The organism is Williamsia sp. z34 (assembly GCF_059553395.1).
Window position 1 is genome coordinate 1 of record NZ_JCANWW010000014.1, and the last position, 110788, is coordinate 110788.

At 63.9% G+C, this 110788-nt stretch carries 108 protein-coding genes, 4 tRNA genes and 2 pseudogenes; 54 read left to right on the forward strand and 60 right to left on the reverse strand.

Going from position 1 to position 110788, the window contains the following annotated elements:
- Positions 1 to 742: 742 nt before the first annotated feature.
- The 5 genes from AC51GT_RS24375 to AC51GT_RS24395 all read right to left on the reverse strand — a co-directional run bounded on the left by AC51GT_RS24375 (position 743) and on the right by AC51GT_RS24395 (position 5963).
- Positions 743 to 1435 carry a S1 family peptidase gene (locus tag AC51GT_RS24375; protein WP_496330423.1) on the reverse strand — a complete coding sequence of 231 codons (693 nt, stop codon included), beginning with the start codon at positions 1433 to 1435 and terminating at the stop codon, positions 743 to 745.
- Positions 1436 to 1479: 44 nt separating this feature from the next.
- Entirely contained in the window at positions 1480 to 2175 is a 696-nt protein-coding gene (locus AC51GT_RS24380; RefSeq protein ID WP_496330424.1) for a Cap15 family cyclic dinucleotide receptor domain-containing protein, read from the reverse strand.
- Positions 2109 to 2999, reverse strand: a complete 891-nt coding sequence (locus tag AC51GT_RS24385; RefSeq protein ID WP_496330425.1) for a nucleotidyltransferase domain-containing protein — start codon at positions 2997 to 2999, stop codon at positions 2109 to 2111. Before AC51GT_RS24385 ends, AC51GT_RS24380 begins: the two co-directional genes overlap by 67 nt.
- Before the next feature lie 889 nt (positions 3000 to 3888).
- On the reverse strand, positions 3889 to 4923 hold the full coding sequence (locus tag AC51GT_RS24390; protein WP_496326530.1) for a DNA polymerase domain-containing protein: 1035 nt from the start codon (positions 4921 to 4923) through the stop codon (positions 3889 to 3891).
- Positions 4920 to 5963 carry an ATP-dependent DNA ligase gene (locus tag AC51GT_RS24395; protein WP_496330479.1) on the reverse strand — a complete coding sequence of 348 codons (1044 nt, stop codon included), beginning with the start codon at positions 5961 to 5963 and terminating at the stop codon, positions 4920 to 4922. The genes AC51GT_RS24390 and AC51GT_RS24395 overlap by 4 nt, the downstream gene beginning before the upstream one ends.
- 28 nt (positions 5964 to 5991) lie before the next feature.
- Between AC51GT_RS24395 and gluQRS the strand changes: the two genes are divergently transcribed.
- Positions 5992 to 6915 carry a tRNA glutamyl-Q(34) synthetase GluQRS gene (gluQRS, locus tag AC51GT_RS24400; protein WP_496326359.1) on the forward strand — a complete coding sequence of 308 codons (924 nt, stop codon included), beginning with the start codon at positions 5992 to 5994 and terminating at the stop codon, positions 6913 to 6915.
- A 64-nt stretch (positions 6916 to 6979) separates the two neighbouring features.
- Here the strand turns inward: gluQRS and tgt are convergent, their stop codons facing one another.
- The 3 genes from tgt to AC51GT_RS24415 all read right to left on the reverse strand — a co-directional run bounded on the left by tgt (position 6980) and on the right by AC51GT_RS24415 (position 11333).
- A complete protein-coding gene (gene tgt, locus AC51GT_RS24405; protein ID WP_496326358.1) occupies positions 6980 to 8242 on the reverse strand; it encodes a tRNA guanosine(34) transglycosylase Tgt in 1263 nt (420 codons plus the stop codon).
- 67 nt (positions 8243 to 8309) lie between these two features.
- Positions 8310 to 10655 carry an MMPL family transporter gene (locus tag AC51GT_RS24410; RefSeq protein ID WP_496330426.1) on the reverse strand — a complete coding sequence of 782 codons (2346 nt, stop codon included), beginning with the start codon at positions 10653 to 10655 and terminating at the stop codon, positions 8310 to 8312.
- 51 nt (positions 10656 to 10706) lie between these two features.
- Positions 10707 to 11333 (reverse strand): TetR/AcrR family transcriptional regulator, encoded by a 627-nt coding sequence (locus AC51GT_RS24415; protein WP_496326356.1) that lies wholly within the window; start codon positions 11331 to 11333, stop codon positions 10707 to 10709.
- Between the two features lie 156 nt (positions 11334 to 11489).
- Here AC51GT_RS24415 and AC51GT_RS24420 point away from each other — a divergent pair, with 156 nt between their 5' ends.
- From AC51GT_RS24420 to AC51GT_RS24430, 3 genes are all read left to right on the forward strand, one after another.
- Complete coding sequence (locus tag AC51GT_RS24420) at positions 11490 to 11993, forward strand: hypothetical protein (protein WP_496330427.1); 504 nt, start codon at positions 11490 to 11492, stop codon at positions 11991 to 11993.
- A 138-nt stretch (positions 11994 to 12131) separates the two neighbouring features.
- Complete coding sequence (locus AC51GT_RS24425) at positions 12132 to 12578, forward strand: hypothetical protein (protein ID WP_496326354.1); 447 nt, start codon at positions 12132 to 12134, stop codon at positions 12576 to 12578.
- Positions 12579 to 12688: 110 nt separating this feature from the next.
- A complete protein-coding gene (locus tag AC51GT_RS24430; protein ID WP_496330428.1) occupies positions 12689 to 13846 on the forward strand; it encodes an acyl-CoA dehydrogenase family protein in 1158 nt (385 codons plus the stop codon).
- An 86-nt stretch (positions 13847 to 13932) separates the two neighbouring features.
- On the opposite strand, the gene AC51GT_RS24435 is transcribed toward AC51GT_RS24430, so the two are convergent.
- Complete coding sequence (locus AC51GT_RS24435) at positions 13933 to 14742, reverse strand: crotonase/enoyl-CoA hydratase family protein (protein WP_496330429.1); 810 nt, start codon at positions 14740 to 14742, stop codon at positions 13933 to 13935.
- A 194-nt stretch (positions 14743 to 14936) separates the two neighbouring features.
- Between AC51GT_RS24435 and AC51GT_RS24440 the strand changes: the two genes are divergently transcribed.
- The 18 genes from AC51GT_RS24440 to AC51GT_RS24525 all read left to right on the forward strand — a co-directional run bounded on the left by AC51GT_RS24440 (position 14937) and on the right by AC51GT_RS24525 (position 34897).
- Entirely contained in the window at positions 14937 to 17099 is a 2163-nt protein-coding gene (locus AC51GT_RS24440) for an MMPL family transporter (RefSeq protein WP_496326351.1), read from the forward strand.
- A 38-nt stretch (positions 17100 to 17137) separates the two neighbouring features.
- The gene (locus tag AC51GT_RS24445) at positions 17138 to 17557 is read left to right on the forward strand and encodes a response regulator (RefSeq protein ID WP_496326350.1); all 420 of its coding nucleotides are present in this window, start codon (positions 17138 to 17140) and stop codon (positions 17555 to 17557) included.
- A 269-nt stretch (positions 17558 to 17826) separates the two neighbouring features.
- On the forward strand, positions 17827 to 18222 hold the full coding sequence (locus AC51GT_RS24450; protein WP_496330430.1) for an NADH-quinone oxidoreductase subunit A: 396 nt from the start codon (positions 17827 to 17829) through the stop codon (positions 18220 to 18222).
- A gap of 41 nt (positions 18223 to 18263) precedes the next feature.
- Positions 18264 to 18818, forward strand: coding sequence for a NuoB/complex I 20 kDa subunit family protein (locus tag AC51GT_RS24455; protein WP_496330431.1), 555 nt, complete (start codon positions 18264 to 18266; stop codon positions 18816 to 18818).
- A complete protein-coding gene (locus tag AC51GT_RS24460) occupies positions 18815 to 19507 on the forward strand; it encodes an NADH-quinone oxidoreductase subunit C (RefSeq protein ID WP_496326347.1) in 693 nt (230 codons plus the stop codon). The genes AC51GT_RS24455 and AC51GT_RS24460 overlap by 4 nt, the downstream gene beginning before the upstream one ends.
- A complete protein-coding gene (nuoD, locus tag AC51GT_RS24465; RefSeq protein WP_496330432.1) occupies positions 19507 to 20790 on the forward strand; it encodes an NADH dehydrogenase (quinone) subunit D in 1284 nt (427 codons plus the stop codon). The genes AC51GT_RS24460 and nuoD overlap by 1 nt, the downstream gene beginning before the upstream one ends.
- Positions 20787 to 21620: an NADH-quinone oxidoreductase subunit NuoE gene (gene nuoE / locus AC51GT_RS24470; protein ID WP_496330433.1), complete on the forward strand. Its 834-nt coding sequence runs from the start codon at positions 20787 to 20789 to the stop codon at positions 21618 to 21620. The genes nuoD and nuoE overlap by 4 nt, the downstream gene beginning before the upstream one ends.
- 1 nt (position 21621) lies before the next feature.
- Positions 21622 to 22920 carry an NADH-quinone oxidoreductase subunit NuoF gene (gene nuoF, locus AC51GT_RS24475; RefSeq protein WP_496326344.1) on the forward strand — a complete coding sequence of 433 codons (1299 nt, stop codon included), beginning with the start codon at positions 21622 to 21624 and terminating at the stop codon, positions 22918 to 22920.
- Positions 22920 to 25325, forward strand: a complete 2406-nt coding sequence (locus AC51GT_RS24480) for an NADH-quinone oxidoreductase subunit G (RefSeq protein WP_496330480.1) — start codon at positions 22920 to 22922, stop codon at positions 25323 to 25325. The genes nuoF and AC51GT_RS24480 overlap by 1 nt, the downstream gene beginning before the upstream one ends.
- Complete coding sequence (gene nuoH / locus AC51GT_RS24485) at positions 25322 to 26560, forward strand: NADH-quinone oxidoreductase subunit NuoH (RefSeq protein WP_496326343.1); 1239 nt, start codon at positions 25322 to 25324, stop codon at positions 26558 to 26560. Before AC51GT_RS24480 ends, nuoH begins: the two co-directional genes overlap by 4 nt.
- Entirely contained in the window at positions 26553 to 27086 is a 534-nt protein-coding gene (nuoI, locus tag AC51GT_RS24490; protein ID WP_496330434.1) for an NADH-quinone oxidoreductase subunit NuoI, read from the forward strand. The genes nuoH and nuoI overlap by 8 nt, the downstream gene beginning before the upstream one ends.
- A gap of 48 nt (positions 27087 to 27134) precedes the next feature.
- Positions 27135 to 27911: an NADH-quinone oxidoreductase subunit J gene (locus tag AC51GT_RS24495; protein WP_496330481.1), complete on the forward strand. Its 777-nt coding sequence runs from the start codon at positions 27135 to 27137 to the stop codon at positions 27909 to 27911.
- On the forward strand, positions 27908 to 28207 hold the full coding sequence (gene nuoK, locus AC51GT_RS24500) for an NADH-quinone oxidoreductase subunit NuoK (protein WP_496326341.1): 300 nt from the start codon (positions 27908 to 27910) through the stop codon (positions 28205 to 28207). Before AC51GT_RS24495 ends, nuoK begins: the two co-directional genes overlap by 4 nt.
- A 6-nt stretch (positions 28208 to 28213) precedes the next feature.
- The gene (gene nuoL, locus AC51GT_RS24505) at positions 28214 to 30097 is read left to right on the forward strand and encodes an NADH-quinone oxidoreductase subunit L (protein WP_496330435.1); all 1884 of its coding nucleotides are present in this window, start codon (positions 28214 to 28216) and stop codon (positions 30095 to 30097) included.
- On the forward strand, positions 30094 to 31659 hold the full coding sequence (locus AC51GT_RS24510) for an NADH-quinone oxidoreductase subunit M (protein ID WP_496330436.1): 1566 nt from the start codon (positions 30094 to 30096) through the stop codon (positions 31657 to 31659). The genes nuoL and AC51GT_RS24510 overlap by 4 nt, the downstream gene beginning before the upstream one ends.
- The gene (gene nuoN / locus AC51GT_RS24515; RefSeq protein ID WP_496330437.1) at positions 31656 to 33275 is read left to right on the forward strand and encodes an NADH-quinone oxidoreductase subunit NuoN; all 1620 of its coding nucleotides are present in this window, start codon (positions 31656 to 31658) and stop codon (positions 33273 to 33275) included. The genes AC51GT_RS24510 and nuoN overlap by 4 nt, the downstream gene beginning before the upstream one ends.
- A gap of 48 nt (positions 33276 to 33323) precedes the next feature.
- Entirely contained in the window at positions 33324 to 34421 is a 1098-nt protein-coding gene (locus AC51GT_RS24520; RefSeq protein WP_496330438.1) for an NAD(P)H-dependent amine dehydrogenase family protein, read from the forward strand.
- Complete coding sequence (locus AC51GT_RS24525; protein WP_496330439.1) at positions 34418 to 34897, forward strand: carboxymuconolactone decarboxylase family protein; 480 nt, start codon at positions 34418 to 34420, stop codon at positions 34895 to 34897. Before AC51GT_RS24520 ends, AC51GT_RS24525 begins: the two co-directional genes overlap by 4 nt.
- A 21-nt stretch (positions 34898 to 34918) precedes the next feature.
- Here AC51GT_RS24525 and AC51GT_RS24530 read toward each other — a convergent pair whose 3' ends face one another.
- From AC51GT_RS24530 to AC51GT_RS24570, 9 genes are all read right to left on the reverse strand, one after another.
- Positions 34919 to 35086 (reverse strand): hypothetical protein, encoded by a 168-nt coding sequence (locus tag AC51GT_RS24530; RefSeq protein ID WP_496326335.1) that lies wholly within the window; start codon positions 35084 to 35086, stop codon positions 34919 to 34921.
- Positions 35087 to 35274: 188 nt separating this feature from the next.
- A complete protein-coding gene (locus tag AC51GT_RS24535; protein WP_496330440.1) occupies positions 35275 to 36690 on the reverse strand; it encodes an ABC transporter substrate-binding protein in 1416 nt (471 codons plus the stop codon).
- Between the two features lie 248 nt (positions 36691 to 36938).
- Complete coding sequence (locus tag AC51GT_RS24540; RefSeq protein WP_496330482.1) at positions 36939 to 38309, reverse strand: ABC transporter substrate-binding protein; 1371 nt, start codon at positions 38307 to 38309, stop codon at positions 36939 to 36941.
- A 46-nt stretch (positions 38310 to 38355) separates the two neighbouring features.
- Positions 38356 to 39111, reverse strand: a complete 756-nt coding sequence (locus AC51GT_RS24545) for an SDR family NAD(P)-dependent oxidoreductase (RefSeq protein ID WP_496330441.1) — start codon at positions 39109 to 39111, stop codon at positions 38356 to 38358.
- A 41-nt stretch (positions 39112 to 39152) separates the two neighbouring features.
- On the reverse strand, positions 39153 to 39362 hold the full coding sequence (locus AC51GT_RS24550) for a ferredoxin (RefSeq protein WP_496330442.1): 210 nt from the start codon (positions 39360 to 39362) through the stop codon (positions 39153 to 39155).
- On the reverse strand, positions 39359 to 40645 hold the full coding sequence (locus AC51GT_RS24555; RefSeq protein ID WP_496326331.1) for a cytochrome P450: 1287 nt from the start codon (positions 40643 to 40645) through the stop codon (positions 39359 to 39361). The genes AC51GT_RS24550 and AC51GT_RS24555 overlap by 4 nt, the downstream gene beginning before the upstream one ends.
- Positions 40642 to 41121 (reverse strand): hypothetical protein, encoded by a 480-nt coding sequence (locus AC51GT_RS24560; RefSeq protein WP_496326330.1) that lies wholly within the window; start codon positions 41119 to 41121, stop codon positions 40642 to 40644. Before AC51GT_RS24560 ends, AC51GT_RS24555 begins: the two co-directional genes overlap by 4 nt.
- Positions 41122 to 41152: 31 nt before the next feature.
- A complete protein-coding gene (locus tag AC51GT_RS24565; RefSeq protein WP_496326329.1) occupies positions 41153 to 42499 on the reverse strand; it encodes an aromatic ring-hydroxylating oxygenase subunit alpha in 1347 nt (448 codons plus the stop codon).
- Between the two features lie 335 nt (positions 42500 to 42834).
- On the reverse strand, positions 42835 to 43449 hold the full coding sequence (locus AC51GT_RS24570) for a TetR/AcrR family transcriptional regulator (protein ID WP_496326525.1): 615 nt from the start codon (positions 43447 to 43449) through the stop codon (positions 42835 to 42837).
- Positions 43450 to 43623: 174 nt separating this feature from the next.
- Here AC51GT_RS24570 and AC51GT_RS24575 point away from each other — a divergent pair, with 174 nt between their 5' ends.
- Entirely contained in the window at positions 43624 to 44616 is a 993-nt protein-coding gene (locus tag AC51GT_RS24575; RefSeq protein WP_496330443.1) for an NAD-dependent epimerase/dehydratase family protein, read from the forward strand.
- Between the two features lie 63 nt (positions 44617 to 44679).
- Here the strand turns inward: AC51GT_RS24575 and AC51GT_RS24580 are convergent.
- The 4 genes from AC51GT_RS24580 to AC51GT_RS24595 form a co-directional block, all read right to left on the reverse strand.
- Positions 44680 to 44770, reverse strand: a tRNA-Ser gene (locus tag AC51GT_RS24580).
- Between the two features lie 75 nt (positions 44771 to 44845).
- The gene (locus AC51GT_RS24585) at positions 44846 to 45055 is read right to left on the reverse strand and encodes a CsbD family protein (protein WP_496326327.1); all 210 of its coding nucleotides are present in this window, start codon (positions 45053 to 45055) and stop codon (positions 44846 to 44848) included.
- Between the two features lie 184 nt (positions 45056 to 45239).
- Positions 45240 to 45698: a nucleoside deaminase gene (locus AC51GT_RS24590; RefSeq protein WP_496326326.1), complete on the reverse strand. Its 459-nt coding sequence runs from the start codon at positions 45696 to 45698 to the stop codon at positions 45240 to 45242.
- Between the two features lie 16 nt (positions 45699 to 45714).
- Entirely contained in the window at positions 45715 to 46224 is a 510-nt protein-coding gene (locus AC51GT_RS24595; protein ID WP_496330444.1) for a tRNA adenosine deaminase-associated protein, read from the reverse strand.
- A gap of 94 nt (positions 46225 to 46318) precedes the next feature.
- On the opposite strand from AC51GT_RS24595, the gene AC51GT_RS24600 reads away from it, so the two are divergent.
- The gene (locus AC51GT_RS24600) at positions 46319 to 47302 is read left to right on the forward strand and encodes a prephenate dehydrogenase (RefSeq protein WP_496330445.1); all 984 of its coding nucleotides are present in this window, start codon (positions 46319 to 46321) and stop codon (positions 47300 to 47302) included.
- On the opposite strand, the gene AC51GT_RS24605 is transcribed toward AC51GT_RS24600, so the two are convergent.
- From AC51GT_RS24605 to AC51GT_RS24625, 5 genes are all read right to left on the reverse strand, one after another.
- The gene (locus AC51GT_RS24605; RefSeq protein ID WP_496326323.1) at positions 47275 to 47901 is read right to left on the reverse strand and encodes a putative glycolipid-binding domain-containing protein; all 627 of its coding nucleotides are present in this window, start codon (positions 47899 to 47901) and stop codon (positions 47275 to 47277) included. The genes AC51GT_RS24600 and AC51GT_RS24605 overlap by 28 nt on opposite strands.
- A 163-nt stretch (positions 47902 to 48064) precedes the next feature.
- The gene (locus AC51GT_RS24610) at positions 48065 to 48790 is read right to left on the reverse strand and encodes a class I SAM-dependent methyltransferase (RefSeq protein WP_496330446.1); all 726 of its coding nucleotides are present in this window, start codon (positions 48788 to 48790) and stop codon (positions 48065 to 48067) included.
- Between the two features lie 40 nt (positions 48791 to 48830).
- Entirely contained in the window at positions 48831 to 49793 is a 963-nt protein-coding gene (locus AC51GT_RS24615; RefSeq protein WP_496330447.1) for a hypothetical protein, read from the reverse strand.
- A gap of 103 nt (positions 49794 to 49896) precedes the next feature.
- A complete protein-coding gene (locus tag AC51GT_RS24620) occupies positions 49897 to 51393 on the reverse strand; it encodes a pyridoxal phosphate-dependent decarboxylase family protein (RefSeq protein WP_496330448.1) in 1497 nt (498 codons plus the stop codon).
- Positions 51393 to 51779, reverse strand: a complete 387-nt coding sequence (locus tag AC51GT_RS24625; RefSeq protein ID WP_496330449.1) for a hypothetical protein — start codon at positions 51777 to 51779, stop codon at positions 51393 to 51395. The genes AC51GT_RS24620 and AC51GT_RS24625 overlap by 1 nt, the downstream gene beginning before the upstream one ends.
- 4 nt (positions 51780 to 51783) lie before the next feature.
- Between AC51GT_RS24625 and gad the strand changes: the two genes are divergently transcribed.
- A complete protein-coding gene (gene gad / locus AC51GT_RS24630) occupies positions 51784 to 53154 on the forward strand; it encodes a glutamate decarboxylase (RefSeq protein WP_496326319.1) in 1371 nt (456 codons plus the stop codon).
- Between the two features lie 291 nt (positions 53155 to 53445).
- Positions 53446 to 54072, forward strand: coding sequence for a response regulator transcription factor (locus AC51GT_RS24635; protein ID WP_496326318.1), 627 nt, complete (start codon positions 53446 to 53448; stop codon positions 54070 to 54072).
- Positions 54073 to 54107: 35 nt separating this feature from the next.
- Here AC51GT_RS24635 and AC51GT_RS24640 read toward each other — a convergent pair whose 3' ends face one another.
- From AC51GT_RS24640 to ctaD, 3 genes are all read right to left on the reverse strand, one after another.
- A complete protein-coding gene (locus AC51GT_RS24640) occupies positions 54108 to 54845 on the reverse strand; it encodes an MBL fold metallo-hydrolase (protein ID WP_496330450.1) in 738 nt (245 codons plus the stop codon).
- Between the two features lie 8 nt (positions 54846 to 54853).
- Complete coding sequence (locus tag AC51GT_RS24645; RefSeq protein ID WP_496330451.1) at positions 54854 to 55414, reverse strand: hemerythrin domain-containing protein; 561 nt, start codon at positions 55412 to 55414, stop codon at positions 54854 to 54856.
- Positions 55415 to 55584: 170 nt separating this feature from the next.
- Positions 55585 to 57393 (reverse strand): aa3-type cytochrome oxidase subunit I, encoded by a 1809-nt coding sequence (gene ctaD / locus AC51GT_RS24650; protein WP_496330452.1) that lies wholly within the window; start codon positions 57391 to 57393, stop codon positions 55585 to 55587.
- Positions 57394 to 57825: 432 nt separating this feature from the next.
- Between ctaD and AC51GT_RS24655 the strand changes: the two genes are divergently transcribed.
- The gene (locus tag AC51GT_RS24655; protein WP_496330453.1) at positions 57826 to 58578 is read left to right on the forward strand and encodes a hemerythrin domain-containing protein; all 753 of its coding nucleotides are present in this window, start codon (positions 57826 to 57828) and stop codon (positions 58576 to 58578) included.
- A gap of 15 nt (positions 58579 to 58593) precedes the next feature.
- On the opposite strand, the gene AC51GT_RS24660 is transcribed toward AC51GT_RS24655, so the two are convergent.
- Positions 58594 to 58983: an SRPBCC family protein gene (locus tag AC51GT_RS24660; protein WP_496330454.1), complete on the reverse strand. Its 390-nt coding sequence runs from the start codon at positions 58981 to 58983 to the stop codon at positions 58594 to 58596.
- A 524-nt stretch (positions 58984 to 59507) separates the two neighbouring features.
- Between AC51GT_RS24660 and AC51GT_RS24665 the strand changes: the two genes are divergently transcribed.
- Complete coding sequence (locus tag AC51GT_RS24665) at positions 59508 to 59819, forward strand: hypothetical protein (protein ID WP_496326312.1); 312 nt, start codon at positions 59508 to 59510, stop codon at positions 59817 to 59819.
- An 89-nt stretch (positions 59820 to 59908) separates the two neighbouring features.
- Positions 59909 to 60445, forward strand: coding sequence for a glutathione peroxidase (locus AC51GT_RS24670; protein ID WP_496326311.1), 537 nt, complete (start codon positions 59909 to 59911; stop codon positions 60443 to 60445).
- A 46-nt stretch (positions 60446 to 60491) separates the two neighbouring features.
- Here AC51GT_RS24670 and AC51GT_RS24675 read toward each other — a convergent pair whose 3' ends face one another.
- The 3 genes from AC51GT_RS24675 to AC51GT_RS24685 all read right to left on the reverse strand — a co-directional run bounded on the left by AC51GT_RS24675 (position 60492) and on the right by AC51GT_RS24685 (position 61755).
- Entirely contained in the window at positions 60492 to 60671 is a 180-nt protein-coding gene (locus AC51GT_RS24675) for a hypothetical protein (RefSeq protein WP_496326310.1), read from the reverse strand.
- A complete protein-coding gene (locus AC51GT_RS24680; RefSeq protein ID WP_496326309.1) occupies positions 60649 to 61020 on the reverse strand; it encodes a hypothetical protein in 372 nt (123 codons plus the stop codon). The genes AC51GT_RS24675 and AC51GT_RS24680 overlap by 23 nt, the downstream gene beginning before the upstream one ends.
- Positions 61021 to 61164: 144 nt before the next feature.
- On the reverse strand, positions 61165 to 61755 hold the full coding sequence (locus AC51GT_RS24685; RefSeq protein ID WP_496326308.1) for a TetR/AcrR family transcriptional regulator: 591 nt from the start codon (positions 61753 to 61755) through the stop codon (positions 61165 to 61167).
- Between the two features lie 127 nt (positions 61756 to 61882).
- Here AC51GT_RS24685 and AC51GT_RS24690 point away from each other — a divergent pair, with 127 nt between their 5' ends.
- The gene (locus AC51GT_RS24690; RefSeq protein WP_496330455.1) at positions 61883 to 62449 is read left to right on the forward strand and encodes a hypothetical protein; all 567 of its coding nucleotides are present in this window, start codon (positions 61883 to 61885) and stop codon (positions 62447 to 62449) included.
- A 532-nt stretch (positions 62450 to 62981) separates the two neighbouring features.
- On the opposite strand, the gene AC51GT_RS24695 is transcribed toward AC51GT_RS24690, so the two are convergent.
- Positions 62982 to 63054 (reverse strand) — tRNA-Arg (locus tag AC51GT_RS24695).
- Between the two features lie 47 nt (positions 63055 to 63101).
- A tRNA-Ser gene (locus AC51GT_RS24700) sits at positions 63102 to 63193 on the reverse strand.
- A gap of 104 nt (positions 63194 to 63297) precedes the next feature.
- Between AC51GT_RS24700 and hisC the strand changes: the two genes are divergently transcribed.
- Positions 63298 to 64362 (forward strand): histidinol-phosphate transaminase, encoded by a 1065-nt coding sequence (gene hisC, locus AC51GT_RS24705; protein WP_496326306.1) that lies wholly within the window; start codon positions 63298 to 63300, stop codon positions 64360 to 64362.
- A 98-nt stretch (positions 64363 to 64460) separates the two neighbouring features.
- Here hisC and AC51GT_RS24710 read toward each other — a convergent pair whose 3' ends face one another.
- Positions 64461 to 65423, reverse strand: coding sequence for an alpha/beta hydrolase (locus AC51GT_RS24710; protein ID WP_496330456.1), 963 nt, complete (start codon positions 65421 to 65423; stop codon positions 64461 to 64463).
- Positions 65424 to 65585: 162 nt separating this feature from the next.
- On the opposite strand from AC51GT_RS24710, the gene AC51GT_RS24715 reads away from it, so the two are divergent.
- Positions 65586 to 66038: an acyl-CoA thioesterase gene (locus AC51GT_RS24715; RefSeq protein WP_496326304.1), complete on the forward strand. Its 453-nt coding sequence runs from the start codon at positions 65586 to 65588 to the stop codon at positions 66036 to 66038.
- 15 nt (positions 66039 to 66053) lie between these two features.
- Here AC51GT_RS24715 and AC51GT_RS24720 read toward each other — a convergent pair whose 3' ends face one another.
- Positions 66054 to 67307 carry a hypothetical protein gene (locus AC51GT_RS24720; RefSeq protein WP_496326303.1) on the reverse strand — a complete coding sequence of 418 codons (1254 nt, stop codon included), beginning with the start codon at positions 67305 to 67307 and terminating at the stop codon, positions 66054 to 66056.
- Positions 67308 to 67540: 233 nt separating this feature from the next.
- Complete coding sequence (locus AC51GT_RS24725; RefSeq protein WP_496326302.1) at positions 67541 to 68866, reverse strand: UDP-N-acetylmuramoyl-tripeptide--D-alanyl-D-alanine ligase; 1326 nt, start codon at positions 68864 to 68866, stop codon at positions 67541 to 67543.
- Positions 68867 to 68945: 79 nt separating this feature from the next.
- On the opposite strand from AC51GT_RS24725, the gene AC51GT_RS24730 reads away from it, so the two are divergent.
- Both AC51GT_RS24730 and AC51GT_RS24735 read left to right on the forward strand, forming a co-directional pair.
- Positions 68946 to 70034, forward strand: a complete 1089-nt coding sequence (locus tag AC51GT_RS24730) for a D-alanine--D-alanine ligase family protein (RefSeq protein WP_496330457.1) — start codon at positions 68946 to 68948, stop codon at positions 70032 to 70034.
- A gap of 27 nt (positions 70035 to 70061) precedes the next feature.
- A complete protein-coding gene (locus tag AC51GT_RS24735; protein WP_496326300.1) occupies positions 70062 to 71054 on the forward strand; it encodes a magnesium transporter CorA family protein in 993 nt (330 codons plus the stop codon).
- Between the two features lie 94 nt (positions 71055 to 71148).
- On the opposite strand, the gene AC51GT_RS24740 is transcribed toward AC51GT_RS24735, so the two are convergent.
- Together AC51GT_RS24740 and AC51GT_RS24745 are read right to left on the reverse strand one after the other, a co-directional pair.
- Positions 71149 to 71595, reverse strand: coding sequence for an Hsp20/alpha crystallin family protein (locus AC51GT_RS24740; protein ID WP_496330458.1), 447 nt, complete (start codon positions 71593 to 71595; stop codon positions 71149 to 71151).
- Positions 71596 to 71752: 157 nt separating this feature from the next.
- Complete coding sequence (locus AC51GT_RS24745; RefSeq protein WP_496326298.1) at positions 71753 to 72667, reverse strand: alpha/beta hydrolase; 915 nt, start codon at positions 72665 to 72667, stop codon at positions 71753 to 71755.
- 96 nt (positions 72668 to 72763) lie between these two features.
- On the opposite strand from AC51GT_RS24745, the pseudogene AC51GT_RS24750 reads away from it, so the two are divergent.
- Positions 72764 to 73051 (forward strand): annotated as a pseudogene (locus tag AC51GT_RS24750) (hypothetical protein); the annotation flags it as partial.
- A gap of 329 nt (positions 73052 to 73380) precedes the next feature.
- On the opposite strand, the gene AC51GT_RS24755 reads toward AC51GT_RS24750, so the two are convergent.
- From AC51GT_RS24755 to AC51GT_RS24765, 3 genes are all read right to left on the reverse strand, one after another.
- Positions 73381 to 74349: an antibiotic biosynthesis monooxygenase gene (locus AC51GT_RS24755; RefSeq protein WP_496330459.1), complete on the reverse strand. Its 969-nt coding sequence runs from the start codon at positions 74347 to 74349 to the stop codon at positions 73381 to 73383.
- Between the two features lie 8 nt (positions 74350 to 74357).
- Positions 74358 to 75788, reverse strand: a complete 1431-nt coding sequence (locus AC51GT_RS24760; protein WP_496326524.1) for a guanine deaminase — start codon at positions 75786 to 75788, stop codon at positions 74358 to 74360.
- 149 nt (positions 75789 to 75937) lie between these two features.
- Positions 75938 to 76960, reverse strand: coding sequence for an alpha/beta hydrolase (locus AC51GT_RS24765; protein ID WP_496326296.1), 1023 nt, complete (start codon positions 76958 to 76960; stop codon positions 75938 to 75940).
- A gap of 246 nt (positions 76961 to 77206) precedes the next feature.
- Between AC51GT_RS24765 and AC51GT_RS24770 the strand changes: the two genes are divergently transcribed.
- Entirely contained in the window at positions 77207 to 78262 is a 1056-nt protein-coding gene (locus tag AC51GT_RS24770) for a beta-ketoacyl-ACP synthase 3 (RefSeq protein WP_496330460.1), read from the forward strand.
- Here AC51GT_RS24770 and AC51GT_RS24775 read toward each other — a convergent pair.
- The gene (locus AC51GT_RS24775) at positions 78259 to 78975 is read right to left on the reverse strand and encodes a GntR family transcriptional regulator (protein WP_496330461.1); all 717 of its coding nucleotides are present in this window, start codon (positions 78973 to 78975) and stop codon (positions 78259 to 78261) included. The genes AC51GT_RS24770 and AC51GT_RS24775 overlap by 4 nt on opposite strands.
- Before the next feature lie 192 nt (positions 78976 to 79167).
- Here AC51GT_RS24775 and AC51GT_RS24780 point away from each other — a divergent pair, with 192 nt between their 5' ends.
- Together AC51GT_RS24780 and biuH are read left to right on the forward strand one after the other, a co-directional pair.
- The gene (locus tag AC51GT_RS24780) at positions 79168 to 80523 is read left to right on the forward strand and encodes a cytosine permease (RefSeq protein ID WP_496330462.1); all 1356 of its coding nucleotides are present in this window, start codon (positions 79168 to 79170) and stop codon (positions 80521 to 80523) included.
- Between the two features lie 40 nt (positions 80524 to 80563).
- Positions 80564 to 81265 (forward strand): biuret amidohydrolase, encoded by a 702-nt coding sequence (gene biuH / locus AC51GT_RS24785; protein ID WP_496326292.1) that lies wholly within the window; start codon positions 80564 to 80566, stop codon positions 81263 to 81265.
- Between the two features lie 26 nt (positions 81266 to 81291).
- Here biuH and AC51GT_RS24790 read toward each other — a convergent pair whose 3' ends face one another.
- Positions 81292 to 81669, reverse strand: a complete 378-nt coding sequence (locus AC51GT_RS24790) for a DUF5997 family protein (RefSeq protein WP_496330483.1) — start codon at positions 81667 to 81669, stop codon at positions 81292 to 81294.
- Between the two features lie 47 nt (positions 81670 to 81716).
- Here AC51GT_RS24790 and AC51GT_RS24795 point away from each other — a divergent pair, with 47 nt between their 5' ends.
- On the forward strand, positions 81717 to 82439 hold the full coding sequence (locus AC51GT_RS24795; RefSeq protein ID WP_496330463.1) for a LysR substrate-binding domain-containing protein: 723 nt from the start codon (positions 81717 to 81719) through the stop codon (positions 82437 to 82439).
- A gap of 18 nt (positions 82440 to 82457) precedes the next feature.
- Here AC51GT_RS24795 and AC51GT_RS24800 read toward each other — a convergent pair whose 3' ends face one another.
- From AC51GT_RS24800 to AC51GT_RS24815, 4 genes are all read right to left on the reverse strand, one after another.
- Entirely contained in the window at positions 82458 to 83378 is a 921-nt protein-coding gene (locus AC51GT_RS24800) for an exodeoxyribonuclease III (protein WP_496326290.1), read from the reverse strand.
- Positions 83379 to 83442: 64 nt separating this feature from the next.
- Entirely contained in the window at positions 83443 to 84237 is a 795-nt protein-coding gene (locus AC51GT_RS24805; protein ID WP_496330464.1) for an endonuclease/exonuclease/phosphatase family protein, read from the reverse strand.
- Between the two features lie 108 nt (positions 84238 to 84345).
- Positions 84346 to 84430, reverse strand: a tRNA-Ser gene (locus AC51GT_RS24810).
- 13 nt (positions 84431 to 84443) lie between these two features.
- Positions 84444 to 84929 (reverse strand): MarR family winged helix-turn-helix transcriptional regulator, encoded by a 486-nt coding sequence (locus AC51GT_RS24815; protein WP_496326273.1) that lies wholly within the window; start codon positions 84927 to 84929, stop codon positions 84444 to 84446.
- A gap of 147 nt (positions 84930 to 85076) precedes the next feature.
- Here AC51GT_RS24815 and AC51GT_RS24820 point away from each other — a divergent pair, with 147 nt between their 5' ends.
- Positions 85077 to 86045: an NAD(P)H-quinone oxidoreductase gene (locus AC51GT_RS24820; protein ID WP_496330484.1), complete on the forward strand. Its 969-nt coding sequence runs from the start codon at positions 85077 to 85079 to the stop codon at positions 86043 to 86045.
- 83 nt (positions 86046 to 86128) lie between these two features.
- Here the strand turns inward: AC51GT_RS24820 and AC51GT_RS24825 are convergent, their stop codons facing one another.
- Positions 86129 to 87325, reverse strand: a complete 1197-nt coding sequence (locus AC51GT_RS24825) for a cysteine desulfurase-like protein (RefSeq protein ID WP_496326272.1) — start codon at positions 87323 to 87325, stop codon at positions 86129 to 86131.
- Between the two features lie 92 nt (positions 87326 to 87417).
- Between AC51GT_RS24825 and AC51GT_RS24830 the strand changes: the two genes are divergently transcribed.
- From AC51GT_RS24830 to glfT1, 4 genes are read left to right on the forward strand one after another with little or no spacing between them, the layout of a single operon-like run.
- Complete coding sequence (locus AC51GT_RS24830; protein WP_496330465.1) at positions 87418 to 87966, forward strand: bacterial proteasome activator family protein; 549 nt, start codon at positions 87418 to 87420, stop codon at positions 87964 to 87966.
- Positions 87967 to 87986: 20 nt separating this feature from the next.
- Complete coding sequence (wzm, locus tag AC51GT_RS24835) at positions 87987 to 88886, forward strand: galactan export ABC transporter permease subunit Wzm/RfbD (RefSeq protein ID WP_496326270.1); 900 nt, start codon at positions 87987 to 87989, stop codon at positions 88884 to 88886.
- 4 nt (positions 88887 to 88890) lie between these two features.
- A complete protein-coding gene (gene wzt / locus AC51GT_RS24840) occupies positions 88891 to 89688 on the forward strand; it encodes a galactan export ABC transporter ATP-binding subunit Wzt/RfbE (protein WP_496326269.1) in 798 nt (265 codons plus the stop codon).
- Positions 89681 to 90583, forward strand: coding sequence for a galactofuranosyltransferase GlfT1 (glfT1, locus tag AC51GT_RS24845; RefSeq protein ID WP_496330466.1), 903 nt, complete (start codon positions 89681 to 89683; stop codon positions 90581 to 90583). Before wzt ends, glfT1 begins: the two co-directional genes overlap by 8 nt.
- A gap of 63 nt (positions 90584 to 90646) precedes the next feature.
- Here the strand turns inward: glfT1 and AC51GT_RS24850 are convergent, their stop codons facing one another.
- From AC51GT_RS24850 to AC51GT_RS24860, 3 genes are all read right to left on the reverse strand, one after another.
- Positions 90647 to 91135 (reverse strand): SRPBCC family protein, encoded by a 489-nt coding sequence (locus AC51GT_RS24850; RefSeq protein WP_496326267.1) that lies wholly within the window; start codon positions 91133 to 91135, stop codon positions 90647 to 90649.
- 120 nt (positions 91136 to 91255) lie between these two features.
- Complete coding sequence (locus AC51GT_RS24855; protein ID WP_496330467.1) at positions 91256 to 92467, reverse strand: RNA polymerase sigma factor; 1212 nt, start codon at positions 92465 to 92467, stop codon at positions 91256 to 91258.
- Positions 92464 to 92799: a YciI family protein gene (locus AC51GT_RS24860; protein ID WP_496326265.1), complete on the reverse strand. Its 336-nt coding sequence runs from the start codon at positions 92797 to 92799 to the stop codon at positions 92464 to 92466. Before AC51GT_RS24860 ends, AC51GT_RS24855 begins: the two co-directional genes overlap by 4 nt.
- A 104-nt stretch (positions 92800 to 92903) precedes the next feature.
- Here AC51GT_RS24860 and AC51GT_RS24865 point away from each other — a divergent pair, with 104 nt between their 5' ends.
- Entirely contained in the window at positions 92904 to 93782 is an 879-nt protein-coding gene (locus AC51GT_RS24865) for an LLM class flavin-dependent oxidoreductase (protein WP_496326264.1), read from the forward strand.
- Here AC51GT_RS24865 and AC51GT_RS24870 read toward each other — a convergent pair.
- Together AC51GT_RS24870 and AC51GT_RS24875 are read right to left on the reverse strand one after the other, a co-directional pair.
- The gene (locus tag AC51GT_RS24870; RefSeq protein ID WP_496326263.1) at positions 93779 to 94432 is read right to left on the reverse strand and encodes a response regulator; all 654 of its coding nucleotides are present in this window, start codon (positions 94430 to 94432) and stop codon (positions 93779 to 93781) included. The genes AC51GT_RS24865 and AC51GT_RS24870 overlap by 4 nt on opposite strands.
- Positions 94433 to 94478: 46 nt before the next feature.
- A complete protein-coding gene (locus AC51GT_RS24875; protein WP_496326262.1) occupies positions 94479 to 95690 on the reverse strand; it encodes a sensor histidine kinase in 1212 nt (403 codons plus the stop codon).
- A gap of 178 nt (positions 95691 to 95868) precedes the next feature.
- On the opposite strand from AC51GT_RS24875, the gene AC51GT_RS24880 reads away from it, so the two are divergent.
- Positions 95869 to 96531 (forward strand): DUF4352 domain-containing protein, encoded by a 663-nt coding sequence (locus tag AC51GT_RS24880; RefSeq protein ID WP_496330468.1) that lies wholly within the window; start codon positions 95869 to 95871, stop codon positions 96529 to 96531.
- Between the two features lie 16 nt (positions 96532 to 96547).
- Here the strand turns inward: AC51GT_RS24880 and AC51GT_RS24885 are convergent, their stop codons facing one another.
- A complete protein-coding gene (locus tag AC51GT_RS24885) occupies positions 96548 to 96970 on the reverse strand; it encodes a GtrA family protein (RefSeq protein WP_496326521.1) in 423 nt (140 codons plus the stop codon).
- Between the two features lie 380 nt (positions 96971 to 97350).
- Between AC51GT_RS24885 and AC51GT_RS24890 the strand changes: the two genes are divergently transcribed.
- Together AC51GT_RS24890 and AC51GT_RS24895 are read left to right on the forward strand one after the other, a co-directional pair.
- Positions 97351 to 98904, forward strand: a complete 1554-nt coding sequence (locus AC51GT_RS24890) for an MFS transporter (RefSeq protein WP_496330469.1) — start codon at positions 97351 to 97353, stop codon at positions 98902 to 98904.
- Complete coding sequence (locus AC51GT_RS24895) at positions 98891 to 99727, forward strand: GNAT family N-acetyltransferase (protein WP_496330470.1); 837 nt, start codon at positions 98891 to 98893, stop codon at positions 99725 to 99727. The genes AC51GT_RS24890 and AC51GT_RS24895 overlap by 14 nt, the downstream gene beginning before the upstream one ends.
- Positions 99728 to 99792: 65 nt before the next feature.
- Here AC51GT_RS24895 and AC51GT_RS24900 read toward each other — a convergent pair whose 3' ends face one another.
- Positions 99793 to 101178, reverse strand: coding sequence for a WS/DGAT/MGAT family O-acyltransferase (locus tag AC51GT_RS24900; protein ID WP_496330471.1), 1386 nt, complete (start codon positions 101176 to 101178; stop codon positions 99793 to 99795).
- A 172-nt stretch (positions 101179 to 101350) separates the two neighbouring features.
- On the opposite strand from AC51GT_RS24900, the gene AC51GT_RS24905 reads away from it, so the two are divergent.
- Complete coding sequence (locus AC51GT_RS24905; RefSeq protein ID WP_496330472.1) at positions 101351 to 102313, forward strand: LLM class F420-dependent oxidoreductase; 963 nt, start codon at positions 101351 to 101353, stop codon at positions 102311 to 102313.
- Here AC51GT_RS24905 and AC51GT_RS24910 read toward each other — a convergent pair.
- Positions 102291 to 102728, reverse strand: a complete 438-nt coding sequence (locus AC51GT_RS24910) for a DUF4259 domain-containing protein (protein WP_496330473.1) — start codon at positions 102726 to 102728, stop codon at positions 102291 to 102293. The two genes, AC51GT_RS24905 and AC51GT_RS24910, sit on opposite strands and share 23 nt — an antisense overlap.
- A gap of 244 nt (positions 102729 to 102972) precedes the next feature.
- Between AC51GT_RS24910 and AC51GT_RS24915 the strand changes: the two genes are divergently transcribed.
- Positions 102973 to 104508, forward strand: coding sequence for a phytoene desaturase family protein (locus AC51GT_RS24915; RefSeq protein ID WP_496330474.1), 1536 nt, complete (start codon positions 102973 to 102975; stop codon positions 104506 to 104508).
- Between the two features lie 10 nt (positions 104509 to 104518).
- On the opposite strand, the gene AC51GT_RS24920 is transcribed toward AC51GT_RS24915, so the two are convergent.
- A complete protein-coding gene (locus AC51GT_RS24920; RefSeq protein WP_496330475.1) occupies positions 104519 to 105313 on the reverse strand; it encodes an SDR family oxidoreductase in 795 nt (264 codons plus the stop codon).
- Positions 105314 to 105389: 76 nt separating this feature from the next.
- Here AC51GT_RS24920 and dprE1 point away from each other — a divergent pair, with 76 nt between their 5' ends.
- From dprE1 to AC51GT_RS24940, 4 genes and pseudogenes are all read left to right on the forward strand, one after another.
- Positions 105390 to 106811, forward strand: a complete 1422-nt coding sequence (dprE1, locus tag AC51GT_RS24925; protein ID WP_496330476.1) for a decaprenylphosphoryl-beta-D-ribose oxidase — start codon at positions 105390 to 105392, stop codon at positions 106809 to 106811.
- A 34-nt stretch (positions 106812 to 106845) separates the two neighbouring features.
- Positions 106846 to 107607: a decaprenylphospho-beta-D-erythro-pentofuranosid-2-ulose 2-reductase gene (gene dprE2 / locus AC51GT_RS24930; protein WP_496330477.1), complete on the forward strand. Its 762-nt coding sequence runs from the start codon at positions 106846 to 106848 to the stop codon at positions 107605 to 107607.
- 4 nt (positions 107608 to 107611) lie between these two features.
- A complete protein-coding gene (locus AC51GT_RS24935; RefSeq protein WP_496330478.1) occupies positions 107612 to 109495 on the forward strand; it encodes a galactan 5-O-arabinofuranosyltransferase in 1884 nt (627 codons plus the stop codon).
- Between the two features lie 69 nt (positions 109496 to 109564).
- Positions 109565 to 110788: pseudogene (locus tag AC51GT_RS24940) on the forward strand (IS30 family transposase); the annotation flags it as partial.

A 110788-nucleotide genomic window follows, 5' to 3' on the forward strand; every position in this document is an offset into this window, starting at 1 on the left:
ACGAAGGGACTCGTGCGCTGCACCCGCATCATGAAGTTAGCTAATGAAACAACACAATCCCCTTGACGAAGCCAGAGATCCAGCCAACGACCAGCAACCGGCCGCTTCCCCGAAGACGACCTCAACAACCCCGCCCTCCGGTCCGTCGCCCGCGCCATCATCAGCATCGCGACCGGCTTCGAGCAGCAAACGAGATTCTTCAGAGACATCCTTGCCCACGATGACTACATCACAGGACTCACCTTCGAAGGTCGCTGGTTCTTCTACTCGCACGGCACCGCCTTCGCCGTCGTCACCTTCGAGAAACGCCGACTCGCCACGCGCATCCCCAGATCAGCAAACAACCTCCCCATCCCCCCTCATCTCACCTAGTGGGAACCCCGTGGAACACCCATCGACAACTGGCGCACCCACCGCGACGGCACACCAAGTCACTGGCTCCCACTCGCCCTCCACGGCCTCGAAGTCATCCAAGCCGAACTTGCCGACGATCCCTTCCGACTCCGCTACAAACCCTGATCCTTACGTTTCCGCAGGTCAGCGAAGTACTCCAGCACACGCTCGACCTCAGGTAGAGGGTTCGAAAGCCGTCCCGGTAGCTCCGCCAAATGAAAATAATTTTCAATTAACAGAGGCGCGCCGAGTTCGAACTTTCACAGTTCGTCTCGGCGCTCTTTATTTTACAGAGATAAAATAGTTCGAATACCGCCTGGTGTTGATGTAAATTACACACCAAATGACTTTACAAGCTTGAAATTGGCTGACCGAGCAGCGATGGCGACCAATTATGTATCGCATCTGCACGCACCGCATAGCCTACCGAACTAGCATTTCCATTCTGCGCAGAATGCCTATGTCCGGCGAAAACTCCCACAACTCGCCATATTTCCGAAGGCTCTCGCGCGATTATCGGGCTTCCCGAGCACCCTGAAACACCCGGTTCACTAACCTCGTAGAATGAATGTCCCCGTACTGCGAATAATGGAATGTCCTGCATCCTCCTGCGGATATATCCTTGAAGATAGACTAAATCAGGCCTAAGTGCTATCAGCCCGTCCTGCTCAAGCTCCTGCGCGGTCTCTTCAGGATATGACCATTGCCTATACTCGAAAGACGAGCCCTCCCAGGCGTCCGATATGCGCATAATTGATGGGTACTTGATCGATGGTATTCGTAGTATCGCCACATCCTCGGTCGGGTGGGCTTCAGAGTCAGTCACTCGATGAACATGCCATTTGTCATCATCGGTCGTAAGTACGGCTAGGTGATTCCCATCGTCAGCACCTAGGAGATGAGCATTCGTCAATGCGGTTCCATCAGAACCCAACATAAAACATGTGCCATGGAAACGCTCAAGCTTGTAAAGACTCCCTTCTTCGGAGACTTCAACAAGAGGCAAGACGTAATCTCGAATCGGCTGGCCAGTATCACTCATTCATATAGTTTAGCATTTCTCTACGGGCGATAAATGCAGTGTTACTATTGGCAATGGTTCTTCGCAGTAGAAAAATCGCTATGCCCGACGGAGCGATCATGCAATTCTAAACGCATTTCTCCAGCGGTAAATCGGTCAGTGAAGTACTCACCTACGACTTTGTCTGACGATCTATGTGCAATTGATAACTCACAGGCACCAACATGCCTCGGACTCCGTCCACGGTGTTCGGGCCGAGGAACATTCTCGTACATGAACGTTAAAATCTGAGAGTTGGACTCTGAGTTGGGTATAAATCTGGCCGCACGCGAGCGCGACGTACTCTCTTTGGTGTGAAGAGTCGCTGAAAGAGTCCAGAATGATTGTTCGATAGTCATGTACGCCTCAATCGGTCCCCAGTTTCCGCCGGCCGGTATATGGCTGTCGGGATGGGGTGTCAGTTCGACTGTCCACGTTCCTTTGATATACGGGCGACTGAGAAAGCGATGAACAAGCGGCCACTTCCATACCCAAAGATCAAACGCAACGACCACGAGGACTGCTGCAGCTGGCAGGAGCGCCAATACCTGCTTTAGCCAGGTGTCGAGGGTAACTCCTGAAATCACCAACGCTAGCGTGTAAAGTAGCCCAATCGCAATCGCCGTGATTCGCACAGTGTTCTTTATCGACGAGATCACGAGCCAAGCTCCAAGTAGTTCCAACCGGCGTACGCGAAATCCCTGCCGTCTCGTCTTGCCCACGGCTGCTTGCCAGTAAACAAATACTTACACTCGCTCACTTCAAGCCATCGCAAATCCAAATCGTCAGGTTCAGTTCCTTCCAGTTCGTTATAGATATGCGAGAGGACGCCCTTTATCGTAGAGGTCCATGTTGATCTATTGAGAATCGAATCGGGAACATTATACACGAGGCATTCTACAAAGTAGGATGGAACTTCACGATGGTAGTCAGCTTCCACCATTGCATTTTCGAGCCGTTTCAATATTCTTACGGCGCGCTTATACGATTTACTGGTGACGTTATTCTTGGCTCTACCCTTAGTAAGCTGCTGATCGGAGTAATTGACGATCGATGACCCATCCTTCTTAAAGACCTTTGCGCCATCCCGCCATGATTCAGCTGAAAAGTAGTATCGGTAATCGAAACAAGGCACCACATCAATATCCACCCGCGAACTAGTAGCGTCGACGTGAATGGCTGTGGAACCAGAGGTATCGACCTCGCCGGGAAACTTGGCATTCATTGCAGCGACAAGCTCGGATCGTAGCTTGGACGGCGTCCATACTCCTTCATACGTGCCCTGCCCGGCGGGGTGAGCTCCTGCGGTGTGTTCGCCCCAATATCGGACATCCGTACACTTCACAGCAATATCTACATCACTGTCACTCTTCACGTTCGTATTGTTTGCGTACGAACCTTTTGCGAAAACTTTCAGTCCGCAGTCCTCGAATGGTTCATGGTCGCGGACGGCCTCTCGAACCATTCGTTCAGCACGCTCCTGTTTCTCTTGTTCGGAGTCGCTGGATCGTTTTGTCCAGTTGGACAGTTTCTCTTCTAAACTCATGTGGTGATTCTTTCTTTCTGGATCTATTGTAATCCTGTAGCTCGAAAACAGAAAGGCAACGTTTCTCTTACATAGGGAATAAGAATACATGTCGATGGCATCTCAAGCTGTATCTAAGCCACCCGCAGTACTGTTGATTCACGAAGGGACTCGTGCGCTGCACCCGCATCATGAAGTTAGCTAATGAAACAACACAATCCCCTTGACGAAGCCAGAGATCCAGCCAACGACCAGCAACCGGCCGCTTCCCCGAAGACGACCTCAACAACCCCGCCCTCCGGTCCGTCGCCCGCGCCATCATCAGCATCGCGACCGGCTTCGAGCAGCAAACGAGATTCTTCAGAGACATCCTTGCCCACGATGACTACATCACAGGACTCACCTTCGAAGGTCGCTGGTTCTTCTACTCGCACGGCACCGCCTTCGCCGTCGTCACCTTCGAGAAACGCCGACTCGCCACGCGCATCCCCAGATCAGCAAACAACCTCCCCATCCCCCCTCATCTCACCTAGTGGGAACCCCGTGGAACACCCATCGACAACTGGCGCACCCACCGCGACGGCACACCAAGTCACTGGCTCCCACTCGCCCTCCACGGCCTCGAAGTCATCCAAGCCGAACTTGCCGACGATCCCTTCCGACTCCGCTACAAACCCTGATCCTTACGTTTCCGCAGGTCAGCGAAGTACTCCAGCACACGCTCGACCTCAGGTAGAGGGTTCGAAAGCCGTCCCGGTAGCTCCGCCAAAAGGACGAAACATCGAGATCGCCCCGTATTCGTACGGGGCGATTTTGTTTTCCCGGACCTCGCAAACGAGCCACTTATGCGAGACGAGCCACATATTTGTGGCTCGTCTTCGTATTACCGGCTCGTTTGCAGGGGGCTGGGTCAGGTGTCGTCGCGGGCGCGTGATGGCTGCACGCGTTTGGGTTCGCCCGGCATCTTCGGATAACTCGGCGGATAAGGCATGTCCCCCAGCCCATCTCGTTCGTCACGCGCCACCAGGTCGAGCAGCGGTTCGAGGCTGCTGCGATGAGAGTCGATGTCGACCATGGGGTCACCGCGTTTCTCCAGCAGACCCGGGACCGTGGCGATCGTGCAGTCCAGCGGGTCGACGTCGGACAACTCGTCCCAGGTGACCGGTGTCGAGACGGTGGCGGTGGGGGTTCGCCGGGCCGAGTAGCCGGCGGCCATGGTCCGGTCGCGTGCGTTCTGGTTGAAGTCGATGAAGATCCGCTCGCCTCGTTCTTCCTTCCACCACGACGTGGTGATCGCCGAACTGTCGCGGCGTTCGAGCTCCCGGGCCAACGCGATGACGGCCCGACGTGTCGCGATGAAGTCCCACTTCGGTTCGATCGGCACGAACACATGCAGTCCGCGACCGCCCGAAGTCTTCGGATAGCCCTGCATTCCCAGCTCGTCGAGCAGTGGCCGCAACACGTCGATCGCCACCCGCCGTGCATCGGAGAAGTCGGTGCCGGGTTGCGGATCGAGGTCGATGCGGAGCTGATCGGGGTGATCGTTGTCCGGGGCGATGGTGGGCCACGGATGGAACGTGACCGTTCCGAGGTTGGCTGCCCAGACGATGTCAGGGGCGCTGGTCGTCCGGATGGCGTCGGCCTTACGCCCCGATGGAAAGGTGATCGACGTCGACTGCACGTGGTCGGGGCGTTTGGCCGCGACCCGCTTCTGATAGATCTCCTCCCCCTCGATGCCGTCGGGGAAACGTTGCAGGAATGTCGGACGGTCGCGCAGTGCCGTCAGCAGCGCACCCTGCAGAGCGACGGTCCGGTAGTACTCGACGAGGTCACGCTTGCGGCCGCCCTTCTCACCGAGTTGCGGAAAATAGATCTTGTCCGGATTCGACAGCCGCACAGGTGTGCCGTCGACATCGAGTTCCTCAGCCGGTGATCTGGCCATCAGTTCTGTCCCTCCAGTACGTCGAACAGGTCGTAGGTCAGTGGCACCTCGAGTTGGTCGTACCCACAGCTCTCCGGCTCCCGGTCCGGGCGCCAGCGCACGAACTGAACCGTATGACGGAACCGGTGGCCTTCCATCTGGTCGTAGCCGACCTCGACCACCAGCTCCGGGCGAATCGGAATCCACTGCGACGAACCCTTTTCCTTCCACCGGCTGGGCTCACCTTCGGCGACGTTGTCCGGGTCCAGCCGCAACGGTTCGAGCATCTGCTGCAACTCGATCCGCTTGGCATCGGAGAACGCCCCGGCCCCTCCGACCATCTGCAACTCGCCGTTGTCGCCGTAAAGACCGAGCAGCATCGAGCCGAGTCCGGTTCCGCTCTTGTGGATGCGGTAACCGATCACCACGCAGTCTGCGCTGCGCTTGTGTTTGACCTTGACCATCTCGCGCTTGCCCGGAAGGTACCGGCCGTCAAGGCGTTTGCTGACCACACCGTCGAGTCCGGCGCCCTCGAACTCGGAGAACCAGTTCCGTGCCAGGTCGACGTCGGTGGTCACCCGGCTGACCCGGCACCGGCCTGCGCCGGGGATCGCCTCGAGCAACGCTGCCCGCCGGACCGAGAACGCCTCGCTCGTCAGGTCGCGGTCCCCCACTGCCAGCGCATCGAATCCGATGAACATGGCGGGCGTCTGTTCGGCGAGCATCGTCACGCGGGATTTCGCGGGGTGGATCCGGATCGACAACGCGTCCCAGCTGAGTCGTCGGACACCGCCCAGATCTGCCTGAACGCCGATCTCTCCGTCGACAACCACCCTGTCCGGCAACTCATCTCGGGCAGCCTCGATCAGCTCGGGAAAGTAACGGCCCAGATCTTTGCCACCGCGGGACCCGATGACGACTTCGTCGCCATCCCGGAAGATGATGGCCCTAAAACCGTCCCACTTGGGCTCGTGTGACCAGATCTCGGATCCGGGCTCATCCGGGATCTTGATCGCGGACTTGGCGAGCATCGGCACCACCGGGGGCATCACTGGGAGGTCCATGACCGTCAATACTTCCACTTGTAGGCTCATGCGCGTGGACTATCGCGGTGGTGGACGGTACGCGCCGTCTCCCTCAGGAGACCTGCACGTCGGCAATCTGCGCACCGCCCTGCTGGCCTGGATGTTCGCCCGATCCACCGGCCGGACATTCCGGATGCGGATGGAAGACCTCGACCGGGTGGCGGCCGGATCCGCCGAACGCCAGCTCGCTGACCTCGCCGAACTCGGCATCGAGTGGGATCCACCGGTGATGTGGCAGTCGCAGCGGCTGCCCACTTACGACAAGGTGATCGCCGACCTGGGTTCCCGCGGCCTCACCTACAACTGTTACTGCACCCGGCGCGAGATCCTGGAGGCACCGACGGCGCCACACGGACCCGCGGGCGCCTACCCGGGCACCTGCCGGAACCTGACAACCGCTGCTGAGCAGGCCCACATCGACGCCGGACGCCGGCCGGCCATCCGATTGCGCGCCGATGTCACCGAGTTCACGGTGTTCGATGTGATCAGAGGCCCATTCACCGGCCCGGTCGACGATTTCGTGCTGCGCCGCGGCGACGGGATCCCGGCCTACAACCTCGCAGTGGTCATCGACGACAACGCCCAGGCCGTCGATCAGGTCGTCCGCGGTGACGACCTGCTGAGTTCGGCGCCCCGACAGAGCTATCTCGCCACCGTGCTCGGCCTGATGCCGCCGTCGTACGCGCACGTTCCCATGGTCTTGAACACCGAACACAAACGCCTGGCCAAGCGCGACGGCGCGGTCACACTGGCCGATCTGAACGCGGGCGGCGTTGATACGCAACGTGTCCTGTCGCTGATCGCGTCCTCGTTGAATCTCGCCGACCCCGGCGAGGCGGTCTCCGCCGACCTGATGCTCGCCCGGTTCGTTCCGGCGAGCCTGCCTTCCGAACCCTGGATTCTTGATCCCGCAGACCTACTGCGCCGCTGACACGTTCGAAATACGAGCGCCAGTCGACGGCCATGCATTCGGGATGGTGGTCAGCCCCGCCTGATCACTTGGTGGCGGCGCCCGCGTAGTACCGGCCGAGGAACTCGTCCCGGAACTCGAAGTAGTCGCCGTCGATGATGGCCTGGCGGGCCCGCTCCACCAGCGTCACGATGAAGTGTTCATTGTGGATGGTGCAGAGTGTGGCCGCCAGGCCTTCTTTGGCCTTGAACAGGTGATGGATATATGCACGCGTGTATTGCGTTGTGTAGTTCTGCATTTCGGGGTCCAGCGGCGTGAAGTCACGGCGGAAGCGACTGTTGGTCACGTTGTAGCGACCGTCGAGTGAATAGATCGCACCGTTGCGCGCCACGCGGGATGGCGACACGCAGTCGAACGTGTCGATGCCGCTTTCGATCGCGGTGAAGATGTCGTCGGGTTCGCTGATCCCGAGCAGGTGGCGGGCCTTGTCGACCGGCAGTTCCTCGTTGACCCACCGGACGATGGTGCCGAGATTCTGCTTCTCGAGGGCGCCGCCGATACCGTAGCCACCGAAGCCGCGGCCACCGTCGGCAACATCTTTTTCGCTCATCGTCACCAGGTCGCGCGCCGCCTTGCGCCGCAGATCCTCGTACTGCGCACCCTGGATGACGCCCCACAACGACTGCAACGGACGGTGGCTGCGCTGCGCGGTGAGCCGATTGTGTTCGGCCAGACAGCGAATCGCCCACAGACGGGTGCGTTCGAGTGAAGTCTCTTGATAGGCGCGGGTATTCATCAGCGTGGTCAGTTCGTCGAACCCGAAGATGATGTCGGCACCGAGCTGATGCTGGATCTGCATCGACACCTCGGGCGTGAACCGGTGGGTCGATCCGTCCAGGTGGGACTTGAAGGTCACACCGTCGTCATCGACGCGGGCCAGCCGTTCTTTGCCCTCGGCGATGACGTCGTCGTTCTGCATGCCGGTCAGGTCCATCGCGATGACCTTCTTGAACCCGGCCCCGAGCGACATGACCTGAAAACCACCGCTGTCGGTGAAGGTGGGTCCGGGCCAGTTCATGAACTTCCCGAGACCACCGGCCTCGTCGATGATGTCCGGGCCCGGCTGCAGGTACAGGTGATAGGCGTTGGCCAGCACCGCCTGCGCACCGAGATCGCGGACGGCCTCCGGCACAACCGTTTTGACGGTGGCCTTGGTACCGACCGGCACAAACGCCGGCGTCTTGATCTCCCCGTGCGGGGTGCTGATCACACCGGTGCGGCCGAGGGTGCCGGGCAGGGTGGCCCCGACCGTGAAAGTACGGTCGGGGCCTTCATTCAGATCGCTCACCGCTGCATCCTCGCAGCCGGTGACCCTGCCCGGCAAAACAGACTCCTGCGCCGGGAACCGACGCGAGTCAGATCCTCACCTCGGCGTCCGCCTCGCGGGCGGCCTCTTCGGCAGCCAGCGTCTTGTTCAGCTTGTCGCCTTCGATGTCGACGTCCGGCAGGATCTTGTCCAGCCACTTCGGCAGCGTCCACGCCTTGTCGCCGAGCAGCGCGAGCACTGCCGGGATCACCATCATCCGGACGACGAAGGCATCGAAGAAGACCGCCGCGGCCAGCGCGAAGCCCATCGCCTTGATGAACGCCATGTCCTGGAACATGAAGGCGGCGAACACGGCGATCATGATCGTGGCTGCCGCGGACACCACCCGAGCGGTGTGACTGAAGCCGTCGATGATCGCTTCCTTGGCCGACATCCCGTGGACATAGGACTCCCGCATGCGGCTGACCAGGAACACCTGGTAGTCCATCGCGAGGCCGAAGACGACACCGATCAGGATGATCGGCAAGAAGCTGACCAGCGGCTGCGGATTCCCGATGATCCCGAGCGCACCCTCGGTGAAGATCGCGACCGTGGCACCGAAGGTCGCGCCGATACTGAGCAGGAAGCCCAGCGCGGCGGTCAGCGGAACCAACAGCGACCGGAAGACGATCGTCAGCAGGATGAACGCCAACCCGACAACAACGATCAGGTACGGGACCAACGCCGAGGACAGCTTGTCGGAGACGTCGATCTCGATGGCCGTCTGGCCGGTCAGACCGTAGTTCAGTCCAGTGCTCTCGGTGACGCCGGATTCCATCGCGCGGAGGTCCTCGACGAGGTCCTTGGTGGCGTCGTCGCCGGCGCCGGTCTCCGGGATCACCGTGATGATCGCGGTTCCGGTGTCACTGCTGATGTCACCGGGGCTGATCACGGCCTCGGCGACATTTTCGACGCCGCGAACCTGCTCGACCAGACCTTCATAGGCCTCCACACGCTCGGCTTCGCCGTCGACACCACTGCCGTCGACAACCATCACGAACGGGTTGTTCACACCCGGGCCGTAGCCGTCGGCAACCATGTCGTAGGCCATGCGCTCGGTGGTGCCCGGTTCGCTGTTACCGGCGTTCGGCAAGCCCAGCTTGAGTCCGCTGATCGGAATCGCGATCAGCGCCAGCAGGACGATGCCGCTGATTGCGAAGACGGCCGGGCGTTTGACGACCTGGTTGATCCAGCGCTGGCCGTTGTGGCGGCGGGCCGGATCATGCGGTGTCACATCCGGCGGGTTGAGGGACTTGATGCGGGCACCGAAGACCTTCTCACCGAAGATGCCGAGGATCGCGGGCAGCAGCGTCAACGCAACCAGTACGGCGATCAAGACGGTGCCGGCCGCGGCCAGGCCCATCGCCGTCAGGAACGGGATGTTGACGATGAACAGGGCCGCCAGGGCGATGAACACCGTGGCTCCGGCGAACACAACTGCCGAACCCGCTGTACCCACAGCCTTGCCGGCAGCTTCGGCACGGTTCCTGGACCGGTGCACCTCGTGCCGGTAGCGCGACAGGATGAACAGCGCATAGTCGATGCCCACGGCCAGGCCGATCATCATGGCCAACACGGGGGTCTCGGAGCTGAGATCGAAGAAGAACGTCGCTGCGGTGACACCCATCATTCCGACGGCGACACCGACGATCGCGGTGATCAGCGGCATGCCCCACGCCACCAGCGACGCGAAGGTCAGGACCATCACCAGGGCGCCGACCGCCATACCGATCAGCTCTGAGGTCATACCCATCGGCTCCATGGCCATTGCGGTGCCCGACATCTCCACGGTCAGGCCGCTGGCACGGGCCTGGTCCGCGATCTCCTCCATCTGGGTCTGGGCGGTCTCACTGACGTCGGCTGCGGCCTCGACATCGAACGCAGCGCCCAGCTGGACCATGGTGGCGTCGGCGTTGATCGGCGAGGTGACCTGCGCGCCGGCCTGCGCCTGGGCCGGGGCGGTGCCGAAGGTCTGCTCGTTGAACTGGACCACCGCATCGCGGCCCGGACCCGGGTTCTGCTCGGTGCCGTAGGTGTCGAACGGGTTCGCGATCGACTCGGGCGCCTTCACCCCGTCGAACTGCTTCATCGCCTCGACCATGGTGTTGATCGCGGCCTGGTACTGCGGCTCCGTCAGGGTGGCACCCTCGGGCGCCTGGACCACGTAGGTGAGCGCGATGTTCTCGGAGAACTTGGGTTTCTCCGGGAACGCCTCGACCATCTCGTCCTGGGCCTCGACCGATGAAACACCGGGGATGGTGAAGGTCTCCGACGTCGGCTTCGAGAGAGTCGCGGCGGCCACGCCCATTCCGATGAGGACGAGCAGCCAGATCGCCACCATCTTGAATTTGTTCAGATAGGCCCATCTGCCTATCCGGTAGAGATATGTAGCCACGTGCGGGGCTTCCTTCCGTCGGGATTTTCGTTCAGGAGGTCTGTCGGGGGATCAAGGTCGTGCCGGGGTCGGCGGCGGCGGTCCGGCAAGACCGGACTTGGTCACTTCGAACGCCTCGCCGAGGAAACGGCGTAGATCGTCGTGGGGTGCGGTTCCCGCGGTCCACATCTCCAAGGCCACGCGCAGAGTGCAGAGCGCGTTGGTGAAGACGAGCCGCTCGAAAAGGCCCATCGCAGTTGTCGGGCCGCGCGCGGCGACGACCTCGGTGAACCGTTCCTTCTGCATCGCAGCGAGGTCGCTGTTGTCCTTGTGCGCGACCAATGTCGGCTCGGTCTCGAGCAGCCGGATCAGGGTGGCGAACTGGTTCGGTACGGCTTCCGTATCGCAGGCGATCTCGGTGAGTGCGTATTCGACTGCATCCCAGAGAGATTCGTCCGCCGGACGGGACTCGATGAAATCGGCGATCCGGCCGAGGACAACACCGACGAAATGGATCAGCGCGTCTTCTTTGCCGGCGAAGTAGTTGTGGAAGGTCCGCGCCGAGACTCCGACCTCGGCGGCCACGGTGTCGACCGAGACAGACTCCAGACCACCATCGGCCGCATGCCGGAGCACCGCGGTCGCCAAGGCAAGCCGGGTCGCGGCCTTCTTGGATTCACGTAGTCCCATTTGCTGCATGCAGACCACGGTACGGAAATTGCAGTGCCCTGCAAATTTTCTGATGGGTGCAAAATTGACTGGTCGATCACATGCGAGCAGGGACGGTGACCCCGGTCACCGGCCATGGTTCAGAACTTCGGCGGCATTGCGGCCAGGGTTCGCTACGGTTGGCCGATGCGCGCAGCGATCTCAAAACTCGTCGGAGCCACGATCATTGCCGGAGGTGTGGCGATGGCATCGACCGCCTGCTCCGGAGACGACTCCGCCCAATCAGATGACTCCACATCGGTATCGGCCTCGGCGGTCACCACCGACACCTCTGCCGCCCGTGCCTCTCAGGCCGGTAGCGCGGCCTCCCAGAACTCGAATGCCCCTGCCGTTCCGGGCCCGTCGCTGCCGCCGGCAACCTCGATCCCGGACTCGAAACTGCTCCCCGACCTCGACGGCGCCCGGTGCGACACCGTGAACGGGCCGGACGGGGCGCTACACGTGATCCTCCTCGAGGGCAGCTCGATCGACTGCGCCGTGGCGATGCCGATCGCCAAGGAATACGCACCCATGATCGCGACCGGCAAACCCCAACAGGTTCAGGGGTGGGACTGCGGCCCTTCGCAAACCAGCGGAGTGCTATCCGATTGCACAAAAGACGCTGACACGATCTCCTTTTCGGTCGAATAATCGACGCGACCCGAAACCCGCACCTAAGGATCACTTAGAAATGGTTTAGGAATGCAATATTTCAGGAAACCCATCCACATCTGTCGTCGGCACGAAGCCCAAGTGCCCGCCAGACCGCACAAGATGAGGAGTATTTCCATGAATCGAATTGCGCGCACGACCACAGGTGTTCTCGCAGCTGTCGCAGGAAGCGCGGCACTGGCTTTTGCGGCGGCCCCGGCCGCATCCGCTGCCCCGCTCTCGGTGTGTCCGAGCCTGCCGGGACAGACAACCACGACCGAGGATTGCTCGGCCGACTCCGGGCCGACCGGATTGACCCTGGCCATCACACTCAACGACGGTTCGGCCACCGTCACCGGCGACAACTTCTCCGGCCCGGCTGCCATCGCCATCGGTGAGGGAGCCACCGTAAACATGGAGGGCATTCGCCCCGGCCTCTCGATCGGTATCGCCGGCCCCGGAGCCGACGTGACCGTCACCGGAGAAAGCCGGGTGAGGTGCGAAGACGGCCTGAGCTTCGCCGGCGACTTCCAGACCTTCACGGGTTGCTTCAACGACGGTATGAACGAAATTCCGCTGGGTTAGTCGTTCACTTAGCCCTATCGTTCCGTCCCCGGGTGCTCTATGTTCGAATTCGCGCCGCATGCACGCGTTCGGACCGACCGACACGCAAGCATCCGGGGATGGAGGGGACAGTGCTTCGGACTGTGTTCAACGACGAACATGAGGCTTTCCGCAAGGTCGTCCGCGATTTCATCAATCGCGAAGTCGTCCCCGTTCACCACGAATGGGAAGAACAGGGCCATCCGCCCCGCGAGTTCTACAACCGGCTCGGCGAGCTGGGAATCCTGGGTATCGAAGCCCCCGAGGAATTCGGCGGCGGCGGTTCCGAATCGTTCAAGTTCACCGCCATCGTCACCGAGGAGGCGGCCCGGGCCGGCGTCACATTCGGCTCATACTCGGTGCATTCGAATCTGATCCTGCCGTACCTGGTCGAATACGCGACCGAAGAGCAAAAGAAACGCTGGCTCCCCGGATTCATCTCCGGCGAGATCATGACGGCGATCGCGATGACCGAACCGGGCACCGGCTCGGATCTGGCCAACATCGCCACCACTGCCAAGCTGTCCGAGGACGGCGAGTACTACACCCTCAACGGCTCCAAGACCTTCATCACCGGCGGCGCCCTCGCCGACCTCATCCTGGTCGTGTGCCGCACCGCATCGAGCACCTCGGAGAACCGGCGGGCCGGGTTGACCATCTTGTGTGTCGACACCACCTCCGAGGGTTTCTCGGTGGGCCGCAAGCTCGAGAAGATCGGGCTCAAGGCCTCCGACACCGCCGAGCTGTCCTTCGACAACGTGCGGGTACCGGTGACCGACCGTCTCGGCGAAGAGGGCGAAGGATTCAACTACCTCACCCACAATCTCGCCCAGGAACGTCTGACCATCGCACTGCAGGCCTCGGCCTCCGCCCAGGCCGCGCTGCAACACGGCATCAACTACGTCAAGGAACGCGTCATCTTCGGAAAGCCGTTGTCGTCGTTCCAGAACTCGAAATTCGTTCTGGCAGAGTGCGCCACCGAGGTCGACGCCATCGTGCTGATGGCCGACCGCGCACTCGAGCTGCACGACGAAGGACAACTGAGCGTTCCCGACGCCGCGAAAGCCAAACTCTTCTGCACCGAGGGCGCCGGCCGGGTCATCGACAAGTGCCTCCAACTGCACGGCGGTTACGGCTACGTCACCGAGTACCCCATCGCCCGCCTCTACGCCGACACCCGGGTCTCCCGCATCTACGGCGGCACCAGCGAGGTCATGAAGACCATCATCGCGAAATCGCTTGGTATCTGACCTCTTCCGTTCATCAAGCCGAACTCTTCGACTCAAAAGACAAACGCTCATACGCGATGCCGTGATCGTCGACGTGGTGCGAGGGGTCACTCCCCGGTGAAGTCCCCCACGCGGCGTTCGTTGAAGGCGGCCAGGGCTTCCCGATGATCCTCGGTCGGATGAGACAGGGCCTGCAGGGCCGCCGACAGTTCGAGGAATCCGTCGAAATCCTGCCGTCCCGATTCGCGCAACAGGCGTTTCGTGGCACGTAGCGCGTGCGGCGGGTTCACGGCCACCCGCGCGGCGAGTTCCTGTGCGGTGGCCATCAACTCCTCGGGTTCGACGACCCGCGAGACCAGGCCCCAGTCGAGTGCGGTGGCCGCATCGACGCGATCGCCGGTGAACGCCATCTCGGCGGCCCGCGCGGCGCCCACCGCACGCGGCAACAGCCACGCACCGCCGTCGCCCGGGATGATGCCCAGCTTGACGAAACTCTCGGCGAAAAAAGCCTTCGTGGACGCGACGCGCATGTCGCACATCAGCGTCAGGTCGCACCCTGCCCCGACCGCGGGTCCGTTGACGGCGGCGATGATGGGTACCTCGCAGGTGTACACCGCGCGCGCCAGCCGCTGAATTCCGCGCCGGTACCCCTGGAAGATCTGATGTGGCTTGCCACCGAACATTCCGTTGCCCTCGACCATGTCCTTGACATTCCCTCCGGCAGAGAAAGCGCTTCCCCCGCCGGTGAGGATCACCACCCGCGTTTGCGGATCCGTATTCGCCGCCTCGACCAGTTCGACGAGCCGGTCCACCACCTCATCTCCGGAGATCGGGTTCCGGCTCTCCGGCAGGTTCAGCGTCCAGGTGGTGACGTGTCCCTCGGTTCGGGCAAGTACGACATCATTTTCGGCAGTCATCAAACGATCCTATCCACGAGGCGATATCGCCCTGCCCGCGTGCAGCCGAATATCCGGTAATCACACTTGCCAATTTGCAATCGCGTTAAAATTGGCCAGCTCTGATGCATTGTCGCATCGCGCGGCGGGTCGTCCCCAGGCGGCAACAAGGCCATCTCCTGACCACAGACACCTTGTCAGCGAACAGGATTCGAATGTTTGCATTCATCGCACGCGTCGTTGTCGGCCACCCGTGGCGGGTCATCGCGGGGTGGGCCGTGATCGCGTTGCTCATCATCGTCTTCTCCCCCAGCCTCGGGGACCACACCAGTGGCAACAATCAGGATTTCCTTCCGAAATCGTTCGAGTCGGTGAAAGCGCAAGAACTCGCCGACGAGTACTTTCCCGCCTCGGCCGGGGCCACCGGCACGCTGGTGGTCTCGCGAACCGACGGCGCGCCACTGTCGCCCGCGGATCAACAGACGGCCCTCGGACTCGCGACCACGTTGCAGAACGAGAAGATCCCGGGCGTCACCGCGGTCACCGGCAGCGAAGAATCCTTCTCGCCGGACGGAAAGCTGGCCGCCCTGCAGGTGTCCTTCGAGGGGCAGGCCGGCGACCACGACGCCGATCAGGCGGTACCGCTGGTTCGTGACGATGCCCGCAAGGCGCTCGAAGGTACGGGACTTCGGTCCGGTCTGACGGGCAACGCCTCGATCCTGGTCGACACCGATTCGGCCTATGACGATGCCGAGAACATCATCACGATCGCGACGGTCATCGTCATCGTGCTCACCCTCGGCCTGGTGTTCCGTAGCCCGATCATCGCAGTGGTGCCCATCGTAGTGATCGGCATCGTCTACCTCGCGGTTCGCGGGGTGACCGCCTTTGCCACCGACCTGTTCGACTTCGAGGTGCCCAACACCCTCGATGCCATCCTGCTGGTGGTGCTCTTCGGAGTGGGTACCGACTACATCGTGTTCCTGCTCTTCCGATATCGGGAACATCTGCGGCAGGGCGCAAACCACCATGACGCGCTGATCCTGTCCACCAGGGTGGTCGGGCGGGTGGTCGCCTCATCCGCCATCACCGTGATCGGCGCGTTCGCCGCCCTGTTCCTGGCCAGGCTCGGCTTGTTGAATTCGCTTGCGCCCGGGCTGATCATCGCCGTCGCGCTCATGCTGCTGACAGCCCTGACGCTGATCCCGGCACTCTGCGCCGTGCTGGGCAAATACCTGTTCTGGCCGATGGGCCCGGGCACCGACTCGAAGCGGTCGCCATATGGTCCCATCAGTCGCATGGTCGGGCACCGCCCGGCAATCGTCGTGGTGATCGTCGCCGCCGGGCTGATCGTCCTGACGGTCTTCGCGCCGTCATACAAGTCGACATACGACACACTCAACGAAATGCCCTCTGACACCCCCTCTCTCGAGGCATACGACACCCTGTCCGCGTCGTTCCCCCAAGGCGTACTGAGCCCCACCCAGGTGTACGTCAAGACCGACGGACCGGTTCCCCAAGACGAATTGGCCACCCTGCGCGACAACCTCGGCAAGGTTCCCGGTGTGGCATCGGTGTCCGAACCCAGGATCAGTGCGGACGGCACGGCCGCGGTGATGGATGTCATCCTGACCGCCGGGCCATATACCTCCGGGGCACTCGATGTCGCCAAAGGTCCACTCAACGAAGCCGCCCAGAGCTCGATACCGGATGCCCAAGTGCTCGTCGGGGGCGAGTCCGCGACACTGGCAGACGTCCGCTCACAACTCGATTCGGACAGCTTGCGAGTGTTCCCGGTGGCCGTGGTGATCGTGGGCCTCATCCTCGGCTTGCTGCTGCTGTCCGTGCTCGCACCACTGAATCTTCTTGTCTGCGTGGGCCTGACGTTCGGCGCCACCCTCGGAGCGGTTGTCATCGTGTTCCTGTTCGCCGCCGGACTCGACGGGGTCGACTTCACCACCCCGATCGTGCTCTATCTGTTCGTGGTGGCCATCGGCACCGATTACAACATCCTGCTGACCGAACGGATCCGAGAAGAGTTCCTGAACGGCCATCGACCTGCCGAGGCCGCCAGGATCGCCATCGCGGGCAGCGGACCCACAGCCGCCGCGGCCGGCACCATCCTCGCATTGACCTTCGCCTCCCTGATCCTCACCGGACTCGACAACCTCAGAGAACTCGGCACCGGTGTGGCCATCGGTGTACTACTGGCCTCCCTGGTGATGGCGCCGATGTTGGTCCCCGGACTCTCCGTGCTGCAGCGAAGCGCATTCTGGTGGCCGACGAAAAGAACCAAACCCCCTGCAGCCGACGCGGATGCGAAATCACCCGGCCCCGGAGGCGACGGGCCGAAGTCGACAGAGCCTGTTCTTCATTGATCGATACCGCAGGTGTCCCGACGAGTAGCATCGGCCCCGTGACCGAAGCACCGGTACGCACCAACAATCGCCTCGATGCCAAACGTGTCCTCGTCTACAGCGACGACGCGAGCACCCGCAGGCAGATCATCGCCGCCCTCGGCGACTTCCCACCCGACGGACTCGATCCCTTCCTCTATGTGGAGGTCGCCACCGGACCGGGCGTGATCCGCGAGATGGACGCCGGAAGCATCGACCTCGCGATTCTCGACGGCGAAGCCGCACCGGCGGGCGGGATGGGGATCGCGCGGCAATTGAAGGACGAGATCGAGGCCTGCCCACCGATCATCCTGCTCACCGGCCGGGCCGAGGATCGATGGCTGGCGTCATGGTCGCAGGCCGAGGCCGTGGTGTCGCGCCCGATCGATCCCTTTGCGCTCACGAAAGCAGTGGTCACCGTGCTGCGTTCGCGCGCCTAGCTCCTTTTCCACCCACGCACCGTCCCCGGTTCACACCGCCCTGGCCGCGGAACCCTTTTATGAGCGATCCAGATAACTGCGATTACAAATCAGCACCGCCTTCCGTGCCCGTTACGGTGTGACGGCAGGGCCGGCCGGCGGTAGTCTGTGCTTCAGATCACACATAGCCCCCGGGTGATCCGAGCACGAACATCGACTTCCCATTCCGGCCCTGTCCGAGCGTCGTCACCCACTCCGCAACCACTCGCTGGGAAGGAGCAACCGCACCCGTGAACCTGTATGTGCCGATTTTCGTACTCGGCCTGATCGCAGCGGTATTCGCGGTCGGGTCAGCTGTGCTCGCGAGCGTCGTGGGTCCTCGGCGGTACAACCGTGCCAAGCTGGAGGCGTACGAGTGCGGCATCGAACCTCTCCCAAATCCACTGGGCGGCTTGGGAACCGATGAGGATTCGGGAAGTGTTACCCGGCAGCGCATTCCGGTGAAGTACTACCTGACCGCGATGCTGTTCATCATCTTCGACATCGAAATCGTGTTCCTGTATCCCTGGGCCGTCTACTTCGACTCGCTCGGCGTGTTCGGTCTGATCGCGATGGCGCTGTTCATCTTCAACGTCTCGGTGGCGTACGCCTACGAATGGAGGCGCGGCGGACTTGGCTGGGACTGACGGCTCGAACCGAGCACACTGCCCGAAAGAGAGTGTCCATCATGGGTCTTGAAGAAAAGCTCCCCAGCGGGTTCCTGCTGAGTACGGTCGAGGGCCTGGCCGGTTACATGCGCAAGGGATCGCTGTGGCCGGCAACCTTCGGTCTGGCCTGCTGCGCCATCGAGATGATGGCCACCAGTGGTGGACGTTTCGACATCGCCCGCTTCGGGATGGAGGCCTTCCGCGCGTCGCCGCGTCAAGCCGACCTGATGATCGTCGCCGGCCGGGTCAGCCAGAAGATGGCACCGGTCCTGCGCCAGATCTACGATCAGATGGCAGAGCCGAAATGGGTTCTTGCCATGGGTGTTTGTGCATCCTCGGGTGGAATGTTCAACAACTACGCCATCGTCCAGGGCGTCGACCATGTTGTCCCGGTCGACATCTACCTCCCCGGATGTCCCCCGCGCCCGGAAATGCTGCTGCACGCAATCCTCAAGCTGCACGAGAAGATCCAGGAGATGCCGCTGGGAGTCGACCGCGACGAGGCCATCCGCGCAGCCGAACAGGCCGCGTTATCGGCCACCCCGACCATCGAGATGAAGGGGTTGCTGCGATGACCGGGCCGACCGGCGACAATTCCGGACGTGAGGTGATCGGCATCCGCCGCGGCCTGTTCGGCGCGAGCGGCAGCGGTGACACCTCCGGGTACGGCGGGCTCATCAAGCCGATCGCCATGCCCGAGCGCACACCTCGGCCATACGGCAGCTATTTCGACGACGTTGTCGACCAGCTCGAACAGACCCTCGCCGGCCACGGTGGATCTGGTGCGGACCAGGCGATCGAGAAGGTCGTGGTGTTCCGCGACGAACTGACGATCTACGTGCGGCGCGAGCATCTACCGGCGGTTGCCGGTGCACTCCGCGACGATCCCGGCCTGAGATTCGAGCTGTGCCTCGGTGTCAGCGGCGTGCACTACCCGGCCGAGACCGGCCGCGAGCTCCATGCGGTGTATCCACTGTTGTCGATCACCCACAATCGCCGGGTTCGGATGGAAGTCGCTGTGCCGGATGCGGATCCACACATCCCGTCGCTGTGTGCGATCTATCCGACCTGTGATTGGCATGAACGGGAAACCTACGACTTCTTCGGCATCGTGTTCGACGGCCATCCCGCTCTGACCAGAATCCAGATGCCCGACGACTGGGAGGGGCATCCGCAACGCAAGGACTATCCGCTCGGAGGTATCCCGGTCGAGTTCAAGGGTGCCCGCATCGCACCACCCGATCAGCGGAGGTCGTACAGCTGATGACCATCTACAACGCCACCGGACAGGACTGGGACGAGATCGCCGGCGCCGCCGCCGGTGCGGGCGAGGAGCGGATCGTCGTCAACATGGGACCGCAGCATCCGTCGACCCACGGGGTCCTGCGCCTGATCCTGGTGCTCGAGGGTGAGACGGTGATCGAGGCCCGCTGCGGTATCGGCTACCTGCACACGGGGATCGAGAAGAACCTCGAGTTCCGCAACTGGACCCAGGGCGTCACGTTTGTCACCCGGATGGACTATCTGTCCCCGTTCTTCAACGAGACGGCCTACTGCCTCGGCGTCGAGAAACTCCTCGACATCACCGACGCGATCCCCGAGCGGGTCAACGTCATCCGGGTGATGCTGATGGAACTCAACCGGATCTCCTCACACCTGGTCGCCCTGGCGACCGGCGGTATGGAACTCGGCGCGGTCACCGCGATGCTCTTCGGATTCCGCGAACGGGAGCTGATCCTCGACGTCTTCGAGATGATCACCGGCCTACGGATGAACCACGCCTTCATCCGCCCCGGCGGACTGGCCCAAGACCTACCCGACGGTGCCGTCGACAAGGTCCGCGAGGTGCTGCGGGTTCTGCCCGGCCGCCTGCGTGACATGGAAGATCTGTTGAGCGAGAACTACATCTGGAAGGCCCGGACCCGCGGTGTCGGCTACCTCGACCTCACCGGATGCATGGCCCTGGGCGTCACCGGCCCGATCCTGCGGGCGACGGGACTGGCCCACGATCTGCGCCGGTCCGCTCCGTACTGCGGGTACGAGGAGTACGAGTTCGACGTCATCACCGACACCGATTGCGACTCGTACGGCCGGTACCAGATCCGGGTCAAGGAGATGAAGGAGTCGCTCAAGATCGTCGAGCAATGCCTCGACCGGCTCCGTCCCGGCCCGATCATGGTCGAGGACAAGAAGATCGCCTGGCCTGCCGAACTCACGGTCGGGGACGACGGCCTGGGAAACTCCCCGAAACACATCTCCGAGATCATGGGATCCTCCATGGAGGGTCTGATCCACCACTTCAAACTGGTCACCGAAGGGATGCGGGTCCCGCCAGGTCAGGTCTATATCCCGATCGAATCCCCCCGCGGCGAACTCGGCGTCCACATGGTCTCCGACGGTGGCACCCGCCCCTACCGGGTCCACTTCCGGGACCCGTCGTTCACCAATCTGCAAGCGGTGGCGGCGATGTGCGAGGGCGGGATGATCTCCGACGTGATCGCCGCCGTCGCCGGCATCGACCCCGTGATGGGAGGTGTCGACCGATGAGCGCCGAGCCGGTTTTCATCGACTTCGGGACACCCGGTGAGGTGGCCGCGGAATCCCAGCGCTACCCCGACGACGTGGCCGCCCGCCTGTCCGGTGACGCCGCGCAGATCATCGCCCGGTATCCCAGCCCGCGGTCGGCGCTGCTTCCCCTGCTGCACCTCGTACAAAGTGTCGACGGATACATCACGCCGGCCGGGATCGGCTTCTGCGCAGAACAACTCGGACTCACTCCGGCCGAGGTGACCGCGGTGTCCACCTTCTATTCGATGTACCGGCGCGAAGAGACCGGCGACTACCTGGTCGGGGTCTGCACCAACACGCTGTGTGCGGTCATGGGTGGCGACCAGATCCTGGACGACCTGCGCGAACACCTCGGCGTGGACGCCGGGCAGACCACCACTGACGGCTTGATCACGTTGGAACACATCGAATGCAACGCGGCCTGCGACTACGCGCCGGTGGTGATGGTCAACTGGGAGTTCTTCGACAACCAGACACCCCGGTCCGGCCGCGACCTGGTGGACGCGCTGCGCCGGGGAGAGCCGGTGACGCCGACCCGCGGTGCACCACTGTGCACGTTCCGCGAAACCGCCCGGATCCTGGCGGGTTTCCCCGACGAGCGAGACGGCGCCTCGGATGCCGCCGAGCCCGGTACCCCGACACTCGCCGGGCACCGCATCGCCCGGGAGCGGGGCATGCACGCCCCCGACCCGACGGCGTCCGACGACGTCGACGGGCCCGATGAGGATCGGGCAGCTGCCGAATCGAAGGCCGACAAGCCCGCACCGGCACCGTCGGCCGACGTGCCCTCAGAGGGAAAGGCGAGCTGAGATGCCGTTGACACCCGTTCTGTCCCGATACTGGGACGAGCCCCGGTCCTGGACACTCGACGCCTACCGCGGCCATGACGGTTACGACGCGCTCGACAAAGCGCTGGCGATGGACCCCGACGATCTCATCGCAACCGTCAAGGCCTCGGGACTACGCGGACGCGGAGGTGCCGGGTTCCCCACCGGGATGAAGTGGTCGTTCATCCCCCAGGGCGACGGCAAGCCGCACTACCTGGTGGTCAATGCCGACGAATCCGAACCCGGCACCTGCAAGGACATCCCCCTGCTCCTGGCCACGCCCCATGTGCTGATCGAGGGCATCATCATCGCGGCGTACGCGATTCGGGCTTCGCACGCGTTCATCTACGTTCGTGGCGAGGTGATTCCGGTTCTGCGGCGCCTGCAGACCGCGGTCGCCGAGGCATATGAGGCCGGACTCCTCGGCAGCGATATCCGCGGGTCCGGATTCGACCTGGAACTGGTGGTCCACGCCGGGGCCGGCGCGTACATCTGCGGCGAGGAGACCGCACTGCTCGACTCCCTCGAAGGCCGACGCGGCCAGCCTCGTCTGCGTCCCCCGTTCCCGGCGGTTGCCGGTCTCTACGCCAGCCCGACCGTGGTCAACAACGTCGAGTCGATCGCCAGCGTCCCGGCCATCATCCTGCGCGGCAACGACTGGTTCCAGACCATGGGCACAGAGAAGTCACCGGGGTTCACGCTGTACTCGCTGTCCGGCCACGTCACCACCCCGGGCCAGTACGAGGCCCCGCTGGGGATCACCCTTCGTGAACTGCTCGAGTTGGCTGGCGGTGTGCGGGCTGGCCACGAACTCAAGTTCTGGACACCGGGAGGTTCTTCGACGCCCCTGTTCACCGCCGAACATCTCGATGTCACCCTCGACTACGAGGGCGTCGGCGCGGCCGGTTCGATGCTGGGTACCAAGGCATTACAGATCTTCGACGACACCACCTGTGTGGTCCGCGCGGTATTGCGATGGACCGAGTTCTACGCCCACGAATCCTGCGGCAAATGCACACCCTGTCGCGAGGGCACCTACTGGCTGGTCCAGATTCTGCGCGATCTGGAGAGCGGAACCGGCACCGAAACCGATCTGCAGAAGTTGCTCGACATCTCCGACAATATCCTCGGGAAGTCGTTCTGCGCACTCGGTGACGGCGCCGCCAGCCCGATCATGTCCTCCCTCAAGTTCTTTCGAGACGAATACATCGAGCACGTCCGCGGCGGCGGATGCCCGTTCGATCCGGCCAGGTCCACACTGTTCGAACCGGTGGGTGCATGATGACGCTGACCAACAATTCGACCTCCGACCCCGCCGTGACCGACGTGGTGGCGATCACCATCGACGGCACCGAGCTCCGAGTTCCGAAGGGCACCTTGGTCATCCGCGCCGCGGAGCTGGTCGGCGTGCAGATACCCCGATTCTGCGACCACCCACTGCTCGATCCGGTGGGGGCCTGCCGGCAATGCCTCGTCGAAGTCGAGGGCCAGCGCAAACCTCTCGCCTCCTGTACCACGACGGTCTCGGACGGCATGGTGGTCCGGACACAACTGACGTCACCGGCCGCCGAGAAGGCACAGCGCGGCGTCATGGAGTTACTGCTGATCAACCATCCCCTCGATTGCCCGGTCTGCGACAAGGGCGGCGAGTGCCCGCTACAGAACCAGGCCATGTCCAGCGGTGCGGCCGAGTCCCGGTTCGAGGGTGTCAAACGGACGTTCCCCAAACCGATTCCGCTCTCGACAGAGGTCCTTCTCGACCGCGAACGGTGCGTGCTGTGCGCGCGCTGCACCCGGTTCTCGGATCAGATCGCCGGCGACCGGTTCATCGACCTCCTCGAACGCGGCGCGCAGCAGCAGGTCGGGATCGCCGACGACGAACCCTTCCAGTCGTACTTCTCCGGCAACACGGTGCAGATCTGCCCGGTCGGCGCGCTGACCGGTGCAGCCTACCGATTCCGGGCCCGCCCCTTCGATCTCGTTTCGAGTCCCAGTGTCTGCGAGCACTGTGCCGATGGCTGCGCGCAACGTACCGATCACCGGCGCGGCAAGGTGTTGCGGCGTCTGGCCGGCGATGATCCGGAGGTCAACGAGGAGTGGAACTGCGACAAGGGTCGCTGGGCCTTCACCTATGAGACCGCGCGGGACCGCATCACCACGCCGCTGATCCGGGATGCCGCAGGCAACCTGGTCGCCGCCTCCTGGCCGCAGGCCGTGGCCGTTGCCGCCGCCGGCCTCAAGGCCGCAGGTTCACGCACCGGTGTCCTGGTCGGCGGCCGGAGCACCGCCGAGGACGCCTACGCCTATGCGAAGTTCACCCGAACAGCATTGGGCACCAACAACGTCGACTTCCGCAGTCGCGCCCATTCCGCCGAAGAGGCCTCGTTCCTGGCCTCCCGGATCGCCGGTCGGCCGCTGGCCCTGACCTACTCCGACCTCGAGAAGGCGCCGACCGTCCTGCTGGCGGGTCTCGAACCGGAAGAAGAGTCACCGATCATCTTCCTGCGCCTGCGCAAGGCGGTGCGCAAACGCGGACTTACGGTGATCTCGATCGCGCCATTCGCAAGCAATGGCCTGTCGAAAATGTCGGGCGGTCTGGTGAGGGTCGTCCCCGGCGCCGAACCTGCTGCGCTGGAACAACTCCAGAACTCGGATCACCTGCGCAAGCCGGGTGCGGTGATCCTGGTGGGCGAGCGACTGGCCCAGGTTCCGGGTGCGCTGACCGCGGTGGGTGCACTCGCCGACGCCACCGGGGCCTCGATCGGATGGGTCCCCCGACGGGCCGGTGAAAGGGGAGCCCTCGAGGTCGGCGCGCTCGGCAACCTCCTGCCCGGCGGCCGACCGGTCCGCGACCGGATCGCCCGCGCCCAGGTACGTCAGGTCTGGGGTACGGAGCTGCCACCCACGCCGGGCCTCGACACCGGCGAAATGCTCTCGGCGGCAGCCGCCGGTGAGGTGGAGGCCCTGGTGGTCGGCGGTGTGGAACTGGCCGACCTGCCCGATCCGGACGCCGCCCTCGCCGCACTTGTCGCGGCCCCGTTCGTGGTGAGCCTGGAGATGCGGGCGAGTGTCGTCACCGACCACGCAGACGTCGTGTTCCCGGTCTCGCCGGTGGTCCGCAAGAGTGGCACGTTCGTGGACTGGGAGGGTCGTCCCCGCCCGTTCGAGGCGGCCCTGCCCAGCGACGGTGCGATGCCCGATCAGCGAGTCCTCGACGCGATCGCCCGCCGGCTGGGCCGCGACATCGACCTGCCCGATGCGGCCAGTTCCCGTGACGAACTCGGCCGGCTCGGTGCGTGGGACGGCGACTTCGAAACAACCCCTGCCACAAGCCCTGCCGAGATCCCCGAAGCCTCGCCAGGACAGGCAGTGCTCGCCAGTTGGCGGATGCTGCTGGACTCCGGGCGCCTACAGGACGGGGAACCCCACCTGGCCGGCACCGCGCGGCGTCCGGTGGTTCGGCTCTCCGCCGCGACGGCCACCGAAAACGGTCTTCACGACGACGAACTGGTCACCGTCAGCAGCGACCGCGGATCGATCACGCTGCCACTGGCGATCACCGACCTACCTGATCGTGTCGTGTGGCTCCCCCTGAACTCACCGGGCAGTTCCGTCCACTCCGCGCTGGGCCCGGCTGTCGGACAGTCGGTTCAGATCACGCCGGCCGCGAGGGTGGAACGCTCATGACCGACCTGTCCGCCTTCGGCCACGACGCCTGGTGGCTGATGACCATCAAGGCCCTGGCGATCTTCGTCTTCCTGGTGTTGACCGTCCTGATCGGCATCCTCGCCGAGCGTCGCGTGATGGCCTGGATGCAGACGCGGATCGGACCCAACCGCGTCGGTCCGATGGGGCTGCTCCAAAGTCTCGCCGACGGTGTGAAGCTCGCGCTGAAGGAAGGCATCATCCCGGCCGGCGTCGACAAGCCGATCTACCTACTGGCACCGATCATCTCGGTGGTGCCCGCCATCATGGCGTATGCGGTGATCCCGTTCGGTCCCGAGGTGTCGGTCTTCGGGCACCGGACACCGTTGCAGCTGACCGATCTGTCGGTCGCCGTCCTGTACATCCTCGCGGTCACGTCGGTCGGCGTCTACGGGATCGTGCTCGCCGGCTGGTCCTCCGGATCCACCTATCCGCTCCTCGGGGGGTTGCGGTCGAGTGCGCAGGTGATCTCCTACGAGATCGCCATGGGCCTGACCTTCGCAGCGGTCTTCCTCGATGCCGGGACCATGTCCACCTCGGGCATCGTCTCTGCACAGGACGGCACCTGGTACGTCTTCCTGCTGCTGCCCTCGTTTGTGGTCTACGTGATCTCGATGGTCGGTGAGACCAACCGTGCGCCTTTTGATCTCCCGGAGGCAGAGGGTGAACTCGTCGGCGGCTTCCACACCGAGTATTCGTCGCTGCGTTTTGCGATGTTCATGCTCGCCGAATACATCAACATGGCCACCGTGTCAGCGCTGGCGGCGACCCTGTTCTTCGGCGGATGGCATGCACCCTGGCCGATTTCGATCTGGGACGGCGCCAATTCGGGATGGTTCCCGTTGATCTGGTTCGTCGCCAAGGTCTGGGGATTCCTGTTCTTCTTCATCTGGCTGCGCGCCACCCTGCCTCGGCTGCGCTATGACCAGTTCATGGCGCTGGGCTGGAAGATCCTCATCCCGGTTTCCCTGGCCTGGGTGATGGTCGTCGCCACGGTCCGCGCACTCCGCAACGAGGGATACAGCAGCGCCACCGCCGTCCTGAGCGTGGCCGGCGTCGTCGTCGCGCTGGCCCTGATCGCGGTGCTGTGGAAAGTCTTCCGCGGCAGACGCGATCGCCGCCGCGACGCGCCCGAACTCGTCGAGCGCATAGAACCGTTCGATGCCATGGCGGGCGGCTTCCCGGTCCCACCGATCAAGGAGAGCAGCGATGCGTAACCCCTTCGAGCCCCTGGCCGGTTTCGGCGTCACCTTCCGGTCGATGTTCAAGAAGAACAACACCGAGCTCTATCCCGAGGTCAAGAAACCAACCGCAGCCCGCTATCACGGGCGTCACCAACTCAACCGCTACGCCGACGGGCTGGAGAAGTGCATCGGCTGCGAGTTGTGCGCCTGGGCCTGTCCCGCCGATGCAATCTATGTCGAGGGCGCCGACAACACCGACGACAACCGCTATTCACCGGGTGAGCGTTACGGCGTTGTGTACCAGATCAATTACCTGCGATGTATCGGCTGCGGGCTGTGTGTCGAGGCCTGCCCGACCAGGGCCCTGACGATGACCAACTTCTACGAGATGGCCGACGACAACCGGGCCGACCTGATCTACGGCAAAGACCAACTACTGGCCCCGCTCGCCGACGGTATGACACCACCGCCGCACGCGATGGCTCCGGGCAGCACGGACGAGGACTACTACCGCGGCAATGCGATCGGCGAGGTGATGCCGCCGAGCACGTCCCGGTGACACCCGCCCGCCGACGAGAGACCTTGAAGGAGAATCGCAGTGAACAGCCTGTTGTCCGCATCGACACTTGTCGCACAGCCGCTGACGCAGACGTCGACCGCTGAGGCGGTGCAGTTCTGGATCCTCGGCACGATCGCCGTCCTCGGCGCCCTCGGTGTGGTGTGCTCGGCGAAAGCGGTGTACTCGGCCGTCTTCCTGGCGATGACCATGATCATTCTTGCCGTCTTCTACATCGCCCAGGGTGCAATGTTTCTCGGCGTCGCGCAGGTGGTCGTGTACACGGGTGCGGTGATGATGCTCTTTCTGTTCGTCCTCATGCTCGTGGGGGTCGATTCGACGGACTCCCTGGTCGAAACCATTCGCGGGCAACGCCTTGGTGCCATGGTGGCCGGTCTCGGTTTCGGGATCCTCCTCATCGCCGGTGTCGGAAGCGCCTCGGTCACCGTCTTTGCCGGAGTCGAGGAGGCCAACGCGGGTGGCAACGTCGAAGGACTGGCCGAGATCATCTTCATCCGGTACCTGTGGGCGTTCGAATTGACCGGTGCACTGCTGATCACCGCCACCCTCGGCGCCATGGTGCTCGCGCATCGGGAGCGGCTCGGTCCCAAGATCACCCAACGGGAGATGTCCATCAACCGGTTCCGCGACGGTGAACGAGCCACGCCCCTGCCCAATCCCGGCGTCTACGCCCGGCACAACGCGGTCGACATGCCGGCGCGACTCCCCGATGGCTCCTATTCCGGCCTGTCGGTCAGCGAAGTCCTCGTACCCCGCGACCCGTTCGGTCCGGGTCCCGAAATCGGCGATCCGGAGCGCCGATCATGAATCCGGAGAACTACCTGTATGTTTCGGTGCTCCTGTTCACCATCGGGGCTGCCGGCGTTCTTCTCCGGCGCAATGCCGTCGTGGTGTTCATGTGTGTCGAATTGATGCTCAACGCCTGCAACCTCGCATTCGTCACCTTCGCCCGCATGCACGGCAATCTCGACGGCCAGGTGATCGCGTTCTTCACGATGGTCGTCGCTGCCGCGGAAGTTGTTGTCGGCCTGGCGATCATCATGATGATCTTCCGCACCCGTCGCTCGACCTCGGTCGATGCTGCCGATCTGCTGAAACTCTGAGCCCCCATGGACAAACTCATCTGGGTTCTTCCGGCACTCCCCCTGGCCGGGGCGGCAATACTGCTGTTGGGCGGTCGACGCACCGACCGATGGGGTCATCTGCTCGGTTGCCTCATGGCATTGGCATCGTTTGCGTTCGGCGTCGCCGCGTTCTTCGACATGCTCGGCACCTCCTCCGACGACCGGTCGATGAATCAAACCCTGTTCACCTGGGTCCCGGCCGGTGAACTGCAGGTGGACTTCGGATTACAGCTCGACCAGCTCTCCATGTGCTTCGTCCTGCTCATCACCGGCGTCGGGTCACTGATCCACATCTACTCCATCGGATATATGGCGTCCGATCCCGGAAGACGCCGGTTCTTCGCATATCTGAACCTCTTTCTCGCAGCAATGCTGCTGCTGGTCCTGGCCGACAACTATCTCGGCCTGTACCTGGGCTGGGAGGGCGTCGGCCTGGCGTCCTACCTGCTGATCGGTTTTTGGCACGAACGACCCGCCGCCGCAACCGCCGCGAAGAAGGCCTTCGTGGTCAACCGCGTCGGTGACATGGGCCTGGCGATCGGCATGATGATCATGTTCGCCACGTTCGGCTCGGTCGGCTTCTCCGAGGTGTTCGGCGGCGCCGGCGAGGCCGGTGAAGGAACACTGACCGCGCTCGGACTGATGCTGCTGCTCGCGGCCTGCGGGAAATCGGCCCAGGTTCCCCTGCAGTCCTGGTTGGGCGACGCCATGGAAGGCCCGACCCCGGTGTCCGCACTGATCCACGCGGCGACCATGGTCACCGCCGGTGTCTACCTCATCACGCGTTCGGGTCCGATCTTCGATCTGGCCCCGAATGCCCAACTGGCCGTGGTGATCGTCGGCGCGGTGACCTTGCTCTTCGGCGCGATCATCGGCTGCGCGAAGGACGACATCAAGAAGGCGCTGGCCGCATCGACCATGAGCCAGATCGGCTACATGGTCCTCGCCGCCGGGCTGGGACCGGCCGGCTACGCCTTTGCCATCCTGCACCTGATCACCCATGGATTCTTCAAGGCCGGTCTCTTCCTCGGCGCCGGTTCGGTGATGCACGGCATGAACGACGAGACCGACATGCGACGGTACGGCGCCCTGCGGAGCCTGATGCCGATCACATTCGTCACCTTCGGGCTCGGATACCTCGCGATCATCGGCATCCCGCCGTTCTCGGGGTTCTTCTCGAAGGACAAGATCATCGAAACCGCCTGGGCGGCAGGTGGCGTCAAGGGCATCATCCTCGGCAGCGTCGCGGTACTCGGGGCCGGGATCACCGCGTATTATATGACGCGCGTGATGCTGTTGACCTTTTTCGGGGACCGGCGGTGGAAGCCGGATACGCATCCCCACGAGTCGCCGCCCTCGATGACCGCGCCGATGGTCGTGCTGGCGCTCGGATCGGTGGGCGCCGGCGGGCTCCTGGTTCTCGGTGGTTCGCTACAGAACTGGCTGGAACCCGTTGTCGGGGAACACCACGGGCACCTCGGCGTCCCGGTGTGGGTGATCACCGTCAGCACCCTGGCCGTGGTGCTCGTCGGAGTGGGCATCGCCTACCGCCAGTACGCCGGGCGCACCGTCCCCGAAACCGCCCCGGACGAGGTGACACCGTTGACCGAGGCCGCTCGCCGCGATCTCTACGGCGATGCCTTCAACGAGGGGGTGTTCATGCGGCCGGGCCAGAAGCTCACCGCCGCACTGGGTGTGGCCGACACCAAAGGTGTCGACGGTGTTGTGCAAGGCATCTCGGGCGCGGTCGCCGGGGTGTCGGCAGGCGCACGTCGCCTCCAGACCGGCTTCGTTCGCTCGTACGCGCTGTCGGTGTTCGCCGGTGCCGCCCTGGTGGTCGCGATGATGATGGTGGTGAGGGTGTGGTGAGCGACGTTCCCTGGCTGACCCTGCTGTGGGCGGTACCCGCCGTGGGCGCCGTGCTCATCCTGAGCCTGCCGCCGCGGATGCGCGAGCACGTCAAGTGGACCGCCCTGGCCACATCTGGGGCGGTACTCGCCATCTCCATCGGCCTCGCGATCGACTTCGACACCGGCGGCGAGCAGTTCCAGTTCGTCGAATCCAGGTCGTGGATACCGGCTTTCGGCGCCACCTATTCACTGGGGATCGACGGCATCGCCCTGGCCTTGGTGGTCCTGACGGCGGTCCTGTTGCCGCTGCTCCTGATGGCCGGCTGGCATGACGCCGACCCGGGCCGTCGCCGGGCCACCCATCGCTACGTGGCGTTGATGTTGCTCGTCGAGGCGATGGTGATGATCTCGTTCACCGCCCTCGACATCCTGCTCTTCTACATCTTCTTCGAAGCCATGCTGATCCCGATGTACTTCCTCATCGCCGGGTTCGGGAGTCCCCGCGATTCCGGGGCGCGCACCCGCGCGGCGGTGAAGTTCCTGCTCTACAACCTCGTCGGCGGACTGGTCATGTTGGCGGCGGTCATCGGACTGTATGTCGTCACCGTCGATCAGGGTGGTGGCACCTTCGATTTCCGCGAGATCGTCGCGGCGATCTCGTCGGGCACACTCGACATCGATCCCACCGTGGCCAAGGCACTGTTCGGCGGTTTCATGTTCGCCTTTGCGGTCAAGGCACCACTGTGGCCGCTGCACACCTGGTTGCCCGACGCCGCAGTTCAGGCCACCCCGGCCGGCGCAGTGCTCATGATGGCCGTGGTCGACAAGGTGGGAACGTTTGCGATGCTGCGCTACTGCGTGCAGTTGTTCCCAGATGCCACAAGGTATTTCACGCCGCTGATCATCACGCTGGCGGTGATCGGCATCGTATACGGCGCGGTCCTCGCGATCGGGCAGACCGACATGATGCGGCTCATCGCCTACACGTCGATCTCCCATTTCGGCTTCATCATCCTGGGCATCTTCGCACTGACCAGCCAGGGGCAGGCCGGCTCGACGCTGTACATGGTGAACCACGGGATCGCCACGGCCGCGCTGATGCTCATCGCCGGATTCCTGGTGACCCGGCGGGGCACCCGCAACATCGCCGACTACGGCGGGGTCCAGAAGGTTGCACCGATCATGGCCGGCACATTCCTCATCGCCGGGCTCGCAACGCTCTCGCTCCCCGGCCTGGGCCCTTTTGTCAGCGAATTCCTCGTTCTGATCGGCACTTTCACCCGTTATCCGGTGGCTGCGATCTGCGCGTCGATCGCCTTGGTCCTCGCTGCGCTCTACGTGTTGTGGATGTTCCAGCGCGTCATGACCGGCCCGGTGACGAAGGCCAACGCACAGATAGGCGATCTCAAACGACGCGAGCTCATGGTCGTGACACCGCTCATCGCGTTGCTCCTGGTGCTCGGAATCTATCCGAAACCGGTTCTGGACGTGATCGATCCGGCTGTCGGCCACACTCTGACCGTCATCGATGAACAAGATCCGGCGCCCGCTGTCGCCGAAACCGACGGAGGACCGCGATGAACTCCGCTGCGGACGTGTTGCCCGCCCCGTCCATCGAATACGCCCAGCTCTCCCCGATGCTGATCGTCTTCGGCGTGGCGGTGGCCGGTGTGCTGGTCGAAGCATTCGCCCCGGCCAGATATCGCTACGGCGGACAGCTGATGCTGAGCAGCGGTGGCCTGGCAGCGGCGTTCATAGCCGTGGTGACACTCGCCGGCACCCGGGCATCGGCAGCGGTGGGTGCGGTCGCCGTCGACGGACCGACGCTGCTGATGCAGGGCACGATCCTGGCGGTGTCGGCCTTGGTGATCCCGCTCATCGCCCAACGGACCTCGGTCGGCGTCTCGGCGCATGTCGGGGTCGGCGCCACGGCATCGGGTGGACGAAAGGTCCTGGACGCGTTCACCTCTGCAGCCGCAACTGCACCCGGAAGCGAGAGCGAACACACCGCCACCCGGGCCGGGATCATTCAGACCGAGGTCTTTCCACTGGTCATGTTCGCGGTCGGCGGGATGCTGTTGTTCCCGGCATCGGACGATTTGCTGACGATGTTCATCGCCCTCGAAGTACTGTCGCTCCCCCTGTACCTGCTCTGCGCGATGGCTCGACGGCGTCGCCTGTTGTCCCAGGAGGCGGCGCTGAAATACTTTCTGCTCGGCGCCTTTTCGTCGGCGTTCTTCTTGTTCGGGGCCGCCTTTCTCTACGGTTATGCCGGGTCCGTCCAGCTCTCCGAGATCGCGGCCGCCGTCGACGCCGACACCGCCGATCGGACGCTGGTGTTGATCGGTGCCGGACTGGTGTCGGTGGGGTTGCTCTTCAAGATCGGTGCGGTGCCGTTCCACTACTGGATCCCCGATGTCTACCAGGGCGCGCCCACCCCGATCACCGCGTTCATGGCCTCGGCCACCAAGATCGCCGCGTTCGGAGCCGTCCTGCGTGTCTTCTACGTCGCGTTACCGGACCTCAAGGAGGACTGGCGCCCGGTGATGTGGGCGGTGGCGATCGCGACCATGGTGCTCGGTTCGGTTGTGGCCATCACCCAGACCGACATGAAGCGGATGCTGGCGTATTCCTCCGTCGCGCACGCCGGATTCATCCTCACCGGCGTGATCGCGATGAGCCGAGATGGCCTGTCGTCGACCATGTTCTATCTGGTGGCATACGGCATCAGCACGGTCGGGGCCTTTGCCGTGCTGACTTTGGTCCGGGACAGCTCCGGTGAGGTGACCGCGATGTCACGGTGGGCAGGGCTCGGTCGTCGTTCCCCGGTGGTGGCGGGGGTCTTCGCACTGTTCCTGCTGGCATTTGCCGGGATACCGCTGACCAGTGGATTCGTCAGCAAGTTCGCGGTGTTCGAAGCCGCCGCATCCGGTGGAGCCGTACCGCTGGTCATCGTGGGCGTGCTCAGCAGCGCGATCGCTGTGGTCTTCTACATCCGGGTGATCGGGTTGATGTTCTTCACCGAACCCAAACCCGACGCCGATGCTGACGCTGATGCTGATGCCCCGACCGTCGTGACACCCAATATCGGCACCACCGTGATCATCGGGATCAGCGCCGCGGTCACCGTGTTCATCGGCATCTTCCCGCAACCGCTGCTCGACCTCGCCGACAATGCGGCGGTGTTCTACCGCTGACATCCCGGACTGCCGGTGAAACTGGAACGTGTTCTATATTGTGGCGGTATGACCAGCCAGAGCCCGGTACGGACCGTGGTGTGGGGAACCGGCAATGTCGGGCGGGCGGCGATTCGCGCAGTCGAGGCACATCCTGATCTCGAGCTCACCGCCGTGATCGTGCACAACCCCGACAAGGTCGGGCGCGACGCCGGCGACATCGCCGATGTCGGCCGCAGCCTCGGTGTCGTGGCCACCGACAACATCGGGAGAGCGCTGGCAGAGGCCCAGGCCGTGGTCTATGCGGCATCCGGAGACATCAGACCCGAGGACGCCCTCGCCGACATCACCCGCGCGATCCGCGGCGGCGCAACCGTGGTCAGTCCCTCGGTCTACGCGCTCTACGACCCCACCTCCGCCCCGGCGCAGTTGCGTGACCCTGTACTCGCCGCCATCGACGACGGTGGTGGATCGCTCTTCGTATCCGGTATCGATCCCGGTTGGGGCAACGACATCCTGCCGATCCTCGCGAGTGGTCTGGCATCGACCGTGGAACAGGTGCGTTGCCAGGAGATCTTCGACTACACAACCTACGATCAGCCGGACTCCGTGCGATATCTCATCGGAATGGGGCAACCCATGGACTACGACCCGCCGATGGTGGCAGCGACGGTCCCGACGATGGTGTGGGGCGGGCAGATTCGGCTGATCGCCCGCGCCCTCGGTGTCGAAGTGGACGAGATCCGGGAGACACTGCTTCGCCGACCACTGGAAACCACGATCGAAACTGCGCAGATGGGGACCTTTGCGCGAGGCACACAGGGAGCACTGCGATTCGAGGTCCAAGGCATCGTCGACGGTGAACCGCTGATCGTCATCGAACACATCACCCGGATCCACCCGTCCTGCGCACCGGACTGGCCGATGCCGCCCGACGGTGGCGACGGCGCACACCGGGTCATCATCGAAGGACGCCCACGGATAGAGATCACCGTCGAGGCGACAGACGAAGGGGGTAACCGTGCCGCCGGCGGAAATGCCACGGCGGTGGGCAGATTGGTCAACTCGATCAATTGGCTCCGCGCGGCCGGCCCCGGACTGTATGACGCGCTCGACGTTCCGCTGACACCGGCACTCGGCAAACTCAAGAGGAAGACACCGACATGAGAATCGACGTCCCCGACGGCAAAGACCCCATCTCCTACGTGTGGGGTGAGATGGTTCCGGCGATCGGGCCGGCGGCCGCCAACTTTTCGATGAAGGTCTATTCGGATTCCACCCTGGGACTTCGGGAATTCGAGGCGGCCCGGCTCCGGATCGCGCAGATCAACGGATGCGTCTTCTGCCAGGACTGGCGGACCGAACGGGACGGTGTGAAGGTGGAGCCGACGTTCGATCAGGCCGTCGAGAACTGGCGCACCACCGACGCCTTCGATGCCCGCACCCGCCTTGCAGCCGAGTACGCCGAACGGTATGCGATCGACCACCACGGACTCGATGACGAGTTCTGGTCACGGATGACCGCGGCCTATGACCAGCGTGAAATCGTGGAGCTGAGCATGTGCCTGGGCTCATGGCTGGCGTTCGGTCGCCTCAATCACGTTCTCGGCCTCGATACCGCCTGCGCGCTGCCGAGCCACTGAGCTCCAGACCGCCCGGGGGGGTCAGACCACCCAGGGAAGTCCGACGATCGAGCGGAAGTCCGAACTCGCCAGCTTGATCCGCCACCGGTTCCGCTGCGACAACGCAATGGCATGGAGCCTGGCCCCGCCCTCCCTGACAAGCGTCGAGGGATCCATCGGCGGATTCGAGTAGTACAGGCGTTCGGCCACTGCAACCATCTCCTATGCGGTCAGACATCATCAGGCGAGCAAGCGAGAGGGTTGTACTGGACAGAAATCGGGCTGTGATCCGGCCCATTCGGCGTACCACCTGTGATGCAGAGCACAAGTGTAGCGGGAAATCGGACAATCGCAAGACCACCGCGACCAAGCCACCCACCGGCCGGAAAATCCCATCCTCACTCGATGTCGGCCATGGTCTTGCCGACGTCCGCCAACGTCATCGGCGAACTGAAATTGGTCCGGTACTTCAGCGGCGGGATATCGCACCGGTAAAGACCGTCGACATCGGGACCGAAGTCCGCGGCTTCCCAGCCCTGCGGCCTGGCCACCTCGACGTTGAAGCAGGGTGACGGCGGGATGGGCTCGGCCAGATTGCGCGCCACGTGCAAACCGCCACCGGTCCAGGCGGTCTCGGTCCTGGCCGCCTGATACACACAGGTCCGGGTCAGATCGTCACCACATGAGGCCGCCGCCTTCGCGAACAGCAACCACGAGGACATCGCCCGGATCGCCGGCAACGTCAGCTGCGCATCCGGGGCGTAGTTCGCCTGCAGGGCAAGCAGTTCCTTGATCGCCGAGGCGCCGCTGTTCAGCGGTGCGTTACCGCCCAGATCGAGGTAGTTGTTCTGTTCCTCCGCGGAATCGCCGAGGAGTTCGATGAACTCGTCACCATAGGCGTTGTTGTTGGTGTCGACCCAGTCGAGCTTGTAATTCATCGAGGTCAGCACCGATTCGAGCTGGGCCAACTGCCGGAACTCCCCGTAGTAGATCAGCCCCTTGACGCCCTTGCTCTTGATGGCTTGCGCATAGGGCGTCCAGTCCGAGACACCCATCGCCGGATACAGATCGTTGTAGACGAAACTTCCACCGGCGGCCTCCACGGCTTCCACCGCTTGCGCGCCGAGAACCTTGGTCACCGGCGAATCCCCGTTGATGATCCCCACCAGGTTCTTCGACTTCGGATAGGCCTTGTTGACCAACCATGACCGGAACCCGAAATACGGGTCGTACCCCGGGGTCAGGCTCGGATCGGCGCTGACCTCCAGATCAGCACCGGCGGAGGCCACCTGGGTGGCCTGCGCGGTGAAGGTCGGCATCCCACAGTTCAGCCGTTCTTTGACACCGAGACCGTCGAGGGCGGATCCGCCACCGACGAGAACGAAGTCAGTGGCGCAGGCCTCGACCATCTGTTGACGGACATCCATCAATCTGGCATCACGGATGTTGGCGACGATCTTGCGGCCGTTGATTCCTCCGTTGGAGTTACACCAACTGGTGAACATCTCGGCCGCATCGACGAACTCGCGGTTCTTGGTGAAACCGATATCGGAGAAGACACCCACCTCGATCTCGTCGTCGGTCACGCCCTGGGTAGGTGAGCCCATCGCGGTCCCTTCCTGACATATATCGGTCAGGTCACCGAAACTGTTCGGGATGGATACTGCGGAGGCAGCGGAACTGCCTTCGTCCTCGGCTTGGACTGTGCCGCTGCCGGTCTCGGTGCGGGCGGCAACACCGTCGATCTCGTTGCTACATCCGGCCACAAGCACCGCACCGGCAATCAAGGCGATCAGCACACGATGAGGTTTCACCTTCACTTGCTCCGTTCGTCGGCAGGACACGCTCGGCGTCCAACCACCCTCGACCTCGATGACCCCCGCCCCGTGCCACACGGGGACCCATCTTGGCAGAGAAGCCGATCGAATTCGGGGAATCCCCAAGACCGCCCTGCACCTTGCTCGGAGCTGATGGTGGGCATTCTCCGACGCGGTGATGACGTGACGCCGCGCCGGCCTGAACTCCCCGCCCGATCAGGAAGACCCGCAGCCCCACCGGCGACTCACTTGATATCGTCCATGCTCATTCCGACATCTGCGAGTGTCATCGGCTGACCGAAGTCGGTCGTGTACTTCAACGGCGGGATATCGCACCGGTAGAGACCATCGACATCCGCCCCGAAGTCCGCCGCTTGCCAACCATCCGGCCGGGCCACCTCGACATTGAAGCAGGGCGACGGCGGGATCGGCTCGGAGATGTTGTGCGGCACATGCAAACCGCCACCGGTCCAGGCCGTCTCGGTCCTGGCCGCCTCATACACGCAGGTCCGGGTCAGATCGTCACCGCAGGAGGCCGCCGCCTTCGCGAACAGCAACCACGAGGACATCGCCCGGATCGCCGGCAACGTCAACAGCGAGTCCGGGGCGTACTTCTCCTGCAGGGCGAGCAATTCCTTGATCGCCGCAACATCACTGTTCAACGGCGCGTTACCACCCAGATCCAGATAGTTGTTCTGCGCCGCGGCGGACGTGCCGATCAGCCCGATGAACTCCTCGCCGTAGGCACTGTTGTTGGTGTCGATCCAGTCGAGCTTGTAGTCCATCGAGGTAAGCACGGCTTCGAGTTTGGCCAACTGCCGGAACTCGCCATACCAGATCAATCCCTTGACGCCCTTGCTCTTGATGGTTTGCGCGTAGGGTGTCCAGTCCGAGACGCCCATCGCGGGATACAGGTCGTTGTAGACGAAGGTTCCGCCGGCGCCCTCCACGGCTTCGACCGCCTGCGCACCCATCAATTTTGTTACCGGGGAGTCGCCGTTGATGATTCCCACCAAGCCCTTCGAACCCGGATAGGCGTCGTTGATCAGCCAGGACCGGAACCCGTAGTAAGGGTCATAGCCCGGTGTCAGACTCGGGTCGGCGCTGATCTCCAGATCGGCGCCCGCAGAGGTCACCTGGGCGACCTGGGCGGTGAAGGTCGGCAACCCACAGGTCAACCGCTCCTTGACGCCGAGACCATCGAGCCCTGCCCCACCACCGACGAGCGCAAAGTCGTTGGCGCAGGCCTCGACCATCTGTTTGCGGACGTCCATGAACTTGGTGTCGCGTGTGTTGGCAACGACCTCGCGTCCGTTGATACCACCGAGTTCATTGCACCATCCGGTGAAAATCTTTGCGGCGGTGACAAACTCTTCGTTCTTGGTGAAACCGACATCCGAGAAGACCCCGATCTGGATCTGATCATCGGTCACACCCTGCGTCGGCGATCCCTTGGCATCGCCTTCCTGACAGACCTCGGTGAGGTCGCCAAAGCTGCTGGAAGCGGTACCGGCGGCAGCGGTATCGCCTCCACCACCGGCATCCTCGTCACTGCCGCCGCCGCGGTCGCCACATCCGGCCACGAGCAGCGCGGTCGCCATCAAGGCGATCAACATGCGATGGGTTCTCACGTTCGTCGTTCCTTTCGTGTAAACAGCTCGCTCACGTCCTTCGACCGCCATTGACACCGATGACCTGACCGGTGATGTACGACGACTCGTCCTGGCAGAGAAAGACGGTCGCGTTCGCGATGTCTTCGGGACGGCCGGCGCGCTTGACCGGGGTGATCTTGGCGAAGTGCTCCAGCGAGGCGGTGAACCGTCCTTCCGCTATTGCCTTCTCGAGTAGCGGTGTGACCACCATTCCCGGGGGAACCGTGTTGACGGTGATTCCGTACCTGCCCAACTCCAATGCCAAACTCTTTGTCAGGCCGATCAACCCGGCCTTCGAGCCGACGTAGGCGGCCATCTGCGACTGCCCGCCTTGCGCGCTCGACGAGGAGATGTTGACAACCCGTCCCCACTGGGCTGCCTTCATATCGGGCAGCGCTTCCTGCGTACAGATGAACGGTCCGCGAAGATTGATCGCCATGACCCGATCCCAGAACTCGTCTGAGATCTCGTCGAACTTCCCGAACTGCTCGATCCCTGCGTTGTTGATCAAGATGAGCACCGGCCCGAAGTCGAATCGCACTTGTTCCATTGCGGATTGGACCTGACCGCGATCAGAGACATCGACCACGTAACCGTTGACCGTGGCCCCCGTTTCTCGCAGACGCTTGACCTCGAGTTCGAGCTGTTCGGTTTGGATGTCAAAGATGGCAACCTGCGTGCCGCGGGCGATCAGCCCCTCGGCGATGGCCAGGCCAAGACCCGAGGCGCCGCCGGTCACAACCGCGGTGGTTCCCCCAAAGGGCATGATCTTCGTCCTTTCAGACACTGAATCGGATGAACAGACTTCTATTCCGCCCCAGCGGAAGGCGGTCCCGATCGAATTGCTTGTTCCGGGCATTGGCGCTGGGCCTGACCCGCCAGTTCGGCGAGTTCGTCGGGGATTCGATCCATCGCCACTTCCGCGAAACCTCCGTCGGCGAAGGCGAAGACCTCGGGGCAGGTGGCAACACATGCCCCGTGGCCGGCGCACCGATCGGAGTCGACGTGCAGAATCATGAACCGCTGAGGGGCGGACTGAACCCGATGTGCAAGTGGGTCAATCCACGCAGAACGAATGTCGGAAGGTAACTGTAACGCCGGTTCCCGGGGGGACCGTGCTTGTCCTCGTCGATCCAGATATCACCGGTCCGGTCGAGAAGCCGCTCCAAACTCACCACGGCCTCGGCCCGAGCCAAGGGCGCACCCGGACAACTGTGAATGCCGCGGCCGAACGCAACGTGGCTCCGCGCATTCACCCGATCGACGTCGAATACGTCCGGATCAGGGAACTTTCGTGGATCTCGGTTCAACGCCGCGTTGATCAGCATCAGCGTCGTGCCTGCCGGCAAATCGACACCGCCGATCGTCACCGGAACCTTCGACAACCGGAAGTCGCCGCGTACCGGACTCTCGTAGCGGAGCGCCTCCTCGATGAATGCCGGAAGGAGACTGCGGTCGGCCCGCAACCTGGCTTGGAGCTCAGCGTCCTCGGCGAGCATCTTCACGGCCGAGGAGAGCAAACGCACCGTTGTCTCCTGGCCTGCGGCAAAGAGATTCGCCGCCACGGCCACCGCGTCCGATACCTCGGGGACACTCCCATCCGGGAAGGTCGCCGAGGCGACACCGGTGAGAACGTCACCGCGCGGCCGCCGGCGACGGTCCTCGATGTACTCGGTGAACTTGCCATAGAGGTACCCGAGCGGGGAATGCTCCATCGCGTCACCGGTGCTGCTCCCGATGGTCGGTCCGCTCAGCAGCGCCTCGCGAAACTCCTCGTGTGAGGATTCCGGGACACCGAGGAGATCGGCGATGACCAGCATCGCGAACGGCGTCGCGAATCCGCCGTTGAACTCACAACGGCCGTCGACGAGCACCTCGTCGAGCTGGCGATCCGCGAGTCGCCACATGAACTCCTCGTTCTCCTTCAACCGCTTCGGTGTGATCATCCGCAACAGCAGCGCCCGATGGGCGGTGTGGGTCGGCGGATCCATCGTGGGCAGTTGATCATTCATGATCAGCTCAGGGCGATGCTTTTCGATCAGATCTGAAATATCTTCGCCTTCAAGCGGTACCGGGAAGCCCGGGAAGGGGCCGGCGACCGAGATGCACGATGAGAAGCGTGCGGGATCGTTGTAGATCTCCAGGGCCTCTTCGTAACCGGTGATCATCACCACGTCATGGTGGGCCTCTTTGCGTACCGGACATTCGCTGCGGACTGCCGCAAGATAGTCGTACGGATCGGACAGCAGTTCGTTGTCGATGAAGAAGTCGACTTCATCAAGGTTGTCGGGTGCGCTCACTGTGAAATCGTCACTCCCTCATAGCTACCGAACATGTCACCCTCGGGCATCGCCATCTGCAGATACACGTCGATATGGGTGACCTTTCCCGCGTCGTTGAACTCGTAGACCGACACCGAGTTGACCACGCTCTTGAACTCCCCCACCGTGCTGCGCTCCTCCAGCTCGAGGAACACGGTGCGCCCGCTCTCGGTGACCCGTTTGAATGAGCAGTCCCAGTCGGCATTTCCGGCCCAGGCGGTCAGGAAGTTCACATAGTCGGTCCAGTTCATGACCTCTTTGAAGTTGCCGACACGCTCGAAGACATCGACATCGATCAGATCAGCCAGGGGAGCCCAACTGTCGACCGAGAACCCGGGTTCCTTGGCTGCGCCCGCCACAATCTTCTTTGTGATGAGACCGTATTCCAGAGCCTTGCGCGAGAGCCCGGTGTAGTTGTCGATGACATCGTTGACGTCCTTCGAAGACACTGTCATTTCTTCTCCAATTCGAGACATGTTCAATACTTCACAGACCGGCGATGTGCTTGTTCAGGACCGAATGGAAATGCGATACGACGATTTCCTCTCTGACCAACGACATGTACTTGAGACCGGTGTTCCTTAAACCGCGCTGCTGCCTGGGCATCTGTTCGTAATCCTGTTGCAGGGCAAGGAAATACTTGTAGCTTCCGGGTTCGTCGACCTCGATCAGGTCCGCCTTGTAGACATCCCGCAACTCCTCGGGCAACCACATGAAACTGGCGACATGCCAGATACACCTGTTGGGGTCACCGTCGGGATCGGGTACCGCCATCACCACATGCGCCTCGCCGGCCCGGATTGTCATGAAGAAGTTCGGGAACAGCACCCAGCCGTGGTTGTCACTCATCTGCGCGTCGGTGAGCCCACTGACGTCGAGCCCCATACCGGTGAGAGTGTCGCGGGTGGCCTGCTGCAGGATCGTCCGGCCGGTCACCCCTTCAGGGAAGCCGACTTTCCCGTCCGCATCCTGATAGGCGCTGACCAGTTCATCGAAGCGCGGCAATACCGCCGCTGTCCCCGGGAAGGTCTCCGGGAGTGCCTTGATACCCATGATCTCGTCATCTGCCGAGATCGAGTTCGCGACATCAAACGGTGCGCAGGCCACGCTGTGGTTCTCAAAGAACTGAAACCGACTCGTTTTCGGGTCCAACGCAATGACATTCAGCAGTTCGGGATGGATACCCGAGATGTGGTAGCCCTCCTCGAAGGCGTCCATGACAACTTTCCAGTTGCAGTTGATCCGCTCTCTCACATTCATGACCGTGGTCATCTCTTCGAGGGAGTACGGCTCCAACAGCTTGATCACCTCTTCGCCGAGGTAGTCGGACAGCGGCGCGGCATCGGGGTCGGGATTCAGAAAGATGAAGCCGCCGAAGGTATCGGTCGGCACCGAGACCAGCGACAGATCGTCCTTATCGATGTCGCCCTGCGCATTCTCGCGAAGCATGCCGCGCAGCTTGCCTTCCAGATCGTAGGACCAGAGGTGGTACTGACAGAGGAATCCCCGCTTGGCGTTACCGGTGCCTTGGCACAACACATTTCCGCGATGCCGGCATGCGTTCACGAAACCACGGATCTGGCCGTCCTTGCCGCGCACGATGATGTAGGTCTGGTCGAGGACCTTGTATTCCTTCCAGTCACCGACATTCGGCAATTCGCTTACGCGACCGGCGAATTGCCAGACCTTCATCCAGATCTTGGCGCGTTCCTGCTCCTGGAACTCCACAGAGGTGTACTCAGAGTTCGGAACCTCGGTGGGAAATCCATGGGACTCGTATTCGGCAAGCCCGCGGGCCTCGTCGACCCATTCTCCGGTCCTCGCTGTTTCCATTGGTTCACGCTCTCTTCGTCGGTGGTGACAGGCCGAACGGTCCGAGCGACATCGATACGCGAGTGCGGTCATCACGCGTCACCGGTTGGCCGGTGCGCGCTCAGTGGACCTTCGTGGCGAGATGTCGAATGAAACGTGGGCTGCTTCGTCGTGGCTGGGATCATCGGCCAACTGTGATCCACAGCACTATTGTACAAAGATGTACATAAAGCGCAAGAGTGTCTTTGAGTGCCCATAACCGCAGCTGAAGCGCTATTTACGCAATAAGAAGACCACCCGCGACGGATCCGCGGGTGGTCTGGACTCAGGGTGAGGCCGACGCCGGCCGGGGGGATCTAGCCGCCGTTGGGAGGCACGATGCTGGAGACGACCAACTGCAAGAAGGGGCGATAGAGATCTTCGTCGTCAACACTGCTGTTGAGGGTGACGGCATCGTTGGTGGCGATGATCACGTGCGCCAATGTTTCAGCGGGAATGGTCAGGGTGGCGCCGATCCGGGTGACATCCCTGGTGATGTATTCACCCAAGGACCGGATCTCTTCGAGTCGCTGGGCTGCAACGCGCTCCCGGGCATCTGGATGACGCAGCAAGAACAGGGTGAACTCGTACCCCAGCGCGGCCCGATTCGGGCCGTCCTGACTCAGGCTCAGCTCGCGCCAACGATCTGCCAGCACATCGAGATTGAGATCATCCAACCGATGCAGGGACGCAATCAGGTCCGTGAAGCCGTCCAGGAACCGCTCCCGACTTCGCACGATGACGGCGAGAAAGAGCTCCGATTTGGTACCGAAGTGGGAGTAGATGGCACTTCTGGTGTATCCGGCCGCTTCCGCGATATCCTCCAGCGGCGTTGAGCCAAAACCCTTGCGCGCAAACAGCTCTTCGGCGGCATCCAACAAAAGACCACGAGTGTGTTCGAGACGCCGCTCGCGTGTCCAACGTTCGACCATTCGCTCATCCTCGCATATGAGCAGGTGGCGGATCAGAACCGCCATCCGCCATTCCTTGACACGCCGCACTGTGACCCGCATCATAGGCATTCGATTGATCAAGCGATCGAATCGTGTTGACTCCCCTCTCCGACCCCACCTTTCCCGGGTCAATAAACAACGCAAAGGCGTTCAATGGCAAAGAAATTGGTGATCGGGGCCAGCGGCTTCGTCGGTTCGAACGTGACCAGAAAACTGGTCGAGCGTGGCGAGGACGTCCGAGTGATGCTCCGCAAGACCAGTTCCGTGAAAGGCATCGAGGGGTTCGACGTCGAGCGATGCTACGGCGACGTCTGGGATGTCGAGGCCCTGCGCGCCGCGATGGCCGGGTGCGACGTCGTCTTCTACTGCGTTGTCGATGCCCGGGCCTGGCTCAGAGATCCCGCGCCACTGTTTCGCACCAACGTCGACGGACTGCGGAACGTTCTCGATGTCGCGGTCGAGGCCGAACTCGAGAAGTTCGTCTTCATGAGCACCATCGCGACACTGGCGGTCGGCACCGACGGCGTACCCGTCACCGAAGACGATCCCTTCAACTGGTACGACATCGGTGGCCCGTACACACAGTGCCGGGTCGACGCGGAGAACATGGTCCTGAGCTACGCCGCAGACAAGGGACTCCCCGCGGTCGCGCTGTGCATCTCCACCCCCTACGGACCCCTCGACTGGCAACCGACCCCACACGGCGGCCTGCTGGCACGGATCTCCGCCGGCAAGGCACCGTTCTACTTCCGCGGTCTTCGGCACGAGGTCGTCGGGATCGACGACGCCGCCGAAGCGATGGTGCTGGCGATGCATCACGGCCGCAACGGGCAGCGCTACATCATCTCCGACACCTACATGACCTCTCGCGAACTGCACACCCTGGCCACGGCGGCCGGTGGAAAGCGGGCCCCCTGGCTCGGATTGCCGTTGCCTGTCGTCCTGGCGACGGCCTCTGCGCTTCAGGTGATCGGCAAACTGATCCGGCGGGACATCATGTTCGTCAGACGGGCCTTCAACATGTGGGACTACATGTCCGCACTCGACCACAGCAAGGCCGAACGTGAACTCGGCTGGAAGACCACCTGCTTCGAAGACTCGGTCCGTGAGGCCGTCGCCTTCTACCGCGCACACGACATCGGCTGATCCGCCACCTCGGAACGCTCCGGAAACCAGAAATCCCCCCATCTGAAGATGGGGGGATTTCTATGGCGGTGGCGGAGGGATTTGAACCCTCGGTACGGGGTTACCGTACACAGCATTTCGAGTGCTGCACCTTCGGCCGCTCGGACACGCCACCGCGGAAGACATTACCGCAGCGGCGGCCCAGGACTACAATCGGCTGGTCAGAGCCGTTTTTGCGGCCCGAGAGCACTCAGTGTCCGGTGAGCTTGTTCTTGATGTCGTCGGCCTTGCCCTTGACTGCGTCGGCGGCGTCGGTGACCTTCTGCTTTGCGCTGGCGCTGGCTTGGTCGCCCTTGCCTTCGGCCTTCAGCTCGTCGTCACCGGACAGGCTGCCCGCGGCCTCTTTGCCACGGCCCTTGAGATCTTCTGCCTTGTTCTTTGCATCATCACTGACACCCATGACAACCTCCATGTGCAGTTCGAACAGGTGGCCCTCTTCTTCGGTACGCAGGCGCGTACCACGGCCGATCTGACATCCACGATTTCCCCGGTACACAGATCTCAAACGTGCCAGCTGCCGCATAGCCGTCCACGACCTGAAAATCACATCTGGCGCGGGATGTGATGTCGGCGATAAGGACCGGTCAGGACGGTCGGTGGGCGGCAAAAAAGTCGCGTAATACTTCTGCGCACCGGTCTTCGAGAACCCCGCCACGTACCTGTGGCCGATGGATGTTGCGACGATCGCGGACGACGTCCCAGAGCGACCCGACGGCGCCGGTCTTGGGCTCCCAGGCGCCGAATACCAGCCGCTCGAGTCGAGCCAGGGTGATCGCACCGGCGCACATCGTGCACGGCTCGAGAGTGACGGCGATGGTGCATCCGGTCAGACGCCAGCCGTCACCCAGTACAGCGACGGCAGATCGGATGGCGAGGACTTCGGCATGCGCCGTTGGATCGGAGGTGGCTTCGCGCGCATTGGCCGCGGTGGCGATCACGCGCCCGGCGGGGTCGAAGATCACCGCACCGACCGGGACATCGCGCGGATCGGCCTGTGCCGCCACGGCGAGCGCGGCCTCGACCATCTGCTCATCGGTGTTCATGGTCGCCCCAGCGGGTCTAGTGCCCTAGACGCTCAAGCGTTTTCGCCAGCTCGTCCGCAAATCCCAACCGCGCCGCGATCATCCCGATCTGCTCATCGGCGTACAGGTCGGTGTCGCCGACGATGACGCTCATCACCGAGTCCGGCAGTCCGAGATCCGAGAGGATCGCGAGATCGCCCTCTTCCCACGGCTCGACGTCGGCGAGGTCGTCGGGGTCGATGTCCGGGATGTCGACGTTGAGGACTTCGAGCACATCGGCGGCGATGTCGTAGTCGATGGCCGCGGTGGCGTCAGAGATGAAGAGTTTGGTCCCCGAGGGGGACGGGCGCACGACGATGAAGAACTCGTCATCGACATCGAGCAATCCGAACACTGCACCGGCACTGCGCAGGCCACGCAGCAGATTCTCGGTCTCCTGCAGTTCGCCGAGCGAGTTGCTGTCCAATGCGGTGAGGGTCCACTTGCCGTCCTCTCGGACGACCGCAATGGCAAACCCATCTACTTCATCCGCGCGCGCACCAGCCATAGCGGTCACGGTAGCGGGCGGCGCGGGTAAACCCAACTCTCTCCGGCACTGCCACCCGGCATCGCCGGAGGCGGCGATATGCGAATCTGAACAGGTGACACACAGCGCTTCGACACATCGGCCGCCAATCTGCGTTCTGGGTCTCGGCCTGATCGGCGGTTCCCTGCTCCGCGCGGCGGTGGCCGCCGGCCGGACCGCGTTCGGATACAACCGTTCCGAGGAGACGGTGGGGGCAGCCGTCGCCGATGGTTACGACGCCTCGTCCGATCTCGTGGCGACGCTACGCCGGGCTGCCGACAGTTCGGCACTGATCGTGCTGGCGACCCCGGCGCCGACGATCGATGCGCTCGTCGCCCAGGTCGCCCAGCATGCTCCGGAGTGTCCCCTGACCGACGTCGTCAGCGTGAAGCAGCCGGTCGCCCACGCGGCGCACGCCCACGGGCTCGGTCACCGGTTCGTCGGTGGTCACCCGATGGCCGGGACCTCCGAATCCGGCTGGCCGGCCACCGACGCCGAGTTGTTCACGGGCGCGGTCTGGGTGGTCGGAACCGATGACGGCGTCGATCCGCAGGTCTGGCAGATCGTCGCTCAGGTCGCGCTCGATGTCGGATCACGGGTGGTCGCGGCGGCCTCCGATGAGCACGACCGGGCCGTCGCCGGGATCTCGCACCTGCCACACCTGACGGCGGCGGTCACCGCCGTGGTCGGCGCCGGCGAGGGGGATCTGGCCCTGCGGCTGGCCGCCGGATCGTTCCGGGACGTCACCCGCGTTGCCGGGACCTCGCCGGCCGCACAGCGGGCCATGCTCGAGGCGAATGCGACAGAGCTGCTCATCGCACTGAGCGAGACCATCGACCGGCTGACGTACGCGCGCGATCAGCTGCGCGATGAAGGCTCGGTCGAGACGCTGGTCGCCGACGGACATCGGGCCCGCAAGCACTACGACAAGGTCAACGGAGTCGACGGTCCACCGGTGTCGGTGACCATCGGTGCGCCCGGTTGGGAAGCCGATCTGCGCAACGCGGCCCGCGACGGCGCCATCTGGACGGGTCAGACCCGCTCGGCCAGCCCGGGATAGTCCCGGACGAATCCGTTGTCGTCGACCGTGATGGTGGCCTGCGCCATCGGCGAGACGATGTCGATGCCACCCTCGCGCGGGGTGTACTGCAACGCCTCCGCCGAGAACTCACCGGAAGGTATGTAGAGGTAGGCAACCGGCACGGTGGTCGGCGCCGTGGACGGCTTCTGCAATCCGAGCCGACGGATCGGCAGCGCGTTCAAGAAGGGACTCAACGCCAGATCAACGTCCTGGGCGCCACTGAAATCGCTGCGCTGCATGCCGCGAGCCGTCTGCACCAGCCACACGTCCTGCCCGTCACGCGTGATGGAGATCTGGGTGTCACCGCCGGCCCGCACCAGGTGCAGGGACAGGCGTTTCGTGAGGCCGGCGTCGGTGGTGATCAGGTCGTAGGAAGCACTGAATGCCTCGTGATCGGCGGTGGCCGCGGCGATGATCCGGCCGTAGGCCTTGATCCGTTTGCCGGTCACCGTGACCCGGACCTGCTCCAGGCGTTCGGCACCGACGCCACGCCAGGTCATCACGGTCTTGAAGTCGCCATTTCCGGCCGCCGCGGACGAAGATGCGGCGGGCTCGTGGGACACATCTGGGGAACTCACGACTCCACGGTAGGCGACCGGGTTGCCGGTTATCGACCCAACCGGGGATAACCGCCGATCAGCCCCTCCCCACTGCGCCCCGATCGTCCACACCGGAGGCCACCGGGCACTGTTCCCACGCACCCCCGCTCGCCGGACCGAACCCGGCTCGGCACCGGTCCCGCTACGCCGGCCGCGGGTTCCATTCAGAAACGTAGGTATGGGTGAGGTAGGGCAAAACAATGGTTCCGGTCTCATCGGCCACCTGTCCGGCCAGCACTTCGACTTCTGACAGCAATCGGTCCCGGTCTGTCTCCGAGGCAGTGATGACTGCACTACGCGAGGCAACCATGGCCAGCAATTCCCCGATGGTCATCGTGCGGGCCCATCGAAAGACCTTGCGTGCCAACGGCCCGAATCCGCCACCCGGTTCGGGGACGCCGGCGGCCACATACCGTTCGGCCTCGCTGGCCTTCATGATGGTGGTCAACCGATGCACCCACGGTACGGATTCGTCCCGGATGTTCCAGATCAATCCCAGCGTGCCACCGGGACGCAGGACCCGCTCGGCCTCCGCCACCGCCTCATCCGGACGGACCCAGTGCCACGCCTGCCCGAACACGAGTGCGTCGACGGTGTTGTCCGGCAACGGGATCTGCTCAGCCGTTCCGATCAGTGCACGCACCGTGGGTAGCTGCGCCCTCAACACATCGAGCATCTTGGCATCCGGTTCCACCGCGTACACCGTGCGGTCGGGCGCGATCAGAGACGCGGTGAGTTTGCCTGTGCCGGCACCGATGTCGGCCACGGCCCGCACCGTCGGGTCGAGCAGGGCGGCAACTGCCGCGGCCGGGTAGTCGGGCCGCCCCCGACTGTACGCACGCGCCTGCGCCCCGAAAGAGGTCGACATCTGCGCACGCTTGTCCGGATCGGTCACGAGTTCGGTGGCCTCACCAATCCAGACTCACACAGGCAGCCAACGGGCCGGTCTCCTCGGACACCGTTTTGGAGCCGACCTTAATGGTGCACGTGACATCGCTGCCATCGATCGCGATCGCACCGAGAACCAGGGGCTCGTCCGGATTACCTTCGAAGGACTTGCTCCACGGCATCGTCGGATCGTCGTCGGTCTGCTCCACACCGTCGGCATCGGTATAGGTGATCACGAAGGCATTGCCGGTGACCTCGTACGTGACCTCACCCGACAGGTCCTCGTCCTTCGTGGTGGTGGTTTGGGTTGTGGTGGTGTCGGTGTCGTCCTCTTCGGTGGACGTTGCGGTCGACGTGGCCGTCGCCGAAGACCCGGCGGTCGAGTCGTCCCCGTCGTCACCGGACAACGCCACGGCCGCGAATATGCCGCCGAGGACGAGCACGAGAGCGGCAACTACCGCCACGATGATCAGTACCGTCTTCTTGTTCCCACCGTTGCCCGGGGGCTGCCCCCCGTTTCCGTGGCCACCGAACGGCGGTTCACCGTACGGCGGGCCACCTCCGCCGTACGGTCCGCTCGGATACTGCTGGCCGTAGTCGGGTTGCTGGCTGTAGGCGGGCCGGCCACCGACAACCGGCTGCCCGTATTGACCACTGCCGTACTGATTGCCGCCGTATTGGTTGCCGTACTGATCGCCGCCATATTGGGGCTGCCCGTAATCGGGTTGCCCATACTGCCCCTGACCGTATTGCGGCGCCTGACCGTATTGAGGGTCCTGACCGTATTGGGGGTCCTGACCGTATTGCGGTGCCTGACCGTACTGCGGATCTTGCGACGGCATCTGCGTGGTCCCACTCGGCCCTTGCCCCGGCTGGTCCGGTGGCGCGCCCCAATACGGCTGTTGCGGTTGCGCGGGATCCTGCCCACCACCCCACGTCGGCTGGTCGGGATTCTCGGGATCGTTTCCGTTTCCGGGACCCATGCGTGCACTCCTCGCGTCGGCGGTCTGAGTTCAGACATTACCGGCGACCGGTGGCCTGGCTTCTGTTCGTCGGGCAAGCTCGCGGTTCGAAAGAGTCCGCATATCAATTCGGTGGCGCCACCAGCCCTGCCAGGAACTCGATCAACAACTTGGCGGTGACCTCACGCGGCAACGCCTCGACCGCGGAGAGCACGGTCGCCATGTCGAGGTCACCGTTGCCATGTGGATCGAACCCGGCCGCGGTCAACGCCTCACCGGCCGCCGCGCTCGGCAGTGCCAGGATGTCGGACACCGCCAGGTCACCGCGCTCTAACGCGGCCGCGAGGTCCTGCAGCGCCTGCGGGGGTCGGGCAGGGGGCTGTCCCCGCACGGCCTGCGCGCCGTCCACGAGCGCGCCCACCAACTCGTCGAGGACGCTTTCTGTCACCGGGGTCACCGTGAAGTGTGTGGTCGACGGCAGGACCGAGCCGTCCGCCTGGGTGAACGACGGTTGCATCTGCAGGGTGAAACCACGTCTCCGCACGGCATTTGCCCACCGGTGCGGATCCAGCGGCGCTGCTGCGGCAGTGTCGGCCGCGACCGCGAACACCGGACCGATCGGTTCACCGACCACCCGCAGTCCGTCGATGCTCTCGATCGTCTTGAGCAGGTGGTCGGTGCAACGCCGGATCCCCGCCACCAGCTCGGCATATCCCTCGACGCCGAGTGTCTGGGTGATCGCCCACGCCGCGGCCGTCCCCGCGACCGACTTCGAACCCAGCAGGGTCGGGTTCACCACTGGATAGCCGGGCCAGTCGGTGATTCCGAAGTACTGGGCACGATGGCGATCCCGGTCCCGGTGCAGCAACAGAGATGCACCTTTGGGCGAGTATCCGTATTTGTGGAGGTCGACGGAGATGCTGGTGACCCCCGGTACGCGAAAGTCCCAGGGCAGCAGGAGTACTTCGCCGGCTTCCCACCAGGCCAGGGCGAATCCACCGAGGCAGGCATCCACATGTAGCGGGATGCCGTGCGGCGCGGTCACGTCCGCGATGTCGGCGATCGGGTCGAGGGCACCCGTCGGATAATTGGGGGCCGAGACAACCACCAGCACTGTGTCGTCCCGAATCGCCGCGGAGATCGCCTCAGCGCTCACGCGCGTCGTGCCGGTGTCGACCGGCACCCGGATCAACTCCAGCGACAACAGCTCCGCAGCCTTCACAAAGGCCGCGTGTGCGGTGCTCGCGATCACCAGCGAGCCGGTGCCGCGAGGACGGGCGGCACTGTCGCGGGCCGCCTTGACCGCCAGCAGGCAACTCTCGGTACCGCCGCTGGTCACCGTTCCCACCATGGCCTCGTCACCGTGGAATATGTTGCGGCCGAAGGTGATCAGCTCGCGCTCCATCACTGCGACCGAGGTGAAGACCGTGGGGTCGAGGCCATTGACCGGCTGTACGAGACGGGCGGCGCCGGCGGCAATCCGGTCCAGTTCGGCCAGACCGCTGTCGTAGACATAGGACAGGATCCGGCCGCCGCGTGTCGGCGCGTCACGTGCCCGCAGATCTTCCAACCGTCGCAACACCCACGCACCCCGGTTTGCGATCGACTTGTTCTGTGCCATCAGTTCCTCCCCTTCACCGGTGCATCGCGATAACCGCGGAGCACCCACAGACTTCCGGCCCCCACAGCGCGGCCGCAACCCGCGAACAGAATGGTCAACGCGGGAATGCTCGCCGCAACGTGGGTGCGGCCCGAAAAGCATTGCGACCGGATAAAATCGAACAGTCCTTGTCCGTGTGGGCGGCTCACGCTGCCCGCGGCATATCCGGCGACCACACCGCGGTCGAAGCCGGGAGCACGGGTCTCTGGTCGCACGATCACGCTCACACAGTAGGCCCTGAAATCGATACGCGGTTGCCCAATTGCCCTGCTCATCGGCGTGGAGCCGGTAATATCGTGCTGGATCTCGCTCAGTTCGTGCCACTCATCGCCAACGATGGAGTTCACCGAGATGTCAGAACTCGAACGCGGAGTAATCACGCCCGCCTATACCGGCCGTTTTGCGGTTTCGGGAGTACCGGCCCTACAGATGCCCGACGATTCGATGGATCCTGAAGTCGCATACCGGTTCATCCACGACGAACTCATGCTCGACGGAAACTCTCGCCTCAACCTCGCCACGTTCGTCACCACCTGGATGGATCCCGAGGCCGAGAAGCTGATGGCCGAGACGTTCGACAAGAACATGATCGACAAAGACGAGTACCCGCTGACCGCGGCCATCGAGGAGCGCTGTGTCGCCATCGTCGCCGATCTGTTCAACGCACCGGACCTCGATCCGACCGAAGCCTCCAGCGCCACGGGCACTTCCACGATCGGATCCTCCGAGGCGGTCATGCTCGGCGGGCTGGCCCTCAAGTGGCTCTGGAAGGCAAAGCGCACCGCGACCTCCGGCACCCCGAACCTGATCATGGGCAGCAACGTGCAGGTCGTGTGGGAGAAGTTCTGCCGCTACTTCGAGGTCGAACCCCGTTATCTCCCCATGGAGATGGGGCGTTACGTGATCACCCCCGAACAGGTCGTCGATGCCGTCGACGAGAACACCATCGGCGTGGTGGTCATCGCGGGCACCACTTACACCGGCGAAATAGAACCGGTCAAAGCGATCGCCGAGGCACTCGACAAACTGGCCGCCGACGGTGGCGCGGACGTGCCGATCCACGTCGACGGCGCCAGTGGCGGCTTTGTGCTCCCGTTTCTGCATCCCGAACTCGAATGGGACTTCCGAGTGCCCCGGGTGGTGTCCATCAACGTTTCCGGGCACAAGTACGGATTGACCTATCCCGGCGTCGGATTCGTCGTCTGGCGCGGCCGCGAGTGGCTACCCGAAGACCTCGTCTTCCGGGTCAACTATCTCGGCGGCGACATGCCGACATTCACCCTCAACTTCTCGCGCCCGGGTAACCAGGTCATCGGGCAGTACTACAACTTCCTGCGCCTGGGGCGTCAGGGCTATACGGACATCATGAAGTCCCTGTCCGAGACGGGCCAGTGGTTCGCCGCCGAAATCGCCCAAGAAGATGAGATTGAGATCATCACCGACGGTTCGGCCATCCCGGTCGTCACGTTCACACTCCACGAATCCTGTGAGTTCACCACCTTCGACATCAGCCACGGTCTGCGTGCCTACGGCTGGCAGGTACCGGCCTACACGATGCCCGACAACGTGACCGACCTCGCCGTTCTGCGAGTGGTCGTCCGTGAGGGTTTCTCCCGTGACATGGCCCGCGTCCTGCACGGACACCTCGTCCAGGTGATGTCCGACCTCCGCCGGCTCAAGTCCGAAGGCCACCTGCCCCAGAAGCAGCATTTCGCCCACTGACCGGTCGCGGATCGTGACTACCCGGATCGCCGCGGTCATACGCGGCCCGGAGGTTCGGCGTACCTCCATATTCGGGTAGTGCGCTACTCGCGTTTCGGACACTCCCCGGGACCACGATCGGTCCATGTCCCGACACCACAGCACTCCGCAAACGTCACTTCTGGTTCTTCTGAAGTCGTCGACGGTGACTTTTGCTGTGCTCGTCGCCGGCATCGTCATGTTCGTCGCGGCGTGACCAACCGCCGGCCCGAACGGACATCGCCATCGTCATCGTCAATCAGGAGTCGACACATGCAGCAACGCATCCTCACCTACGTGTACTCGAACGACACCATCCTCCAAGCGGGGGTCGCCAGCCAACTCCGCATGCGACCGGAGATCCGATTGGTCGACGAATCCGACGTCGATTCGGCCGAGGTCGCAATCGTGGTCGCAGATAGTTTCGACGAAGCGGTCAAGCGCAACCTGCGTGCCCTGCAGCGCGGCGGCATTCCGCGGACGATGTTGGTGCTCGGTGTACTCGACGACGCCACCGTCGTGACAGCCGCCGAATCGGGGGTCAGTGGATTGGTGCGCCGCGCCGATGCGAACGCCGATGCACTGATCGCGCAGATCCGCCGGGTCGCCGCCGGTGGCGGCGTGGTCCCGGCGGACCTACTGGGCAGCCTGCTCGACCAGGTCGGCCGGTTACAGCGCCAGGTACTCGCCCCGCGTGGCCTCCGGTTCTCCGGATTGTCCGAGCGCGAGGTGGAGGTTCTCAAGCTGGTCGCCGACGGACTCGACACCACCGCGATCGCACGTCAGTTGTGCTTCTCCGAGCGCACCGTGAAGAACGTATTGCACGATGTGACAACGCGATTGCAACTACGGAACCGCTCACACGCAGTGGCGTACGCGATGCGCGAGGGGCTGATCTGAACGGATGCGCCCGTTGGGCGGGCACATTCGTCAGCTCAGTGCGGTCCGCGAGAGACCGCGAGGTCGGCAGCGGCCTCGATCCCGTCTCGCCACGGCGCACCGTGACCCGGCAGCACGACCGAGGCATGCGTTTCGGAGAGGCGCTGCAGTGACTGCAGTGCCAACGCGCTGTCGACAGTTGCTGCGCCGGCGACGATCTGCGGTCCCGCCTGCCCCGTGTACGGGTCAAATGTGACAAGCGCGTCGCCCGCGATCAGCGCGTCACGATCAGGAAAGTGCAGTGCTATGTGGCCGAATGTGTGACCGGGACTGGGGATCACGACCGGACGAGCCGGCAGCACCTGATCGCTCGTCAAGGGCGTCGGGTCTCGGACACCCTTGACCATGAGAGCTCCGGCCATCGTCATCTTGCCCAGGGCGCGCACACTCGCCGGGTAGCGCAGCGGGTAGAAGAACCGGGCCCGCTCATGGGCGTAGCGATATGGATGCTCCGCGAGCGCCACGTCTTCGGCATGAACCCAGACCGGGACATTCCACTCCCGATGCGCCCGCCGCGCGGTCCCGACGTGGTCGAAATGCCCGTGCGTCAGCAGAACACCATCGACCGCGTCAGGACCCATACCCAGTTCCTTCAGCGCCGCCAGCAGTTGAGGCCAAACACGCGGTAAACCGGAGTCGACGATCAGCAGTCGGTCCTCGTGCTCGACGAGGTAAAGGTTCGTGGCGGCATACTCGATCCGGTGTATCCCTGGTGCGACGTCTCGCTGGAACATCGTGCGACCTAGAAGTGTGCGGTCATGGCGTCGCGCGCCCGGTCGAGCATCGAGGCGAACGGCCCGACGAGCGTATTGGCAGTTGCCGATTCGACCCCGGGATGCGGGCGGGTCGGAGCCATCGCCTCGGCAGCTGTGATCATCGTCCGCATTCTCTTCAGTTCTCCCTCGCTCAGTTCCTTTGACAACTCGGGGAACTCGCTCGCCTCCTCGTGCTCGGCGTGCTCGAGAACGGCCTTCTGCAACGCCTTCGTCTTGGTGATGAATTCATCGGAGTCGACGTCCAGTTTTTCGAGCTCCGCGAGCATCTTCTTCGCCGAGTTCTCTTCCTCGAGACGTTCGTCGACGATCCGGTCGCCGAAAGCGATCCGGCGTCGCGCCATCGGATGGACGATCTGCTCTTCGGCCGTCTCATGAACGGCGAGCAGACGACGCATCTCGAAGAACGCCTCCTCCCGAGCAGTTGGGTTCTGGGCGGACAGAACCGTGTCGAAGTACCCACGGATCCGGTTGTGTTGGGCGACCAGGAAATCAATCGCATCCTTACTGCTGCCGATGCCTGCAGTCATGGTTGTCCCTCCTGAGAAACGCTGTGCATCTTTGCGGGCTGTCCAGCGGATACCCGACTGTGTCGGGTCCAAACACGCTGCATTCACAGCCCTTTCGCTTTCAATTCGGAAATCGCACCGAGGACTCGCCGATGGGATCTACGAAAGCCCTTGCCGAGCCCGCCGCCCGGTCACCCGCGGGCAGCCGGGCCACTGTGGTCCTCGGCCGTGGTGGCGCCGGGATTCCATGACGATTCGTTGTCGCCGACCGTGAATGGCTCACGGCGGGCCGACTCCGCACCTTTGCTTGCCCGTGTTCCCACGTGCGCCTCCGCACGCATGCGCTCGATCATGTGCGGATAATGCAGTTCGAATGCGGGCCGCTCCGAACGAATCCGGGGGAGCTCGGTGAAGTTGTGCCGCGGCGGCGGGCAGCTCGTGGCCCATTCCAGTGCATTGCCGAAGCCCCACGGGTCGTCCACCGTGACCACCTCACCGTACCGGTAGCTTCGAAAGACGTTCCACAAGAACGGGATAACCGATACACCGAGCGTCATGGCACCGACCGTGGAGACGATGTTGAGTTCGGTGAAGCCATCGCTGGACAGGTAGTCGGCGTAGCGTCGCGGCATCCCCTCATTGCCCAGCCAATGCTGGACCAGGAACGTCATGTGGAAACCGATGAAGGTCAGCCAGAAATGTATCCTGCCCAGACGCTCATCGAGCATCCGTCCGGTCATCTTGGGGAACCAGTAGTAGATGCCCGCGTAGGTCGCGAACACGATCGTGCCGAAGAGCACGTAATGGAAATGGGCGACGACGAAATAGCTGTCGGTGAGGTGGAAGTCCAGCGGCGGACTGGCCAGGATGACCCCGGACAGACCACCGAACAAGAACGTCACCAGAAATCCGACCGCAAACAGCATCGGTGTCTCAAAAGTTATGTGCCCCTTCCACATCGTTCCGATCCAATTGAAGAACTTGACCCCCGTGGGCACTGCGATCAGGAAGGTCATGAACGAGAAGAACGGCAAGAGAACGGCACCGGTTGCGTACATGTGGTGCGCCCACACGGCCACCGACAGCGCTGCGATCGCCAGGGTCGCGTAGATCAGGCCCGTGTAGCCGAAGATCGGCTTGCGCGCGAAGACCGGGAAGATCTCCGAGACGATGCCGAAGAACGGCAGCGCGATGATGTAGACCTCGGGGTGTCCGAAGAACCAGAACAGGTGTTGCCACAGGATCGCCCCACCGTTGGCCGGATCGTAGATGTTCCCGTCGAACTGCCGGTCGACGAACAGACCCATCAGCGCCGCCGTCAGCAGCGGGAAGACCATCAGGATCAGGACACTCGTCACCAAGATGTTCCAGGTGAAGATCGGCATCCGGAACATCGTCATCCCGGGCGCACGCAGACACACCACCGTGGTCACGATGTTGACCGCGCCGAGGATCGTGCCCAGGCCCGAGACCCCCAGGCCCATCACCCACAGATCGCCGCCGGGGCCGGGTGAGTGGTCCGGACCGCTGAGCGGCGTATACGCGGTCCAACCGTAGTCAGCCGCACCCTGGGGCAGCGCGAATCCACCCAACGCCACCAACGACCCGAACACGAACAGCCAGAAGCTCAGGGCGTTGAGGCGCGGAAACGCGACATCCGGTGCGCCGATCTGCAGCGGGAGAACCACGTTGGCGAATCCGATGACGACCGGGGTGGCGTACATGAGCAGCATGACGGTGCCATGCATCGTGAACAGCTGGTTGTACTGCTCGGTCGAAAGGAACTGCAGGCCCGGCTCGGTCAACTCGGCACGCATCAGGAGCGCCATCAGTCCACCGATGAGAAAGAACGTGAAGCAGGCAACGAGATACATCATCCCGATCAATTTGTGATCGGTTGTGGTCATCAGGCGGTAGATGGCCGAACCCTTGAGACCGGTACGAGCCGGAAAGGGACGTTGCGCGACAACATGATCCGGCGAAATTCTCACAGCGCTCATCTGGCCCCCAGGGGCGGGTGCCGAGCGCTTCAAACGCCGGCGACCACGTCGTGACGATTGGATTGCACGAAATACTCAAGATCGTTTCGGCGTCCGCTTCTAGGACTGCCCACATACGCACTCGTTGAGGCGTGGTCTCTACCCCGCACAATATCGGGTACGAATAGGAACTTTACGACGACGCCGCCGCCGGGGCAACCAGGCTCCTACACATCGTTGGCCGTTTAGATGGATCACATCGTGGGTATTCCGCCGATCTGTTCGGTTGAGATTGCAGCCCACGGCGCCCGGCGGACCCCGTCGGTTCATCACGTGTTGCGCCACACCGACATTGATGAACGCGACGTCCCTCCCGGACTTTCCTACCGGGAAAAAAGCGACTACGCGAGTCAAGCTGAACTCGGCACCAGAAACAGTCACAAGGAGGTTCTGATGTACAAGTCATTGGCGGATCAGACCGAGCAACAACTCGGCGGCCGGTTCAGTGTGCTGAGCCGGCAAAAACGTGACCACGTCGAACTCGACCGTCTCATCCACGCGATCGAGGACGCCCACGGTCGCGAACGCGAGGAACAGTTGACTGCCCTGTGCCGGTTGGTGTTTCCGCACGCGTTCGCCGAGGAGTCGGTGTTGTGGCCGTTCATCCGCCGCAGCGTGCCCGACGGTGAGGACCTGACTTTGCAAATCGAACAGGAACACCAGGAGATCAACGAACTGTTCACCGAATTGGAGAAGCTCGACCCAGATTCCGCTGAACACCGTGAACTCTTTGCCCGGATCGTCGTCGTCCTGCGCGAGGACGTCCGGGACGAGGAGGATGAGCTGTTGCCCCGGCTCCAGAACATCTCCACGCGCCGAGACCTGGTGCGTATGGGCGCCGCGTGGGAAGCGGTGCGTCGCATCGCACCGACGCGACCGCATCCGGTGGTGGCGCGCCGCCCTCCGGGCAATGTTCTCGCTGCCGCTCCCCTGACCGTTCTCGACCGTGCCCGCGATCGGCTCGACCGTTTCGCCCGCGCCGACCACAGATTCAGTACCGCCGCCCGTTCCGGTAGCCGCCTGCTGGCTCGAGCTGCCGGACGGATCGAGCACATCACCCCACTGACCAAGGGTGAGGACCGGTCGACGCATTCGTCGGCCACCTCACGTGGAGAGCCGCCATCCTCCGCACCACGACAGAATTGAACGCGAGGTCGTCTGTCAGGCCGCGAGAAGCTCTGCCAACCGGTCGAGATCTTCTTGCACCAGGCGACAGTCACGATCGAACTCGTCGTCAGTCAGGTCGAGCTGACGGATGGTGAACACGATCTCGGCCCCGTGCGGATGCGCGAGCACCCGAATTGGATTGTTGACCGTCGCACCTGACGGCAATATCACGTCGTGATCCAGGATTCCGTATTCGTTGGGTGCCACGAAACGCACGGCGACTCTGCCCATCGGTGAATCCGCGAACAGCGTGTCGCCGTCGCGCGTCACTTCGGACCGGGCCAGGCCCGCCGCCCATTTGGGCAGATTGTCCGGGTCGGCTGCATACTCGTAGACCTCGGTGGGCTGGGCCGGGATCACCCGGCTGAGGTGGCGGCTACGCATTGTTGCTCTCCTTTTCTCCGGCTTGCTCGGACGTTATTCATCCGGGCCCTGGGCGGGGCGACAACCACGGATCTGTTCGGCGAGGATGTCGGCGTGACCGGCGTGCAGTGCACTTTGTCATGTCCTCCTCGGTTCGTCTGAACCCTGCGCTCAGGAAAGCGGAACGAGGTAGGAGTCCACCCGGGCGATGAGGCCGTCCCGGAAAGTGAACATGCAGGTCCTTAGATCGGCGAAAGGTCCAGGCCCGGAACCGTCGATCCACGTACCCCGACGCGGTCGTCGGGATCATAAACTCAGTTCTTTGAGACCCATCTCGTGCGGGTGACCTCGGCTTCCAACTGAACAACAATTGTGATTCACAATGATTTTGGACACGGTGACCATTAGGCCAATGGAAGCTGATTTGTGTTTGCGCGCACTAAATTTCCGCCAATAATGGCTTGACCTGCAACGAACGTACCCCTCCCGTGCGACGGTCAATATGTTGGCCGAGTGGCCAACTTCCATCGCACAGGGAGAATCCATTGCACTCGATCGCGTACCCATCGCCGGCCACCGACCACCGCACGACCACGCAGAAGCTGGACGGGGTACCCGGGGTCAAGGATCCGAAAGAAGTACTCAGAATTGCGAGCGCCATCGAAGAGCACGGGGATTGGACTCGTATCGTCCAGGGCTGCTCGATGGGGATGTGGTTTGCGGTCGCGGTGCGACCGGGAGCCTGCGGCTCACTGCTGAGTGGACTGGCGTCGATGTACTTCGCCGACACCAGGGTTTTCGGTGAACCCGGCCGCCAATTCGCTGCGGCCGTGCAGGCAGCCCTCGTTTCCAGCTGACGGGCGTTGCCGCGTCGACTCGGGCACTCCGCGCTAACGTGGAGTGGACTTTCCCACCAGATTCCCACCCGTGAGGACACAGCACCCCGATGAGCACCCATGATTTCACCGCCACCACTGCCGATGGCGGCACACAATCACTGAAGGACTACGAGGGCCAGGTACTTCTGGTTGTCAACGTGGCGAGCAAGTGCGGGCTGACCCCGCAGTACGAGGGCCTTGAAGCGCTGTACCGCGACAAGAAGGACAAGGGACTGCAGATCCTGGGCTTCCCCTGCAACCAATTCGGTGGCCAGGAGCCCGGAACCGCCGACGAGATCGCCGAGTTCTGCAACGTCAACTTCGACGTGACCTTCCCGATCTTCGCCAAAGTGGAGGTCAACGGCGAGAACGCCGACCCACTGTTCAGCTACCTGCGCTCCGAAGCACCCGGAGAATTCGGTCCGGATTCCGGTTTCTTGTACGACCACATCAAGAAGTCGCGTCCGGAAGCCATCGGGACCGACGAGGTCAAGTGGAACTTCACCAAGTTCCTCGTCGGACGCGACGGCGCCGTCATCAAACGCTACGAACCCACCGTCACGCCCGAAGAGATCAGTGCGGATCTCGAGAGCGTGCTTTCCTGATACCGGTGTCTTCTGACACCTGAGCTCAAACCCGAAGCCACCGTGGTCAGTTGATGACCGCGGTGGCTTCGATCTCGTCGAGAAATCCTGACGCTGCCAGTGCCGCCACACCCCGATGAGCACCTGGACTCGTCGGTACATCCGCGACATCGAGGCCGCGTGCCGCGTCTTCGACGCCTGAAACCGCTGCGGCCCCGGCCTGATCAGCCGGCTTCGGCGCCCTCATCGAAGTCGTCTTCGAACTCTTCGTCGGCCTCATCGAGGACGCCGTCCGATGAGCTGAGTTCCAGATACGGCCGCTGAAGCGCTCCGGGGGTCACCTCATTCGGGTCGTCTTCGGTGATCTCCACAAATGCCACCTGCCCCCAGTTGATGACAAAAGCAGCATCGTCGGCGTCGAGGGCGATGACCAACGGGGGCACGATTTCTTCGAAATAGTCGGTCGTCCCCGGCACCTCGATCGTCTCCGTCGCACCGACGATGCTGCGTTGGATCTCGCGGGCGACCTCGTCGCGGTCGGCGTCTTCGAACGTCAGGATGTAAGGAATCTGCGGACTCGAGACATAAATGGTCATCGCCCAATTGTCACTGACATCGCACCGATTCGCGTATCCGGGTCTGACGCAGGCCAGGGCCAAAGCGTGAAACTGATCGACCCCGAGCGGGCCGTCCCAACCACGTGCGGCGTCAGTGGATTCCGAATTGATACCGGCGAAATCTCAGCTGCGCGCGATGATTGACGCGAATGCGGCGCCAAGAACGTTGGCAACCGATGACGCATCGCCGAGGTAGCCATTTACCATTGCGCCGTCTCGTAAGAACATCAATTGCCTTCCAACAGAGCTGGGTTCAGGCACCTCGGCCTCAACGGCGATGTCAACGAAATAGTCGAGTGTCCACTGGCGGTGCACATCAACGGCGACTCGAACAGGGTCGTTCGGGTCGGAAAACTCCGCCGCTGCATTGATGAAAGCACACCCCCGGAATCCGGGACCACAACTCGCGGCACCGATGTCGACGGCGAGATCGCGTAGCGATCCGACCGGATCGCCACGACGCCGTACCCCCTCCAGCCAGCCCCGCTCCCCTGCCGCCTGATGCTCCAGATACGCGACCACGAGATCACTCTTGGTGCGAAAGTGGCGGTAGAAGGTGACCTTGGTGATGCCAACCTGTTCGATGATGCGGTCGGCGCTCGTCGCCCGAATCCCGTGAGCGTAGAACATCTCGCCCGCAGCGGCCAGAATGCGTGCTCGCGTGGCGGACGCCGAGGACTTGCGCAACGCCGGCTCGGGCACTTCAGCAGTCATTCTCTGCTTTCTCCTCTATTTCTCTCGTCGATCTGGTTGCTCTATCGCCGTGCACACCCTATAGTTCGGCATGTAGACGTACTAGTAACTCTACCGTCCATCACCCGCTCGAACAAAAGGAACCACAATGACCACAACCACCTCTCGTACAACGACCTTGATGATCAGCACACTGCATCGCCTGTATTTCGCCCGCTTCGCGTTCGCCACCATCTGGGCGACGATCCTGATCGCGACCTCACCCGAGGTCGGGCCTCTCTTGACGGTCTTGCTGGTCATCTATCCGCTCGTCGACGCAGCGGCCGTCTCATGGCAACTGCGGAACGAGGGGCGCGGGCAGGCCCCACGGATGTCGGAGATATTCAACGTGGGCATCAGCGTGGCCGTGGCTGTGGCGCTGGGGTGGACTTCGACGGTGTCCATCGCCGCTGCGCTCGGAGTCTGGGGCGCATGGGCAGTGGCCTCAGGAGCCACGCAGCTCGCCACCGCCATACAGCGCCGGCGCGCCGGCGGTCAGATACCGCAGATCCTCAGCGGTGCTATTTCAGTACTGGCCGGACTATCGTTTCTGGCGCAGTCATTCCAAGACGCCACGTCCATCACCCCAGTGGGCGGCTACGCCACCCTCGGAGGAATCTTCTTCCTCGTCTCTGCCATCCGCCTCACCATCCTCCACCGCCGGCCACGGTTGTGATGACCCCGGGCATCACCAGTCAAATGGGGCTCAAATAACCAGTGCTGCAGTCAAATTGGCGTAGCATGCGAACGCATTGCCTTCGAAGTACTCGTTCACGACCGTCAGCCACAACAATCCGACGTCGGCGTTGCCCCAGCAGATACCGCACCGAGCAGTACTGGCAGGTCCCGATAGTCGGACTCCAAAGCCCGGTGGTTGAGTCCGCATCAGGAAGGCAATCTCGACCTCATCAACGCCGGGCCCACAATTTTGTCCACCGTGCGGTCCACTCAGACGACACCATGATCCTGCGCGAGTCGAAGCTGAGGTCCACTCTCGACTGGTCGGCGACCTGGGAGGTAACTTTGCGGGCAGTCCTCGGCCGGGTAATTCGAACCCTGCCTCTGAGCCAAGCCGACGCCCCTCAGATGCGGCTCCCCAGTACCGCGATCACTCAACGCATTGAGGCAAACTGTCGAGTTGAGGCAATGTCGATTGAATCAAATACGGCCCGGACTGCACATATGTGCAGGTCCGGGCCGTATCTCTGTGCGCCCGAAGGGATTCGAACCCCTAACCTCTTGATCCGTAGTCAAGTGCTCTATCCGTTGAGCTACGGGCGCATGCTGTGTTCAGTTGTCTAGCTGGTCGTGCATCCATTCGGTCGTACTGGCGGAGGCGAGAGGATTTGAACCTCCGGTCTCGTTTTAGCGAGACAACTCATTAGCAGTGAGTCCCATTCGGCCGCTCTGGCACGCCTCCTGGTGGAGTCCTTTCGAACTGCCGAGGAGAAGATTACACACGCCTCGCCGCAGACACCAAACCGACTGCTAGGCGCATTTTTCTCGTGGCCTAGATTGGATCGGGTGACCCCGCGTATCCGTCCCGACCTAGCCGATGTGCCCGCCTACGTCCCGGGCAAGAACATCCCCGGCGCCCTGAAGCTGGCGAGCAACGAGACCACCTTCGGTCCACTGCCCAGTGTGGCGGCGGCAATCGCCGACGCGGCCTCCCGCGTCAACCGCTATCCCGACAACGGTGCGGTCGCGCTGACGGACGAACTGGCCAAGCATCTCGGCGTCGCACCCGAGAACGTCCAGACCGCGTGCGGATCGGTGACGCTCTGCCAGAACCTGATCACCATCGCCACCCGCCCCGGTGACGAAGTGCTGTTCGCCTGGCGGTCGTTCGAGACCTACCCGCTGGCGACCAGGGTGGCCGGGGCCACCCCGGTCCAGGTTCCGCTCAACGACGATCTGGTGCACGACCTGCCGGCGATGGCGGCGGCGATCACCGACCGCACCCGGTTGATCTTCATCTGCAACCCGAACAACCCGACCGGCACCGTGGTCGACACCGACAACCTGATCGACTTCCTGGACCGCGTCCCCTCCGACGTCCTGGTGGCCCTCGACGAGGCCTATTTCGAGTACATGCGACCCGATGAAGCCCAGCGCTACGACGCCGTCGAGCTGACCCGTCGATACCCGAATCTGGTTGTGCTGCGTACCTTCTCGAAGGCATACGGATTGGCGGGCCTGCGGGTCGGCTACGCGATCGCCGACCCCTCGGTCACCAACGCCCTGCTCAAGGTCCACCTGCCGTTCAGCGTCAACTCGCTCGCCCAGGCGGCTGCGATCGCCAGCCTGCACGCCAAGGACGAACTACTCGCGCGCACCGATTCGATCGCTCTGGAACGCGGCCGTGTCACCGGCGAACTGCGGGCCGCCGGCTACCGCGTCCCGCAGAGTCAGGCCAACTTCGTCTGGGTTGATCTCGGTCCGGACGCGGTGCCCTTTGCCCGGGATGCGGCGGAGGCCGGCGTGATCATCCGGCCGTTCGACGGCGACGGCGTGCGGGTGACCGTCACCGAGGAAGACGAGAACAACACGTTCCTCGACTTCGCCCGCAACCGCGCGGCTCGCAGCTAGCCCCAGACGACGCGGCAGTCCCCGAGGGGACTCCGGGATGCACAGGCAACCACCGGCCCCGCAGCGTCCAACTCAGGAGCACCGGTAACGACCGCTGGTCAGAGTCCGGGGGCCAGAACCGGCCACATCGCCTTGAGGTCCTGGGTCCAGTACGGCCAGGCATGGGTGCCGATGGCCCGGAACTTCGAGGTTGCCTTCACCCCGCGGGTACGCATCAGCAGGGCGAACTCGACCGAGCAGCGGTAGGCACCGGCCTCCAGGGTCACTCCGGCGGCGATCATCTGTTCCCGCGTCTGACCATCTTCGAGCTGCGTGGTCTGATCCAGCGGACCCGGGAGCCCCGAGCCCGCGGAGATGAAGAGGTTCTTGCCGCGCAATGCGTCGAGGCGGTGGGAAGGATCGTGATCGGCCCATCCCCGGGAGCCGAACGGTCCCCACATGTTGGTCGCGTCGGCACCGTCCTTGGCCAGCGTGGTGCGCACATAGCCCTCGTTGACCACGCCGGTCACCGGCGGGCAGCCACTGAGCGATCCGGCGCCCGTGTACAGGTCAGGCTTGCGCGCTGCGAGGGCATAGGCGGCCTGCCCGCCCATGGACAGTCCGGCGATGGCGTTGTTGCCGTTGCCATTGAACGTCGCGTCGATGAGCGGTGGCAGTTCCTTCGTCAGGAACGTCTCCCACTGGGGCTGTCCGAATACGGGGTCCCGGCGTTCCCAGTTCGTGTAGAACGCGCCCTCACCCGACGGCAGGACGACGGTGACGTCCTTGTTGGCGAAGAACTCCTCGGCACCACCCTTGGTCAGCCAGTCACTGACGCGATCTGTGGCGCCGGCGCCGTCGAGCAGATACAACGTGCCCCGCGGGCTGCTCAGGTCGGCGGGCGTCAGCACACTGACCTTGACGTCGCCACCCATGGCCGGCGAGGCGATCGTCAGATCTTGCCGCTGTGGACCGACCTGGGTCACGTTCTCGATCTCGGCGGTGACCGGGGCCGCAGATACCGCTGCCGTACCCGAGGCTGCCAGTGCGGCAACCGTCACCAGTCCGCCGATGGCGGACATCACACGTCCGACGCACTGCATGAATTGACCACTCCCCTGTTGTCTATCCCGGCCCGGAGGCTACCGAGGGTACAGAAAGCTGGGAAGGACCCTGCGCGACCCGAAGAGTCCTGTTCCGGGCGACGGTTCCAGTTCGGAAATCCAGCAGGGATCATGTGGGATATGGAAAATCCGACGAATACCGCAAACGCCGCAGACTCCTTCGCTCACGTCGCCGACGTCCCCGTTCGATGGTCGGACATGGACGCGTTCGGCCACATCAACCACGCCCGGATGGTCACCCTGATGGAGGAGGCTCGAGTGGCGTGGCTGATGAGCGCCGGTGAGCAATACGCGCCGCTCATCAAGAGTGCGATGATCGTCACCGTCGAGATCCGGTATCAGGCGCAGCTCCGACACGAGGACAGCCCGTTGCGGATCAGTATGTGGATCAAAGGGTTTCGATCTGTGGACTTCACCATCGGATACGAGGTCCGCTCGGCAACCGCCGACGCCACCAGCAAACCGGCATGCGTGGCAAGTACCCAGATGGCGGTCGTCGATGTCGAAAAACAGCGCCTTCGCCGGCTCACGGATCTCGAGAAGGATTACCTGAGGCAGTGGACCCGCGGCTGAAGGCGCTGCCCGCGTTCAGTTCTCGATCTGCTTGCGTGGGCCGGTCACCCGCGGCGGCGCCGGGACGGGCGGGACCGCAGCCGAAGAGTTCTCGTCGAAAAATGGGGTCACGTTGCCTTGCAAGATGTTCCGGTAGTCACGCAGATGTGCCCGTCCGGCGCCGAGCTGTTCGCCCAATCGCCGCGTGTTCTCGGCCGACAGCTCGCGTTCACCCGACCTCGCGATGAGGTGGTCGATGCGCTGGTCGATGGTCCCGGCGTAGTTCACCTGATCGAGGACCTTCAACTCGGCCGCCGCGGCGGCGACCGCATCGGCCACATCCCAGAGGGCTGCCACCCGATCGATCAGCTGTGACCAGACCGGCCGCAACTCGGCCTCGCGCGAGCGCAGTTGTTCACGCAGCCGATCATCCGAATCGGCCACGGCCCGAACGCGATCGAGCTCGATGCGGACGGTCCGGAGGTTGATGACGTCGGTTGCGATCTCGGCAAGCTCCGCGTGCAGATTGATCTGGCCGCGCTGAACCTCGAAGTGGTCACTGTGCCAGACCGGTGACCGCGTGATCCGGTCATACGCGTTACCAGCGATGTATAGCAACGTCTCGTAGCCGTCGACGAATCGCGAGCTGGCAGAAGAGGATTCGTCAGGCTCGCCGTCGTCGAACGTGGCCGCCTTTCCGGCGACCCACTGCCCCGCCTTCGACCGGTTGTCGGTCAGCTGTCCGATGACACCTGCCGCGGTGCTGGCAGCCATCGCGGTGGCGCGACGCAGATAATTCACGTCCAGAGCGTTGGGGCAGGGCGTGAAGAGCAGTCCGTTGAACAACCGCTCACGGTCACTCATGTCGAGGTGAAGACCCTCCCGGCGTTCGCGGCGGATGCCCCGGACGGTACCGGCGAAAACTGGCTTCGATGCCGTCACCAGATTGCGGGCCGCATCGCGTCGCCGCGAGAGCGCCACCGCCCGTGACCGCACCACGAGCGCCGCGACCTTCGGCATACGGGGGTTGCGCAGCTGATCCTCGAGTTGTCCGAGTTCACGCTGCAGTCGGCGCAGCTCACCGAATCCACCGATCGCCGGGACCGCCAGGCCGGCGGTACTGCGACGCACGAGCACCGCCCTCGCCTGCTCGGACAGGAACCCGGACGCGATCAGGATGGCCGCCGGATCGGACAGATCAGGCTGCCTGCCCGGCATCCGAGAGGTCTCACACCACCGGCGGATGTCTGCGGCACCGCCTGAGGTGGCAAAGGCAGAACTGTCGACCATCGGGGCCTCCGGGGGGTTACGGGCTTTCAACCAGTATTACCGGACGCGCCCGAGCGGGGCCGTTTTCCGACGCCAGAGCGGTGCGGTCACCGGATGAAGCGCCCAGGCGACCGGCATCGACAGGACCGACGTGATGATGAACACGCCGACCACCGAACCAGACCACCGCCGACTGTGACAGCGACGGGTCCCACCCAGTGTCCGCGGGCCGATCGCCAACGGCCCCACCAGGGTCAGCTGCCCGACAGGGCGTCGGCCACCCGTTCCAGGGCCGCGACGCGACTCCCCTTGACCAGGACCGCATCTCCGGATTCCAGATCGCCGAGCGCCGCCACGGCCGCGTCGACATCATCGACGTGCGTGGCGTCCGGGCCGTAATCGGGGGCGGCCACCGCGATCACCTCGATGCCCAGCGCGCGCGCCCGCTCGGTGATGGCCAGGTGTTCGGCCGCGGCCGAGCCACCGAGTTCCGCCATCACCCCGAGCACCGCGACGCGGCGCCCCGCCTCGAGCGCGGCAAACGAATCAAGGGCGGCCGACATCGATGTCGGGTTGGCGTTGTAGGCGTCGTTGAGGATGCGTACCCCGGCATCGGTGCGGCTCAGTTCCATCCGGAGGCCGGAGATGGCCGCGCCACCCAGCCCGGCGGCGATCTGCCCGATGCCCACGCCGATGCCACCGGCGGCGGCTGCTGCGGCCAGCGCGTTGGCGACCTGGTGTTCTCCACGGGCCGCCAGATCGACCTCCGCAGTCCCCCAGGGTGTGTGCAACGTGAAACTGGCCCGCAGTTCCGGGTCCATCACGATGTGCTCGGCGTACACATCGGCGCTCGGGGTCAGGCCGAACGTGATCACCGGGGCTGCGCTGCGCTGCGCCATCGCCGCGACCACCGGATGGTCGGCGTTCAGCACGGCCAGCCCGTCGGCGGGCAGCGCCTCGATCAACTCGCCCTTGGCGCGGGCCACCGAATCGAGATCCCCGAACAACTCGAGGTGCACGCCTTCGACGCGGGTCACGATGCCGACCGTCGGGCGAGCGATGTCACACAGCAACTCGATATGACCTATGCCACGGGCACCCATCTCCACGACGACGGCTTCGGTGTCGTCGGGGGCACCGAGCAACGTCAGCGGCAGTCCGAGCTCGTTGTTGAACGAGCGCTCGTTGGCCGCGGTGACGTATGTGGTCGCCAGAACCGCCGCGAGCAGATCCTTGGTCGACGTCTTGCCCACCGAACCGGTCACCCCGACCACCGGTCCACTCAGCCGGGCCCGCGCAGCGCGGCCCAGGTCGGCCAGGGCCAACGCCGTGTCCGTGACCTTGATGGCTGCGGTGTCCGCATCGCCCTGGTCACCCGCCCGGGCGGTCAGGTACGCCTTCGCGCCGGCGGCCAGCGCGCCGGGGATGAAGTCGTGTCCGTCTCGCTCGGCGACGATCGGCACGAACAGCCGGCCGGGTCTGATGCCGCGAGAATCGATACTCGCTCCGTCGATCTCCACATCGGGACCGAAGAGCTTTCCACCGGTTGCCGCTGCCACGTCGCTCGCCTTGAATCGCACGCATCGACGCTACCGGGCAGGTGGGGGCGACCACCAACCACCGGCGATGTCCGGTTCGCTGCTGGCCTATCGTGGCCGCATGGCCAATCCCGCATCATCCGACCGCATCCGCCTTGTTGTGCTGTTCGGTGGTGCGTCCGCGGAACATGACGTGTCCTGCATCACTGCGGCGCACGTCCTCGCGGCCGCCGATCGGTCCAAGTATGAGCTGATCCCGGTGGGCATCACCCGCGACGGAAAGTGGATCCGCAACGACAAGGCGATCGCGACACTGGCCGATGCCGCGCTGGATCTGCCGGGCGTACTCGAGCCCGAGGGCACAGAGATCGATCCGCTCTCGGCTCTGCAGCGCGCCGGCAACGAGACGGTCGTGGTCTTGCCGCTGCTGCACGGTCCGCACGGTGAAGACGGCACCGTCCAGGGCATGCTCGAGTTGGCCGGTGTCCCCTACGTCGGCGCCGGGGTTCTGGGTTCGGCGGTATGCATGGACAAGGCGATGGCCAAGGTCGTGACCGCGCAGTCCCAGATCCCGCAGTGCAACTGGGTCGAGTTCCGTGCCGGGACCGGTGAGATCGACAACCTGATCGAGCGCGCCATCGACACCCTGGGTCTGCCCGTATTTGTGAAACCCGCCAATCTCGGCTCGTCCGTGGGTATTTCAAAGGCCTCCGACCGCGCCGAGCTCGCCACCGCGATCGAGCTGGCATTGCGCTACGACGAAGTCGTGGTGATCGAGGAGGCGGTGACCGCCCGCGAGATCGAGGTGGCGGTCCTGGGTAACCGGGAGCCGAAATCGTCGGTACCCGGCGAAATCCTTCCCGGCGCGGAGTTCTACGACTACGAGGACAAGTACGTCAACGGCGCGGCCGGTCTGGTCATCCCGGCCCAGCTCCCCGAGCACCAGATCGCCGAGGTCCGGCGGCTGGCCGAACGCGCATTCCTGGCGCTGCGATGCGCCGGCATGGCCCGCGTCGACTTCTTCTATGAGGAGAACGGTCGCGGCTGGCTTCTCAACGAGATCAACACGATTCCCGGGTTCACCCCGGCGTCGATGTACCCGAAGCTCTGGGAGGCCTCCGGCCTCGGCTACAGCGACCTGATCGACCGTCTGGTCGTCCTCGCCCGCGAACGACACCAGGTCCGGTCAGGGTTCTCCATCGACCACTGAGGTGTCGCAGGTGGCACCATCGAAGTTGTGATCGACAACGTGCGCGGCCGGATCTGGCGGAACGGCAAACTCCAAGACGGCTTCGACATCGAGTCACTGTCAGATTGCCTGGCCGACGACACCACGCTGGCCTGGGCCGATCTGGTGAATCCCAGCCACGAAGCGCTCCGCACGCTGGCCGACGAACTCGACCTCAACTCCTGGGCGGTGGAAGACGCACTCGCCGACGCCGAGCGCGTCAAGGCGGTCAGCTACCCGCACCACAAGTTCATGACCGTCTACGCCGTGGATATCCACGACGATCCTTCGCTGTCCACCAACGGCGCCTTGCACGTCCATCGGATCTCCATGTTCATCAAGGACAACGTGCTGATCACGGTGCGGTTGTCCGACGACTTCGACATGGATGTGGTGACGCAGCGCTGGGATGCGATGGACGACGAACGGCTCGGCATCGGGGCGCTGGTCCACGGACTGCTCGACGTCGTCGTCGACAGTCACTTCGACGCGGTCCAGATGCTCGACGACAGCATCGAGGATCTCGAATCATTGCTCTTCGAAGAGAACAAGAACAGCCAGGACCTCCAGCGGCGCACCTACCGGGTGCGTAAGAACCTCGTCAAACTCCGTCGTGTCGTGCTCCCGATGCGAGAAGTGGTCAACCTGATCCAGCGAAACCGGCTCGAGAACAGGGCCAATCCCGCTCTCGACGCCAGTTTCACCGATCTCTACGACCACGTCCTGCGCGCCACCGAGTGGACAGAGTCGTTGCGCGACATGGTGACAACGCTGTTCGAGACGAATCTGTCACTGCAGGATGCCCGGCTCAACTCGGTGATGAAAAAACTGACCTCGTGGGCTGCGATCATCGCGGTGCCCACTGCGGTGACCGGGTTCTTCGGTCAGAACGTCAAGTTCCCGGGGTTCGGCAACTCGTTTGGTCTTGCGATCAGCGTGGCGATCATCGTCACCTCCGTGACCTTTCTCTACATGCTCTTCCGTCGCAAAGACTGGCTCTAGCCCAAACCCCGATGATGTGCCCTTTTGGCGACCAAAAGCCCTGGTGGGCACCGCCATAAGGCCACATCATCGGGGGCGAGCGACTATCTGGACTTCAGCCGCTGGGCTCGATGGAGTGAACTCTGTCGGTGTGTTCGATTTCGATGCGACGCGGCTTGGCCTTCTCGGCAATCGGGATGGTCACGGAGAGAACACCATTGTCATAATGCGCATTGATCCCGGCGGTATCGATTCCCTCACCCAGAGACAGTTGGCGACGATACGTTCCGAAGAACCGTTCATTGGTCAGCCATTGCACCCCGTCATCGGAGCGGGCACTGCGCTGCGCCGAGATGGTCAGGACGCCGTTGTCGACGTTCACTTCGACCGAACCCGGATCCACGCCGGGCAGGTCCGCCGTCAGCAGATAGTGCTCGTCGAGTTTACAGAGGTCCATCGGCATGAACCGGGGAGTTCGGGAAGATCCGGTCCCCTGCGCCTGCGCACCCAGCAATCCACGGGCGAATGCATCAACGTCACCGAAAGGATCAAAACGAAGCACAGCAACCCACCTCCTAGTCGCTCATGGCCCGCCTCCCTGGCGGGCGACCAATCACTGTGCCCGATATTTTTAGCACTCCAGGGGCAAGAGTGCCAAGTGTTTCCGCGAACCAATTTCTCGCGGGAGCCACTGCCGCACAGTCCCATTGAGGTGGAGCTCAGCCACCGACCACCGCGGTGACCCGTTCGGCGATCAGCCCCAACGCCTTGTCGGCTGAGGGCAGGATCCCCGGAAACTGCACGAATCCGTGCATCTGACCATCGAAGATGTTGAGCTGCACGGGTACTCCCGCATCCCCGAGCGCCACGGCATAAGCCTGACCCTCGTCTCTCAGGACGTCGTATTCGGGTATCAGCACCAGCGCCGGGGGTGATCCGGCCGGCACACCCCGCAGTGGCGACGCGTCCGGATTGTCCCGGACCTCGGGGTCGGGGGCGTAGTGATTCCAGAACCAGATCATCGAATCCCTGTCCAACAGCAGTTGATTCGCCGGATCGATATAGCTGACCCGGTCCAGATCGTGATCGGTGATGGGGTAGATCAGGACCTGCAGCGCAATATGCGGACCGGATTCCCGGGCGGCGCGTTGTCCGACAACGGTGGCCAGGTTGCCGCCGGCGCTGTCACCGGCGACGATCAGCGACAGGCTGGGCCAACTCGCCGCCGTCCAATTTGTCACATCCCACGCGTCACGCGCGGCAGTGGGATATGGATATTCCGGCGCCAACCGGTAATCCGCCGACACCACAACGCAATTGGTGATCGCGGCCAGTCGCCTGATGGTGGGGTCGTATTCCGCGGCGGACCCGAGTACCCATCCCCCACCGTGGAAATATGCGATGACCCCGCGCGGATGCTCGGTAGCGGTGTAAACACGAACCGGGATCCGGTACCCGTCGTCGGCGACCACGGTGTCCTCGGAGACGGTGAGCAACTCCGGACCCGGAGGCAAGAGATCGGAAAGTGCCGCGAAGGCCTCACGGGCCCGGGTCACCGGCAGTTGATGGATCCGCGGTTCACCGGCCTCGGCCAACCGGGCCAGCAAGGCTGAGGTCGCATCATCGACTGCCATCGGCCCAATGTACTGCGCCGCAACAAACCCGCAGGTGAGACGGTATTTCACGGGACGGGATGTTTTGCGACGGGCGTCGGCGGGCACATTACGGACATGAGTATCGAAGACGGCCCCGGAGACACCCTGAATCCCAGCGAAAGCCTGGACCCCGACGAGCGCAACCTCGAAGACGACGGCGTCGTCGACCCGCCGGACGACTGGCAGGAGGCCGACAAGTTCGGAACCACGCACAGCGAGGAAGCCGAAGGTGAATCGCTGGACCAGAAGTTGGCCGAGGAGGTGCCCGATGTCGAGATCGAGGATGCACCCGAGATCCCGGTGGCAATCGCGCCCGACGAGGCGCTGTCCGAAGACATCGTCGATGCCGTGATCGACGAGGACGGTCCCGAGGTGATTTTGGACATCGATATCGATAGCGATTGACACGTGGATAGCCCCTGATCAAGACATTGTGGATCAGATTTATGTAAACCGGCATTCTCCAGCTGTCGCCATGGCAGACTGAGCTTCGATTGCTGATCCGTAACACAGGGAGTTCGATCATGACCCGCACCGCCGAAGCCGTCCACGACGATTCGCCGGATGGCCTCGGCGCACTGCCCGCGTACCAGAACGTCAAGACCGTCTTCCGCTAGAACCTCCAGACCAGTGCCTGGTCGGGCGGGGAGGCCCGGCCAGGCACTACCCAAGTCCGCCGCGTTTGTCGCCTCTCAGGCGTAGTCCCAGAATTGCAGCCAGCGGACAGTGGCGAACAACGTGAGGGTGACGGCGTAGAGCGAGACCACCACGACGACACCGATGACCGACATCTTGAGGGACGATCCTCGAAAGGGATCCAGCCAGAACGAGAATGCGGCCGTGGCCATGGGCATCAAGAGATACGTCAGCAGTGACACCGACAGAATCTGGCTGAGCCACATCGACAACCAGGGCTCGGCGCCCCATTGGTCGAAGTAGGGCCCCACAAAACGCGAGAGCACCATGACCGTCGGGTAGAGCACCAGCAGCACCATCATCCCGACTTTCCATTCGGGTGTTGCCGCCGGACGCCCGTCTTCGACCCGGACGATCGAGCCGAATGAGTTCGCCTCGAACGACGACGAGAAGTCCTGCTCGAGATTCGACCGCAGCTCCCCGAGTGCCTGCGCCCGTTCCGGGGCATCACGCCATCCGGCCAGCAGCTCATCGGTACGGAACTTGACCACGGCGGTCCACTCTTCGATACCGTCGTCGGTGACACGTGGGCCCATCAGGATCGAGTACTCGAAGCCCGGCGCTGCGGCACTGAGATCCATCAATCGACGTTGTGCCGCAGCAAATCCCGCCACATGTTCCGGTTCGACCCGGTGGACGAAGACGCCCACCCCCGCCGGGGGTTGTTCTCCGTCGACGGTGACCAGGTCGCTGAACTCGCGGCGGATACCCCGGCTCGCCCCGGTCTTCACCAAATCCGCCCAGGACGGCGAATCGAGCCACGCCTGCATCAACGTCTCATCGGCGAAGGTCAGCGACACCGCGGGCTGCCGATCCCCGGCGACCGCCATGTGCCGATATCCCGCCGCGTCCTCGGCGATCACCCGCACCTGCCCTGACCATTCCGCGAAAACATCGCCGGACGCGTCGTCGGGAATCGGATGAAAGACGACGAACACTGTTGCAACACTCGATTGTTCAGTCATCGAACGAATCAGTCCTCGTCGATCTTGCGGCCTCTGACGTACACCGAGGCAATGGCGGGTTCACGCAATTGCATGAGGAGCGCGAAAAGCAGCTGATCCCGGGCCATTTCGGCATCGTCGGCCCGTACTCCGTGGGTGACCGCGTTGTACAGAGCCGGCCACCGCTCCGGATCGATCACGATGAAATCGGCTTCCTTGCCGGTGTCGAAGTTGCCGAACCGGTCTTCCATGTCGAGCGCGCGGGCACCGGCAAGTGTTGAGACGAACAACATTTCCGCCGGATGCATCGAGACCCCGGCATCGCCGGGCTCGGTTATGTGAACCTTGAACGCGTCGTTGGCAACGCGCGAGATCAACCACTCGTCGCCACCGCCGTGGTCGGTGCCGAGCGAGATGTTCACCCCGGAGGCGACGGTTCGCAGCCACGGCATCGTGCCCGACCCCAGGAACAGCTGCGAGACCGGGCAATGGGAGATGGAGGTCCCGGTCTCGGCCATCCTGGACAGTTCGACGTCCTGGCAATGCACCGAATGCGCCATGATCGTGCGCGGTCCGAGGAGCGAGTCACCCCCGACCTTGGAGCCCGGCAAGAACTTTCCGTCATAGGTGTCGAGGTAACTGTCGACCTGGTAAACCGCCTTGGTCGCATCGACCTCGCCGGTACCCGGACGATTGTTCTCGTTCAGGTGCGTGTGGACGTACACGCCCTTTGATCGCAGATCGGTGTACAACTCGCCGAGTGCGGCCAGCGTTGTCGGTGTCACCGACAACGAGAATCGGGGCACCAGTGCCACGTGCAGCAACGCGGTGGCCACATCTCCGGTGTCGGCGCCGTGCCATTTGTCGACCTCCGCGGCGGTCAGTTCGATGGCCTTCTCTTCGCTGGTCAGCAGAGGACCCGCGGAATCGGGCCCGCGGGTTTGGATTCCGCGGCCGCTGACGATGCGCAGCCCTCGCCGCTGGGTCTCTTCGAACAACGCGTCCTGTGCATGCGGGAACGCCGATCCGAACACCATCGCAGCGGTGGTCCCGGCCCGGACCCGCCGGCGGGTGAACTCGGCCGCGGCCAGCCTCCCGAACTCGGGATCATCGAGTCTTGATTCGGTGGGAAAGATGCACCGCTCGAGCCATTCCAGCAATTGCCCACCGCCGTACGCATCACCGGCGAACGTCTGGGGGAAATGGATATGGGTGTCGACGAATCCCGGGATAATGAATCCGGGCCGATGATCGACGACCACCGAATGCTCGTGTTCATCTGGAAGAGCCGAGAATTCGCCACACCAGGAAATGGTGCCATTTTCGTCGACCACAAGAGCGCCGTCTTCGATGAAGACGAGTGCGTCATGCGCTGTGGTCACTTTCGGCGAACCAGCGATATGGAATATCTGTCCGCGATAGAGGTGCTTCACCGAATCACTAAAGCACCCGCGCGCCATTCGCGCGCGGTGGTAACGGAAACGCATGTCATCAAATTCTCCTCGAAGTCTTTTTCGGTCAGGCTTCAAAAGACGCAACGCGCCACAACAACTCGGTACGAACCGCAGATACGCGATGTCTGCGAGCTGGCGTGGAATCCGAAGATGCGTCAGATAAGGCCCATCGAGAACGCGAGCGTGGGCCAGGACTTGCGCAGGTCCTCTTCCCAGTAGCCCCAGGAATGGCTGCCGGGCTGGTCGAGATCGGTCACCGCGGGGATTCCGAGTTCATCGAGCCGGCCGGCGACCTGCCGGGTGCACAGGCCGGTGGCCGCCTCGATGCCCCCGCCGAGGATGAGCTGGTCCCCGAGGGTGTCCAGCTTGCCGTTGAGCCGCACATTGTCCTCGTTGTCATACTTGCCGGGCAGCCCGTTTCGGCTCGACAGGTAGATCGTCTTGCCGCGGAGCTTGTCTGCGTTGATGTACATGTCGTGCTCGGCCCACAGCGGGTTCTCCGGCTCGCCCCACATGTTCGTCAGATCGCCCTTGCCTCGGCGTTCGACGACCAGCTTCATGTACTCGCGGCCGACGACATCGGTGGTCCGGGCGCACCCGCTGAACGAGGCGACGCCCTGATAGAGATCGCCGCTGAGCGCGGCCAGGAACAACGAGGACGAACCGCTCATCGACATGCCCATGATGGAGTTGACGCCGGTGGTGCCGAGTTCGGCATCGATCAGCGGTGGGAGTTCCTTCGTCAGGAACGTCTCCCACTTGTTGTGGCCGAGGTTCGGATCGTCTTTGATCCAGTCGGTGTAGTAGCTGAAGGTGCCACCCCGCGGGGACACCACGTTGACGTCCTTGTCGGCGAAGAAGTCGACGATGTCGGTCGCCTCGAACCAACCGGACTTCTCCACCACACCCTGCCCGGCGCCGTTGAGTGCGTACAGGGTCGGGCTCGGCGCACTGCGGTCGGCGGGGACGAGCACATCGAGCGCTTCGACGGAGTTCATCGACGGCGAGTAGACGTTGATCACGAGGTGCTGGTCCGTGAGGTTCTCGATGCTGGTGATGTAGGCCGGTGAACCTGCCTGGTCGATCTCCGCCGAGGCGGTGCCCGTACCTGATACGGCAGTGGTGAGAGCGACGAGTGAGGTCAGGGCAAGAGCCCCGAGCGTTGAGGTGATGCGCATCGAGAAAATCAGCCTTCCGAAAGGCCCGACGCACTCGCACCGGACACCACCCCTTTGCCGAATGTAGCCGACGGTGCGTACGGCTGCACCGCACTCGGCCCGCGATGAAAGTTGGCGCGCAACCGATCACGTTTACTTCGACAGGCGATGAAGGCGCAGCACCTCCCCCGCACAGGCCTTCCGAACGCGTAACCTCTGCGGAAATCGATGAACTCGGCGAACCGATCGAAGGGGCTCGGAGCAAGCATGAACATCGCAGCAACAACAGGCCATCGCAACGTCTCGATTCTGGGGATCGGCGCGTACCGTCCGAAACGGGTCGTCAGCAACGACGAAGTGTGCGAAACCCTGGACTCGACGGACGAGTGGATCTTCGAGCGCAGCGGAATCCGCAGCCGCCGATGGATCAGCGGGGACGAGACCGCACGGTCCATGGCTGTCGCCGCCGCCGATCGTGCGATCAAGAACAGCGGCATCGACCGCAAGGACATCGGCGCACTGATCCTGGCGACCGGGAGTTGGAAGACGAAGATTCCCCACGGTGGTCCCGTCGTGGCGCTCGATCTCGGGATCAACGGGATCCCGGCGTTCGATGTCGCCTCCGGCTGCGGCGGTTTCGGCTATGGCCTCGGCCTGGCGACCGACATGATCCGCTCCGGCTCGGCCGAACACGTACTGGTCATCGGTGTCGAGACGATGTCGGTGGTGATGGAACCCACCGACCGCAACACCGCCTTCATCTTCGGCGACGGCGCCGGAGCGGTCGTCGTCGGGCCGAGTGCCGAAAACGGCATCTCCCCCACTGTCTGGGGTAGTGACGGCGAGAACAGCGACGCCATCTCGCAGAATTACGACATCCCCGAATACATGGACCGCGCCGAAGAGTTCCAGTCGAAGGACCCCGAGACCGATCCGGTCGGCCGGATGGTTGTCGAGATGCAGGGCAGTCGCGTATTCCGCTGGGCCGCAATCACCCTACCGAAGGCGCTGGGCAAAGTACTCGAACAGTCCGGGGTGGCAAAGGAAGACATCGAGGTCTTCATCCCTCATCAGGCCAATGCCCGCATCAACACGCTGATGAAGACCAATCTCGGCCTGCCCGAGGATGTTCCGGTCGCCAACGACATCGAGACCACCGGAAACACCTCGGCGGCATCGATTCCGTTGGCCATCGAGGAGATGCTGGTGACCGGTAAGGCGAAGGGCGGCCAGACGGCACTGCTCCTCGGCTTCGGCGCCGGACTGAGTTACGCGGGCCAGGTCGTCACCCTGCCCCCGGCACCCGTCGAGGCCAGCTTCTAGCCGGAGATGGCGGCTTGGGCCGACGTCGATCTCGGCGTCTGCCCATCGGAGTCCACCAACTCCGGTGCCGGTGTCCCGAGCCGCCGGGAGGCGTCGTCGCGGGTGTCGCGGATGTGCTCGGCCAACAGTTCGGCGGCGTCGTCGGGTCTGCGATCCCGAATCGCAGCAAGGATGGCGCGGTGCTCCGACAACGAGTCGCCCCGCCGGTCCTCGGCAGCAGGCAGATAGAAGAAACGCACACGCTTGTTGAGGTCGGTGACCATCGACGACAGCACCGCGTTGTGTGCGCAGGATGCCATGGCGATATGGAACTCCGCGTTGATCGCGGCCAGGATGGCCGGATCTTCGGCGGCGGCCTGCCGGGCCACGATCTCGTCGAGCTCGATCAGCTGGTCCGACGTGCGGCGTTGCGCCGCCAACCGGGTCGCCTGGTGTTCGACGATCAACCGCGCCTCGAAGAGGTCGGCCATCTCGTCCCGGTCCCGCTCGCGGACGAACATGCCCCGGTGGTGGCGCCGGACGACCCATCCATCGGCCTCCAACGCGCGCAGCGCCTCCCGGACCGGGATGTGACTGACCCCGCGAACACGAGCGAGTTCGTCCGCGTTGATCTTGCTTCCCGGTGCCAGACGGCCGGCCAGAATCTCTTCCTCCACGTCCGCTCTGATCAGGTCGGCGACCGGTGCCGCATCGGCAGACGACTTGGATGGCATGCCGCAGATCCTATATGTAACAGCGGTCACCCCGCAGTGTCTCAAGCACATCGACCACCGATACGAGAACCCCGTATTCCTTTTCCGCTGTCGAACACTGTTTAACAACCAGTTCACACATGCGAAACCAAAGGCGTCAAGAAGGGCTGTTTCCTATAGGAAATCGCACGCAACCTTCTCGGAAGGACTTCCATGACCCCCAAGGCGAGCACGGTCGACGACCACACCAGGGCCGACATGCCCCCTACCGGCGCGCTCGAGAACCCGCCCCCGCCAGATCCTTTCGAGGAGTACGAAGACCGGCCGGTTCCGGCGAACGCACGAAAATCACTGTTCTCGGTGTCGGCGGTGTGGCTCGGCTTCCCGATGATCCTGACGTGCGCGGTGTTCGGTGGCATGGTCGTGTACTCGCTCGGCTTCTGGCTGGGCATCGCGGCAATCCTCACCGGCAACCTCATCCTGATGGCATATGTCGGCCTGCTCAGCCACCAGGCAGGTAAGACCGGCGAGAACTTCGCGCTGATGGCGGCCCGCACGTTCGGCGCCCGCGGTTACCGCATCCCGGCCGCCTTCCTGGCCACGGTCGTCATCGGCTGGTTCGCATTCCAGACCGGACTGACCGGGTCGACACTCGAGAGCGGCATGGGCTGGAACGCCACCCTGATCGCACTCATCGCCGGCGTCGGCTACTTGCTGGCCACACTGCTGGGAATCCGCGCGCTGACGGTCATCGGGATCATCGCGGCACCGCTGTATCTGATCCTGGGTGTCGTGGCCATCGTCCAGGCGTCGTCGACGCCGGGTGCCTCCGATTTCGCCTCCTATTCGGGCGGGGCGGGCGCAAGCGCGCTGAGCTTCGGCGCCGCCGTCACGCTGGTTGTTGCACTGTTCGCAGACTCGGGCACGATGACCGCCGACTTCACCCGCTGGTCGAAGAACGGCCGGGAGGGTTTCCTCGCCGCATTCAGCGCGTTTCCGATCGGCAACACCATCGCACTGATCATCGGCGGAGTGATCGTTGCCATGGGCGCCTCCGCCGATCCCGGCACCGACGGCGGCGGCTTCCTCAACATCCTGATCGACCACGGCGGCATCCTCGTCCCGCTGGCCGTGGCATTCGTATTCATCAACCTGGGGTCGGTGTGCACCCACTGCCTGTACAACGGCGCGGTCGGGTGGAGTCAGCTGACCGGCGTGCGCATGCGGCCATTGACCGTCCTGCTGGGCGCGGTCGGTGTCGCCCTCGCAGTGGCCGGGGTCTGGAGTCACTTCGAGGACTGGCTCAACCTGCTCGGCGTCGTCGTGCCGCCACTGGGCGCGGTGCTGATCACCGATCAGATGTTGCGCCGCAAGGCTTCCCGCGGTCCGGACCGGGACTGGCAGGCAGGCGCCTTCATCGCCTGGGGCCTCGGCGCGGCCGCCGCTCTGGCCGCCCACTACATGTTGCCGGAACTATGCGTGGTCGTCGTGGGCATCGTGGTCGCCACCCTGACCGCTCTCGCGCACGATCGCATCGTGCGGGGTACGACCGCCCCGTCAGCGCCATGACCATCGAGCCCACCTCGCACGATCACATCAAAGGAACTCTGTGACAACCACTTTCGATTTCCCCGCTCTTCCCGGCGCCACCCCGTACGCCTGGCCGTACAACGGTTCGTTCCGTCCGGAATCGACCGCCCTGCTGTGCATCGACTGGCAGACAGATTTCTGCGGCCCCGGCGGGTACGTGGACGCGATGGGTTATGACCTGTCCCTGACCCGCACACCGCTGGAGCCGACCGCCCGGGTACTGGCGGCCGCGCGTGCCGCCGGACTGACCGTCATCCATACCCGTGAAGGGCATCGTCCCGATCTCTCCGACCTGCCGGAGAACAAACGCTGGCGGTCCGCCCAGATCGGTGCAGAGATCGGCGCCGAAGGGCCGTGCGGACGGATCCTGGTGCGCGGCGAACAGGGCTGGCAGATCGTGCCCGAAGTCGAGCCCATCGACGGCGAGGTGATCATCGACAAGCCGGGCAAGGGTGCGTTCTATGCCACCGATCTGGATCTGGTGTTGCGCCGCAACGGGATCACGCACATCATCCTCACCGGGATCACCACCGATGTCTGCGTGCACACCACGATGCGCGAGGCCAACGACCGCGGATACGAATGCCTTGTTCTCTCCGACTGCACCGGTGCGACGGATCCGGCGAATCACCAAGCAGCACTGCAGATGGTGACCATGCAGGGCGGAGTCTTCGGCGCGGTCGCGTCGTCGGCCGATCTGTTGGCGGCCCTGGGTTCCTGAACCGGTCCCGACGCTCGCCGGGGGGGTTACCGCCGTTTACGGGAACGTGACCGGGCGGCCTCGGCGGGCGCCGACTTTTCGGCAGCTGCTTCCTTGCGAACCTCGATCTGGGTGGCACGTTCGGCCTCGAGCCAGTCGGGCATCTCGGACAACAGGGCGTTGATCTGCTCGGTGGTCAGCGCTTCGGTGATGCCATGGCGCACGAGAGCGCCCTTCGAGATGCCGAGTTTCATCGCCACCAGGTTCTTCGGGTGGGGCCCGTTGACGCGCAGATCGCGCAGCCATTCCGGCGGGTCCGCCTGCAGCGCTTCGAGTTCCTCCCGGGTGATGGTGCCCTCTTGGAACTCGGCGGGCGTCGCCGGCAGGTACACGTCCAACTTCTTGGCGGCGGTGGCCGGCTTCATCGACTGCGAACTCATCTGTCAAGGGTATCGGGCGGTAGCCTCTTGGCGTGACCACACCCGACGACGCCCCCTCATTTCGGCTGGCGTACGTGCCCGGCGTGACACCCGGCAAGTGGGTTCGCACCTGGAGTGAACGAATCCCGCGGACACCTCTCGAACTCATCGCGATGGACGTCGCCGCATGCACGGACGCAATCCGCACCGGCCGGGCACAGATGGCGATCACCCGCCTGCCTGACGCACTGCGCCACGGCGATCCCGGGCCGCACCACACCATCGAGCTCTATCAGGAGACGACCGTCGTGGTTGTTCCGAAGGACCACGTCTTCACCGTTGGCGATGAGATAAGCGTTGCCGACCTCGCCGACGAACAGCTCCTGTGGCCACTCGACGAGCCCCTGGCGATGAAGCAGCGACCCGGCAACGCGGTGGATCATCGACCGGAAACCACCGGCGACGCAATAGAACTCGTCGCGGCGGGCACCGGTGTTCTGCTCGTCCCGCAGTCGCTGGCCCGACTGCATCACCGTAAGGACCTCGTCTTCCGCCCCGTGACGGACGCACCGGCCGGATCCGTCGGTCTGTTGTGGCCGGCCCCGACCACCGAGTTGGCCGACGAGTTCATCGGCATCGTGCGGGGACGTAAATCCAGCTCGTCGCGGGGTGGTTCGGCCCCGGCACCGAAACGGTCGGCCAAGGAGAAGTCGTTGGCCAAACAGGCGCGCCGCGAGGCCGCAGGAAAGAAACCCGGCAAGGGCCGGCGCCGCTGATCTCACCGCTCGCTCACGTCACAACCCGGGCGAGGGTGCGTCCTCCGCACGAACGTCGTCGTACTCGACGATCAGCGGGGCGTGATCGGAGAGCCTGAGTTGAGGCGTGGATTCCTTGTCGACGGTGACCCGACGTGCGCGCCGGGCCAGGCCCGGGGTGGCCAGCTGGTGGTCGACGCGCCAGCCGACGTCCTTCACGAACGACTCCCCTGCCCAGCTCCACCAGGTGAGCGGGCCCGGACGGTCACCGTGCAGCGTGCGCACCACATCGACCAGCCGACGCGGTCCGGTGATCTCGTCGAACCAGGCCCGCTCCTCGGGCAGGAAGCCTTCCATCTTGCGGGCGGCGCGCCAGTTCGTCACGTCGTGTTCGGTGTGCGCCACGTTGAGGTCGGCCAGCAGCAGGAACTCTCGTCCGGCCTGCCGCGCGGCCAACCGGTTGCGCTGCAGCTCGCGGGCGAATCCGGCCAGAAACCGTTGCTTGCGTGCATATTTGACTCCGCCGTCGGGTTGCTCACGCATCGATCCGGGGCGCTGGAGCTCGGCGGGCAAGCCGCCTTTGGGGAGGTAGAGATCGCCGATGGTCAGCGGCCGATCGGCCAGATCGACCTCGATGTAGCGGCCCTCGGCGGCGAACACCGACAGCCCCCGGGCCTTCGGCGGATGCGTCAACCAGGTGCGCACCGCGGCGGGTTCGTGCCGGGTCAGGATCGCCACCCCGTTGCGTCCCGGAATCGAACCGACGTCGATCGACGCGATGTGGTCACCGAAGTCGCCGACGTCATCGATGCCGCACCGTAGTTCCTGCAACCCCACCACGTCCGGGGCGCGCTGAACCAGCCAGTCATCGAACCCGCGGCGCCGGGCCGCACGGATTCCGTTGACGTTGAACGATGCGACGGTGAAACCACCGGTGGGTGTCACTGTCGCCTCCTCCATCACATCTGTCCCGCAGCCGCGGGGCGAGGATACCGCGAGAGGGCTTCAGCGACGACGGCCCACCTCACACCTCGACCAGCAGTGCTCGGTGGTCGGAAACCTCGGGTTCGGAGACCACCTCGAAGCGACGCACCGCACTCGGAGACGACACCAGCAGGTAGCTCGCATGGCGAGTCGGCTTGGTGTACCGAGATGTCCGGGTGTCTGCGTCGCCGACGAGGTCGACCATCCCCACATCGCGGAGCACCTCAAAGGTCTCGCTCGTCGGCAGCAGGTTCAGGTCGCCGCAGGCCACCGTGACGTCGCTCGTCGCGCGAACCTGTTCGACGATCTCGGCGAGCCGCCGGGCCTGATCCTTCCGGGCGGCGGTGTCGTGCTTCCCGGCCGGATCCCGTAAGCCGTGAAGCTGGATCACCGACACGGTACGGCCGAGGTCGCGGTCCCTGACCGCGGCCGCCAGCGCCGCCCGGGGCCGGTCCTGCACGGCCCAGTCCAGGTGGTCGACGTATTGCGCGTGCACGAACCTGGCATCGAGCCCGACCACGGGGAACTCCTGGCGAATCCACGTCGCGATTCCGAAATCCTGACGACGTGTGAGGCCGTCGGCATCAACGACGGGACCTGAGTCGTTGACGACGAAATGCGGGCGATGATCGACGAGCACGCCCGACACATCATCGAAGAGGTTGAGTCGCTGCGGCAGCGTGCGCTCGCCGTCGGTGAAGGTCGCCCAGCCCGAATCATGCGGTGTCCGAGTGACTTCCTGCAGACAGACGACGTCGGCCTCGACCGCGGGCAGCCAAGAGATGAGGGCGTCGTACATCGCGCCGCCCCAGGCATTCACCGACACGATTCGCATGGAGGCGAACGTATCGGCAAGCCGGCCCACTACCTAGTGATTTTTCGTGTGCGCCCGAAACCAAAGGGACCCCGGCATCTGATCTGATACCGGGGTCCCCTTGACCTGCGGAAGCGGAGGGATTTGAACCCCCGGTGGTTTCACCCACGCTCGCTTTCAAGGCGAGTGCATTCGGCCGCTCTGCCACGCTTCCTTCGGCACAGAGCCTACTTCACGCGGGCCTGAGGGTTCTCACGCAGCCACGTATCGACCTTCAGGAAGGTCGTCGCCATGGCCTCCCGCTCGTGATCTTCGAGGTGGTCGAGCAGATAGGTACGTACCGCGACGACGTGTCCCTTGGCGGCGTCGTGGAGTTTGGTCCGGCCCGACTCGGTGATGCGACAGACGCGATTGCGCTGGTCTTTGTCGTGGTCCTTGGCCATCCGCTCGACCCAGCCGGCCTCGGCCATCCGGTCCACGCGCCGCGAGATCGTGCTCTTGCTGCTCAACGCCCCGTCGGCGAGCGCACTCATCCGCATCGAGTCCGTCTCCGACAGCAACACCAGGATGCGGTAGTCGGCGAAGGTGAGACCTGCGGTTTCGACCAGGGCGTAATTGATCGCATCGAATAGACGCTGCGATCCGTTCATGAATGATCGCCACGCGAGTTGTTCAGAGTCATCGAGCCAGGGCACGGCTCTATTCTCTGTCATTTATCCCCCCGGACTACGACGTTTGTCCAACCACGCCAGGAATGAGCGCTTACGAATCAGGACCCTACCGCCATTGAATTTCGGCGTTGTGTGCCACCGCATGCCGCCCGGGCGCACCGGACGGGTAAAGGTAGAGAGATGACCTCAATGCGCGCAGTGAACCTGACCGAGTTCGGGCCGGCGGAGAACCTCATCGTCACCGAGGTCGACAAACCCCGCCCAGGCGCCGGGGAAGTGCTGATCAAGGTGGCCGCGGCCGGTGTGAACCGGGCCGACCTGCTGCAGCGACAGGGAAATTATCCGCCGCCACCGGGAGCGAGCGACATCATCGGCATGGAGGTCTCCGGGACCATCGACGAACTCGGTCCGGGCGTGGCCGGCTGGACCACCGGAACCGATGTCTGCGCACTGATCGCAGGTGGCGGCTATGCGGAGTTCGTCGCGGTCGCCGCCGAACACCTGATGCCGATTCCGGAGTCCGTGGGCCTGGTCGAGGCCGCGGCCCTGCCCGAGGTCGCCTGCACGGTGCTCTCCAACCTCAAACGAACCGCCCACCTCGTGCCGGGTGAGCTCGTCCTGTTCCATGGCGGCGGAAGCGGCATCGGCACCCACGGGATCCAATGGGCCAAGGCGCTGGGCGCAACGGTGGCCGTGACGGCCGGCTCCGACGACAAGCTCGAACTGTGCCGCAGCCTCGGTGCCGACATCACCATCAACTACAAAACCGATGACTTCGTGGAGGTGATCAAGGAACACGGCGGCGCCGACGTGATCCTCGATATCATCGGCGCAAAGTACCTGGGCCGCAACGTGTCCGCGCTCGCCAAAGACGGCCGGCTGGTGATCATCGGCATGCAGGGCGGCGTGAAGGCCGAATTGAACATCGCCGCACTGCTGAACAAGCGCGGCACCGTCCACGCCACCGCGTTGCGCGGCCGGGATCAGTCCGACAAGGCCGCCATCGTCACCGACACCATCGCCACCACCTGGCCACTGATCGCCGACGGCAGGATCAAACCCGTTGTCGGAGCGACATTCCCACTGGCCGAGGCTTCCGCGGCGCACATCCTGCTCGAATCAGGTGAGGTGTCGGGCAAGATCCTGCTCACGCTCTGAGTCTCACCGTATTCTTCCCCTGCAGAGGGGCCCGAGGGACATGTTCCCTCGGCGCCCACTGCAGGGGACGAAAATGGCGAGGGTCAGCCGAGTGACCCCAAAGTGCGTACCAGCTGGTCGATTTCGTAGGGCGTCGTATATGGGCCGAGACCGAGGGTGACGGCACCACCGACGTCGTTCACGCCGATGCCGCCGAGTACCCGGCTGTTCACATCGGCAAGCGCGCAGATCCCGTTGTCGGCCAAGCGCCGAACCACTTTGTCGGCGGTCACCCCGGTGACCGTGAAACTGACCGCCGGGATGCGGTTGTCGGCCGAACCGATCAGGTTCACCAGGTTCAACTGGCCCAGCGACCGCAGCAGGTACTGCAGGAGTCGTTGTGAGTATTCACTCAGCGCCGTCATCGACGTCACCAGTCGCTGACGGCGGGTACCGGTGGCCGATTCGTCGAGTCCGGCGAGATGTTCGATCGAGGCGACGAGTCCGGCCAGCAGTGCGTGCTGATGTCCGTCGACCTCCAGTCGATTCGGGCCCTGCGCATCCGGGTCCAGTGACATCGACCGCACCCGGGACAACATGTCGGGGTCGCGGAAGATCACCGCGGCGGTGGCCGGACCACCCCAGCGGTCGGCGCTGACCACCAGGACGTCGGCGCCGAGCGCCTCGATGTCGAGCAACATGTACGGAGCCGCGCTGGTGGCATCGACGACGACCAGGCCGTCGATCGCGTGGACCACTGCCGCCGCGGTGGCGACATCGACCACCGAGCCGATCGTCGACGACGCCAGCGGCATCGCCACCACGCTCGTGGACCGGCTCACCAGTCCGTCGTACTGCCAGACCGGCAGTTCGCCGTTCTCGATGTCGACCTCGGCCCAGCTCACCTTCGCGCCGAACCGGTCGGCCGCACGCAGCCACGGCAGGATGTTCGCCTCGTCGTCGAGCCGGCTGACAACCACCTCCGAACCGAGCCACACCCGAGTGTTGAGGCTTTCGGCGAGCACGTTCAGCAGGTGCCCGCGGGACGGTCCGAGCACCACTCCGCGTGGATCACCACCGACGAGATCTGCCACCGCCTGCCGGGCCGCATCGATGATGCCCGACGATTTCCGGGCCGACGGATAGATGCCGCCGGGCTGTGACACCAGGGAACGAAAACCCTTGGACACCGTGGTCGCGACCGAGTCGGGGATCTGCATTCCTGCCTGCGGATCGAGATGTATCCAACCATCACCCAGCGACGGGAACAGTCCCCGAACGCGGGCGACGTCATAAGCCATGGCAGCCACCATAGACGGTCCCGGCGACACTGCAATGCCTCTCGTCTGGGCAACTGCGTGCAATCGCCACTCAACATCGGGAGAATGAACGGATGACCGATGAAAATCTCAACAAGCGTCCGATCTCAGGCGTCAATGACGATGGCATCCTCGTGGTCCCCTCCGCCGGTTCGGCAGGTTCAGAAGAGCCCGGTGACGAAAACCAAGGGATGACCGCCATGGTCGAGCCCGCGAAGGTGATGCGGATCGGCACCATGATCAAGCAACTGCTGGAGGAGGTGCGGGCCGCACCGCTCGACGACGCCAGCCGCGCCCGCCTCAAACAGATCCACCGGTCGTCGATCCTCGAACTCGAGGACGGCCTGTCCCCCGAACTGCGCGACGAGCTCGAACGGCTCGCGTTGCCGTTCACCGAGGACGACGTTCCCTCCGACGCCGAGTTGCGGATCGCACAGGCGCAGCTCGTCGGCTGGCTCGAAGGCCTGTTCCACGGCATCCAGACCGCTCTGTTCGCCCAGCAGATGGCCGCGCGGGCCCAGCTCGAACAGATGCGTCAGGGACAGCTACCCCCGTCCGGCCCCTTCGCAGGCGGCGGCCCCGGTGGACCGCATGGCGCGGCCGGCACCGGTCAGTACCTCTGACCCCGCACCCCACGGGAGCGATGGCCCCCGACGCGTTGACGGTAGGCTCGACTCTCGTGTCAACTGCAGCCGACGAAGTACCCATGCGGCCCCCACCAGCGGAGTCCGATTCGCGGTCGCTCCGGCGGGCGTTCGGCGACCTGTCGTCCGGCTTCAAGCACTCCGAACTCTGGCTGCTCCTCGGCTGGCAGGACATCAAGCAGCGTTACCGACGGTCGTTGCTCGGGCCCCTGTGGATCACCATCGCGACGGCGGTCACCGCTGTCGCGATGGGTCTGCTCTACTCGCAGCTCTTCGGCAACGAGATCCACGACTTCCTGCCCTACGTGATGCTCGGGTTCATCTTCTGGAACTTCATCCAGGGATCGATCCTCGAAGGCGCTGAACTCTTCTCCAGCAACGAAGGCCTGATCAAGCAGATCCCGGCTCCGCTGAGCGTGCACGTCTACCGGCTGACCTGGCGTCAGCTGATCATCTTCGCGCACAACATCCCGCTGTACTTTGTCCTGCTGATCATCTTCCCGCAGCCGGTGACCTGGACCGTGATCCTGGTCATCCCCGGTATTGCACTGCTGGTGGTCAACGCGATCTGGGTCTCGATCGTCTTCGGCATCCTGTCGACCCGCTTCCGCGACATCGGCCAGTTGCTTACCACCGCGGTTCAGCTCGTCTTCTTCATGACGCCGATCATCTGGAGCGCGACCGACCTCGAGAAGAACATCGGCGCCGACTCCAGTCGCGTCAAGATCGTCCAACTCAACCCGATGTTCCACTACCTCGAAATCACCCGCGGACCGCTGTTGGGTGAGTCGGTAGCGCTCTATCACTGGTTGATCGTCATCGCATGCACCGCCGCCGGATGGGCCGTGGCGTTGCTGGTTCTGCGTAATTACCGCGCCCGTGTGGCGTATTGGGTGTGAGGTCATGAGTCAAGTTCGAGTCGATACCTGGGATGCCTGCGTGGATTTCCCGATCTTCGACGCCAAGACCAGGTCATTGAAGAAGTCCGTCCTGGGCCGGGCCGGTGGGGTGATCGGGTCCAACGAATCGAACGTGGTCGTGGTCGAGGCCCTCAAAGACATCAATCTGCACCTGTCCCATGGTGACCGGATCGGTCTGGTCGGACACAACGGCGCCGGTAAGTCGACACTGCTGCGACTGCTCTCCGGCATCTATGAGCCCACCCGCGGGTCGTGCGCGATCAAAGGTCGCGTCGCACCGGTCTTCGACCTCGGTGTCGGCATGGATCCCGAGATCTCCGGCTACGAGAACATCGTCATCCGCGGCATGTTCCTCGGCATGAGCCGCCGCGAGATGCTCCGGAAGATGGACGACATCGCCGAGTTCACCGAACTCGGCGACTACCTGTCGATGCCGCTGCGCACCTACTCCACCGGTATGCGGGTGCGGGTTGCGCTCGGTGTGGTCACGTCGATCGATCCCGAGATCCTGATTCTCGACGAAGGCATCGGCGCCGTCGATGCCGAGTTCATGAAGAAGGCCCGGATCAGGTTGCAGGAATTGGTGAAGCGGTCCGGCATCCTGGTCTTCGCCAGCCATTCCAATGAATTCCTGGCCCAGCTCTGCGATCGTGCGCTGTGGATCGATCACGGCGCGATCCGGATGGACGGTGGCATCGAAGAGGTGGTCGGGGCCTATGAGGGTCCCGAAGCCGCCCGGCACGTGCGTGAAGTCCTGGCCGAGGTCGAAAAAGATGCCTGACCCCAAGGTCATCGCCGTGGTGGTGACCCACCGTCGGCTCGAACTCCTCGAGCAGTCGCTGATCGTGTTGACCAACCAGACCCGTCCCATCGATCACCTCGTGGTGGTCGACAACGACGACGACAGTGCGGTCGCCGAACTCGTTGCCGCCCAATCGGTTCCGGTGACCTACATCGGCTCTGCCCACAACCTCGGCGGGGCCGGCGGATTCGCCCTCGGCATGCTGCAGGCGCTGGCGCTGGGCGCCGACTGGGTCTGGTGCGCCGACGACGATGGCCGCCCGGAAGGCCCCGAGGTCCTGGAGAAACTGCTCGATTGCGCTCTGACGCATCACCTCGACGAGGTCTCGCCGGTCGTCTGCAACATCGACAACCCGGAAACCCTGGCGTTCCCGCTGCGCCGGGGCCTGGTGTGGCGCCGTAAACGTTCCGAACTCTTCGCCGACGGCGAGACCTCGGATCTGTTGCCCGGCATCGCCTCTCTGATGAACGGCGCACTGTTCTCGGCGGCCGCGATCGACGCCGTGGGCGTACCCGATCTGCGGTTGTTCGTCCGCGGCGACGAGGTCGAGATGCACCGTCGCCTGGTGCGGTCCGGCCTGAACTTCGGAACCTGCCTGACCACGGCCTACCTCCATCCGGACGGCAGCGGCGAGTTCCGCCCGATCCTCGGTGGCCGCATGCACACCCAGTACCCCGACAACGAGACCAAGCGGTTCTTCACATATCGCAACCGCGGGTATCTGATGAGCCGGCCGGGTATGCGAAAACTGCTGCCCCAGGAGTACGCCCGATTCGGCTGGTATTTCCTTGTGCAGCAACGTGATGTGGCCGGCTTCAAGAACTGGCTGCGACTGCAGTCACTCGGTCGCCGCGAGCGATTCGGCAAACCCTGAAAGCCAGGTGACACCAGAGTTCGACACCCTGATATCGCCTGGCTCCCTTTCGGTTCGGCGTGACTAGTACCGCCCGATGGGCTTCCCGGTGCCCGTCGTGGCCAGCTGCGGCAGGCTCTGGGTGATGTAGAAGCCCCACCCGCGTGAGCAGGCGTCGAAGCACTCGGACTCCTCGGTCAGGCCTTCGTGGGTGAAGTCGACCCTCGCCCCGCCCGGTGCGGCGGAGATATCGAAGACGACGTTGGTGTCGGTCCACTCGTTGCGGTCATCGATGAAGGTCAGGACCGAATCGACCACGTGCCAGACCATCCGCTTCCCGGGGACCACGTCGGTCAGGTGGAACCTGCAGTACCGTATGCCCTCTTTCGAGGTCAGGGCCAACTCGCCCGGATACTCGGCGTCGTCGAAGAAGACGAACTCGTCGCCGAGGTCGTGGGTACTGCCGATGATGTTCTCGGACCACCACCCGCGCACATCGGCGACTGCTTCGAAGACCTCTTCGGGTGTGCGATCGACGGTCATCGTGGCGCTCAAATACTGTTTGTTCGACATGCGTTCAGCCTCTCTGTTCGGCGGGTTACACCCCACCGACGAAGCACCCGGCCTCAGATCGACATCATCGAAGAACTTTTTCACCCGGTTACGCCGCACCCCGATAACGCCGGACGCCGTCTACAACTCCCGGAGACGACGGTCCAGGTATCGGCGCTCGGCATCGGACGGCGCCAACGACAACGCCTCCCGATACGCCGACGCGGCCCGGTCCGTCTGACCGTCGCGCCGCAACAGGTCGGCGCGTGCCGCCGGGAGAAGGTAATAGCCATCGAGGTCCCCGGCCGCGGTCAGCTCGTCGATCAGGCGAAGGCCGGCCGGGATGTTGTCGGCCATGGCGACGGCGACCGCGCGATTGAGTTCGACGACCGGAGACGGTGTCATGCGGGCGAGTTCGGAATACAGGGCCGCGATCTGTGGCCAGTCCGTGTCCGCGGAATCGGTTGCGGTCGCGTGACAGGCGGCGATCGCAGCCTGGACCTGGTACGGCCCAGGGCGCCGAACCGCAAGCGCGCCGTCGAGCGCGGCAACGCCGTCTGCGATGAGCGCGCCGTCCCACCGGCTGCGGTCCTGGTCTTCCAACGGGACCAGCGTGTCGGCTTCGAAACGCTGTTCGCGCCTGGCCTCGAGCAGCAGCATCAACGCAAGCAGGCCACGCGGTTCCGGCTCGTCGGGCATCAGCCGGACCAACATCCGGGCCAGGTGGATCCCCTCACCGGCCAGTGCCCGCTGCCCGTCCTTCTCGTCGTAGCCCTGGTTGAAGATCAGATAGAGAACCGCGAGCACCGCCGACAACCGTTCCGGAAGACTCTCGACCGGCGGAACCCGATATGGGATCCCGGCCTCCGCGATCTTGCGCTTGGCCCGCACGATTCGTTGCGCCATCGCGGATTCGGACGTCAGGAACGCATCGGCTATCTCGGCCGTACTCAGCCCTGCCAGCGTGCGCAGCGTCAGTGCCACGCGGGCCGCGAACGGCAGGGCGGGATGACAGCAGGTGAAGATCAGCCGCAACCGCTCGTCGGGAATCTCCTGCGGCGCAGCCGGTGCCATGGGCAGCACCGAGATCTGGCGTAGCTTCGCCGTTTCGGCGGTGGCGTGACGCAGCCGGTCGGTCATCCGGTTGCGGGCCACCGTGGTGAGCCACGCACCCGGCCGGCGTGGGATGCCGTCGCGTGTCCAGGTCGCCATGGCGGCGGCGAATGAATCCTGTGCACATTCCTCGGCGAGGTCCCAGTCCCCGGTCAACCCGATCAGGGTCGCGACCACCTGACCCCACTCGTCTCGATACGCGGCGTCGACTGCGGCACGGACCTCGTCCGGTGTGGTCATTCCCAGACGGGACGCACTTCCACGCATCCCCTACGCGCGTACGGATGTCCCGCGGCGATCTCGATCGCCTCGTCCAGATCGGCGCAGTCGATGATGTCGACACCTCCGACGAAGTCTTTCGTCTCGGCGAACGGGCCGTCGGAGATGAGCGTCTCACCGTCTCGGACGCGCACCGTCGTGGCATCGGCGGTGGGCCGGAGCCGGGCGCCGCCGAGCTGGACGGCTCGCCGGGCGACCTCGGCGTCCCACTCCTGATACGCGGGATCGGCGGCGATCTCCTCATTGGAGGGCGCGTCCTTCTCGTCGTCGCAGATCAGGAGCACATATTTCATTGGCCACATATACCGCACGGATCGGGACGCAACAAGAGGCACCGATCGCCACCACCATACTAGAACTCGTTCTAGTATGAGCGGACGACGATTCTAGGAGGATCATGCGGTTCACGTTCGCGGAGGCAATGACGGATCCGAGCCATTACCTGCCCCTGGCGAAGGCGGCAGAGGAGGCCGGTTACGAAGGTTTCACGATCCCCGACTCGATCGCGTATCCCGAGCAATCGGACTCGACATATCCGTACACCGAGGACGGCAACCGGGAGTTCCTCGAGGACAAGGCGTTCATCGAGACCTTTGTGATGGCGGCGGCGATGGGTGCGGTCACCGAGAAGATCCGCTTCAACCCATTTGTCCTCAAGTTGCCCGTCCGGCCGCCGGCACTGGTGGCAAAACAGGCGATGTCGGTTGCGGTGTTGACCAACAACAGGTTTTCACTCGGTGTCGGCACCAGCCCCTGGGCCGAGGATTACGAGATCATGGGCGTCGACCCCAAACGCAAGGGTCGCCGGATGAACGAGTGCATGGACATCATCCGCGGGCTCAGCACCGGCGACTACTTCGAGTTCCACGGGGAGTTCTACGACATCCCCCGGATCAAGATGAATCCGGTTCCGACCAAACCGATTCCACTACTCGTCGGCGGCCACGCCGACCTCGCCCTCAGACGCGCGGTGATCCGCGGCGACGGCTGGATGCACGGCGGCGGGCAACCCGAGGAACTCGACGCACTGCTCACCAAGATCCAGGACATCCGCAAAGCGGAGGGAAAGCTGAACGACCCCTTCGAGATTCACGTCATCTCGATGGACGCATACACCCCGGACGGCTGTAAGCGCCTCGAGGACAAAGGCATCACCGACGTGATCGTCGGCTTCCGGATCCCCTACATCGTCGGCAACGACACCGAGCCGTTGCAGAAGAAGATCGATCACCTCAACATGTTCGCCGATTCGGTGATCAGCAAGGTCAACGGCTAGCTCACCAGGCCGGCCCGAAACGCCACCAGCGCCGCCTCGACCCGATTGCGGGCACCGAGTTTCATGAAGACCGCGGACAGATGGGTTTTCACGGTCGTCTCGCTGAGGAACAATTCTGAGGCGATGGCGGCGTTGGGGGCGCCGGTGGCCATCGACTTCAGCACGTCGCGTTCCCGCTCGCTCAGTTTGTCGATCGCGGACGGGTCGGTGACCACCGTCTGCGTGCGGCCGCCGGTGATGCGGCGCAACGACTCCTGGCTGAACAACGTGTTGCCGGCCGCGACTGCGCGGACCGATTGCTGAAATGTCTGGGGTGGCTCATCCTTGCTCAGGAAACTGTGTGCGCCGGCGCAGACCGCCTGCACCACAAGGTCATCGACATCCATGGCTGTCATGGCGATCACCCGGGGCGGGTCGGGCATGGTCATCAACGCGCGGGTGGCATCGAGACCGCCCATGCGTTTCATCTTCAGGTCCATCAGCACCACGTGCGGACGGAACTGCGTGACCGCGGCAAAGACCTCGTCACCGTCGCCGACGTCGGCAACCACAACGATGTCCGTGGTGGCGGCGAAGATGTCCGAGACACCGCGCCGCACAAAGGGATCGTCGTCGGCGATCAGCACGGTGATCAGGTGTGGTCCGGTCATGGTGCGCCCAGCGTATTACCCGCCACCGACAGCGCGACCGGCGACACTAGGAATACCAGGGCAACCAGCAATCGGTGACGAACTCGCCTCCCACCACACCCGCATGAAAGGTCCCACCGATGTCCCCGGCCTGCTCGGCGAGTCCACGCAACCCGGACCGCGATCCCACCGGGACCAGCGGCGGGCGGTTGCTGAGCCGATTGCAGATGTTGATGCGGATCCCGTGTTCACCGGCACCGACGATCGAAATTCGAATCGTCTGATCCCCCGCGTACTTCTGTGCGTTGGTGAGCGATTCCTGCACCACCCGGTAGGTGACGTGCCCGGAGACGGTCCCGATGTCGCCGGGCAACAGGTCTGTGTAGAGGGTGGCGTGCAGGCCCGCGGCCCGCGCGCCCTGCACCAGTTCGGCTATGGCGTCGATCCCCTGGTGCCCACTGTGTTGTTGGGGAGCCGAACCCCGCAGGACCCCGACGATGTTCTTCAGGTCGTCGAGGGCGTCGTGCGCGGTCGAGCGGATCAGTGAGGCGTTGTTGACGATTTTCTCCGGATTGTCGGTGCCACCGACCTGGACCGCCCCGGCCATCAGGGAGATGCGGCTCAGGCTCGCCGCCAGGGTGTCGTGCATGTCGCGCGCGATGCGGGTGCGTTCTTCGGTTCGGATCATCTCGTCCCGCATCACATCGGTCTGTTTGGTCGCCCGGTCCCGGCTCAGTTCCGCGCGGGCCAGTTCGACCTGGGTATGCCGCAACAGTGCGACGGTGATGACGATGGCCACCAGGGCTGCGGCCACCAGCCACGGGATCCACAGCGGCACATCCCAGTCCGGACTGGGAGCGCCTTCTTCGGGCTGGGGGGAGCTGATGGTCAGGACCGAGTTGTCCCGGGTGCGCATGGTGTCGTAGATCAGTGACATGCTGGATGCCAGATATGCCGCGAAAGCCGCCAGGGCCAACCGGATCCCGCGTTCGGCCTGCGCGACCGCGTAGAGCGCGATGAGCGCCGCGGTGGCGTCGGTCGAGAAGAACATCGGACCCACGGCCGCCACCGCCAGCACCGGCATGGGGAAGCGGTGACGCCAGACGAGCGCCGCGGCCGCCAGCAGGTTCAGCAGCAACCCGATGGTGGAGTTCCACACCGGGACGCTGCTCGACTCAGAGGTGAGCGCGACAGCCAGAATCGAGCCGAACACGCTCAGGCTCACGGCGCCGGTGGTCCAGAGCCGGCGCCGGATGGTGTCGCCGGAAGTTGTTGTCACGGTATGCAGGCTACGGCGAACCTCCGACGCCGCGCGATCCACCGAACGGTCGGAGTCCGCCGGGGTTCTCCGCCCGAATGTAGGAGGGACGCCGTCCCTTCGGAGGAGGTGCGCGGGTATCCGGATGCGGTCTGCTGTTCACACCACGCCAACCCCCCACCACTCAGGAGGATCTGCCATGACCAATCCAGGCGCCCCGGGCGACAACAACCCGTACAACCAGCCCTACAACCCCATTCCGGGGCCGTATCAGCAGCAGCCGCCGACGAAGAAGCGTCGGGTCTGGCCCTGGGTCGTGATCGGTGTGCCGATCCTGTTGATCGGTGCCTGCACCGCGATCGTCGCCGGCAGTGGCGGCGACAACGACACCAGTGTCACCACGGCCTCGGGTGAGGCCTCGGCGCCGGCGGCCGAGGGGAACGAGACGAATACCGGACCCGACTTCCCGGGGAAATTGGACGACGACACCGCTGCGGTGGGCGGCGACACGATTACCCACGACAACCTGGCATATACCGTGGGACCGCTGGAAAACGCCAATTCCGATTTCGGGGATTACCTGTGCAGCAGTGTGACCATCAAGAATGTTGGTTCGAAGCAAAATGATTTCAATGGCTATTTGGACTGGAGCCTGCTGGATGCCTCCGGCACGATCAGAGACGCCACCTTCGCTCCCGAGAAGCAATCGCTGAACTCGGGCGACCTCGCACCGGGCGGGCAAACGGGGGGCGACATCTGCTTCGAGGCGCGCGACGGAGCCGGCCCCGGAATGTACGTGGTGCTGTTCGAGGACACGTTCTCGCTGTCGTCGGACCGCCTCGCGTGGGTCAACACCCGGTAGCCCGGGCGGGAGGTGGTCAGCGGATCTTGAAGATCACGGTCCGCTGCACCACGAAGTTGATGACGGTGGCGGTGCCCTGGGCGACGACGAAGGCGACCAGGCTCCACACCACCGTGTCGTCCCAGGCCCGCGACAAGACGGTGTAAATACCCACCTGAACCACAAAGGTCACCAGGTAGAGCACTGCAACGGCCACAAATCGGGCGACGCTCGGTTCGGCCCGGAACGTCCACCGCCGGTTGATGAGGTACGCCATCGTGGTGCCGAACACGAACCCGATCGACTTGGCGGCCCACTCCGGGAATCCGAGCACATGCTGGAAGAGCAGGGTCAACCCGATGTCGAGGACTCCGGACGCCGCGCCGGTGATGACAAAACGGACCACCTGGGTCTTCAGATCGCCACCGGCCGGCTTCGGGCTCTCGACTGCCGTGTCCACTTCGGTTGCCCGACACCCCTCTGCCTGCTCTTCTGCCACCCCGACACCCTAGCGGCCGGCGACTCCGCCCGTCCGCAGGGCTCTCCACCTGCTCGACTCGGAAAACGAACGCGGCGTCGAATTAGAAATAAGAGAATTGAAAAACTCCGACCCCCGACGTGGCTTGCGAATTGGACACCCGAGGCCTATTCTCCAAATCTGGACGCTTTGCACAAAGGCGATCTATTGCAATATTGTGCATCTCGCCATTCAACACCACGTCAATTGTCAATCTTTATGGTTTCCGATTTCGTCCCCACGTGCGTTGATCACGCGTGTGTCGAAAGGCGCTCTTGTCCACGTTGAATGATCGATCTGTTCACGCCCCCACAACCCTTACCGTGGTCTGCGTCGGCGTCTTCATGTTGCTCCTCGACATGACGATCGTGTCGACAGCACTTGCCGACATCCAGTCCGATCTGGCCGCAGACCTGACCGGACTGCAGTGGGTGGTCGACGGATACGCGCTGCCGATGGCCGCCTTCCTGCTGACTGCGGCGACCCTCGGGGACAGGTTGGGGCGCAAACGAATCTTCCTGGGCGGGCTGGCGGTATTCGTCCTGGCGTCGCTGGGTTGCGCATTGGCCGGCAGCATCACCGCCCTGAACCTCATTCGTGGCCTCCAGGGCTTCGGCGCTGCGATGATCCTGGGCGTCTCGCTCCCGCTGATCGCAGCGGCGTACCCGCCCGGACGAGGTCGTTCCTTCGCGATCGCGATATACGGCGCGGCCATGGGCGCGGGCACCGCCGCCGGCCCCTTGATCGGGGGCGCACTGGTCGGAGTGTTCGGATGGACATCGATCTTCCTGATCAACGTCCCGATCGGGATCATTGCGCTGGCCGTCGCATACTGGAAAATCCAGGAATCTCGCGGAGACCGGACCCGCTCGATCGACTTCGGCGGCACCGCAGCACTCAGTATCGCCCTGTGCGCCGGCGTGTTCGGGATCATCGAAGGTAACGCGCAGGGCTGGACCTCCCCGCTGATCCTCGGACTGTTCTCCGTCGCGGCGCTGTTCACGCTCGCGTTCGTGATCTGGGAGGCGAGGACGGCCGATCCGCTCATGGACCTGTCCCTGGTGCGCCGACCAGGGTTCACCGGGGTCGCGCTCGCTGCGTTCGCCACCTCCGGAACCCTCATCGCCGCAACCAATTACCTTGCGCTGTACCTGATGAACACGTTGGGATACACCCCGTTCGAAGCCGGGTTGCGCGCACTTCCCCTCACGCTCTCGGGCATCGTCGGTGCACCGGTCGGGATGATGGTGATACGCCGGATGTCGTTGGGCCACCTGGTCCCACTGTCCACCGCGTTGATCGCCGTCGGGCTGTGGACGACCGCCGGCATCTCGGCCGAGACCGAGTGGACACACTTCATCGTGGGTTCGATCATCGCCGGATTCGGTGTCGGAATGATCAGCGCGATCGCATCGGATGCAGCCCTGTCGTTTGTCCCCGAATCCGATTCAGGGATGGCAACGGGCGTGGTCAGCACCGCGCGACAGATCGGAACCGTGATCGGTATCGCCGGAATGGGCGCCTTGTTCGCACAGGCCGCCGCCTCTCGCGCCCGCGAAGAACTCGGGTCGATGACCATCGCCGGGACTCCGGTCGATGTGTCCGCAGATCAGACCGATGCGATCTCCGACGGGCTGGGGTCGGGTGCGGGCCTGGTGATCCTCGATCACATCCCCGCCCAATTCTCGCTTGCGCTACCCGAGCTCGGCCGCATCGCCCGCGAGTCCTCTGCGGCCGGCCTACAGGCGGCATTGATGGCCGCCGCTGCCGCCGCAACTGTCCTGAGCGTCATCGTCTACGCGTTGATCCGCCGCGACCACGCATTACATCCGGCTGCCGCGGAGCAGCCCCGAGAGGAGCCCCATGTCCATCACTGAAACGTTGCTGATCCCGGCCGCATCCGAGAATGGCTACGCCATCAGCGTGACAACCGATCCGGGCGATATCGAGGCCGCCCAACGCCTGCGCTATCAGTCGTTCGCGGACGAGATGGGGGCATTCCTGCCCGACTCGGTGCTCGGGGAGCACACCGGCGAGCTGATCGACGTCGACCAGTTCGACCCGTTCTGCGAGCACCTGGTTGCGCGCTCCGCACGGACCGGCGAAGTGGTCGGTTGCTACCGGGCACTGTTCCCCGACGGCGCGAAGGCTGTCGGCACCACGTTCACCAAAATCGAGTTCGAGTTCAGCGAGGCACTCGAGGCGCTGCGACCCTCTCTCGTCGAACTGGGCCGGGCCGCAGTACATCCCGATCACCGCAACGGCGCGGTGATGGGTCTGCTATGGGCCGGGATGCTCCAGTACCAGGAACGCACCGGGCACGAGCACGCCATCGGCTGCGCATCAGTACAGATGGAGGCCGGTGGGCCGCGCGGATCGCTGGTCCGCAAAGTCCGGGACTTCGCGAACAAGCGCTCCATCGCGCCACCGGAATACCGCGTGACGCCCAAGACCCCGGTCATCGTCGAAGGCCGAACCCTCGATGACATCGCAGCCCCGGAGGGCCGGGTCAAGATTCCACCGATGTTGCAGGGCTACCTGCGAATCGGTGCCGTCGTCTGCGGCCCACCCGCGTACGACTCCGAGTTCGACGTGGCCGATTTCGCGGTCCTGCTCTCCCGCCCGCAACTCAATCTCCGGTACGTGCAGCGGCTGACCGAGGCATTGGTGGCCCGGCAGGCTTCCGTCACCACGCCATGACCATGGTGCGATCCACCTGATCTGGGCGGTGACACGGTGGTCGACCTGATCAGGCGGTCCGGCCCTCAGTCGACGCTGCAGAGCTTCTCGAGCTCTTCCAATGCGGTGTCGAGGTGGGTCAGGATCCGCTGCAGGCTCGGGACCTCCGCTCGCGCGCCGGTGACCCCGAAGTTCACCATGTCCGCGTTTGTGGCCACGGTGATGTTGAGCGCCTGACCGTCCATCGCGATCGACGCCGGGTACACCCCGGCGAGCCGGGCGCCGTTCCAGTACAGATCATGCTGCGGCCCGGGCACATTCGAGATGATGAGGTTGAACGGCGGCGGGGTCATCCGGACGAATCCCGGTACCGTCGAGAACGCGAGCGGCGCGGCGATGACGGCGCCGTATCCCATCGCCTGCAACGGGCTCAGTCCCCGGATGACCTGCTTGCTCGCCTGGGTCGATTCGACCACGGCCGCGAGCCGGCGTTCCGGATCGGGTTGATCCGTCGCGAGATTCGCCAGGATCGCGGTGATCGCGTTGCCTTCCGAGGAATCGGAACCCTTGGCGTGCATCGACACCGGCATCATCGCGATCAACGGGGCCTCGGGCAGGGCATTCTGGTCGATCAGATACGAGCGCAGGGCGCCCGCACACATCGCCATCACCACATCGTTCAGGGTGATCCCCAGCCCCGATGCCAGCGCGAGCAGACGCGTCGTCGACCACTGCTCACCGGCAAATCGGCGGGCGCCCCCGATCGGGACGTTGAACATGGTGCGCGGCGCCTGCATCGGCACCATCAGGTTCGTGTCCCGCAGGGCCCGGAGTCCGACCCGCGCGGAGGCAGGCAGCAAACCCATGAGCTCGCCCGCCACCTTGAAGCCGTCGGAGAGCAGACTCCGGGACTCCTCGGAACCCAGTTCCGGCGCCTTGGGCCGCGGAACGAACAGCTCCGGATCCCAGGACGCCCGGCCCGTCCGGGCATCGCAGTGCGGCGACAAGGTCTTCTCGAGCAGCTTCAGAGCCGAGACCCCGTCGACCAGCGAATGGTGGATCTTCGTGTACATGGCCACCCGTCCGTCGGCGAGGCCCTCGATGAGATGTAGCTCCCACATCGGTCGATGCCGGTCCAGCAGCGCTCCGTGATTGGCCGAGACGTAGCGCAACAGTTCACGCACCCGGCCCGGACGGGGCAGCACCGTTCGTCGAACGTGATATTCGAGGTCGACCTCTTTGTCGTGGGTCCACCGGACGGTTCCCATGACACCCACCGGCGACGCCGGGCGCTTACGAAACAAGCGATGTACGTCGGTTTGTGCCTGGAAGGTCTCGAACATCTGCTCGCCCAGTTCGTCGGCAGAACTGCCCTCGGCCGGCTCGAACAACTGCAGGCCCCCGACGTGCATGGGGTGTTCCCGAGATTCCGCCAGTAGGAACATGGATTCGGTGATCGGCATATAAGGCATACGCACTCCTGACCTCGGCTCGTGTGCTTCAGGCCTCGCGCCCTCGTGCATGTGGCACACGTTACAAGCTCGCCGTCGGTGGCACGGGGTTTGGAGGCCCCCCGCATCTGTTCAGCGCACTCGCCGGCGGCTCGGGGGTTTGCCGGCGCACCCGCGGGGAAACCTGGGAGGTATGCGGTACGGATACACACTGATGACAGAACAGAGCGGACCCAAGGATCTGGTGCGCTATGCAGCGTCCGCAGAGGATGCGGGCTTCGACTTCGAAGTCGCCAGCGACCATTACTCGCCGTGGTTGGCCTCGCAGGGACACGCACCCTACGTCTGGAGTGTTCTGGGAGCGGTCGCCCACGTCACCGAACGCGTCGACCTGGCGACGTACGTCACCGCACCGACGATGCGGTACCACCCTGCCGTCGTCGCACAGAAGGCCGCGACGATGCAGTTGCTCGCCGACGGACGGTTCATCCTCGGTCTCGGGTCCGGCGAGAACCTCAACGAACACACGGTCGGCCAGGGCTGGCCCGCGGTGGATCAGCGCCAGGACATGTTCGTCGAAGCGGTCGAGATCATCCGTGACCTCCACGCGGGCGAGCTGGTGACCTACGAGGGCAAGTACTTTCGGGTCGATTCCGCCCGGATCTGGGACCTGCCCGACGATGGGATCCCGATCGGGCTCGCGGTGTCGGGCGACAAGTCGATCGAGAAGTTCGCACCGCTCGGGGACCACCTGATCTCCACCGAACCCGAGGCCGATCTGGTCAGCGCATGGGACCGGTATCACCCCGACGGATCCAGGAAGATCGGTCAGGTGCCCATCTGCTGGGATCCCGATCGCAACGCTGCGATCGCTCGGGCCCACGACCAATTCCGCTGGTTCGCCGGCGGGTGGTCGGTCAACGCCGATTTGCCCACGACCGCAGGTTTCCAGGGCGCCACCGAATATGTCCGGCCGGAAGATGTCGCCTCATCGATTGCGTGTGGCCCAGATCTCGATGAATTGGCCGAGAGCGTCAGACCATTTTTGGAGGCGGGCTATACCGATGTGGCGCTGGTACAGGTCGGCGGTCAGACGCAGGACGCTTTCTTGAGCGAGGCAGCAGAACCCTTGCTCAAGAAGCTGCGCGCACTCTGAGGCTGCGCGCCGCCCGTTCTTCCAACTCGTCGGTCACCGCGTCGAGGACCGCAAGCGCATCATCGAGACGGTCCGCGCGGGCCCACACCCGAGACCATGCACTGGTGGGTGATGCGAGGCGCTTCAGTGTGGCCAAAGCAAGGTCGAGGAGATCCGACGTAACCGGGAATCCTTTGTCCGCCAACATTTTCGGTCCGACACCCGGCACCAGAAGCGGGGTGCCCGGGAGCGCTGCCGCCACAGTGGTCGCGGCGGCCAGAGCCGACAAACCGGCTGCTTCGTCATCGCGTTCGAACACCGCCGACAACGCGGCCCGAACCACGACCGGCCTCGCCGCATCCGCGGCCCGATCGAACCTGCCCACCCACGCGATCGCAGGTTCGTTGTCGAATGCCCCGGTTCCCCAGATCTGCACTTCGATGCCCCTGCCGTGGTGAACAAGTTCGGATAATTACCAACGCAAATAATACCGGACGTGTTGGTCCGACAGTTATTTCAGCGCCTTTCGATATCTCTCCCCGCCGACCGCGATAAACGCTCATGATTTTCTCGGGTTCGGCTTCGCAGTGATTGACGCAGGGCCGAATCAGACATTCCGACCATTGTTCGGCTCACCGGATCACCCGGTGATGCGAGGCTGGTGGCGGCATCATGTGCGCATGGAGACCTTCGACGACATCGTGATCGGGGCCGGCCACAACGGCCTCACCGCGGCCGCCTACCTCGCCCGCGCCGGTCGAAAGGTCCTGGTCCTCGAGCGGTCCGATCACACCGGCGGGGCAACGGTTTCGGCGCAGCCCTTCCCCGGCATGGACGCCCGACTCTCCCGCTATTCGTATCTGGTCTCGCTACTGCCCCGGCAGATCATCACCGACCTCGACCTCGACCTCACACTCGTCAGGCGACGCTATTCGTCGTACACACCGCTGCCCGATGACCCCGGTCGCGGCATCCTCGTCGACACCGCCGACGACCGGGCGACCGCGGCCTCGTTTCGCGCCGCCACCGGCTCCGACCGGGACTTCGCCGCCTGGCAGAAGTTCTACGCCACGATGACGACCATCGCCGACGGCGTCTTCCCGACCATGCTGCGACCGCTGATGAGTGCCGACGAGATGGCGTCGATCGCCGGGGTCGACCTCGACTCCATGGATCTCTGGGAGGAGCTGACCAGCACGCCGCTGGGCAACATCATCGACCGCACCTTCACCGACGACATCGTGCGCGGGATCGTCGCGACCGACGGATTGATCGGCACATTCGCCGACCTGTACGACCCCTCACTACTGCAGAACGTCTGCCTGCTCTATCACCTGATCGGGGGCGGGACCGGCGACTGGGATGTGCCGGTCGGGGGCATGGGCGCGGTGTCCGGCGCGTTGGCGACAGCAGCGGTCGCGGCCGGCGCGCAGATCAGGACGGGTGTCGAGGTCACCGCCATCGACGCCACCGACGGCCGGGTCGGCTGGCCCGGCGGTTCCGCGTCGGCGGAGTTCATCCACGCCGCGTGCGCGCCCGCGGTCGTAGACTCGTTGCTCGAGACCCCGGCTCTGGGCGGGCCGGCACCGCAGGGCGCGCAATTGAAGATCAACGTGCTGCTGCGTCGCCTGCCGAAGCTTCGCGATGTGACCATCGCACCGGGCGTCGCGTTCTCCGGGACGTTTCATGTGCATGAGGGCTTCGACGCCCTCGCGCGCTCACATCAGCAGGCCGCGGCCGGTTTCATCCCCACCACGCCACCCTGTGAGATCTACTGCCACACTCTGTCCGACCCCACGATTCTCGGCCCCGCACTCGACGGCATGCACACCCTGACCCTGTTCGGACTGCACATGCCGCCCGAGTTGTTCACCACTGCGGGCGCCAAAGACCAAGCGGTGCAGTCAACCCTGGCCGCGCTGGACTCGGTACTCGACGAACCGATCGCCGACGTGATCGCCGTCGACATCAACGGCGACCCGTGTATCGAGGCGAAGACACCGAACGAATTGCAGAACGACGTGGGCCTGCCCGGCGGCAACATCTTTCACCGGCCGTTGCAGTGGCCGTGGGCGCAGACCGCCGATGCCGTGGGGACGTGGGGTGTGGAAACCGCGCATCCCCGGCTCCTCATCGCCGGCGCCGGAGCCCGACGGGGCGGCGGGGTCAGCGGAATCCCCGGCCACAATGCCGCCGCGGCGGTGCTCGAACCCTGAAGCCCTCGCGCTAGGAGTGGGCGAGGCGCTTGTTGACGAGTCGGGTCAACCAGGCCGGGGAGAACCGCGACCCAACCGTCATCGCCTTGGTCTGCCTGCCCACCGCGTAGTGGACCCGGTGGATGAGTTTGTCGACCCTGGCTTCCTCGACCGCGGCCACGATCGCGTCGGCCACATCCTGCGGTCCGAGCTTGATGCCGAGCGAGTCGGTGGTGCCCGTCGACACGTTCTCGGTCATCGCGGTCTGAACGAACAGCGGCCACATCGCGATCACCCGGATCCCGTGGGCGCCCCACTCGATGTCGAGTGCCTCGGTCAGGCCGCGGACGTAGAACTTGGTGGCACTGTAGGTGGCCAGTTCGGCCTGGCCGTAGATCGCCGAGGCCGACGCCATGTTCACCACCACGGAGTCCGGGGTGTTCTTCAGATGACGGAAGGCCTGGTGGCAGCCGTTCGTCACGCCTTTGACGTTGATGTCGATCTGGCGTTGCTGAGCTGCCAGCGAGATGTCCTCGAACGCCCCGGCCAGCAGGATCCCGGCGTTGTTCAGCAGCACGTCGAGACGGCCACCGCTGTGCTCGGCGAACTCGTCGAGCCGCCTGCCGAACTCGTCGGCGTCGGTCACATCGAGATGGCCGGTGACGATCCGCCCGCCGGCCGCCTCGACCTCCGTGGCGAGCGTGGCCAGTCCGGCGTCGTCGATGTCATAGGCCCCGACCGCATATCCCCTGCGTGCAAAGGTCAGCGCACTCTGACGCCCGATTCCCGCCGCGGCCCCGGTGATGAACACCCATCGTGTGGTCATACCTTGATTCTTACCATCGCTGGTTGTCACACAGACTCCGCGGCCCACTGCTCCGCCCCAGGTAGTCTCTGAATCGATGTCTACCGCTGAATTGCCCATTGAAACCCGCAAGCTCGTCGGCTGGAGCCGGACGACGCCGATCGAGGGTCACGTGCTGGCCACACCCGATGTCGAGGTGATCGCCAAGGCTGTCGCGCAGGTTGCCGATGCAAATGCCGACAAGCCGTCCTACCTGCGTCGCGGTGTCATCGCGCGCGGTCTGGGACGCTCCTACAACGAGTCCGCGCAGAACGTCGGTGGCCTGACCATCGACATGACGCAACTCAAGCGCATCCACTCGGTCGACGACACCACCGGGATCGTCGACCTCGACGCCGGCGTCTCGCTCGATGAGCTGATGGCCGTCGCCCTGCCGTTCGGGCTGTGGGTTCCGGTGTTGCCGGGCACCCGCCAGGTCACCATCGGTGGTGCCATCGCCCATGACATCCACGGCAAGAACCACCACAGCGCCGGCACGTTCGGGCAGCACGTGGTCGAGATCACGCTGCTCGTCGCCGACGGTCGCATCCTCACCCTGACCCCCTCGGGCAGCAGCGACGATCCAACCGGCGAACTCTTCTGGGCCACGGTCGCCGGCATCGGCCTGACCGGCATCATCCTGCGCGCCAAAGTGCAGCTCAAGCGCACCGAGAGCGCGTACTTCATCGCCGACACCGCCACCACGGCGAACCTCGACGAGACGATCGCCCTGCACCTCGAAGACGGATTCGAGGACGGCTACGAGTACGCATCGGGCTGGTTCGACTCGATCAGCAAGCCACCGAAGCTCGGACGCGGATCATTCAGCCGGGGCAACCTCGCGAAGCTCGAAGAACTCCCGCCCAAGTTGCAGAAGGATCCGCTGAAGTTCGTCAGCAAACCGCTGCTGACCCTGCCGGACGTCTTCCCGAAGGGTCTGGCGAACAAGTTCGATTTCTCGATCGTCGGCGAGGCCTACTACCGGATGGGGTCGAACAAAACCGGTCAGGTGAAAACTTTGCCGCAGTTCTATCACATGCTCGACGTCCTCGGAGAGTGGAATCGCGCCTACGGACGCGGGGGCGGATTCACGCAGTATCAATTCATCGTGCCCACCGGCAACGAGGATGAATTCAAGTCGATCATCGCCGATATCCAGGCTTCCGGACACGTCAGCTTCCTCAATGTCATCAAGCTCTTCGGCGAGGGAAACCAGGCCCCGCTGAGCTTTCCCTTCCGGGGCTGGAACGTCTGCCTCGATTTCCCCGTGAAGCATGGGCTCGGGGAGTTCCTCAACGAACTCGACCGTCGGGTGATGGCCATGGGCGGTCGCCTGTACACCGCCAAGGACTCGCGGACCTCCGCGCAGAACTTCCACGCCATGTACCCCGAGGTCGACTCGTGGATCGCAACGCGGCGCCGCATCGACCCGACCGGAGTCTTCATCTCCGATATGGCCCGGCGCCTCGAACTCGCCTGAACCACAACAACTCTCAACGCAGACAGGAACATTCATGATCAACGCCGTAGGCGTACCCCAGTCCGTGCTCGTTCTCGGCGGAAGCTCCGAGATCGGCCTGGCCATCACCGCCGAGTACCTCAAGAAGGGCCCGATGCGGGTGGTCCTGGCCACCATGCCCGGCGACCCCGCCGGTGAAGCGGCGGTGGAGACCATGAGGGCCGCGGGCGCGTCGTCGGTGGAGCGCATCGACTTCGACGCACTCAAGCCCGAGACGCATCCGGCAGTCATCGACCAGGCGTTCGCCGGCGGCGACATCGACGTGGCCATCGTGGCCTTCGGCGTCCAGGGTGTCGACGAAGAGGTGTGGCAGGACCAGCGCAAAGCCGTGTTCACCGCCACCATCAACTACACCGCAGCCGTTTCGGTCGGAGTGCTCCTCGGCCAGAAGATGCGCGAGCAGGGCCACGGCCAGATCATCGCCATGAGCTCGGTGGCCGGAGAACGGGTCCGGCGCAGCAACTTCGTCTACGGCTCCACCAAGGCCGGCCTCGACGGCTTCTACCTCGGACTCGGTGAGGCCCTGCGCGAGTACAACATTCGCGTGCTGGTGATCCGCCCCGGAATGGTCCGCACCCGGTTGTCGGCCCATGTGAAAGAAGCGCCGCTGACGGTCAACAAGGAAGACGTGGCCAAGCTGGCCGTGGCATCGGCCGACAAGGGCAAGGAACTGGTCTGGGCCCCGGGGCCGTTCCGTTTCGTGATGATCATCCTGCGGCACATCCCGCGCCCGATCTTCCGCAAGCTTCCCATCTGAGCCGATGCGGACCCATCTGTCCTCGATAGGGGATCTGATCGGCGCGGTCATCGTGGCCCTGGTGGTCTCGGGCTCCGGCCTGGCAGTGATCTCCCGGGTCGACTGGCCGGCATTCAACTCATCGAATGTCGCGACCGCGCTCACCACCACCGGTCAGGTGGCGGCCATCGTGATCCTGTTGATCGCGGTGACCCTGTCACGGACCGGCAAGGCCGGCCGGTTGATCAAACCCCTGTCGTGGGTGGGTATCTCATCGTTTGCGGCGGTCACCCTGGCGATGCCGCTGGGTGCCACCAAGCTCTACCTGTTCGGGATCTCTGTCGATCAGCAGTTCCGTACCGAATACCTCACGCGTCTGACCAACAGTCCACGGCTGGCGGACATGACCTATGCCGATCTGCCGCCGTACTATCCGGCGGGCTGGTTCTGGTTCGGCGGACGCTATGCCGACCTGACCGGCCAACCCGGCTGGGAGGCGTACAAGCCCTGGGCGATCATCTCCATCGCAGTTGCGGCCACGATTGCAATGGCGTTGTGGCAGCGCATGATCCGTACCGATCGCGCCATCGCGGTCACCCTTGCCTCCACGGTTCTGACCCTGATGTACGTCAGTCCCGAACCCTATGCGGCCGTGCTGGTCGTCGTCGGCGCACCGATGCTGATCACCATCCTGCACGGGCTGCGTTCGGGCAGCCGACCCGCCATCCTGGCCGGCGGACTGTTCCTCGGCGTCAGCGCCACCTTCTACACGCTCTACACCGGCCTCTACGCGATGACCGCCGTCCTGATGGCGTTGTACTTCGTTCTGGCGGCCTGGTTCGGGCAGTCCAACAAGACAATTCCGCCCCGCGACGTCCGGTCGGCCCGATGGCGTGCGGTCCGCGATTACGGCCTGCGCCTGGCGGTCATGGGTGTCATCGCAGGCCTCGTCGCCCTGATCGTCTGGGCGCCGTACCTGATCGACCGACTGCGGAACGAGCCGGCTTCCGGCGGTACCGCTGAGCATTACCTCCCGAGTTCGGGTGCGGTGCTGCCGACGCCGATGCTGCACTGGTCGCTGATCGGTGCCCTGACCATGGTCGGCCTGATCTGGATCGTGCTCCGATTCCGGACGCGCACAGTCGCTCTGACCTACGGCATCACCGTCTTTTCCATCTATCTGTTCTGTCTGCTCTCCATGGCACTGACCGCGACCGGCACCACGCTGCTCTCGTTCCGCATGGAGCCCGTTCTGACGGTGATCCTCGGCGTCGCCGGGGTCTACGGGTTCGCCGAACTCGCCGGTTATGCCGTCCGCCGCTTCGGCGACATCCGCACCGCCATCGCCATCATGGCGACCCTTGCCGCGATCGCCGTGGGACAGAGCATCCCGAACCATCTGGCCGCAGAGATCACCGTCGCCTACACCGACACCGACGGCTACGGCGAGCGGGCCGATCAGCGACCCGCCGGCGCACAGGCCTATTTCCCCGAGATCAACGACGTGATCCTCGAACAGACGGGTAGGCCTCAGGCCGACACCATCGTCCTGACCGCCGACTACGGATTCCTCTCGATCTACCCCTACTTCGGCTTCCAGGGCCTGACCTCTCACTACGCAAATCCTTTGGCGGAGTTCGACAAACGCGCCGCTGCGATCAAGACGTGGTCCGAATCCGAGACCACCGACAGCCTCATCGAACAACTGGACTCGTCACCCTGGCTTCCGCCGACGGTCTTCCTGTTCCGTTACAGCGCGGAGGGCTACGCACTGCGGTTGGCCGAGGACGTCTACCCCAACGATCCGAACGTCCGCCGGTACACGGTGACCTTCAACCCCAACGTGTTCGACGATCCCCGCTTCACCGTCACCAACATCGGCCCGTTCGTGTTGGCGGTCCGGAACTAGCCGCCGACCGTGCCGAAATCACCGTCTTGGGCTCAAGGAGTCGTTGCAACACCCTGACGATATGGGGTGATGTCGATGGGTACGCCACCGGTGCCAGTGGTCAAGGTTCGAACGTTTTGGCATTTGAAAGCAGCTGGGTGGTCCACGGCGCGGGCTGCGACACGCGCTGGGTTTTCGGTCCGATACGGCGGGAAGTTGGTGCACAAGCATGGTGGGGTGATCCCCACTGTGGTGCTACCTCAGATTGTCTCCGACTGCGGCTCGGGTCCTGCTGGACGTTATCTGTCATTGGACGAACGAGACTTGATAGCGGGCAAACGCACTGCGGGGTTATCGATTCGGGCGATCTCCCGGGATCTTCGGCGTAGTCCGTCGACGATTTCCCGGGAGATCAACCGCAACACGATGAGCCATAAACGGTATGCCGCCGGCGCAGCTCAACGCCTCGCTGAACAACGATTACCGCGACCGAAACCCCGCAAAGTGGTCACCAACGCTCGGTTGGGGCAGTACGTGTGGGAGAAGTTCAGCTGCCAGCAACGCTGGTCGCCGGAGCAGATCAGTACCCGCCTGGTGCTCGATTTCCCGGATGATGAATCTATGCGGATCAGCCCGGAAACGATCTATCAAAGCCTCTATGTTTTCCCCCGCGGGGAACTTAAAGCTGAGGTCAAACGGTGTTTACGGACCGGCAGGACGATCCGTAAACCCCATCGTCAGGCTGATGGGCGCCGCGACATAGTTCCCAAGGAGCTACTCATTGCCAATCGCCCGCCCGATGTTGAAGACCGGGCACTGCCTGGCGATTGGGAAGGCGACTGCATCGTCGGCAAAGACAATCAGTCCCAGATCGGAACGTTGGTCGACCGGATGACCCGATATGTGATTTTGCTGCACCTTCCTCACACGCGCACCGGCGAGGAGATGCGTGATGCGATGCGCGTTGCGATCGGCGAGTTGCCGACGACGTTGAAGCGGTCGATCACGTGGGATCAGGGTTCGGAAATGCGTGGGGCACATCGTGATATCGCTATTGATCATGATCTGTCGGTCTGGTTCTGCAATCCGCACTCGCCGTGGGAGCGTGGCACCAACGAAAACACCAATGGGTTGCTACGCCAATATTTTCCGAAGGGTACGGATCTGTCTGTTCATTCTGCCGCGTACCTCGATGAGGTTGCTGAGGCTCTCAATAATCGGCCGCGGAAGGCGCTCGATTTCAGGACACCAAACGAGGCGATGGCTGCGCTGCTAGATTCAGCGGATTGATGGTGTTGCGACGATCACTGGAAT

Coding starts and splice junctions, on each gene's coding strand:
- AC51GT_RS24375 (WP_496330423.1), bottom strand. CDS start 1,435: ATGAGTGATACTGGCCAGCCGATTCGAGATTACGTCTTGCCTCTTGTT.
- AC51GT_RS24385 (WP_496330425.1), bottom strand. CDS start 2,999: ATGAGTTTAGAAGAGAAACTGTCCAACTGGACAAAACGATCCAGCGAC.
- AC51GT_RS24395 (WP_496330479.1), bottom strand. CDS start 5,963: ATGGACCTCCCAGTGATGCCCCCGGTGGTGCCGATGCTCGCCAAGTCC.
- gluQRS (WP_496326359.1), top strand. CDS start 5,992: ATGCGCGTGGACTATCGCGGTGGTGGACGGTACGCGCCGTCTCCCTCA.
- AC51GT_RS24415 (WP_496326356.1), bottom strand. CDS start 11,333: ATGCAGCAAATGGGACTACGTGAATCCAAGAAGGCCGCGACCCGGCTT.
- AC51GT_RS24420 (WP_496330427.1), top strand. CDS start 11,490: ATGCGCGCAGCGATCTCAAAACTCGTCGGAGCCACGATCATTGCCGGA.
- AC51GT_RS24425 (WP_496326354.1), top strand. CDS start 12,132: ATGAATCGAATTGCGCGCACGACCACAGGTGTTCTCGCAGCTGTCGCA.
- AC51GT_RS24435 (WP_496330429.1), bottom strand. CDS start 14,742: ATGACTGCCGAAAATGATGTCGTACTTGCCCGAACCGAGGGACACGTC.
- AC51GT_RS24440 (WP_496326351.1), top strand. CDS start 14,937: ATGTTTGCATTCATCGCACGCGTCGTTGTCGGCCACCCGTGGCGGGTC.
- AC51GT_RS24455 (WP_496330431.1), top strand. CDS start 18,264: ATGGGTCTTGAAGAAAAGCTCCCCAGCGGGTTCCTGCTGAGTACGGTC.
- AC51GT_RS24460 (WP_496326347.1), top strand. CDS start 18,815: ATGACCGGGCCGACCGGCGACAATTCCGGACGTGAGGTGATCGGCATC.
- nuoD (WP_496330432.1), top strand. CDS start 19,507: ATGACCATCTACAACGCCACCGGACAGGACTGGGACGAGATCGCCGGC.
- nuoE (WP_496330433.1), top strand. CDS start 20,787: ATGAGCGCCGAGCCGGTTTTCATCGACTTCGGGACACCCGGTGAGGTG.
- nuoF (WP_496326344.1), top strand. CDS start 21,622: ATGCCGTTGACACCCGTTCTGTCCCGATACTGGGACGAGCCCCGGTCC.
- AC51GT_RS24480 (WP_496330480.1), top strand. CDS start 22,920: ATGACGCTGACCAACAATTCGACCTCCGACCCCGCCGTGACCGACGTG.
- nuoH (WP_496326343.1), top strand. CDS start 25,322: ATGACCGACCTGTCCGCCTTCGGCCACGACGCCTGGTGGCTGATGACC.
- nuoI (WP_496330434.1), top strand. CDS start 26,553: ATGCGTAACCCCTTCGAGCCCCTGGCCGGTTTCGGCGTCACCTTCCGG.
- nuoK (WP_496326341.1), top strand. CDS start 27,908: ATGAATCCGGAGAACTACCTGTATGTTTCGGTGCTCCTGTTCACCATC.
- nuoL (WP_496330435.1), top strand. CDS start 28,214: ATGGACAAACTCATCTGGGTTCTTCCGGCACTCCCCCTGGCCGGGGCG.
- nuoN (WP_496330437.1), top strand. CDS start 31,656: ATGAACTCCGCTGCGGACGTGTTGCCCGCCCCGTCCATCGAATACGCC.
- AC51GT_RS24520 (WP_496330438.1), top strand. CDS start 33,324: ATGACCAGCCAGAGCCCGGTACGGACCGTGGTGTGGGGAACCGGCAAT.
- AC51GT_RS24525 (WP_496330439.1), top strand. CDS start 34,418: ATGAGAATCGACGTCCCCGACGGCAAAGACCCCATCTCCTACGTGTGG.
- AC51GT_RS24540 (WP_496330482.1), bottom strand. CDS start 38,309: ATGTTGATCGCCTTGATGGCGACCGCGCTGCTCGTGGCCGGATGTGGC.
- AC51GT_RS24545 (WP_496330441.1), bottom strand. CDS start 39,111: ATGCCCTTTGGGGGAACCACCGCGGTTGTGACCGGCGGCGCCTCGGGT.
- AC51GT_RS24550 (WP_496330442.1), bottom strand. CDS start 39,362: ATGATTCTGCACGTCGACTCCGATCGGTGCGCCGGCCACGGGGCATGT.
- AC51GT_RS24560 (WP_496326330.1), bottom strand. CDS start 41,121: ATGACAGTGTCTTCGAAGGACGTCAACGATGTCATCGACAACTACACC.
- AC51GT_RS24565 (WP_496326329.1), bottom strand. CDS start 42,499: ATGGAAACAGCGAGGACCGGAGAATGGGTCGACGAGGCCCGCGGGCTT.
- AC51GT_RS24570 (WP_496326525.1), bottom strand. CDS start 43,449: ATGGTCGAACGTTGGACACGCGAGCGGCGTCTCGAACACACTCGTGGT.
- AC51GT_RS24575 (WP_496330443.1), top strand. CDS start 43,624: ATGGCAAAGAAATTGGTGATCGGGGCCAGCGGCTTCGTCGGTTCGAAC.
- AC51GT_RS24585 (WP_496326327.1), bottom strand. CDS start 45,055: ATGGGTGTCAGTGATGATGCAAAGAACAAGGCAGAAGATCTCAAGGGC.
- AC51GT_RS24590 (WP_496326326.1), bottom strand. CDS start 45,698: ATGAACACCGATGAGCAGATGGTCGAGGCCGCGCTCGCCGTGGCGGCA.
- AC51GT_RS24595 (WP_496330444.1), bottom strand. CDS start 46,224: ATGGCTGGTGCGCGCGCGGATGAAGTAGATGGGTTTGCCATTGCGGTC.
- AC51GT_RS24610 (WP_496330446.1), bottom strand. CDS start 48,790: ATGTCGACCTCTTTCGGGGCGCAGGCGCGTGCGTACAGTCGGGGGCGG.
- AC51GT_RS24615 (WP_496330447.1), bottom strand. CDS start 49,793: ATGGGTCCCGGAAACGGAAACGATCCCGAGAATCCCGACCAGCCGACG.
- AC51GT_RS24620 (WP_496330448.1), bottom strand. CDS start 51,393: ATGGCACAGAACAAGTCGATCGCAAACCGGGGTGCGTGGGTGTTGCGA.
- gad (WP_496326319.1), top strand. CDS start 51,784: ATGTCAGAACTCGAACGCGGAGTAATCACGCCCGCCTATACCGGCCGT.
- AC51GT_RS24635 (WP_496326318.1), top strand. CDS start 53,446: ATGCAGCAACGCATCCTCACCTACGTGTACTCGAACGACACCATCCTC.
- AC51GT_RS24640 (WP_496330450.1), bottom strand. CDS start 54,845: ATGTTCCAGCGAGACGTCGCACCAGGGATACACCGGATCGAGTATGCC.
- AC51GT_RS24645 (WP_496330451.1), bottom strand. CDS start 55,414: ATGACTGCAGGCATCGGCAGCAGTAAGGATGCGATTGATTTCCTGGTC.
- ctaD (WP_496330452.1), bottom strand. CDS start 57,393: ATGAGCGCTGTGAGAATTTCGCCGGATCATGTTGTCGCGCAACGTCCC.
- AC51GT_RS24655 (WP_496330453.1), top strand. CDS start 57,826: ATGTACAAGTCATTGGCGGATCAGACCGAGCAACAACTCGGCGGCCGG.
- AC51GT_RS24660 (WP_496330454.1), bottom strand. CDS start 58,983: ATGCGTAGCCGCCACCTCAGCCGGGTGATCCCGGCCCAGCCCACCGAG.
- AC51GT_RS24670 (WP_496326311.1), top strand. CDS start 59,909: ATGAGCACCCATGATTTCACCGCCACCACTGCCGATGGCGGCACACAA.
- AC51GT_RS24675 (WP_496326310.1), bottom strand. CDS start 60,671: ATGAGGGCGCCGAAGCCGGCTGATCAGGCCGGGGCCGCAGCGGTTTCA.
- AC51GT_RS24680 (WP_496326309.1), bottom strand. CDS start 61,020: ATGACCATTTATGTCTCGAGTCCGCAGATTCCTTACATCCTGACGTTC.
- AC51GT_RS24685 (WP_496326308.1), bottom strand. CDS start 61,755: ATGACTGCTGAAGTGCCCGAGCCGGCGTTGCGCAAGTCCTCGGCGTCC.
- AC51GT_RS24690 (WP_496330455.1), top strand. CDS start 61,883: ATGACCACAACCACCTCTCGTACAACGACCTTGATGATCAGCACACTG.
- AC51GT_RS24710 (WP_496330456.1), bottom strand. CDS start 65,423: ATGTCCGCCATCGGCGGACTGGTGACGGTTGCCGCACTGGCAGCCTCG.
- AC51GT_RS24715 (WP_496326304.1), top strand. CDS start 65,586: ATGGAAAATCCGACGAATACCGCAAACGCCGCAGACTCCTTCGCTCAC.
- AC51GT_RS24720 (WP_496326303.1), bottom strand. CDS start 67,307: ATGGTCGACAGTTCTGCCTTTGCCACCTCAGGCGGTGCCGCAGACATC.
- AC51GT_RS24730 (WP_496330457.1), top strand. CDS start 68,946: ATGGCCAATCCCGCATCATCCGACCGCATCCGCCTTGTTGTGCTGTTC.
- AC51GT_RS24745 (WP_496326298.1), bottom strand. CDS start 72,667: ATGGCAGTCGATGATGCGACCTCAGCCTTGCTGGCCCGGTTGGCCGAG.
- AC51GT_RS24755 (WP_496330459.1), bottom strand. CDS start 74,349: ATGACTGAACAATCGAGTGTTGCAACAGTGTTCGTCGTCTTTCATCCG.
- AC51GT_RS24760 (WP_496326524.1), bottom strand. CDS start 75,788: ATGGCGCGCGGGTGCTTTAGTGATTCGGTGAAGCACCTCTATCGCGGA.
- AC51GT_RS24765 (WP_496326296.1), bottom strand. CDS start 76,960: ATGCGCATCACCTCAACGCTCGGGGCTCTTGCCCTGACCTCACTCGTC.
- AC51GT_RS24770 (WP_496330460.1), top strand. CDS start 77,207: ATGAACATCGCAGCAACAACAGGCCATCGCAACGTCTCGATTCTGGGG.
- AC51GT_RS24775 (WP_496330461.1), bottom strand. CDS start 78,975: ATGCCATCCAAGTCGTCTGCCGATGCGGCACCGGTCGCCGACCTGATC.
- AC51GT_RS24780 (WP_496330462.1), top strand. CDS start 79,168: ATGACCCCCAAGGCGAGCACGGTCGACGACCACACCAGGGCCGACATG.
- AC51GT_RS24790 (WP_496330483.1), bottom strand. CDS start 81,669: ATGAAGCCGGCCACCGCCGCCAAGAAGTTGGACGTGTACCTGCCGGCG.
- AC51GT_RS24800 (WP_496326290.1), bottom strand. CDS start 83,378: ATGGAGGAGGCGACAGTGACACCCACCGGTGGTTTCACCGTCGCATCG.
- AC51GT_RS24805 (WP_496330464.1), bottom strand. CDS start 84,237: ATGCGAATCGTGTCGGTGAATGCCTGGGGCGGCGCGATGTACGACGCC.
- AC51GT_RS24815 (WP_496326273.1), bottom strand. CDS start 84,929: ATGACAGAGAATAGAGCCGTGCCCTGGCTCGATGACTCTGAACAACTC.
- AC51GT_RS24820 (WP_496330484.1), top strand. CDS start 85,077: ATGCGCGCAGTGAACCTGACCGAGTTCGGGCCGGCGGAGAACCTCATC.
- AC51GT_RS24825 (WP_496326272.1), bottom strand. CDS start 87,325: ATGGCTTATGACGTCGCCCGCGTTCGGGGACTGTTCCCGTCGCTGGGT.
- AC51GT_RS24830 (WP_496330465.1), top strand. CDS start 87,418: ATGACCGATGAAAATCTCAACAAGCGTCCGATCTCAGGCGTCAATGAC.
- wzm (WP_496326270.1), top strand. CDS start 87,987: ATGGCCCCCGACGCGTTGACGGTAGGCTCGACTCTCGTGTCAACTGCA.
- wzt (WP_496326269.1), top strand. CDS start 88,891: ATGAGTCAAGTTCGAGTCGATACCTGGGATGCCTGCGTGGATTTCCCG.
- glfT1 (WP_496330466.1), top strand. CDS start 89,681: ATGCCTGACCCCAAGGTCATCGCCGTGGTGGTGACCCACCGTCGGCTC.
- AC51GT_RS24850 (WP_496326267.1), bottom strand. CDS start 91,135: ATGTCGAACAAACAGTATTTGAGCGCCACGATGACCGTCGATCGCACA.
- AC51GT_RS24855 (WP_496330467.1), bottom strand. CDS start 92,467: ATGACCACACCGGACGAGGTCCGTGCCGCAGTCGACGCCGCGTATCGA.
- AC51GT_RS24860 (WP_496326265.1), bottom strand. CDS start 92,799: ATGAAATATGTGCTCCTGATCTGCGACGACGAGAAGGACGCGCCCTCC.
- AC51GT_RS24865 (WP_496326264.1), top strand. CDS start 92,904: ATGCGGTTCACGTTCGCGGAGGCAATGACGGATCCGAGCCATTACCTG.
- AC51GT_RS24870 (WP_496326263.1), bottom strand. CDS start 94,432: ATGACCGGACCACACCTGATCACCGTGCTGATCGCCGACGACGATCCC.
- AC51GT_RS24880 (WP_496330468.1), top strand. CDS start 95,869: ATGACCAATCCAGGCGCCCCGGGCGACAACAACCCGTACAACCAGCCC.
- AC51GT_RS24895 (WP_496330470.1), top strand. CDS start 98,891: ATGTCCATCACTGAAACGTTGCTGATCCCGGCCGCATCCGAGAATGGC.
- AC51GT_RS24900 (WP_496330471.1), bottom strand. CDS start 101,178: ATGCCTTATATGCCGATCACCGAATCCATGTTCCTACTGGCGGAATCT.
- AC51GT_RS24905 (WP_496330472.1), top strand. CDS start 101,351: ATGCGGTACGGATACACACTGATGACAGAACAGAGCGGACCCAAGGAT.
- AC51GT_RS24915 (WP_496330474.1), top strand. CDS start 102,973: ATGGAGACCTTCGACGACATCGTGATCGGGGCCGGCCACAACGGCCTC.
- AC51GT_RS24920 (WP_496330475.1), bottom strand. CDS start 105,313: ATGACCACACGATGGGTGTTCATCACCGGGGCCGCGGCGGGAATCGGG.
- dprE1 (WP_496330476.1), top strand. CDS start 105,390: ATGTCTACCGCTGAATTGCCCATTGAAACCCGCAAGCTCGTCGGCTGG.
- dprE2 (WP_496330477.1), top strand. CDS start 106,846: ATGATCAACGCCGTAGGCGTACCCCAGTCCGTGCTCGTTCTCGGCGGA.
- AC51GT_RS24935 (WP_496330478.1), top strand. CDS start 107,612: ATGCGGACCCATCTGTCCTCGATAGGGGATCTGATCGGCGCGGTCATC.